The sequence below is a fragment of the Streptomyces sp. NPDC058001 genome (assembly GCF_042886315.1).
GTDB lineage: Bacteria > Actinomycetota > Actinomycetes > Streptomycetales > Streptomycetaceae > Streptomyces.
Window position 1 is genome coordinate 1 of the sequence record NZ_JBHVQT010000003.1, and the last position, 115,343, is coordinate 115,343.

95 protein-coding genes and 2 pseudogenes (1 of these 97 running past the window's edge) are annotated in these 115,343 nt (G+C 69.4%); 63 read left to right on the forward strand and 34 right to left on the reverse strand.

Annotated elements, in window-relative coordinates; translation table 11 throughout:
• The first annotated feature begins 42 nt into the window (after positions 1-42).
• The 9 genes from ACFVT5_RS06605 to ACFVT5_RS06645 all read left to right on the forward strand — a co-directional run bounded on the left by ACFVT5_RS06605 (position 43) and on the right by ACFVT5_RS06645 (position 16,647).
• The gene (locus ACFVT5_RS06605; protein ID WP_389883574.1) at positions 43-8,418 is read left to right on the forward strand and encodes an amino acid adenylation domain-containing protein; all 8,376 of its coding nucleotides are present in this window, start codon (positions 43-45) and stop codon (positions 8,416-8,418) included.
• 75 nt (positions 8,419-8,493) lie between these two features.
• Positions 8,494-9,768, forward strand: a complete 1,275-nt coding sequence (gene fes / locus ACFVT5_RS06610; RefSeq protein WP_389882144.1) for an enterochelin esterase — start codon at positions 8,494-8,496, stop codon at positions 9,766-9,768.
• 12 nt (positions 9,769-9,780) lie between these two features.
• A complete protein-coding gene (gene leuB, locus ACFVT5_RS06615) occupies positions 9,781-10,902 on the forward strand; it encodes a 3-isopropylmalate dehydrogenase (RefSeq protein WP_389882146.1) in 1,122 nt (373 codons plus the stop codon).
• Positions 10,903-10,996: 94 nt separating this feature from the next.
• A complete protein-coding gene (locus ACFVT5_RS06620) occupies positions 10,997-12,442 on the forward strand; it encodes a pyridoxal phosphate-dependent aminotransferase (protein WP_389882148.1) in 1,446 nt (481 codons plus the stop codon).
• Between the two features lie 58 nt (positions 12,443-12,500).
• Positions 12,501-13,886: a hypothetical protein gene (locus ACFVT5_RS06625; protein WP_389882150.1), complete on the forward strand. Its 1,386-nt coding sequence runs from the start codon at positions 12,501-12,503 to the stop codon at positions 13,884-13,886.
• Between the two features lie 78 nt (positions 13,887-13,964).
• Entirely contained in the window at positions 13,965-15,368 is a 1,404-nt protein-coding gene (gene leuC, locus ACFVT5_RS06630; RefSeq protein ID WP_389882152.1) for a 3-isopropylmalate dehydratase large subunit, read from the forward strand.
• Between the two features lie 13 nt (positions 15,369-15,381).
• A complete protein-coding gene (gene leuD / locus ACFVT5_RS06635) occupies positions 15,382-15,996 on the forward strand; it encodes a 3-isopropylmalate dehydratase small subunit (RefSeq protein WP_389882154.1) in 615 nt (204 codons plus the stop codon).
• Positions 15,997-16,052: 56 nt separating this feature from the next.
• Positions 16,053-16,253, forward strand: coding sequence for an MbtH family protein (locus ACFVT5_RS06640; RefSeq protein ID WP_389882156.1), 201 nt, complete (start codon positions 16,053-16,055; stop codon positions 16,251-16,253).
• Positions 16,254-16,308: 55 nt separating this feature from the next.
• Entirely contained in the window at positions 16,309-16,647 is a 339-nt protein-coding gene (locus ACFVT5_RS06645; protein WP_389882158.1) for a hypothetical protein, read from the forward strand.
• Positions 16,648-16,769: 122 nt separating this feature from the next.
• On the opposite strand, the gene ACFVT5_RS06650 is transcribed toward ACFVT5_RS06645, so the two are convergent.
• Together ACFVT5_RS06650 and ACFVT5_RS06655 are read right to left on the reverse strand one after the other, a co-directional pair.
• On the reverse strand, positions 16,770-17,297 hold the full coding sequence (locus tag ACFVT5_RS06650) for an AAA family ATPase (protein ID WP_389882160.1): 528 nt from the start codon (positions 17,295-17,297) through the stop codon (positions 16,770-16,772).
• Positions 17,294-17,863, reverse strand: coding sequence for an MFS transporter (locus ACFVT5_RS06655; RefSeq protein WP_389883576.1), 570 nt, complete (start codon positions 17,861-17,863; stop codon positions 17,294-17,296). The genes ACFVT5_RS06650 and ACFVT5_RS06655 overlap by 4 nt, the downstream gene beginning before the upstream one ends.
• A 252-nt stretch (positions 17,864-18,115) precedes the next feature.
• Between ACFVT5_RS06655 and ACFVT5_RS06660 the strand changes: the two genes are divergently transcribed.
• Genes ACFVT5_RS06660 through ACFVT5_RS06670 form a run of 3 tightly spaced genes read left to right on the forward strand, consistent with a single transcriptional unit; the run spans position 18,116 to position 19,332 of the window.
• The gene (locus ACFVT5_RS06660) at positions 18,116-18,373 is read left to right on the forward strand and encodes an Lrp/AsnC ligand binding domain-containing protein (RefSeq protein ID WP_389882162.1); all 258 of its coding nucleotides are present in this window, start codon (positions 18,116-18,118) and stop codon (positions 18,371-18,373) included.
• 22 nt (positions 18,374-18,395) lie between these two features.
• The gene (locus ACFVT5_RS06665) at positions 18,396-18,911 is read left to right on the forward strand and encodes a helix-turn-helix transcriptional regulator (RefSeq protein WP_389882164.1); all 516 of its coding nucleotides are present in this window, start codon (positions 18,396-18,398) and stop codon (positions 18,909-18,911) included.
• 10 nt (positions 18,912-18,921) lie between these two features.
• Positions 18,922-19,332, forward strand: coding sequence for a VOC family protein (locus tag ACFVT5_RS06670; protein WP_389882166.1), 411 nt, complete (start codon positions 18,922-18,924; stop codon positions 19,330-19,332).
• Between the two features lie 113 nt (positions 19,333-19,445).
• On the opposite strand, the gene ACFVT5_RS06675 is transcribed toward ACFVT5_RS06670, so the two are convergent.
• Positions 19,446-21,377 carry an NAD(P)-binding protein gene (locus tag ACFVT5_RS06675; protein ID WP_389882168.1) on the reverse strand — a complete coding sequence of 644 codons (1,932 nt, stop codon included), beginning with the start codon at positions 21,375-21,377 and terminating at the stop codon, positions 19,446-19,448.
• Positions 21,378-21,654: 277 nt separating this feature from the next.
• Between ACFVT5_RS06675 and ACFVT5_RS06680 the strand changes: the two genes are divergently transcribed.
• Entirely contained in the window at positions 21,655-22,230 is a 576-nt protein-coding gene (locus tag ACFVT5_RS06680; protein ID WP_389882170.1) for a YdeI family protein, read from the forward strand.
• A 72-nt stretch (positions 22,231-22,302) separates the two neighbouring features.
• On the opposite strand, the gene ACFVT5_RS06685 is transcribed toward ACFVT5_RS06680, so the two are convergent.
• Entirely contained in the window at positions 22,303-23,640 is a 1,338-nt protein-coding gene (locus ACFVT5_RS06685; protein ID WP_389882172.1) for a cytochrome P450, read from the reverse strand.
• Between the two features lie 70 nt (positions 23,641-23,710).
• Positions 23,711-24,391 carry a TetR/AcrR family transcriptional regulator gene (locus ACFVT5_RS06690; RefSeq protein WP_389882174.1) on the reverse strand — a complete coding sequence of 227 codons (681 nt, stop codon included), beginning with the start codon at positions 24,389-24,391 and terminating at the stop codon, positions 23,711-23,713.
• A 140-nt stretch (positions 24,392-24,531) separates the two neighbouring features.
• Here ACFVT5_RS06690 and ACFVT5_RS06695 point away from each other — a divergent pair, with 140 nt between their 5' ends.
• The 7 genes from ACFVT5_RS06695 to ACFVT5_RS06725 all read left to right on the forward strand — a co-directional run bounded on the left by ACFVT5_RS06695 (position 24,532) and on the right by ACFVT5_RS06725 (position 30,448).
• A complete protein-coding gene (locus tag ACFVT5_RS06695) occupies positions 24,532-26,112 on the forward strand; it encodes an acyl-CoA carboxylase subunit beta (protein ID WP_389882176.1) in 1,581 nt (526 codons plus the stop codon).
• An 11-nt stretch (positions 26,113-26,123) separates the two neighbouring features.
• Entirely contained in the window at positions 26,124-26,318 is a 195-nt protein-coding gene (locus ACFVT5_RS06700) for an acyl-CoA carboxylase subunit epsilon (protein WP_389882178.1), read from the forward strand.
• 20 nt (positions 26,319-26,338) lie between these two features.
• A complete protein-coding gene (locus ACFVT5_RS06705; protein WP_389882180.1) occupies positions 26,339-26,596 on the forward strand; it encodes a hypothetical protein in 258 nt (85 codons plus the stop codon).
• On the forward strand, positions 26,593-28,347 hold the full coding sequence (locus tag ACFVT5_RS06710; protein WP_389883578.1) for an acetyl/propionyl/methylcrotonyl-CoA carboxylase subunit alpha: 1,755 nt from the start codon (positions 26,593-26,595) through the stop codon (positions 28,345-28,347). Before ACFVT5_RS06705 ends, ACFVT5_RS06710 begins: the two co-directional genes overlap by 4 nt.
• A 112-nt stretch (positions 28,348-28,459) precedes the next feature.
• The gene (locus tag ACFVT5_RS06715) at positions 28,460-29,185 is read left to right on the forward strand and encodes a DsbA family protein (RefSeq protein ID WP_389882182.1); all 726 of its coding nucleotides are present in this window, start codon (positions 28,460-28,462) and stop codon (positions 29,183-29,185) included.
• A gap of 24 nt (positions 29,186-29,209) precedes the next feature.
• Positions 29,210-29,743: a hypothetical protein gene (locus ACFVT5_RS06720; protein ID WP_389882184.1), complete on the forward strand. Its 534-nt coding sequence runs from the start codon at positions 29,210-29,212 to the stop codon at positions 29,741-29,743.
• Between the two features lie 87 nt (positions 29,744-29,830).
• The gene (locus ACFVT5_RS06725) at positions 29,831-30,448 is read left to right on the forward strand and encodes a hypothetical protein (RefSeq protein ID WP_389882186.1); all 618 of its coding nucleotides are present in this window, start codon (positions 29,831-29,833) and stop codon (positions 30,446-30,448) included.
• Between the two features lie 66 nt (positions 30,449-30,514).
• On the opposite strand, the gene ACFVT5_RS06730 is transcribed toward ACFVT5_RS06725, so the two are convergent.
• Both ACFVT5_RS06730 and aztA read right to left on the reverse strand, forming a co-directional pair.
• Complete coding sequence (locus tag ACFVT5_RS06730) at positions 30,515-31,141, reverse strand: ABC transporter permease (RefSeq protein WP_389882188.1); 627 nt, start codon at positions 31,139-31,141, stop codon at positions 30,515-30,517.
• Positions 31,142-31,295: 154 nt separating this feature from the next.
• Positions 31,296-32,039: a zinc ABC transporter ATP-binding protein AztA gene (aztA, locus tag ACFVT5_RS06735; RefSeq protein WP_389882190.1), complete on the reverse strand. Its 744-nt coding sequence runs from the start codon at positions 32,037-32,039 to the stop codon at positions 31,296-31,298.
• A 14-nt stretch (positions 32,040-32,053) separates the two neighbouring features.
• On the opposite strand from aztA, the gene aztB reads away from it, so the two are divergent.
• The 4 genes from aztB (at position 32,054) to aztD (ending at position 36,553) form a co-directional block, all read left to right on the forward strand.
• Entirely contained in the window at positions 32,054-32,944 is an 891-nt protein-coding gene (aztB, locus tag ACFVT5_RS06740; protein WP_389882192.1) for a zinc ABC transporter permease AztB, read from the forward strand.
• A gap of 49 nt (positions 32,945-32,993) precedes the next feature.
• On the forward strand, positions 32,994-34,244 hold the full coding sequence (locus tag ACFVT5_RS06745; RefSeq protein WP_389882194.1) for a hypothetical protein: 1,251 nt from the start codon (positions 32,994-32,996) through the stop codon (positions 34,242-34,244).
• Positions 34,241-35,212: a zinc ABC transporter substrate-binding protein AztC gene (aztC, locus tag ACFVT5_RS06750; RefSeq protein WP_389882196.1), complete on the forward strand. Its 972-nt coding sequence runs from the start codon at positions 34,241-34,243 to the stop codon at positions 35,210-35,212. The genes ACFVT5_RS06745 and aztC overlap by 4 nt, the downstream gene beginning before the upstream one ends.
• A gap of 120 nt (positions 35,213-35,332) precedes the next feature.
• Positions 35,333-36,553: a zinc metallochaperone AztD gene (gene aztD / locus ACFVT5_RS06755; RefSeq protein WP_389882198.1), complete on the forward strand. Its 1,221-nt coding sequence runs from the start codon at positions 35,333-35,335 to the stop codon at positions 36,551-36,553.
• 144 nt (positions 36,554-36,697) lie between these two features.
• Here aztD and ACFVT5_RS06760 read toward each other — a convergent pair whose 3' ends face one another.
• The 6 genes from ACFVT5_RS06760 to xylB form a co-directional block, all read right to left on the reverse strand.
• A complete protein-coding gene (locus ACFVT5_RS06760; protein ID WP_389882200.1) occupies positions 36,698-38,221 on the reverse strand; it encodes an aldehyde dehydrogenase family protein in 1,524 nt (507 codons plus the stop codon).
• A 173-nt stretch (positions 38,222-38,394) separates the two neighbouring features.
• Positions 38,395-39,786 carry a GAF domain-containing protein gene (locus ACFVT5_RS06765; protein WP_389882202.1) on the reverse strand — a complete coding sequence of 464 codons (1,392 nt, stop codon included), beginning with the start codon at positions 39,784-39,786 and terminating at the stop codon, positions 38,395-38,397.
• Between the two features lie 119 nt (positions 39,787-39,905).
• A complete protein-coding gene (locus ACFVT5_RS06770) occupies positions 39,906-40,523 on the reverse strand; it encodes an N-acetylmuramoyl-L-alanine amidase (protein WP_389882204.1) in 618 nt (205 codons plus the stop codon).
• 177 nt (positions 40,524-40,700) lie between these two features.
• The gene (locus ACFVT5_RS06775; protein ID WP_389882206.1) at positions 40,701-41,732 is read right to left on the reverse strand and encodes an acetamidase/formamidase family protein; all 1,032 of its coding nucleotides are present in this window, start codon (positions 41,730-41,732) and stop codon (positions 40,701-40,703) included.
• A 355-nt stretch (positions 41,733-42,087) separates the two neighbouring features.
• Positions 42,088-43,281: an ROK family protein gene (locus ACFVT5_RS06780; protein ID WP_389882208.1), complete on the reverse strand. Its 1,194-nt coding sequence runs from the start codon at positions 43,279-43,281 to the stop codon at positions 42,088-42,090.
• A gap of 138 nt (positions 43,282-43,419) precedes the next feature.
• Entirely contained in the window at positions 43,420-44,865 is a 1,446-nt protein-coding gene (xylB, locus tag ACFVT5_RS06785) for a xylulokinase (RefSeq protein ID WP_389882210.1), read from the reverse strand.
• Positions 44,866-45,000: 135 nt separating this feature from the next.
• Between xylB and xylA the strand changes: the two genes are divergently transcribed.
• Entirely contained in the window at positions 45,001-46,167 is a 1,167-nt protein-coding gene (gene xylA / locus ACFVT5_RS06790; RefSeq protein ID WP_389882212.1) for a xylose isomerase, read from the forward strand.
• A 151-nt stretch (positions 46,168-46,318) separates the two neighbouring features.
• Here the strand turns inward: xylA and ACFVT5_RS06795 are convergent, their stop codons facing one another.
• The 4 genes from ACFVT5_RS06795 to ACFVT5_RS06810 form a co-directional block, all read right to left on the reverse strand.
• Complete coding sequence (locus ACFVT5_RS06795) at positions 46,319-47,308, reverse strand: phosphotransferase family protein (RefSeq protein ID WP_389882214.1); 990 nt, start codon at positions 47,306-47,308, stop codon at positions 46,319-46,321.
• Between the two features lie 70 nt (positions 47,309-47,378).
• Complete coding sequence (locus ACFVT5_RS06800; protein ID WP_389882216.1) at positions 47,379-48,731, reverse strand: esterase-like activity of phytase family protein; 1,353 nt, start codon at positions 48,729-48,731, stop codon at positions 47,379-47,381.
• 179 nt (positions 48,732-48,910) lie between these two features.
• Positions 48,911-50,290, reverse strand: a complete 1,380-nt coding sequence (locus ACFVT5_RS06805) for an SWF or SNF family helicase (RefSeq protein ID WP_389882218.1) — start codon at positions 50,288-50,290, stop codon at positions 48,911-48,913.
• Entirely contained in the window at positions 50,287-53,160 is a 2,874-nt protein-coding gene (locus tag ACFVT5_RS06810) for an SNF2-related protein (protein WP_389882220.1), read from the reverse strand. The genes ACFVT5_RS06805 and ACFVT5_RS06810 overlap by 4 nt, the downstream gene beginning before the upstream one ends.
• Before the next feature lie 334 nt (positions 53,161-53,494).
• Here ACFVT5_RS06810 and ACFVT5_RS06815 point away from each other — a divergent pair, with 334 nt between their 5' ends.
• Together ACFVT5_RS06815 and ACFVT5_RS06820 are read left to right on the forward strand one after the other, a co-directional pair.
• Positions 53,495-54,550, forward strand: coding sequence for a fatty acid desaturase family protein (locus ACFVT5_RS06815; protein ID WP_389882222.1), 1,056 nt, complete (start codon positions 53,495-53,497; stop codon positions 54,548-54,550).
• A gap of 106 nt (positions 54,551-54,656) precedes the next feature.
• The gene (locus ACFVT5_RS06820; RefSeq protein WP_389882224.1) at positions 54,657-54,839 is read left to right on the forward strand and encodes a hypothetical protein; all 183 of its coding nucleotides are present in this window, start codon (positions 54,657-54,659) and stop codon (positions 54,837-54,839) included.
• A 203-nt stretch (positions 54,840-55,042) separates the two neighbouring features.
• Here ACFVT5_RS06820 and ACFVT5_RS06825 read toward each other — a convergent pair whose 3' ends face one another.
• The 4 genes from ACFVT5_RS06825 to ACFVT5_RS06840 form a co-directional block, all read right to left on the reverse strand.
• Positions 55,043-55,966, reverse strand: a complete 924-nt coding sequence (locus ACFVT5_RS06825; protein ID WP_389882226.1) for a hypothetical protein — start codon at positions 55,964-55,966, stop codon at positions 55,043-55,045.
• Positions 55,967-56,435: 469 nt separating this feature from the next.
• Entirely contained in the window at positions 56,436-56,711 is a 276-nt protein-coding gene (locus ACFVT5_RS06830) for a hypothetical protein (protein ID WP_389882228.1), read from the reverse strand.
• Positions 56,712-56,951: 240 nt separating this feature from the next.
• Positions 56,952-57,563 carry a class I SAM-dependent methyltransferase gene (locus tag ACFVT5_RS06835; protein ID WP_389882230.1) on the reverse strand — a complete coding sequence of 204 codons (612 nt, stop codon included), beginning with the start codon at positions 57,561-57,563 and terminating at the stop codon, positions 56,952-56,954.
• Between the two features lie 84 nt (positions 57,564-57,647).
• Complete coding sequence (locus tag ACFVT5_RS06840; RefSeq protein ID WP_389882232.1) at positions 57,648-58,076, reverse strand: PPOX class F420-dependent oxidoreductase; 429 nt, start codon at positions 58,074-58,076, stop codon at positions 57,648-57,650.
• A gap of 108 nt (positions 58,077-58,184) precedes the next feature.
• Here ACFVT5_RS06840 and ACFVT5_RS06845 point away from each other — a divergent pair, with 108 nt between their 5' ends.
• Entirely contained in the window at positions 58,185-58,598 is a 414-nt protein-coding gene (locus ACFVT5_RS06845; RefSeq protein WP_389882234.1) for a roadblock/LC7 domain-containing protein, read from the forward strand.
• Positions 58,599-58,784: 186 nt separating this feature from the next.
• A complete protein-coding gene (locus ACFVT5_RS06850; RefSeq protein ID WP_389882236.1) occupies positions 58,785-59,795 on the forward strand; it encodes a DUF6397 family protein in 1,011 nt (336 codons plus the stop codon).
• Between the two features lie 71 nt (positions 59,796-59,866).
• Here the strand turns inward: ACFVT5_RS06850 and ACFVT5_RS06855 are convergent, their stop codons facing one another.
• Both ACFVT5_RS06855 and ACFVT5_RS06860 read right to left on the reverse strand, forming a co-directional pair.
• Positions 59,867-60,739, reverse strand: coding sequence for an acyl-CoA thioesterase (locus ACFVT5_RS06855; RefSeq protein ID WP_389882238.1), 873 nt, complete (start codon positions 60,737-60,739; stop codon positions 59,867-59,869).
• Between the two features lie 73 nt (positions 60,740-60,812).
• Positions 60,813-63,326, reverse strand: coding sequence for a DEAD/DEAH box helicase (locus ACFVT5_RS06860; RefSeq protein WP_389882240.1), 2,514 nt, complete (start codon positions 63,324-63,326; stop codon positions 60,813-60,815).
• Between the two features lie 178 nt (positions 63,327-63,504).
• Between ACFVT5_RS06860 and ACFVT5_RS06865 the strand changes: the two genes are divergently transcribed.
• Positions 63,505-64,296 (forward strand): metal-dependent hydrolase, encoded by a 792-nt coding sequence (locus ACFVT5_RS06865; RefSeq protein WP_389882242.1) that lies wholly within the window; start codon positions 63,505-63,507, stop codon positions 64,294-64,296.
• A gap of 59 nt (positions 64,297-64,355) precedes the next feature.
• Here ACFVT5_RS06865 and ACFVT5_RS06870 read toward each other — a convergent pair whose 3' ends face one another.
• Together ACFVT5_RS06870 and ACFVT5_RS06875 are read right to left on the reverse strand one after the other, a co-directional pair.
• Positions 64,356-65,240 carry a class I SAM-dependent methyltransferase gene (locus ACFVT5_RS06870; RefSeq protein WP_389882244.1) on the reverse strand — a complete coding sequence of 295 codons (885 nt, stop codon included), beginning with the start codon at positions 65,238-65,240 and terminating at the stop codon, positions 64,356-64,358.
• A gap of 113 nt (positions 65,241-65,353) precedes the next feature.
• Positions 65,354-65,947, reverse strand: a complete 594-nt coding sequence (locus tag ACFVT5_RS06875; protein ID WP_389882246.1) for a helix-turn-helix domain-containing protein — start codon at positions 65,945-65,947, stop codon at positions 65,354-65,356.
• Positions 65,948-66,143: 196 nt separating this feature from the next.
• On the opposite strand from ACFVT5_RS06875, the pseudogene ACFVT5_RS06880 reads away from it, so the two are divergent.
• Positions 66,144-66,410: pseudogene (locus tag ACFVT5_RS06880) on the forward strand (NAD(P)/FAD-dependent oxidoreductase); the annotation flags it as partial.
• Between the two features lie 225 nt (positions 66,411-66,635).
• Complete coding sequence (locus ACFVT5_RS06885) at positions 66,636-68,273, forward strand: MFS transporter (RefSeq protein WP_389882247.1); 1,638 nt, start codon at positions 66,636-66,638, stop codon at positions 68,271-68,273.
• Here ACFVT5_RS06885 and ACFVT5_RS06890 read toward each other — a convergent pair.
• Both ACFVT5_RS06890 and ACFVT5_RS06895 read right to left on the reverse strand, forming a co-directional pair.
• Positions 68,270-70,060, reverse strand: coding sequence for an ABC transporter ATP-binding protein (locus tag ACFVT5_RS06890; RefSeq protein ID WP_389882249.1), 1,791 nt, complete (start codon positions 70,058-70,060; stop codon positions 68,270-68,272). The two genes, ACFVT5_RS06885 and ACFVT5_RS06890, sit on opposite strands and share 4 nt — an antisense overlap.
• Positions 70,057-71,973 carry an ABC transporter transmembrane domain-containing protein gene (locus tag ACFVT5_RS06895; protein WP_389882251.1) on the reverse strand — a complete coding sequence of 639 codons (1,917 nt, stop codon included), beginning with the start codon at positions 71,971-71,973 and terminating at the stop codon, positions 70,057-70,059. The genes ACFVT5_RS06890 and ACFVT5_RS06895 overlap by 4 nt, the downstream gene beginning before the upstream one ends.
• 223 nt (positions 71,974-72,196) lie before the next feature.
• On the opposite strand from ACFVT5_RS06895, the pseudogene ACFVT5_RS06900 reads away from it, so the two are divergent.
• Positions 72,197-72,938: pseudogene (locus tag ACFVT5_RS06900) on the forward strand (L,D-transpeptidase family protein).
• Between the two features lie 81 nt (positions 72,939-73,019).
• Here the strand turns inward: ACFVT5_RS06900 and ACFVT5_RS06905 are convergent.
• Entirely contained in the window at positions 73,020-74,564 is a 1,545-nt protein-coding gene (locus tag ACFVT5_RS06905; protein WP_389882253.1) for a glycosyltransferase family 39 protein, read from the reverse strand.
• 363 nt (positions 74,565-74,927) lie between these two features.
• Here ACFVT5_RS06905 and ACFVT5_RS06910 point away from each other — a divergent pair, with 363 nt between their 5' ends.
• The 10 genes from ACFVT5_RS06910 to ACFVT5_RS06955 all read left to right on the forward strand — a co-directional run bounded on the left by ACFVT5_RS06910 (position 74,928) and on the right by ACFVT5_RS06955 (position 86,925).
• Positions 74,928-76,493 carry a peptide-N4-asparagine amidase gene (locus tag ACFVT5_RS06910; RefSeq protein WP_389883581.1) on the forward strand — a complete coding sequence of 522 codons (1,566 nt, stop codon included), beginning with the start codon at positions 74,928-74,930 and terminating at the stop codon, positions 76,491-76,493.
• A gap of 243 nt (positions 76,494-76,736) precedes the next feature.
• Positions 76,737-77,432, forward strand: a complete 696-nt coding sequence (locus tag ACFVT5_RS06915) for a L,D-transpeptidase family protein (protein ID WP_389882255.1) — start codon at positions 76,737-76,739, stop codon at positions 77,430-77,432.
• Positions 77,433-77,801: 369 nt separating this feature from the next.
• The gene (locus ACFVT5_RS06920) at positions 77,802-79,148 is read left to right on the forward strand and encodes an LLM class flavin-dependent oxidoreductase (RefSeq protein ID WP_389882257.1); all 1,347 of its coding nucleotides are present in this window, start codon (positions 77,802-77,804) and stop codon (positions 79,146-79,148) included.
• Between the two features lie 178 nt (positions 79,149-79,326).
• Positions 79,327-80,103: a (5-formylfuran-3-yl)methyl phosphate synthase gene (locus ACFVT5_RS06925; protein ID WP_389882259.1), complete on the forward strand. Its 777-nt coding sequence runs from the start codon at positions 79,327-79,329 to the stop codon at positions 80,101-80,103.
• Between the two features lie 8 nt (positions 80,104-80,111).
• Complete coding sequence (locus ACFVT5_RS06930; protein ID WP_389882261.1) at positions 80,112-81,515, forward strand: aldehyde dehydrogenase family protein; 1,404 nt, start codon at positions 80,112-80,114, stop codon at positions 81,513-81,515.
• 2 nt (positions 81,516-81,517) lie between these two features.
• Complete coding sequence (locus tag ACFVT5_RS06935; RefSeq protein ID WP_389882263.1) at positions 81,518-82,618, forward strand: NAD(P)-dependent alcohol dehydrogenase; 1,101 nt, start codon at positions 81,518-81,520, stop codon at positions 82,616-82,618.
• 111 nt (positions 82,619-82,729) lie between these two features.
• Positions 82,730-83,641 carry a class I SAM-dependent methyltransferase gene (locus ACFVT5_RS06940; RefSeq protein WP_389882265.1) on the forward strand — a complete coding sequence of 304 codons (912 nt, stop codon included), beginning with the start codon at positions 82,730-82,732 and terminating at the stop codon, positions 83,639-83,641.
• 290 nt (positions 83,642-83,931) lie between these two features.
• Positions 83,932-85,323: an FG-GAP and VCBS repeat-containing protein gene (locus ACFVT5_RS06945; RefSeq protein WP_389882267.1), complete on the forward strand. Its 1,392-nt coding sequence runs from the start codon at positions 83,932-83,934 to the stop codon at positions 85,321-85,323.
• A gap of 175 nt (positions 85,324-85,498) precedes the next feature.
• A complete protein-coding gene (locus ACFVT5_RS06950) occupies positions 85,499-86,431 on the forward strand; it encodes a VOC family protein (protein WP_389882269.1) in 933 nt (310 codons plus the stop codon).
• 119 nt (positions 86,432-86,550) lie between these two features.
• A complete protein-coding gene (locus ACFVT5_RS06955) occupies positions 86,551-86,925 on the forward strand; it encodes a VOC family protein (RefSeq protein WP_389882271.1) in 375 nt (124 codons plus the stop codon).
• A 27-nt stretch (positions 86,926-86,952) separates the two neighbouring features.
• Here ACFVT5_RS06955 and ACFVT5_RS06960 read toward each other — a convergent pair whose 3' ends face one another.
• On the reverse strand, positions 86,953-87,714 hold the full coding sequence (locus tag ACFVT5_RS06960) for a hypothetical protein (RefSeq protein WP_389882273.1): 762 nt from the start codon (positions 87,712-87,714) through the stop codon (positions 86,953-86,955).
• Positions 87,715-87,996: 282 nt separating this feature from the next.
• Here ACFVT5_RS06960 and ACFVT5_RS06965 point away from each other — a divergent pair, with 282 nt between their 5' ends.
• The 4 genes from ACFVT5_RS06965 (at position 87,997) to ACFVT5_RS06980 (ending at position 92,394) form a co-directional block, all read left to right on the forward strand.
• A complete protein-coding gene (locus ACFVT5_RS06965) occupies positions 87,997-88,449 on the forward strand; it encodes a hypothetical protein (RefSeq protein ID WP_389882275.1) in 453 nt (150 codons plus the stop codon).
• Between the two features lie 281 nt (positions 88,450-88,730).
• Positions 88,731-89,387, forward strand: coding sequence for an acetate uptake transporter (locus tag ACFVT5_RS06970; protein ID WP_389882277.1), 657 nt, complete (start codon positions 88,731-88,733; stop codon positions 89,385-89,387).
• Complete coding sequence (gene acs, locus ACFVT5_RS06975) at positions 89,384-91,381, forward strand: acetate--CoA ligase (protein ID WP_389882279.1); 1,998 nt, start codon at positions 89,384-89,386, stop codon at positions 91,379-91,381. The genes ACFVT5_RS06970 and acs overlap by 4 nt, the downstream gene beginning before the upstream one ends.
• Positions 91,382-91,524: 143 nt before the next feature.
• Positions 91,525-92,394: an alpha/beta fold hydrolase gene (locus ACFVT5_RS06980; RefSeq protein WP_389882281.1), complete on the forward strand. Its 870-nt coding sequence runs from the start codon at positions 91,525-91,527 to the stop codon at positions 92,392-92,394.
• Between the two features lie 88 nt (positions 92,395-92,482).
• Here the strand turns inward: ACFVT5_RS06980 and ACFVT5_RS06985 are convergent, their stop codons facing one another.
• On the reverse strand, positions 92,483-93,874 hold the full coding sequence (locus ACFVT5_RS06985) for a cell filamentation protein Fic (RefSeq protein WP_389882283.1): 1,392 nt from the start codon (positions 93,872-93,874) through the stop codon (positions 92,483-92,485).
• A gap of 148 nt (positions 93,875-94,022) precedes the next feature.
• Entirely contained in the window at positions 94,023-95,063 is a 1,041-nt protein-coding gene (locus ACFVT5_RS06990; protein WP_389882285.1) for a LacI family DNA-binding transcriptional regulator, read from the reverse strand.
• A gap of 250 nt (positions 95,064-95,313) precedes the next feature.
• On the opposite strand from ACFVT5_RS06990, the gene ACFVT5_RS06995 reads away from it, so the two are divergent.
• The 4 genes from ACFVT5_RS06995 to ACFVT5_RS07010 all read left to right on the forward strand — a co-directional run bounded on the left by ACFVT5_RS06995 (position 95,314) and on the right by ACFVT5_RS07010 (position 101,761).
• The gene (locus tag ACFVT5_RS06995; RefSeq protein WP_389882287.1) at positions 95,314-96,207 is read left to right on the forward strand and encodes a carbohydrate ABC transporter permease; all 894 of its coding nucleotides are present in this window, start codon (positions 95,314-95,316) and stop codon (positions 96,205-96,207) included.
• Positions 96,204-97,025 (forward strand): carbohydrate ABC transporter permease, encoded by an 822-nt coding sequence (locus ACFVT5_RS07000; RefSeq protein ID WP_389882289.1) that lies wholly within the window; start codon positions 96,204-96,206, stop codon positions 97,023-97,025. Before ACFVT5_RS06995 ends, ACFVT5_RS07000 begins: the two co-directional genes overlap by 4 nt.
• Positions 97,026-97,121: 96 nt before the next feature.
• A complete protein-coding gene (locus tag ACFVT5_RS07005; RefSeq protein ID WP_389882291.1) occupies positions 97,122-98,384 on the forward strand; it encodes an ABC transporter substrate-binding protein in 1,263 nt (420 codons plus the stop codon).
• 158 nt (positions 98,385-98,542) lie between these two features.
• Entirely contained in the window at positions 98,543-101,761 is a 3,219-nt protein-coding gene (locus ACFVT5_RS07010; protein ID WP_389882293.1) for a family 78 glycoside hydrolase catalytic domain, read from the forward strand.
• A 28-nt stretch (positions 101,762-101,789) separates the two neighbouring features.
• Here ACFVT5_RS07010 and ACFVT5_RS07015 read toward each other — a convergent pair whose 3' ends face one another.
• From ACFVT5_RS07015 to mftR, 3 genes are all read right to left on the reverse strand, one after another.
• Complete coding sequence (locus tag ACFVT5_RS07015; RefSeq protein ID WP_389882295.1) at positions 101,790-102,548, reverse strand: SDR family NAD(P)-dependent oxidoreductase; 759 nt, start codon at positions 102,546-102,548, stop codon at positions 101,790-101,792.
• Between the two features lie 185 nt (positions 102,549-102,733).
• The gene (locus tag ACFVT5_RS07020; protein ID WP_389882296.1) at positions 102,734-103,318 is read right to left on the reverse strand and encodes a TetR/AcrR family transcriptional regulator; all 585 of its coding nucleotides are present in this window, start codon (positions 103,316-103,318) and stop codon (positions 102,734-102,736) included.
• Between the two features lie 32 nt (positions 103,319-103,350).
• Positions 103,351-104,082: a mycofactocin system transcriptional regulator gene (mftR, locus tag ACFVT5_RS07025; RefSeq protein ID WP_389882298.1), complete on the reverse strand. Its 732-nt coding sequence runs from the start codon at positions 104,080-104,082 to the stop codon at positions 103,351-103,353.
• Between the two features lie 154 nt (positions 104,083-104,236).
• Here mftR and mftA point away from each other — a divergent pair, with 154 nt between their 5' ends.
• From mftA to ACFVT5_RS07085, 12 genes are all read left to right on the forward strand, one after another.
• Positions 104,237-104,386, forward strand: coding sequence for a mycofactocin precursor MftA (mftA, locus tag ACFVT5_RS07030; protein WP_389882300.1), 150 nt, complete (start codon positions 104,237-104,239; stop codon positions 104,384-104,386).
• A gap of 11 nt (positions 104,387-104,397) precedes the next feature.
• Entirely contained in the window at positions 104,398-104,745 is a 348-nt protein-coding gene (mftB, locus tag ACFVT5_RS07035; RefSeq protein WP_389882302.1) for a mycofactocin biosynthesis chaperone MftB, read from the forward strand.
• A gap of 35 nt (positions 104,746-104,780) precedes the next feature.
• Entirely contained in the window at positions 104,781-106,010 is a 1,230-nt protein-coding gene (mftC, locus tag ACFVT5_RS07040; RefSeq protein WP_389882304.1) for a mycofactocin radical SAM maturase, read from the forward strand.
• Between the two features lie 15 nt (positions 106,011-106,025).
• Complete coding sequence (mftD, locus tag ACFVT5_RS07045) at positions 106,026-107,213, forward strand: pre-mycofactocin synthase MftD (RefSeq protein WP_389882306.1); 1,188 nt, start codon at positions 106,026-106,028, stop codon at positions 107,211-107,213.
• Complete coding sequence (mftE, locus tag ACFVT5_RS07050; protein ID WP_389882308.1) at positions 107,210-107,899, forward strand: mycofactocin biosynthesis peptidyl-dipeptidase MftE; 690 nt, start codon at positions 107,210-107,212, stop codon at positions 107,897-107,899. The genes mftD and mftE overlap by 4 nt, the downstream gene beginning before the upstream one ends.
• On the forward strand, positions 107,896-108,696 hold the full coding sequence (locus ACFVT5_RS07055; protein ID WP_389882310.1) for a mycofactocin-coupled SDR family oxidoreductase: 801 nt from the start codon (positions 107,896-107,898) through the stop codon (positions 108,694-108,696). The genes mftE and ACFVT5_RS07055 overlap by 4 nt, the downstream gene beginning before the upstream one ends.
• A complete protein-coding gene (mftF, locus tag ACFVT5_RS07060; RefSeq protein WP_389882311.1) occupies positions 108,693-110,156 on the forward strand; it encodes a mycofactocin biosynthesis glycosyltransferase MftF in 1,464 nt (487 codons plus the stop codon). Before ACFVT5_RS07055 ends, mftF begins: the two co-directional genes overlap by 4 nt.
• Positions 110,157-110,382: 226 nt before the next feature.
• The gene (locus ACFVT5_RS07065) at positions 110,383-111,348 is read left to right on the forward strand and encodes an alpha/beta hydrolase (protein ID WP_389882313.1); all 966 of its coding nucleotides are present in this window, start codon (positions 110,383-110,385) and stop codon (positions 111,346-111,348) included.
• Positions 111,349-111,424: 76 nt separating this feature from the next.
• Positions 111,425-112,255: a CoA transferase subunit A gene (locus tag ACFVT5_RS07070; protein ID WP_389882315.1), complete on the forward strand. Its 831-nt coding sequence runs from the start codon at positions 111,425-111,427 to the stop codon at positions 112,253-112,255.
• Entirely contained in the window at positions 112,239-112,865 is a 627-nt protein-coding gene (locus ACFVT5_RS07075) for a CoA transferase subunit B (protein ID WP_389882317.1), read from the forward strand. Before ACFVT5_RS07070 ends, ACFVT5_RS07075 begins: the two co-directional genes overlap by 17 nt.
• Positions 112,866-113,151: 286 nt before the next feature.
• Positions 113,152-114,786 (forward strand): flavin-containing monooxygenase, encoded by a 1,635-nt coding sequence (locus ACFVT5_RS07080; RefSeq protein WP_389882319.1) that lies wholly within the window; start codon positions 113,152-113,154, stop codon positions 114,784-114,786.
• A gap of 190 nt (positions 114,787-114,976) precedes the next feature.
• Positions 114,977-115,343 carry the 5' portion of a TetR/AcrR family transcriptional regulator gene (locus ACFVT5_RS07085; RefSeq protein WP_389882321.1) on the forward strand. The gene runs 302 nt beyond the window's last position, so the window shows 367 of its 669 coding nt (coding positions 1-367); its start codon is at positions 114,977-114,979; its stop codon lies off the right edge, out of view.

A 115,343-nucleotide genomic window follows, 5' to 3' on the forward strand; every position in this document is an offset into this window, starting at 1 on the left:
GTGCATGGGGAGGGTGGGCGGAAGCGGTTGGTGGCGTATGTGGTGTGTCGTGAGGTGGTGGCGGGGGAGGTGTTGCAGGCGTTTGTGGGGGAGCGATTGCCGGTGTATATGGTGCCGGGTGTTTTTGTTCCGTTGGATGTTCTGCCGTTGAGTCCGAATGGGAAGGTGGATCGGAAGGCTTTGGCGGCGGTTTCGTGGGAGGAGTATGCGGCGGGTGAGGGTGAGTTTGTGGCGCCGCGTTCGGTGGTGGAGGGGGAGTTGGCGCGGATTTGGCGTGCGGTACTCGGGGTCGATCGGCCGGTGGGTGTGCGGGATAATTTCTTTGCTTTGGGTGGGGATTCGATTTTGAGTCTTCAGGTGATTTTCCGGGCGAAGCAGTTGGGTTTGTATTTTTCGGTGAAGCAGTTGTTTGAGTTTCAGTCGATTGCTGAGTTGGCGCCGGTGGTGGAGCGGCGTGATGTGGCGCGGGTGGTGGCGGAGCAGGGTTTGGTGACGGGTGCGGTGGAGCTGACGCCGGTTCAGCGGTGGTTCTTCGCACAGGGGTTGGTGCGGGCGGAGCATTTCAATCAGTCGTTGGTGGTGGAGGTGGATGCGGGGCTGGGGTCGGGGTCCGTGTCGGGTTTGTGGGAGGGGGTGGTGGGGCGTCTGTTGGAGCAGCATGACGGGTTGCGGGCGCGTTTCCTGCGAGGGCCGGATGGTGAGTGGCAATCGGAGTTGACCGGCATGCCCGAAACACTGCCGTGGAAGGTGTGTGACCTGTCGCTGGTTCCGCCGGGTGAGCGCGAGGCACGGCTGTTGGAGGTCGCCGAAGCGACTCAGCGGAGTTTGAGCCTGTCCGAGGGGCCCTTGTTCCGTGCCGTGTTGTTCACCGGTCTCGGTGGCAGCAAGGACCGTTTGTTGTTGGTGGCGCATCACCTCGTGGTCGATGTGGTGTCGTGGCGAATCCTTCTGGAAGACCTCGGCACACTCACCGAACAGGCGTCACAGGGCCGCGACTTGGTGCTGCCGGCGAAGTCGAGTTCCTGGCAGCAGTGGGCCGCACGGCTGGAAGAAGAGGCGCAGAGCACGACGACCGCGAGCGAAGAGGCGTACTGGACCGAGCAGGCGGGAGCGCCGGTTCGGGCCTTGCCCGTGGACGGTGCCGCTGACGGTTCGGGTGACGACAACACCGTTGCGGCCAGCCGTGTGTACCAGGCCGTGCTCGGAGCGGAGGAGACGCGTGGGTTGCTGCGGGATGTTCCGGCGGCTTTCAACACGCGGATCAATGATGTCCTGTTGACGGGTGTGGCGTCGGCGCTCGGTGCGTGGACGGGTGATGACCATGTGCGGGTCGATGTCGAGGGTCACGGTCGTGTGGACCTGTTCGAGGACGTCGATGTGTCGCGTACGACGGGTTGGTTCACGACGATCTCGCCGTTGCGGCTGCCGGTGCCGTCGCGGGCAGGTCTGGCGGATGGTCTGAAGCGGGTCAAGGAGTTGCTGCGGGCCCGGCCCAGGGAGGGCATCGGATACGGCCTCCTGGCCCACAGCCCCACCGGCACCGACACTGACACGAACGCCAGCGCCAACGCTGGAACCGCCACCGCCACCGCCACCCCGCCAAACCACTCCGCCCAAATCAGCTTCAACTACCTGGGCCAGTTCGACAGCTCCTTCTCCGGCAGTTTCGCCGCCTCATCCGGCAGCGCCGGTGCCGACTGGGATCCCGCCAACACACGCCCGTATCTCCTCGACATCGTCAGTCACGTCCAGGACGGCGAACTCCACATGGAGTGGACGTACAGCGGTGCCGCTCACGAGGAGGAGACGATCCGGCGGGTCGCCGAGGACACACTCGATGTGCTCCGGCGGCTGGCCGACGAGGCGAAGCGCCCGGACGCCATCGGTTACAGCCCCTCCGACCTCCCCCTGAGCGGACTGACCCAGGACCAGATCAACGACGTCGTCAGCCGTCTGCGCACGCTCCCCTCATGGCAAGCCGGCAGCCACCCCCGTCCCCTGGAGGACTGCTACCCGCAGACACCCGTCCAACAGGGCATGTGGTTCCAGAGCCAGTACGCACCCGGCGAGGGCACGTACCACGTCCAGAACGTGTTGCGGATCGATCAGGAGCTGGACGTCGAGGCGTTCCGGGAGAGCTGGGCGCGGGTCATGCACCGCCACTCGATCCTGCGGACCAGCTTCTGGACGACCGGGGACAACGAAGCCCTCCAACTGGTCTGGGCCGACCTCCCCGTCCCCCTCCAGATCGAGGACTGGCGCTCCCACAGTGACACGGACCAGCAGAACCTCCTGGACACCTACCTACAGCAGGACCGCGCACGTGGCTTCGACCCGCACGACACACCCCAGTGGCGCATGCTCCTCGCCCGCACCGCGGACGACCGCCACCAACTCGTGTGGAGCGCCCACCACAGCATCCTGGACGGCTGGAGCATCAGCCTGATCCTCAACGACGCCGTCCAGGAGTACGGAGCCATCACCCAAGGACACCACCTGGAGCAGACACCCCCGCGGCCCTACCGCGACTACGTGTCCTGGCTCAAGGAACAGGACCTCGAACAGGCCGAGACCTACTGGCGCGACACACTGGACGGCTTCGAGGAGCCCACCCCCCTCAACCTCGGCGGTACCGCGAACGGCACTTCGGGCGATCCGGCCTCCTACGCCTGGGCCGACACGTTCCTCACCGAGTCGGAGACCGCGGAACTGCACAGCATGGCCCAGCAGCACCGCCTCACCCTCAACACCGTCCTCCAGGGCTGCTGGGCGATCCTGCTAGGCCGCTACACCGGCAGGGACGACGTCGTCTTCGGCACCGTCGTGTCGGGACGCCCCTCCGAGGTCGAAGGCATCGAGCGGATGATCGGCCTCTTCATCAACACGCTTCCCCTCCGCGTGCGGATGCCCGACGACAGCTCCGTACTGGCCTGGTTGCACGCCCTCCAGGAGCAGAGCGTGCGGATGCGCCAGTTCGAATACAGCCCGCTGAGCACGGTCCAGCGAGCGAGCGGACTTCCCGCCGGCGCCCCCCTCTTCGAGAGCCTCTTCGTCTTCGAGAACTACCCGGAGGACGAGAACGGCGACGCGGCGCTGCGCCTGGAGGCGCTGGGTTCACAGGAGCAGACCCACTACCCGATCAACACCGCGGTCACCGTCGGCAAGCGGATCGGCATCAACATCCTCTACGACACACGGCGGTTCGACGAACCGACGGTCAAGGCGATGCTCGCGCATCTGCGGCAGATCTGCCTCGCGTTGGTGGCGGAGCCGCGGCGCAGCCTGGCCCAGGTGCCCGTTCTCACCGGCGCCGAACGCGCTAGGGCGCTGGACGAGTGGAGCGTCGACACCACGTCGCCCGTCGAGGCCGCCTTCTTCCACCAACTCGTCGAGGAGCAGGCGCGCGAGACCCCCGACTCGGTCGCGGTGGTCCACGAGGACCAGCACCTCACCTACGCCGAACTCGACAGCCGCGCCAACCAACTCGCCCACTGGCTGAGGGACCGCGGTGTCCGGCCCGAGGTCCTGGTCGGGCTGTGTCTGGACCGCTCGCTGGAAGGCATCGTCGGCCTGCTGGGCATCCTCAAGGCAGGCGGCGCCTACGTCCCGATCGACCCCCGGTATCCCCTCGACCGTATGACGTACGTGGTCGAGGACGCGCGGATACACCTGATGCTGACGCAATCGCACCTGCTGCCGAAGCTGCCGAGACTGTCGAGATCGCCGGAGCTGCCGGCGGCCGGAGACCTGACGACGCTCTGCCTGGACTCCGAGTGGTCCGCCGTCGCCTCCCAGCCGAAGACCGCGCCGACCACGGAACTCACCCCGGAACACCTGGCGTACATCATCTACACGTCGGGGTCGACGGGTCGGCCGAAGGGTGTAATGGTCGCCCATCGGTGTCTTCAGCACGTGGTGCCGTGGATCCGCCGCAACGCGTGCTTCGACCGGCGGCAGAACGTACTCCAAGTCGCGTCCACGAGCTTCGACTTCTCCGTCTGGGAGATCCTGCTGCCGCTCGTGTCGGGCGGCACCCTCCACATTCCCGCACCCGGCGTCCGCATGATCGGCAGCGACCTCCAGGGAATGCTGTCCGAGCGGGCCATCGAGAGCCTGAACTTCACTCCGGGCGCCCTGGCCACCCTGCCGACGGACGATCCGCTGCCGCACCTGCGCACCCTGGTCGTCGGCGGTGAGGCGTACTCGGCCGACCTCATCCGGACCTGGGCGCCGGGCCGTACCTTCTTCAATGTCTACGGGCCGACCGAGTCCACCATCTTCGCCACCGGCACCCTCACCGACGAGCACCTGGACCTGATCCACCTCGGCGGGCCGATCACCAACGTCCGGCTCTACGTCCTCGACCCGTACCTCCAGCCCGTGCCGCCCGGCGTGCCCGGCGAGCTGTACATCGGCGGTGTCGGCGTGACCCGGGGCTATATGAACCGTCCCGACCTCACCGCCGAGTCCTTCGTCGCGGACCCGTTCGGCGACGAGCCGGGCAGCCGGCTCTACCGCAGCGGGGACCTGGTCCGGCATCTCCCCGACGGGAACATCGAGTTCATCGAGCGCATCGACGGCCAGGTGAAGATCCGAGGCTTCCGGATCGAGCTGGGCGAGATCGAGTCCGTACTCGACCAGCACCCGCTGGTGGACCAGTGCGCCGTGCTCGCCCAGCCGGACGGCCCGAGCAAGCGCCTGGTCGCCTATGTGGTGGCGCACGGCGAAGACACCCCGGAGGCCACCGACGTACTCCGGGAGCATCTGCGGGCGCATCTGAGGGAGCAACTGCCCTCGTACATGGTGCCTTCGGCCTTCGTGCACCTCCGCGAACTGCCGCTCACCGGCAACGGCAAGCTGAACCGCAAGGCGCTCCCCCTGCCCGAGGAGAGCGCGACGCCCGCGCCGGACGCGAACGGGCTGCCCCGGACGGCGACCGAGGCACGGCTCGCCGAGATCTGGGAGGAGGTGCTCGGCCAGGGACCCATCGGCGTCTACGACGACTTCTTCACCCTGGGCGGGCACTCCCTGCTCGCGGTGAAGGTGGTGGCCCGCATCCAGCAGACGTTGGGTGTCGAGCTGCCGGTCCGGGTGCTGTTCGAGCAGCCGACGCTCTCCCAGGTCGCCACCGAACTCGACGGTCGGCTGAGCGAACAGCAGCCGTACCCCGCCGTCCCCCTCGTCCCCGTACCGCGCGACGAACCGATTCCCGCGACGTTCGACCAGCAGCGGCTCTGGTACATGGACCGCCTGCACCCGGACAGCTCTCTCTACACGGTGGGCTGGCTCCTGCACCGGCCCGCCGCGGTGGACCCGGCCAGGCTCCGGCGCGCCCTCGAAGCGCTGATCGCGCGCCACGAAATCCTGCGCACCACCTTCCGTGAGCGCCAGGGGCGGGTGTGGCAGGAGATCGCCGAGAACGGGACCGTGGTCCTCACCGAGGCCGACCTGACGCAGCAGCCTCCGGAGCGGCGGCCGGAGTCGGTGAAGGCCGTCACCCGCGAGCTGTGGTTGCGGAACTTCGACCTCACCGAGGGACCACTGTTCCGCACCCTGCTCGTCCACCTGTCCGACGGCGAAGCACTCCTCGCCTTCAGCGCCCATCACGCCATCTTCGACGGGTACTCGGTCCGCATCCTCAACGAGGAACTGCTGCGGATCTACGACGCCCTCGGCGAGGACGGCTCCTTCACACCGGAGCCGCCGGCCGTCCAGTACGCCGACTACGCGGTCTGGCAGCAGCAGTGGCTCGACGAGGAACGGCTGCGGCCCCATCTCCAGTACTGGAAGGAGCAGTTGGCGGACGCGCCCGCGCTGATCTCGCTGCCGACCGACCATCCCCGCCCCGCGGTCCAGAACTACGAGGGCGCCAACCTCACCTGTTCCCTGCCGCCGGAGATCGGCGAGCGGATCAGTACCGTGAGCGGCGAGCACCGGACCACCCACTTCGTGACCCTGCTCAGTGCCTTCGCCGTGCTGCTCTCGCAGTACAGCGGCCAGGACAAGGTGGTCATCGGTATCCCGGTCGCGGGCCGGGGCCGTATCGAGACCGAGCCGATGATCGGGTTCCTCGTCAACACGATCGCCCTGTGTGTGGACCTGTCGGGCGACCCGGACTTCTCCGATGTGCTGAAGCAGGTCCGCTGGCGCCTGCTGGAGGCACAGAGCCATCAGGAGGTGCCGTTCGACCGCATCGTCGAGGAGTTGAAGCCCGAGCGGAGCCTGAGCTACGGACCCGTGTTCCAGGTGATGTTCACCGGCCTCGACAAGCTCTTCGAGGACCTGCCCGGGACGCGGGACCAGCCCGCCTGGATCCACGATGTGACGGACGACGGCATCGGCGTTGCCAAGTTCGACCTGGGCCTCAGCATCCAGCGGCGCGACGGCGACTTGCAGTACACGTTCGAGTACAGCACCAACCTTTTCGAGCGGGACACCGTCGCCGGTATGGGCGAACACCTGCGGAACCTGCTCCAGGCGGCACTCGCCGCACCGGAAACCCCCGTCGCCCGCCTCCCGCTGCTCTCCGAACCGGAACGCGCACGGATCGCTGACACACGCAACGCCACCCGCGACGACCGTGCGTTGCGGCCCGTGTGCCTGCACGAACTCTTCGCGGAGCAGGTCCGCCGCTCACCCGACCGGATCGCGCTGTCGTACGAGGACCAGCAGCTCAGCTACGGCGAACTGGACCGGCGTGCCAACCGGCTGGCACGGACCCTCCGCGACCACGGTGTGGGTCCGGAGACCCGCGTCGGTGTGTGCATGCACCGTTCCCTCGACCTGGTGACCGGGCTGCTCGCCGTCCTCAAGGCCGGCGGCGCCTATCTGCCGCTGGACCCCGACTACCCGCAGGACCGGCTCGCCTTCATGGCCGAGGACGCCCGGGTCGAGTTCGCGCTCGTGCAACCCGGCACCAGGGACCGGGTCACCGACCTCGCCGGCCGGGACATCCCGCTCATCGAACTCGACGGCGGCGACACCTCCTGGCTGGACGCGAGCCCCGACCCGCTGGACGTGGCCGTGAGCCCGGACAACCTGGCCTACGTGATCTACACCTCCGGCTCCACCGGCAGGCCCAAGGGCGCGATGCTGTCGCACCGCGGCATCTGCAATCGGCTGCTGTGGATGCAGGACGCGTACGGCCTCCAGGAGCACGACCGCGTCCTCCAGAAGACCCCGTACAGCTTCGACGTGTCCGTGTGGGAGTTCTTCTGGCCCCTGATCGCCGGAGCGCACCTGCATGTCGCACGGCCCGAGGGGCACCGGGACCCCGCCTACCTGGCCGAGCTGATCGAGCGACAGGGCATCGGCGTCCTGCACTTCGTGCCCTCGATGCTCCAAGCCCTCCTGCAACAGCAGACGGTGGCCGAGCAGTGCCGGGGCGTTCGGCACGTGGTGTGCAGCGGTGAGGCGCTGCCCCTGGAGGTCCAGGAAGAGTTCCGGCGGACCCTGCCGAACACCCGGCTGCACAATCTGTACGGGCCCACGGAGGCGTCGGTCGACGTCAGCTTCTGGGAGTGCGGGGACGATCCCGGCGCGAGCACGGTACCCATCGGCCGTCCGGTGGCGAACACGCGGCTGTACATCCTGAACGAGGCGATGTCGCCGGTACCCGACGGTGTCATCGGCGAGTTGTACATCGGCGGCGTCCAACTGGCGCGCGGTTATCTGGCCCGCCCGGACCTGACAGCCGAACGTTTCGTCGCCGACCCCTTCGGTCCCGGCCGGCTCTACGCGACCGGTGACCTGGCCCGGTACCGGGCCGACGGTGTCATCGAGTACGCGGGCCGCAAGGACCACCAGATCAAGATCCGCGGCTATCGCATCGAGATCGAGGAGATCGAGGCCGTTCTCGCCGACCACCCGGCCGTGCGGTCGTGTCTGGTCGTCGTGCACGAGGTCACGTCCGCCGACAAGCGGCTGACCGCCTTCCTCACCTGGAACGCAGGTCAGGAGGTGCCCCAGGACGAGCTGCGGGCGCATCTCCTCCAACGGCTCCCCGAGTACATGGTGCCCAGCTACTTCGTACCGCTGGACGCTTTCCCCCTGAGTGCCAACGGCAAGGTGGACCGCAAGGCGCTGCCCGCGCTGTCGGACGTCGTCCAGCAGGCGCAGGCGAGCGAGAACCATGTCGCCCCGCGGACCGAGACCGAGACGGTACTCGCGGAGCTGTGGGCGCGGCTCCTGGAGCTGGAACGGGTGGGAATCCGGGACGACTTCTTCAACCTCGGCGGCCACTCGCTCCTCGTGGCCTCCATGGCGACCGAGGTCCAGGACAGGTGGGGCATCTCGCTCATGCTCACCACGGTCTTCCAGAACCGGACGGTCGAAGCGCTCGCGCAGGTCATCGAGCAGAGCGTGGACGAGGGCGACAGCGAGGAGTTGGACGCGTCGGAGCTGTTCGACCTGCTCTGAGAACCGGCGCGCCCGTTCCCTCCCGACCCGCCCTTTCCACCCCATCGCGCCGGCCAGGCACAAGGAGAGAAGCCCATGTTCGCCACGGAGACACCCCTGACGAGCCCCCGGATCGCCGAAGTCGCGGCGGCCGTCGAGGCGGGAGCGCACGACACCGTCGACGCGCTGTGGAAAGAGGTCGCGGAGTCCGGCACACCGCTGATGGAACCGGTCGTCGGCGACGAGTCCCGCACCCTGGTCACCTTCCTGTGGCGGGACCCGGGAGACACCGAGAACGTGATCGTGCTCTTCTGCAGCGCACCCAGCGGCGACTTCAGTGACTTCCGGATGGAGCGGCTGCCGGGCACCGACCTCTGGTACCGGTCCTTCGCACTGCCATCGGACCTGCGGACGACGTATCTGTTCTCGGTCAACGACTCGATGGTGCCGGTCACTTCGTATGCGGAGGTGCTGCGACGCCTCCCGGAGTACCGGACCGATCCCCTGAACCCCCGCGACTACACGCTCATGGGAAATCCGAACGAGTTCAAGGTGTCGGTGCTCGAACTGCCCAACGCCCCGCGGCAGCCGTGGAACATCCCGCGCAAGGGTGTGCCGAAGGGCAAGAGCCGTATGCACTCGATGGACAGCACGATCCTGGGGACCCGGCACCATGTCGCGGTCCATGTGCCGCCCGGATACCGCACGGACGGCGACCCGTACCACGTGTTCCTTCTCTTCGACGGCTGGTCGTACCACAACTTCGCCGCCATCACGACGGTGATGGAAAACCTCATGTACACCGGCCGCATTCCCCCGTACGTCCTGGTGATGCACACCAACGCCGATCAGGAAATACGCGCCCGTGAACTGCCCTGTCACGAACCGTTCAGTGAATTCCTGAACCAGGAACTCATGCCCTGGGTCCACGAGAACTACCACATCACGTCGGATCCCGAGCGCACCGTCGTCGGCGGCTCCTGTTTCGGCGGTCTGGCGGCTGCCTTCGCCGCATTCCGGGCGCCCGAGCGGTTCGGCAACGTCATTTCCCAGTCGGGGTCGTACTGGTGGCCCGGAAACCACGTCCCGGACCGGGAGGACGAGTGGCTGACACGGCGGTTCGAGGAACAGCCCAAGCTTCCCATCCGGTTCTCCATGGACATCGGCAGCCTGGAACGCGCCATCGTCGACTACGACCCGATGACGACACATCAGAACATGCGTGACGTCCTCGTGGAAAAGGGCTACGAGGTGGATTACCGCGAATACATCGGCGGCCACGACATGATCTGCTGGCGCGGCACCATTGTCGACCGGCTGCTTTCCTTCCATCCCAAGCCCGAAGGCCCTCCGGCCCAACGGAAGAAATGAGAGGTGAGTCCGATGAGTAAAGCCACCATCACCGTGCTTCCGGGGGACGGTGTCGGCCCCGAGGTGACGGCACAGGCCCTGAAGGTGCTGCGCGCCGTGGCGGAACAGTGCCACCACGACTTCACGATCCATCAGCGCCGGGTCGGCCTGGACGCCATCGCGGCCGAAGGCGTCGCCATCTCGGACGCGACTTTCGAGACCTGCGCGCAGAGCGACGCCATCCTCTTCGGCGCGATCGGCAGCCTGCCGGCCGGACAGAGCCGCAGCGACGGTCCCCGGCCCGAACAGGCCCTCTTCCGTCTCCGCAAGGACTTCGGCTTCTTCGCCAACCTGCGGCCGGTGCGCCCCTCCGAGTCCCTGTACGCGGCGTCCTCGCTGAAGCCCGAGTACCTCAAGGGCACGGACATGATCTTCGTACGGGAGCTGTCGGCGGGCCTCTACTACGGTCGCCTGGAATCCGTACCCGGCAAGCCCAGCGAGATCCGCCGCACCGCACAGGGCACCGACGCCATCGACACCCTCCTGTACACCGAGGGCGAGATCGAGCGGGTCGTGCGGGCCGCGTTCGAGATCGCCCTCGGCCGCGAGCGGAAGGTCACGTCGGTCGACAAGGCCAATGTGCTCAGCTCCTCCGTCCTGTGGCGCGAGGTCGTGGAGCGGGTGGCGGCCGACCACCCCACCGTGACCTACGAGCACATGCTCGTCGACGCCTGCGCCATGCGGCTGATCAGGACCCCGTCGGAGTTCGACGTCATCGTCACCGAGAACCTGTTCGGCGACATCCTCACCGACGAGGCGTCGATGCTCACCGGATCCATCGGCATGCTCCCGTCGGCCAGCCTCGGAACCCGCCGCACACCGGGCGGAACGTTCGGACTGTACGAGCCCATCCACGGCTCGGCCCCGGACATCGCGGGTCAGGACCTGGCCAACCCCATCGGCGCGATCCTCTCCGCCGCACTCCTGCTGCGCCACTCCCTCGGCCTGGACCGCGAGGCCGCGCTGGTCGAGGCGGCCGTCGAGGCCGTGGTCGCCGAGGGATACCGGACGGTCGACGTCAACGAAGGAGGACACACCGTCGTCGGAACCCAGGAGATGGGACGGCGCGTCCTGGACCGGCTGCGGCAGCCCTGAACCCGCCGGACCGGCCCCCCACGGACCGCGACCGTCGGCCACCGCCCCCCACGCGCGCCCCCACGGCGCATCGACAACTGGAGGTTGTCCGCGCATGACGCCACAGCGTTCATCACCAGGAAGGCCCACCGGCCTCGAAGAGCAGCGTCTGCTCGTCCGCGAAGCCCGCAGAGAGATGGTGCGGCGCCATAACGCGCTGCGCGGGGACACGGCGGAGCCGCCGATCCGGGTCATGGCGCGCCTGGTGAACGACCTGGAACGCGAGTGCACCGCCCGCCGGTTCGACCGTGCCGCGACACGGCTCGAAATCGTGAACCGGACGATCGGTGACGTCAATGTGCGGCTCATCACCGAGTGCGAGGGGGAGGAGGGCGGTCCCGGCGACTACCGGCTCCTCGGCGACGAACTCGGGATCGCGCTGCCCGGCGAGGACCTGAACGGATACACCGCGTCCGGCAAGGGCTACCACTGGATCCGGGACCGGATGACGGAGGCGGAACGCCAGCTCCTCGCCGACGGCTACGACCCGCGTATCTACGACATCCAGGGCGTCGGCAACCCGGTCCTGCGCGGCTGGCTCGCGGACGACATGCGGCAGTGGGGGCTCACCGCCACCGCGGAACAGGTGGCCCTCGGCCTGGGCGCGACGGACTGCATCGACAAGATCTTCCGCGGCCTGGCGCACTTCGCCCGGCTCCGGTCCCAGTCGCCCGGCGCCGTCCTGTTCGCCGCCCCCGGCTTCAACATGCCGGAGCTTCAGGCCGTGACATACGGCTATCGGCTGCACCGCGTACGGACCCGGGCCGAGGAACAGTTCAAACTCACCGACGCGCTCCTCGCCCAACATCTGGAGGAGAACCCTGACATCACCGTCGTCTATCTGACGGCGACGAACAATCCGACGGCCTTCGCCTACTCGCCGGCGGAACTCACCGCGCTCATGGCGGTCATCGGGCGCTTCGCCGACCAGGGACGCCGTGTCCACGTCCTCGCCGACCTCGCGTACATCGGCACGGGCCGGCCCGCCGACGACGCGGCGCGCATGCGCAGCCTCGCGGCGGCCACCGACGTGGCAGGGCAGATGATCTATGTGAACAGTTTCTCCAAGATCTACACCCTGACCGGGGACAGGTTCGGCTGGGCTGTTTTCGGCGACACCGAATTCGCCGTCGCGATGCGGTCGAGCTGGATGAACAGCGTGAGTTGTCTGCCCGGGGAATGGCAGCTCCGGTTCATGGCGTATCACGCCCTCTTCCGGCAGAACCCCCAACTCATCGAGAAGATTCGCGGCCTGTACGGGCTGCGCCGTTCCCGCCTCCGTCACCAACTGGAGCTGTTGAACGAGGAGCACCGCCTCTTCGAACACGTCTATCTCGACGACGACGCGACGATCTACAACTGGAGCCGACTCAAGGCCGGACAGGACTGCTTCGGGGTTCTCGAAAAGACCGGGATCGCCGGTATCCCCGGTTCCACCTTCGGCTATTCCGACGACTACATCCGATTCTCGGTCGGCATTCTGCCGGTCGTGCTGGATTGACAGTGGTCGCGCCATCGAGACGACGCATCTTCCGACTCTTCCGACAAGGAGAGAGAGCATGCAGAAAGACACGCACGGAACCGCGGAGAACACGGGGACGGACATCAATTCCCTCGACGTCCCGGTGAACTTCAACTGGAACAGGGACGAGAGCCCGCTGTCGCCCATACCGGCGAACATCCCCGGTGAGCCGTCCGCCGAACAGGTCGTACGAACACAGATCCTGTCCGAGTGTCTGCGCGACGGACTCCAGGGCATCGCCGGGTACCCGACCGTCGACGCCATGATGCAGTACCTGCACATCCTCCACGACTTCGGCGTCAAGAACGCGACGGTCGGTATCTACCCGGGCAACGCCGACCGGATCGACGCGACGATCAAGCGGCTCCTCGCGCGGATGCGGGACGAACTCCCCGGCATCGTGCCCTCCGTGCTCTCCCTGTGTACGGAGGAGTCGCTGAAGTGGACCGGCGACTGCAAGGACATCCACCCGGCCCTTGAGTCCGTGGTCTTCATGGGCAGTGCGCCGTCGCGCCGCCTGGTCCAGGGCTGGGACCTCGACTTCATCCTGCACAGGCTGGAGACGTTCATCAAGAAGACCGTGGAGATGGGCATCCCCGTCATCGCGGGCACCGAACACACCACACAGACCTCCCCCGAGGACCTGCGGGCGATCACCCGCACCCAGGTCGAGAGCGGCGCGTATGTCGTCGCCATGGCCGACACCATCGGCGTCATCCGTCCGCTCGGCACCTACCGCATGGTCCGCTTCATCCGTGAGGAGTGCGCCGCCCTGGGCGTGCCCGACATCCCGGTGGACTGGCACGGGCACCGCGACACGGGCAACGCCCTGGGCAACGCGATGGCGGCGATCGCGGCCGGCGCCAACCGTATCCACGTCGTGTCGCGCGGCGTCGGCGAGCGCTCGGGGAACGCATCGCTTGAGGAGGTCGTGCTGAACCTCGCCGCCATCGAGGCCGAGTCCGGCCTGCCCGTCTCCTGGGACATGTCCCAACTGCTGAAGCTGATCACGTTCTACGAGGAGATGGTCGGCGTCGAGCCGCCGGAGCACGGAGTGCTCGGGAAGCGCTACAGCCACACCTCGTCCGGCATCCACACCGACGCCATCCTCAAGGCCCATCACCTCGCCGACCGGGCCCGCGAGGCCGCGAACCTCGAACTGGAGGACAAGCTGCGGGAGATGTCCCGCACCGTGTACTCCGCCGTCGACCCGGCCGGGATCGGCGGTGTCCCGTCCGTCGCCGTCAGCCCGTGGAGCGGACAGAGTTCCGTGAAGCTCGCGTGCATGCTCAGCGGACGCGACCCCGGCGCGCTCTCCCCGGAGACCGTGGAAGGTCTTCTCGCCCGCGCCAACGAGCTGGGCCGGGAACTCACCGCGGAGGAGCTGGAGGAGACCTTCGCGAAGGCGCACGCACCGCATTGAGCCTGAGCACGCCTGAGCCTGCCTGAGCACCCAGGAACACGTCCCCCAGGAACACGCACCCAGGAGAGAGACCGCCCGATGCCACAGACGATGTTCGACAAGATCTGGGACGCGCACGTGGTGCGCGACGAGCCCGGCGAGATACCGATGCTGTACGTCGACCGGCATCTCACCCACGAGGCGACCTCGCCGCAGGCATTCGCCGGGCTGAGGGAACGCGACCTTCCGGTGCACCGCGCCGACACCGTGGTCGCCGTCATCGACCACAACGTCCCCACGGTGCCGGGGCGTCGGCTCATCGACGTCGTGGACAGCCAGAGCGTCATGTGCATCGAGACCATGGAGGAGAACGCCCGGGAGTTCGGCGTGCGGCTCCTCGGCATGAACGACGCGGACCAGGGCATCGTGCACGTCATCGGCCCCGAACTGGGACTGTCGCTGCCCGGTATGACCGTCGTGTGCGGCGACTCGCACACCTCCACACATGGCGCCCTCGGTATCTTCGCGGTGGGCATCGGCACCAGCGAGGTGGAGCACGTCCTGGCCACCCAGTGCCTGCTCCAGCAGAAGCCCAGGACGATGAACATCCGGATCGACGGCACACCGGCACCCGGGGTGACCGCGAAGGACATCGCGCTGGCCATGATCCGCCGGCTCGGCACGGACGTCGGCACCCACCACGTCATCGAGTTCAGCGGTTCCGCCGTACGGGCACTGACCGTCGAGGGCCGTATGACGCTCTGCAACATGGCCATCGAGGCGGGCGCGCGGGCCGGCATGGTCGCTCCCGACGACGTGACCATCAACTATGTGCGCGGCCGGCGCTTCGCACCGTCCGGAGAGCTGTTCGACCGCGCGGCGGAGCAGTGGAAGCAACTGGCCGGTGACCCCGGCGCCCGCTTCGACGCCGAACACCACCTGACCGTGGACGACTTGGTACCGCAGGTCACCTGGGGCACCAACCCGGGCATGGTCGCCGACATCACGGGCACCATCCCGGATCCGGCCGCCGAGACCGACCCCACGGTCCGGGCGGAGATGGAACAGGCCCTGAAATACATGGGGTTGGAAGCGGGACAGCGCGTCCAGGACATCACGGTCGACACCGTCTTCATCGGGTCCTGCACCAACTCACGCCTGGAGGACCTCCGCGAGGCCGCCCAGTACGTCGTCGGAAAGCAGGTCGCGGACGGCGTACGCGCCATCGTCGTACCCGGCTCGATGAGCGTGCGCCGCCAGGCCGAGGGAGAGGGACTCGCGGACATCTTCCGCGAGGCGGGCTTCGAGTGGCGTGAACCCGGTTGCAGCATGTGCATCGCCATGAACGGGGACCGCCTCTCCGCGGGCGAGCGCTGCGCGTCGACCAGCAACCGCAATTTCGAGGGACGGCAGGGCCAAGGCGGCCGTACCCACCTGGTCAGTCCGGTGACGGCGGTCGCCACGGCCGTGGCCGGCCGTTTCGCCGACGTCCGCGAAGTGTAGAGAAAGGACCTCCGTGGAGAAATTCATCACGCATCAGGGCACCGCGGTGCCGATGACGCGGTCCAACGTCAACACGGACGACATCGTCCCCGCCCGGTTCCTCAAGTCGATCCGCCGCACCGGCTTCGCCGACCACCTGTTCGCGAACTGGCGCTACCTGGAGGACGGCCGCACACCCGACCCCGAATTCCCGCTCAACCGGCCCGGTTACGAGGACGCGAGCATCCTCGTGGCGGGCGAGAACTTCGGCTGCGGCTCATCGCGCGAGCACGCGCCCTGGTCGCTGCGGGAGTTCGGGTTCCGCTGCATCATCGCCCCGAGCTTCGCGGACATCTTCCACAACAACTGCTTCAACAGCACCATCCTCCCTGTCAGGTTGGAGGTGTCGGAGGTCGAGGCGATCGCCGAGTCCCTGACGAGCGGCACATCGTCGACGCTCCACATCGACCTGCCGGTGCAGTCGGTGACGACCGCTGACGGCCAGGTCTTCCGCTTCGAGATCGACCCGTTCAAGAAGAGTGCGCTGATGGAGGGGCTGGACAACATCGGCTGGACCCTCTCGCACAAGGACCAGATCCTCGCCTACGAGCGGCGCCGCAAGCAGGAAGCACCCTGGCTCTTTTCCTAGTTCACGCGGCACAAGGCAGCGCACACACTCCCGACAGCAGAGGCTGGAGACCGTCAGTGAAGGCAGAGCAGATTAAGGTCCTCGTCAACGAGGAGGACCAGTACTCCCTGTGGCCGTCGTACCTCGCCGTTCCCGCGGGCTGGAGCGAGACGGGGACCGTCGGGTCCAAGGAGGAATGCCTCGCGTACGTCAAGGAGGTCTGGGTCGACATGCGCCCCAGGAGCCTGCGTACGCAGATGGAGCAGTCGGCCGGCTGACCCGCCGGAACACGGCACCCGTCAGGGAGCCCTGGGAAGTCTTGGAGGAACACTCATGGACGAACTCGTCGAACGTCTCTCCGTCGAGGGGCAGACCGTAGTCGTCGGCGGCCCTTCGCCCTCGGCGGCGGAACTTCAGCGACGCATAAGCGAGATGGGGTACGTCTTCGTCAAGTTCCCCACCACACGCGGGGGAACGGACCTCGGCGTCCGCGTCGACGAGACGGCCACCGATCTCGGCGATGTGGACTTCGCGAACGGCACCGGCAGCGTGCACATCGAGGGCACGCTGACGCTGAACACCGTGAAGGTACGGTGCGTGGCCGACATCGACCTGCCGTCACTCAGCGGCACAGGACACCTGGTTGTCCTGGAGGAGGCCGGCGCCCGGTAACTTCGCCGCCGCCGTCTCGGAAGGAAGGCGCCTGACGGGAAGATCCCACGTCAGGCGCCCTCCTGCGTACGCCTACGCGCCGCCGGGCGCTCCGTCGGTTCCGGCGGGGAACTCCCCGGCGCTCATACGCTCACCCCGGCCTTCCGTATCACGATCTCGGCGACCCGGGACGGGGGTACGTCCGTGGTGTCGACGACCTGGGCCTCGGCGCGGAGCCACGGAAGGGCCTCTCGGTAGTCGGCGAGGTGATCGAGCCGCCACTGGCGGGCGTTGATGCTCTCCGGTTCGGTGTCGGTGTTGATCCGCTCCACCAACGTTTCGTGATCGGTGTCCAGCAGGAAGTGCTGCACCGGGATGCCGGCCTCCGCGAGACCGTCGCGTATCTCCCGCCAGTACTGCTCGACCAGCACCGTCTGTGTGACCACCAAGGTGCCGCCCACGTGGTCGAGTACCTGCCGCGCCGTCTCCACCACCAGCCCTCTCCACGGCGGGAAGTCCTGGAAGTCCCGGTCGGGCACGCCCAGGACGTGCCACAGCATCTCGCCGACCTTCTCGGCGTCGAACAGTCTGGAGTCAGGGATACGCGAGGTCAGTTCCTTCGCGGTCGTGGTCTTTCCCGCACCGAAGGTGCCGTTGAGCCAGAGGATCATGGCATCGACCCTACCGAGGAGGGGTCACGGGGCGGCGGGTGAGCCAGAACACCAGGGCCGCGCAGCCCACCGCCAGGGCGCCCGCGGTCAGTGCCGGCGTGTTGTGGCCGGTGGCGAACACCGCGCGCAGGGTGTCGTCGAAGGAGGTCCGCTGCCCGGCCGGGACGGCGGCGAGCAGCCGGTCGGCCCCACCGCCGGACAGGGTCTGCGCCGTGGAGACGACGGGCGGTGTCCCGGTTCGGCGTGGAGCGCGGGATGCAGCGGAACGTCATCGCCAGGGCGACAGCGGTGACGGGGACGTTGACGTAGAAGATCCACCGCCAGTCCAGGGCCTGGGTGAGCAGACCGCCCAGGATCGGGCCGAGGGCCGACGTGCTGGAGGCCACCGCGGCCCAGACCCCGAACGCGAGCCCGAGCCTGCGGCCCGAGTAGAGCGTGCTGATCAGCGAGAGCGTGGTGGTGAACATCGCCGCCGCCCCCACCCCCTGGACCAGCCGGGCGACGATCAGCCACTCCATGCCCGGTGCCACCGCGGCCGGGCTCCCTTCAGCCGGCTCGCCCGCCATCTGGACGTCTCCGAGCGCACCGTCACCCGCCGCTACCAGCGCCTGCGCACCCAGGGCCTGCGCATTGTCGGACAGCCCGTCCCCGCACGCCTCGGCCTGGTCCGCCGGCTGCTGCGCCTGCACTGCACCCCCGATCTGAGCAGGGCCACCGGCCGCTCACCCTCCAGCGTCCAGCGCCACCTGACCCGCCTGCGCGCCGAGGGCGCCCTGGGGCTCCTGGTCGACTTCGACCCCCAGCTCCTCGGCTACCACATGACCACCCACCTCTGGCTGAACGTGACCCCCGCCCACCTGCGCACCGTCGGGGAGACCCTCGCCACCCACCCCGCCATCGCCTTCGCCGCCGCGATCACCGGCACCTCCAACCTCGTCGCGAGCGGTGTCTTCCGTACACCGGGTGATCTGTACGACTACATCGACCGGTACATCGGCCCGCTCCCGGGCATCCAGGGCATCGAGACGGCCCCCGTTCTCCGGGAGGTCAAGCGTCTTGCCCCCGCACTCCCTTGACCAGCGCATGTAGCCTCGTCGCATGGACCCGCACCACCTTGCCAACCTCGCGCATCTGCGCCGTGCGCGGGATCTGGTCGACCGTGAGTACGCGCGTCCGCTCGACGTGCCGACCATGGCCCGCCAGGCACTCATGTCGCCGGGGCACTTCTCCCGGGCGTTCCGCGCGGCCTACGGCGAGACGCCGTACAACTACCTCATGACCCGGCGGGTCGAGCGGGCGATGGCGCTGCTGCGCGGGGGCATGAGTGTGACCGAGGCGTGCATGGAGGTCGGCTGTACGTCCCTCGGCTCGTTCAGTTCGCGCTTCACCGAGCTGGTGGGGATGACGCCGAGCGCGTACCGGGCCCGGGAGCACCACGCGGTGCGGGCGATGCCGGCGTGCGAGGCCAAGGTGCGTACGAGGCCGACGCGGGACCGGCCGACCCGGGACGAGTCGCCCCGGGAAGAGGCGCCCCGGGACCGGCCGTCCCAGGAGCCGTCGCTTCGGGAGCGGCCGGTCAGGATTGGAGAAGCGGTCCCCGCAGCCGCCGTCTAGCGTGGGCCGCATGAGCATTTCACTCCAGTACGTTCACATCACCGTAAATGACCCGGACGAGTCGCTCGGCTTCTACCGGGACGCGCTCGGCCTTGAGGTGCGCAATGACGTCGCCTCGGGCGGATTCCGCTGGGTCACCATCGGGAGCCCGACCCAGCCCGACCTTGAGATCGTGCTCTCGGAACCGCACGCCGGCCGGTCCCAGGCCGACGGCGACTCCCTGCAAGAACTCCTCACCAAGGGTGTCCTCACCCAGATCATGTTCCGCACCGACGACCTCGACGCGACCTTCGAGAAGGTACGGGAGTCCGGCGCCGAGGTGCTTCAGGAGCCCATCGACCAGCCCTGGGGCCCACGCGACTGCGCGTTCCGCGACCCGTCGGGCAACATGATCCGCATCTCCCAGGCCCCCAAGGCGTGACGTACGCGTCGGCCCTGTCCAGTCCTTGAGGAATTCCGGCCGGTGCATGGCGATGGGCCGCCGGTTGCTTTCGCTGTCGGCGGCCCACCGGTGGACGGGGTGCTCAGGTCGGGTCAGACGAGGTCCTGAACGGCGCGGTAGGCCGCGTCGAACGCCGCGTGGGTGTAACCGAACGCCTCCGCGTCGGAGTTGGCCATCGCGATGCGGCCGACCGGACGGCGGGCCTTGACATAGGGCCGTTCGGACTCGGGGCCGAACAGGGACGGGTCGTCAAGGGAGTTGTACTCGTACGCGTAGCCGTGCGCCCACCGGTTCACGGTGATGGCACGGATGTCCCTGGCCGGATCGAAGCCGTAGCTGCCGAGCGAGCGGGCCATCGAGTCCCGGATCTCCCGCTCGAAGTCCTCGAACGACGTCCTCATCAAAGACCGGCGCCCCGCCTTGTGCTGGTCGCGGCAGCGCAGCCCCGGTTGGTTCGGGGTGGCCGACAGGGAGACCACCGTGGGGAGTTCGGGGCGGGCCGGCATGGCGAAGTCCCCGATCTCGGTGACGGTCGGCAGGCCGAAGCTGCTGAAGTACATGGACGGTGTGCTGACGCGGGAGACCCGCGCGTTCGCGAAGGCCCGCCAGTCCTTCAGCGCCACCCGCGCGTACACGAGGGGCACCTTCACGCCGTAACGCATCGCTGCGGTCTGGTCGGCGGCCAGCTCGGGGACGACGTAGGAGGAGACCGAGTTCCAGCAGGCCATCACCACGCCCTTGGCGCGGACCCGATAGCTCCGGCCACCCTTGGAGTAGCTCACCACCGCGCCGTGGCGGCCCTCGTTGCGCACGTCGAACGCCGTGCTCGACAGACGCAGCCGGACGGCGGAGTCCCGGTCGTCCAACTGGTCGTACCGTGCCTTGGCCGTCACGATCTCCTGCCAGTCGAGCCGCCGCTCGGTGAAGGCGTCCGGGATCAGCTTGCTGACGAGCAGTCGGGCCAGCGAGGCGTTGCCCTCGGGGAAGTAGAAGTTGCCGTCGTCCTCCGTGGCCGCCAGATGCATGAGCGGGGTGTACCCGGCGCCGGGCCACGGCGTGTGAGCGAGCCCCAGACCGTTGAAGCCCGGCTGACCCGCGGCCCAGGCGTCGGCGGCGGCGACATGGTCGACGTTCACACCCCACAGGCCGTTGGTGCCGCGCTTGACGATCTCCAGCGCGTCGTCGTCCATCCCGATCTTCTCGCGCAGGTAGGACTCGTACGGGGTGCGGGCGAGCAGTTCCTTCTTCTGGGCGTCGGTAAGGCCGGGGTAGAAGTCCTCGGTGGTGGTGTTGAGCCGCACCAGCGCCGCGCGGCTCGCACCGCTCATGGGGAGCTTCGTGACGTACGAGTCCCAGGACTCCCCGGACTCGCGGATCACCAGCTGGTCCTTGCCCCAGCGCTCGGAGTTGAACAAGGTGGCGCTGCGCAGTTTGTACGGTGTGTAGGCGTCGCGCTTGACGGTGGCTTCCAGCGCCTTGAGGTCGACGCCGAGGTCCCGGGTGATGAGGCGGTACGCCTCGGGTGACCAGGTGCTGGGAGTGTCGATGTTGACCGTGCCGCCGTTGGACAGCAAGGTCGTACGGCCGACCTGAAACTCGTTGCGGCGCGCGTGACCGCCGAAGTCGTCGAGGGCGTCCAGGATCAGGACGCGCGCACGGTGGCCGACCGCCTTGCGGTAGAAGTACGCCGCCGCGAGGCCGCTGAGGCCACCGCCGACCACGACCAGGTCGTAGGACTCCCGGGTGTCCGTGATCCGGCCCGGGTCGAAGGCTCCGTCGCGGACCGAGTGGGCCACGTCGTACGAGCCCGCCTGCTGGCCGCGCAGACCGTTCTGGGTGGGCGGGTACGGGGCCTTGGGGTGGTGGCCGCCGTGATGTCCGCCATGGGAGCCGCCGTGCGAACCGCCGTGGTTTCCGCCTCCCGAGGCCGCCGCCACACCAGGTGCGGCTGCCGCGACGGCGGCCCCCGCCGCGGTCACCGCCACGCCGTCGAGGAAGTCCCGACGGGTGATTCTTCGCTTCATACCTAGCTCACGATCACTGAACCTGGGCATACGCCACCCCTAAGACCCGAATGCGGATTTCGGCCTGAAGAAGCCTTGTTGCGCATGCTTGCAGTAGTCATCGTGTTTCTGAATAGCGGATTTCGTTGTTCAGGCACCTTTTTGATGCGGAATCAGTATCCGAGCCCACGCGACGCCGTGCGGACCGAGGCGGTGCCGTTCCGTAACGAAATCCCCAAATGCCCAGGTCTGGGGGTGAGTTGAGGAGGGAGTCGAAGGGGCGTGGTTCACTACCGGAGTGACTCAGGAACGGCAGATCATCTCGTTCGAGACGGCCGAGGCTTTCGAGGTGTGGCTCGGCGAACATCACGCTGCTTCACCCGGCATGTGGCTCAAGCTCAGGAAGAAGGGCCCGGGAATCACGGCCCTGGACTACGCCCAGGCACTTGACGTCGCGCTGTGTTACGGCTGGATCGACGGGCAGAAGGCCAAGTTCGACGAGGAGTGGTGGCTGCAGCGGTTCACCCCGCGCAGGGCGACCAGCAAGTGGTCCAAGATCAACCGGGACAAGGTGGCGGCCCTGATCGAGCAGGGCCGGATGCGACCGGCGGGCCTCGCGGAGATCGAGCGCGCCAAGGCGGACGGCCGCTGGGAGGCCGCCTACGACGGTCCCAGGACGGCTTCGGTACCGGACGACCTCGCCGCCGCCCTCCAGGACAACCCGGCAGCCGCGACGTTCTTCGAGACGCTGGACCGCCAGAACCGCTACGCGATCCTGTACCGCATCCAGGACGCCAAGCGACCCGAGACGAGGGCGCGCCGGATCACGAAGTACGTGGAGATGCTGGCGGAGGGCAAGAAGCTCTATCCGTGACGGGTCGGTGGGTTCATGCGGGTGGCGCAGTGGGCGGCATGGTGCGATGCAGACGCCGGCCGTCGGCCGCCGTCAGCCGGTCACCGCTAGGTGCAGCGGCGCACGGAAGGAGAGCAGGCCGAGCATGGGGGGCTCCGTGGAGCTGTCCGCGAGCTGGACGTGCGGCAGGACCCGGGCTGCCGCCCGGAGAGCGACGACCGCCTCCGTCCGAGCCAGTGAGGCACCCGGACAACGGTGGTCGCCGACGCCGAAGGCCAGATGGCGGCGGGCGTTCGGCCTGTGCGGGCACATCTTCTCCGGCTCGTCGAAGACCTCCGGATCCGATCCGGTGCCCATGAGCATCAGGAGCAGTCGCGCACCGGCGGGCAGCTCCGCCCCACCCAGACGTACCGGCTGTGCCGTCACCCGGCGCCAGGTGGTCACCGGCGGCTCGCGCCGCAGTGTCTCCTCCACCCAGCCTTCCGCCAGTCCCGCTTCATGCGCCACGCGCTGCCACAGCCCCGGTTCGGTGAGTGCCCCGCGCAGTACGGTCGTGATGAGCTGTCCCGTGGTGGACTGCCCGGCGATGAGCACGAAGAAGCACACACTGACGGCCACCTTCGTATCCAGGCGTTCCCCGTCCGGCAGGCGATGGCGAGCGAGTGTGCCGATCAGCGAGTCCGGCGCCGCCGTGCCTGCCTCGACGGTCGCGGACAGCCAGGTGTAGAACTCGCCGACGAGCGCCGCCAGCTCCGCTTGCCGCCGACTGGACGGGTTGCCCCAGAACAACTCCAGCGAGGCATCGCTCCAGCGGATCAGGGTGGCCGGGGCGACGCCCTCGATGCCGAGTAGCTCCATGAGCACCCGGCAGGGGAGAAGCTGGGCGAAGGAGGCGAACACATCGCAGGTGCCGTCGGTGTCGAGCCGTCCCCGTACGCTCAGCAGCAGTTCGTCGGCGATGCGTTCCATGACGGGTACGAAGGCGGCGACGCGCCGGGGGCTGAAGAAGCGCGTGACCACCTGGCGCAGTCCCGCGTGGCTGTCGGTGCTGTTGTTGGCGAGTGCGGGCGGGAGGGCGAAGCCGGCGCGGGCGAGTGACCGCAACGCGGCGACGGGCAGCGGGGTGACCGCGTCCTGCGCGTTGTCCGGCCGGAAGACGGCGGGGTCGAGGAGCACCTGGCGTACGTCCCGGTGACGGCTGACAAGCCACAGCCCGGTGCCGGAGTCGTGGTGCACGGGCGCCGCCGTGCGGAGCAGCTCCAGCCACGGGTACGGAGCGCGTACGAAGTCGTCGCCGAACAGATCGAGATGGTCGAGATGGCCGGGCGGCCGGGGGGCGGGATGTGCTGTGGACCCGACCGCCGAGTCGTGCGAGCCGACGAGGCCGGCGCATGTATCGGGTAGGGGAGAGCCTCCGGCCGGGATGATCACGGGCGGACGCTAACACGGACCGGCTCGGCTCAAGCCGGCGTGTGTGCGGTCTCACTCGCGCCCGTCCCGCCTACTGGCCTCCGCCTTCTTCGAGGACGCGCCGCAGAGCGGGGAGCAGTGAGTCGATGTCCTGCTCGGTCCTGAACGCGAGGACGGTGGTGCCACCGCCCTCCGGACCCGAACCGGGTGGTGGAAACAGCCTCAGCACTTCGCGCATCGCCGCATCGACCTCTCCCACGGGATCGGCCGCTTCTCCCCGTAGCCATCGGCGCAGAACGTGGTTGTGGGCCGAGACCACCGACGCCGCCATCAGTTCGGCGCGGAGCGATGCCGACTCCGTCGGATCCCCCATCCAGTCCGAGATGAACTCCCGGAACAGCCGCTGATACCGAGCCACACTCGCGATCTCACGATCACGAAGAGTGGCCACCTTGCTGGTCAGCACGTACCGCCGCCGCGCCAGGTCTCCCTCTTCGAGGTAGCGCAGAAGCACCAGCCGGACCGCATCGGACACCGCGACCAGGGCGGTGCTGTGGCTCGACGTCTCCAGGCGGTCCCGGATCAGGGAGAGCAGCCTGTCGTGGTCCGGGAAGATCACGTCTTCCTTGGACCGGTAGTGCCGGAAGAACGTGGTGCGGCCCACTCCGGCCCGCCCCGCGATGTCGTCGATGGTGGTCTGCTCGTATCCGCGCTCGTCGAAGAGTGCGAAGGCGGCGTCCGCGAGTCGGATCCGCGCGGCTGGCTTGCTCATGGTCGATCATCCTTCCCCGTCTCCACACCCGAAGGCCACTTGCCCTCGGCTATGGTACTGAGTACCGTTGTCACGATATTGAGTACCGCACTTTGAAGCCTGCAACACCTTCCGACCAGCGACCCGGGTGGACGAAACCAGTGAACGAGATCGACATTCACACGACCGCGGGCAAGCTCGCGGATCTTCACCGCCGTATCGAGGAAGCGACGCACTCCGGCTCGGCGCGTGCGGTGGAGAAGCAGCACGCGAAGGGGAAGTTGACGGCGCGTGAGCGGTTGGAACTGTTGCTGGACGAGGGTTCGTTCGTGGAGTTCGACGAGTTCGCGCAGCATCGGTCGACGGCGTTCGGTCTGGAGGCGAATCGTCCGTACGGGGATGGTGTCGTGACCGGTTACGGGACGGTGGACGGGCGTCCGGTGGCGGTGTTCTCGCAGGACTTCACGGTGTTCGGGGGTGCGCTGGGTGAGGTGTTCGGGCAGAAGATCATCAAGGTGATGGATTTCGCGCTGAAGACGGGCTGTCCGGTCATCGGTATCAACGATTCGGGTGGTGCCCGTATCCAGGAGGGTGTCAGCGCTCTCGGCATGTATGGCGAGATCTTCCGCCGCAACACCCACGCCTCGGGGGTGATCCCGCAGATCTCGCTGGTCGTCGGACCGTGTGCGGGTGGTGCCGTGTATTCGCCGGCGATCACGGATTTCACGGTGATGGTCGATCAGACGTCGCACATGTTCATCACCGGGCCGGATGTGATCAAGACGGTCACGGGTGAGGACGTGGGGATGGAGGAGCTGGGGGGTGCGCGGACGCACAACGCGGTGTCGGGGGTGGCGCATCACATGGCGGGTGACGAGAAGGACGCCATCGAGTACGTCAAGTCGCTGCTGTCGTACCTGCCGTCGAACAACCTGAGCGAGCCGCCCGCCTTCCCCGAGGAAGCGGACCTGGCGTTGACCGACGAGGACCGGGAGCTGGATGTGCTGGTCCCGGACAGTGCGAACCAGCCCTACGAGGTGCGTACGGTTGTGGAGCATGTGCTGGACGATGCGGAGTTCTTCGAGACGCAGCCGCTGTTCGCGCCGAACATCGTCACCGGTTTCGGCCGGGTCGAGGGGCGTCCGGTGGGGATCGTCGCGAATCAGCCGATGCAGTTCGCGGGGTGTCTGGACATCGACGCGTCGGAGAAGGCGGCGCGTTTCGTGCGGACCTGTGACGCGTTCAATGTGCCGGTGCTGACGTTCGTGGATGTGCCGGGTTTCCTGCCGGGGGTGGGTCAGGAGCACACCGGGATTATCCGGCGGGGTGCGAAGCTGATCTACGCGTATGCCGAGGCGACGGTGCCGCTGATCACGGTGATCATCCGTAAGGCGTTCGGCGGCGCGTACGACGTGATGGGTTCCAAGCATCTCGGCGCGGATCTGAATCTGGCGTGGCCGACCGCGCAGATCGCTGTGATGGGTGCTCAGGGCGCGGTCAACATCCTGCACCGGCGCACCATCGCCGCGGCCCCGGAGGGGGAGCGTGAGGCGGTGCGGCGGCGGCTGATCCGGGAGTACGAGGACACGCTCCTCAATCCGTACACGGCGGCCGGGCGCGGCTACATCGACGCGGTGATCCTGCCCTCCGAGACCCGCCGCCATGTGGTCCGGGGGCTGCGCCAGCTCCGTACGAAGCGGGCGTCCCTGCCGCCGAAGAAGCACGGCAACATTCCCCTCTGAGGAGCACTCCGATGATCAAAGTCGTACGGGGCAACCCCACCCCGGAGGAACTCGCGGCCGTGGTTGCGGTGTTGTCCTTCACCGGTGGGCAGGGCCCGGCGCCCTCTCCCCGTCGCCCCAGTGCCTGGGCCTCTCCGGCCCGTCTTCTGCGCGCCCCGCAGGTCCCGGGCCCGACCGGCTGGCTCGCCTCCGCCCTCCCTTGCTGAAACACCCGATCGGAGAAAGCATGAACACCGTCCAAGCGGCGCCACGCCACTCGGCGGCGTCGGCGCCACGCGCCCGCGTGGTCGCCGGCTACGAGGTGATCCGTACAGGACCGCACCGGACTCCGGAGCGGATCGTCGCCACGGACATTGCCGAGGACATCGCCGAGGACGTGCCACTCCAGGGACTCTCCGTTCGCTCGGGTACTCATCCGACGATCGTGGAGACCGCCGACCGGCTCGGCGCGCGGCTCACGGAGGAGAGGGAGACGGCATGCTGACGAAGGTGCTCATCGCCAATCGTGGCGAAATCGCTGTCCGTGTGGCCCGGGGGTGCCGGGACGCGGGGATCGCGAGTGTGGCGGTGTATGCGGAGCCGGACCGGGACGCTCTGCATGTCCGCGCGGCGGACGAGGCGTTCGCGCTGGGTGGTGACACCCCGGCCACGAGCTATCTCGACATCGGCAAGGTGCTCCAGGCCGCCGCGGACTCCGGCGCCGACGCCGTGCACCCCGGTTACGGGTTCCTGTCGGAGAACGCGGAGTTCGCCCAGGCCGTACTCGACGCCGGACTGACCTGGATCGGACCGCCGCCACAGGCGATCCGCGACCTCGGCGACAAGGTCGCCGCCCGGCACATCGCCCAGCGCGCCGGCGCCCCCCTGGTCGCCGGCACCCCCGACCCGGTGTCCGGCGCGGACGAGGTCGTGGCGTTCGCCCGGGAGCACGGGCTGCCGATCGCGATCAAGGCCGCCTTCGGCGGCGGCGGACGCGGCCTGAAGGTCGCCCGCACCCTGGAAGAGGTACCCGAGCTGTACGACTCCGCGGTACGCGAGGCCGTCGCGGCGTTCGGGCGCGGGGAGTGCTTCGTGGAGCGCTACCTCGACAAGCCCCGGCACGTGGAGACCCAGTGCCTGGCCGACGCGCACGGCAACGTGGTCGTCGTGTCCACCCGGGACTGCTCGCTCCAGCGCCGCCACCAGAAACTGGTCGAGGAGGCCCCCGCCCCGTTCCTCACCCAGGAGCAGAACGCGCAGCTGTACGCGGCGTCCAAGGCCATCCTGAAGGAGGCCGGCTACGTCGGCGCCGGCACGGTGGAGTTCCTGGTCGGCGCGGACGGCACGATCTCCTTCCTGGAGGTCAACACCCGCCTCCAGGTCGAGCACCCGGTCACCGAGGAGGTCACCGGCATCGACCTGGTCCGCGAGATGTTCCGCATCGCGGACGGCGAGGTGCTCGGCTACGACGACCCGCCGGTACGCGGCCACTCCTTCGAGTTCCGCATCAACGGCGAGGACCCGGGCCGCAACTTCCTGCCCGCCCCCGGCACCGTCACCCTCTTCAGCCCGCCCGCCGGACCCGGCGTGCGCCTGGACGCAGGCGTGGAGTCCGGCGCGGTCATCGGCCCCGCGTGGGACTCGCTGCTCGCCAAGCTGATCGTGACCGGCGCGAGCCGGGAGCAGGCGCTCCAGCGGGCGGCGCGGGCGCTGAACGAGTTCCAGGTCGAGGGCATGGCCACGGCGATCCCCTTCCACCGCAAGGTCGTCGCGGACGAGGCGTTCACCGCGGCGCCGTTCCGTATCCACACCCGGTGGATCGAGACCGAGTTCGCCAACGACATTCCCGCGTTCACCGTCCCGTCGGACACCGAGTCCGACGAGGAGCCGGGCCGCGAGACCGTCGTGGTCGAGGTCGGCGGCAAACGCCTCGAAGTCTCCCTGCCGTCCTCGCTGGGCATGTCCCTGGCCCGCACCGGCCTGGCGGCGGGCGCCCGGCCCAAGCGGCGCGCGGTGAAGAAGTCCGGCCCGGTCGCCTCGGGGGACACCCTCGCATCCCCGATGCAGGGCACCATCGTCAAGGTCGCCGTCGAGGAGGGCCAGGAGGTCAAGGAGGGCGACCTGGTCGTCGTCCTGGAGGCCATGAAGATGGAACAGCCGCTGAACGCCCACCGCACCGGCACCGTCAAGGGCCTCGCCGCCGAGGTCGGCGCGTCGATCACATCGGGCGCCCTCATCTGCGAGATCAAGGACTGACCTTCGACACTCCAGGAACCCAGGCCGACGTCCTGCGAGAACGGCGGCCCGTTTGTGCCTTTGTCGTACCGGTGGTCTATGGTCGCGCTGTTCTCTGGGGAGGGGATGGCGCATGGTGCGTGGGGGACGGTGGGCTGTGCTGTGCGCGGCCGCGGCACTGCTGCTGGCGGGGTGCGGGCAGCGGGCGCCGGAGGCCGGGTTCGGGAGTGCGGGGGAGTTGCCGGAAAAGCTCGGGAAGGACGGCACCACCATCCTGGTGGGCGATCCGGACGCGCGGGTGACCGTGCGCCTGTACGAGGATCCGCGCTGCCCGTACTGCAAGGAGTTCGAGGTCACCGGCGGTTCCCCGAAGTTGCGGGAGGCGATGCTCGACCGCCGGGTGCGGACCGAGTACACCCTGGCGAGCTTCCTGGACGACCGGGTCGGCGGCAGCGGGTCGAAGAAGGCGGTCAACGCACTGCGCGCCGCGCTGGAGGTGGGCAAGTTCGTGGAGTACCACGAGGTGCTCTACGCCAACCAGCCGGACGAGAGCGTCGACGGCTACACCGACGCCTATCTGCTGGAACTGGCCGGCGAGGTGAAGGGCCTGCGTGGCCCCGCGTTCAACGCGGCCGTGAAGAGCATGAAGTACCGCTCCTTCGTCACCGCCTCCGAGAAGGCGTACGAGCGGGCCGGGGGCGTACTGGATCCCGGGGGACCGGGGACGCCCACCGCTGTGATCAACGGCAAGCGGCTCCCGACGGAGTACAGCTGGCTGCTCCTCGACGGCGCCACCTTCGCCAAACTGCTGCGGCAGATCTACAACAGTCCCGTGGAGTGGGAGAACACCTCGTTGTGAACCCTCTGGAGCCAGGAATTCTCGATGGATATCACATACTCACCCGTCACTGAACTCAATCTGTTGAAGGATCTGCAGGACAGGATCGGCTACGAGAATTTCGCCGATGGATTCGGCCTGACGAAGTACGGAGACATCTCCGGCCTGGTGGCGGGATGGTCGGGCGACCCGGAATTCACTGACCTGCTGATTCCCTTCGCACAGGCCACCGGCGGCGGTTCCTTCTACGCCCTCTGGAAGCTCGATGACCGGGCCGACCTCGCCACCCTTCCCGTGGTCGTCTTCGGGGACGAGGGCGGGCAGCATGTGGTGGCCCGCGATCTGCGGGAGCTGTTCCAACTCCTCGGCTTCGACACGGAGATCACCGTCGACTGGGAGCGGGCCTATTACTACCGTGACGAGGACGAGCCGCACAGCGACGGCCACGACGAGTACGCGGCCTGGCTGGACCAACATTTCGGCCTGCCCGTGGCAGTGGACCCCGACGTCGTTCTCGCGGCGGCCCAGGCGGAACTGGGGCAGCGGTTCACAGACTGGGTCCGCCCCTTCCTCCCTTGAACACACCTCTTGAACTGGGGAGACCTACGTGCAGTACCCCTTCGAATTCGCGCCGGTGTACGCCGAACTGTGCCGCGAAGGAGCCACATGCTGACCCTGTCCACGTGGCAAAACCGCTTCGACCGGCTGCACGACACGTCCGACATAGCCCGGCGGACCGGCGGCCAGATCGCCGACTTCCTCAAGCACGACCACGGTTGGTACCACCACGACGGCGACCTGGTCCTGCCGGAGGACACCGCTCTGGACATCGCCCTTGTTGTCGACGGCGACTTGGTGGTGCACGGCTTCCTGGACGACTACGTGTCCCGCCTCGGCATGCTCGTCGTCCTCGGTGACCTGGTAGTGCGGGACCTCGTGTCCTGGGGCGCGCTCTACGTGCAGGGCGACCTGCGCGCGAAGGGCCTGGTCCACGGCTACTACAACGACTTCACCTTCGAGGTGCGCGGCGCGGTGCCCGCCCGGGTCCTGGTCCTCGACGACAAGTTCGGCGACTACCGCAGGGGCACGCTGGAAGCGGAGATCGACGGGTACGACCCCGCGCCCGAGCAGCTCCGGGCGGCCCGAGACATCCTTGTCCCCGAGGTGTACGACGAGGAGGAGGACTGGGCTTGGGAAGAGGACCAACCGGCTTTTCGCCGCCCGGCTTATGAGCTGGTCCGCACCCGACTGCACGCCGGGGAACCCCTCTTCAGACACCCGTGAGCACGGTCCTGCTCCTCCTCGGCGGCGACGTCGAAGCACGCGGACCGCTCAGCGATTTGTCGGACGCTACTCGGTGCGCAGCGCCCTGGCCGTACGCGCCTTGGCCGCCCAGCCCGCGGGTACCAGCGCGCCCAGCATCGCGATCACCACCCCGCCCAACCCCGGCAGAAGCAGCTGAACAGGCCCGTACACATCGAGGACCGACGACGGCAGACCGGTGCCTACGGCACGCCCCATCATCGGCATGACGACGCGGTGCAGCGCGTACCCGACCGGCACGCCCATCAGTCCGCCGATCACGCCGATCGCGGCCACCGAGGCGAACACGAGGCTCATGGTCTGCCGCGGCGACATGCCGATCGCCTTGCAGACGGCCAGGTCGTGGATGCGTTCGCGGGTGTCCAGGACCACGGAGTTGAGGACGCCGAGGCCGGCCACGACCACCAGCATGAGGGTGAGCAGCACCGCCATCGCGTCCATGATGAGGATGATGCCCTTCTGCTCAGAGGCGGCGTTGGCCGTGGCGTCGCCGCCCAGCGGCAGTACGACGGCGGCGAGCTTCCGGGCGTACTCGTCGGCGGAGACGCCGTGCTTCACGTCGACGAGGAAGGAACTGGGCTCGGCCGACTCGAAGTTGGCCATGTCCGCGTGGATCTCCAGCTCGTTGCCCGAGGTGTCGAAGGACTCGCCCACGATCCGCAGATCCGCTGTCTCCCGGCGACAGCGGCCACCGCCGGGTCCGCGCCGTCCTGGCCTACCTTCGCCGGCACGGCGGCACCGAACCCAGCCCCTGCTGATGCGGTTGCCTGTGGGGTGACATGCCCGCCGAGGGCTGTCGGCGGTTGTCTCAGGCCGGTTGCCAGATCCGGGCGAGCGTCGAGGGGGTGAGGAGTTGCTCGGGGTGCCCTTGGCCCACGAGGTGCCCCTCGCGCAGCAGGAGGCAGGCGTCGGCCGAGCGCGCGGCGTCCAGGTCGTGTGTGGCGTGGACGACGGTCACGCCATCGGCGACCAGCTCCGTCAGTAGCGTCGCAATGCGTTCCCTGGCCTCGGGATCGAGCCCCGTGGTCGGCTCGTCCAGGAGCAGCAGGTCCGACTCCTGGGCGAGTCCTTGGGCGATGAGGGCGCGCTGTCTCTGTCCGCCCGACAATTCCCCGAGTTGACGTGCGGAGAGGTCGGCGATGCCCAGGCGTTCCATGACCGTGTCCACCAAGGCTCGGTCGTGACGGGTGAGCCTGCGCCACGGACCGCGTTCGCCCCAGCGTCCCATCTCCACGGTCTGCCGGACCGTCAACGGCAGTGCGTCGCCGACGGCGCCGCGCTGGGGGACGAAAGCCGGTGGCCGACTGCCGACGTGGCGAAGCTCCCCTGATGTGGGCCGGATCACGCCGGCGAGCACACCGAGCAGGGTGGACTTCCCGCTGCCATTGGGGCCGACGAGTGCGGTGGTGGCCAACGCTCCTATGTCGGCGCTGAGTTGGTGCAGTACCGGGTGGCCGGCGTAGCCCGCTGACAGCTCCGTGAACTGGATGCGAGACGCCGTGTCTTCGGGGGTGGGGGGTGGGAGGCGCGATGTTTTGAACATGGTTTTCATTGTACTGTTCTCGCATGGAGTGGTTGACAGACCCATTCGAGGTGACCTTCGTGCAACGGGCCTTGTGGGGCGGAGTCCTGGTGTCGGCGATCTGCGCCCTGACGGGGACCTGGGTGGTACTGAGGGGGATGGCCTTCCTCGGTGACGCCATGTCGCACGGGTTGCTGCCCGGCGTCGCGCTCGCGGCGCTTCTGGGAGGAAACCTGCTGGTGGGAGCGCTGCTGAGCGCGGCCGTCATGACGGCCGGTGTCACCGCCCTGGGCCGCAGTCCACGGCTGTCCGAGGACACCGGGATCGGTCTGCTCTTCGTCGGAATGCTGTCGCTCGGCGTCATCATCGTGTCGCGGTCGCAGTCCTTCGCGGTGGACCTGACCGGATTCCTCTTCGGTGACGTACTCGCCGTCCGCGAACAGGACCTGGTGCTGCTGGGCGGGGCCCTGCTGCTGGCGCTGGGCGTCTCGGTCCTCGGCCACCGGGCCTTCCTCGCCCTGGCGTTCGACCCACGCAAGGCGCAGACGCTCGGTCTGCGTCCTCGCCTGACCCATGCCGTGCTGCTCGGACTGCTGGCGCTGGCCATCGTCGCCTCGTTCCACATCGTCGGGACGCTCTTGGTCCTGGGCCTGCTCATCGCTCCGCCGGCGGCAGCTCTGCCGTGGGCGCGCAGCGTGCGGGGCGTGATGGTGCTCGCGGCGCTGCTCGGCGTGACGGCCACGTTCGGTGGCCTGCTGCTGTCCTGGCACCTGAGCACCGCGGCCGGGGCGACCGTCTCGGCCCTCGCGGTGGGCCTGTTCTTCCTCTCCCACCTTGCATCTGGCATCCGCCACCGCCACCGCCGCCGCGACCGCGACCGCCGTGACCGCCGCCGCGCACGCTCGGTCGGCATCCGTCCGGCGGCAACCGACTGACCCGCGACAACCGACTGACCGGCGACGACCGACTGAGAGACCTGAGGCGATGTCCTTGTTCGTCCGAAGAAACGTCACTCCTTGGGCGCCGAGAGCGCTCGTGGCCCTCGCGCTGCTCGCCACGAGTTGCGCCGGTCAGGACGACAACGCGTCCGCACCGAAGGGGAGTTCCTCGACCTCCGCCACTCCGCACGGCTACATCGAAGGGGCCCAGGAGGCAGCCGAGCAGCAGTCCCGGCTGCTGCTCAACGACCCGGGCATCGGTGACACGCGTGTACTCGACCTGATCACCGGAAAGGCGCACGCGGTGTCCCGGACCACCGGTACCGCGGACCTCACCACGGACGGCCGGTTCGGCTACTTCCACACGCCGGGCGGTACGCGTGTCCTCGACGGCGGTGCCTGGATGGTGGACCACGGCGACCATGTGCACTACTACCGTGCCGCGATCCGCGATGTCGGCCGCGTACCGGGAGGCGCCGGCGCGCGTGCCCGCAGTGACGCCGCCGTGACCGCCGTGACCGGTGAGGACGGCCGGGCCGCGATCTACCGCCGGACCGAACTGGAGAAGGGCGAGACAGGTACCCCCCGCACACTGCCGGGGACACATGCAGGCGCAGTCGTGCCGTACGCGGAGCACCTCCTCGCCCTCACGGACGACCTCGACGGCTCCACCAAGGTCGTGGTGCACGACCGTGAGGGCAAACGCGTCGCCTCGCCGGACGCGGAGTGCGAGGACCCGGGGGGCGACGCCGTCACCCGGCGTGGGGTGGTGTTCGGATGCGCGGACGGAGCCCTGCTGATCAGCGAGGAAGACGGCGGCTTCGCGACTGAGAAAATACCGTACGGCGTCGATGTCCCCACGGAGGAACGGGCGTTGGCCTTTCGTCACCGCACAGGGAGTGACACGCTCACGGCACCGGCGGGAGACCGAGCGGTGTGGGTGCTCGACGTCACGGAGCGCACCTGGACACGGGTGAAGACCGGACCCGTCGTCGCCGTCAACACCGCGGGCGAGGGCTCACCGCTGCTCGTCCTCCAGGACGACGGAGCGCTGCACGGCTACGACATCACCACGGGCAAGCAGGTGTCCGAGACCAAGCGGCTTCTGACCGACGTACCCAAGACCCGTACCGACGGCGCGGCAGGCCCCGTCATCGAGGTCGACCGCAGCCGGGCCTACCTCAATGACCCGCTGGGCAGCCGCGTGTACGAGATCGACTACAACGACAACCTGCGTACCGCCCGCACCTTCGATCTCGACATGAGGCCGGCCTTGATGGTGGAGACCGGACGATGACGACACCGAAGCGAACCATTCCGCAGGTGCGCCGCTTGCGGCTGATCTTGCGCACCCTCACCCTCATCCTCACCGTCACCGCTACGGCCACCGCCTGCACGAGCAGCGACGACCGACCCCGGGTCGTGGTCACGACCAACATCCTCGGCGACATCACCCAGGAGATCGTCGGCGACGAAGCCGAGGTCACCGTGCTGATGAAGCCGAACGCGGATCCACACTCCTTCGGCCTGTCGGCCGTGCAGGCGGCCGAGCTGGAGCGCGCCGACCTGGTGGTCTTCAACGGACTGGGTCTGGAGGAGAACGTGCTGCGGCACGTGGACGCCGCCCGGGACTCCGGCGTCGCCACCATCGAGGTCGGCAGGGCGGTGGACCCGCTCACCTTCCAGGCGCATGACAGAGGCGGCCCCGAAGCCGAGGCCGGACAGCCCGACCCCCACTTCTGGACCGACCCCGACCGCGTACGTAAGGCCGCCGACCTGATCGCCGACCGGGTCGTCGAGAACGTGAAGGGAGTGGACGAGAAGGCGATCCGCCACAACCTCGCCCGCTACGACGAGCAACTCGCCGACCTCACCACCTGGATGGAGGAGTCCTTCGACCGCATACCGGAGGAGCGGCGGGCGCTGGTGACGAACCATCACGTCTTCGGCTACCTCGCCGACCGCTTCGGCTTTCGGGTGATCGGCGCGGTCATTCCCAGCGGCACCACGCTGGCCTCACCCAGCTCCTCCGACCTGCGTCTCCTCACCCAGGCCATGCGCCGGGCCGGGGTGAGGACAGTGTTCGCCGACTCCTCGCAGCCGAAGCGGCTGGCCGAGGTCCTGCGCACCGAACTGGGCAGCCAGGTACGGGTCGTCGAGCTCTACTCCGAGTCACTCACCGAGAAGGGCGAGGGCGCCGGCACCTATCTGCGGATGATGCGCGCCAACACCACCGCCATGGCCGGCGGCCTGACCGGCAACTGAAGCCGGGCCACGCCGGGCCACGCGCCGAAACCGACACGGCCGAAGGCCACCACCCGACACGGCCGACCACCACCCAACACACCGACGTCGCCCCCGCGCGGCCAGAACGGAACACACACAGTGAACAAGACGATACGCAACAGGGCCTTCTCCGGAACCGTCCTCGCCCTCGCGGTATCCACGGTCCTGACCGCCTGTGGGGGAGAGGGCGGCGCCTCCTCCGACGCGAAGACGGCGAAGGACGCTCCGAGTGCCACGTCCGCCACATCCGCCGCGTCCGCCGCGGTCAAGGACCCGCTGGTCGCCACCTTCGAGGGCGGCCTGTACGTCCTGGACGGCGAGAGCCTGAAGCTGGCCAAGACGATCGAGCTGCCCGGTTTCAACCGCGTCAACCCGGCAGGCGACAACTCCCATGTCATCGTCTCCACCGACGCCGGCTTCCGAGTCCTCGACGCCGCCGAGCAGAGGTACACCGACATCACCTACGAGGGCACCAAGCCCGGACACGTCGTACGGCACGCCGGCAGGACGGTCCTGTTCACCGACGGCACCGGCGAGGTCAACGTCTTCGACCCCGCCGACCTGGCCGACGGCACGAAGCCCGAAGGCCGCACCTACACCTCCGCCGAACCGCACCACGGCGTCGCCATCGAACTGAGCAACGGCGAACTCCTCAGCACCCTCGGCACCGAGGAGAAGCGCACGGGCGCACTCGTCCTGGACAAGGACAACAAGGAGACCAAGCGCAACGAGAACTGCCCCGGCGTCCACGGCGAAGCCGCCGCCCAGGGCGAGGCCGTCGCCGTCGGCTGCGAGGACGGCGTCCTGATCTACAAGGGCGGCAAGTTCACCAAGGTCGACGCCCCCGACGACTACGGCCGCATCGGCAACCAGGCCGGCAGCGACGCGTCCCCGATCCTCCTGGGCGACTACAAGACCGACCCCGACGCCGAACTGGAGCGGCCGACCCGCATCTCCCTCATCGACACCGAAACCGCGAAGCTGCGCCTTGTGGACCTCGGCACCAGCTACTCGTTCCGCTCACTCGGCCGCGGACCCCACGGCGAGGCACTCGTCCTCGGCACCAACGGCACCCTCCATGTCATCGACCCGAAAACGGGCAAGGTCGAGAAAAAGATCCCCGTGGTGGACAAGTGGCAGGAGCCGCTGGACTGGCAGCAGGCCCGGCCCACCCTCTTCGTCCGCGACCACACCGCGTACGTCTCCGAACCGGGCAAGCGCAAGCTGCACGCCGTCGACATCGAGTCCGGCGAGAAGGTCACGTCGGTGACGCTGCCGAAGAGCACGAACGAACTCTCCGGCATCGTCACCGGCCACTGACGTCCGGCTCGACAAGGCCGCCGCGCACCCGGTCCGCCGACCCGTTTCGGCGCGACCGGGCGCTGCGGCCCATCGTCAGGCCCGGGAGTGGGCACGACACGACGTGCGGGACATCGCCACCCCGAGCGGAAGGTGCACAAGAGGCTAAAAGAACCCGAGCTTCTTCGGCGAGTACGAGACGAGAAGGTTCTTCGTCTGCTGGTAGTGCTCCAGCATCATCTTGTGCGTCTCGCGCCCGATACCGGACTGCTTGTAGCCGCCGAACGCCGCGTGCGCGGGATACGCGTGGTAGCAGTTCGTCCAGACCCGCCCGGCCTGGATCGCGCGCCCCGCGCGATACGCGGTGTTGATGTCCCGCGTCCACACCCCGGCCCCGAGCCCGTACAGCGTGTCGTTGGCCGTCTTGATCGCGTCGTCGAAGTCCGCGAACGACGTCACCGACACCACCGGACCGAAGATCTCCTCCTGGAAGATCCGCATCCGGTTGTCGCCCTCGAAGATCGTCGGCTGGACGTAGTACCCGCCCGCCAACTCCCCGTCGTACTCGATGCGTCGGCCGCCCGTGAGGACCTTGGCGCCCTCCTGCTGCCCGATGTCCAGATACGAGAGGATCTTCTGCAACTGGTCGTTGGACGCCTGCGCGCCGATCATCGTCTCCGTGTCCAGCGGATGACCGGGCTGGATCGCCTCAGTCCGCGCGACGGCCGTTTCGATGAACTCGCTGTAGTGGCCCTGCTGGATGAGCGCGCGTGACGGGCAGGTGCACACCTCGCCCTGGTTCAGCGCGAACATCGTGAACCCTTCCAGCGCCTTGTCCCGGAAGTCGTCGTCCTGCGCCCACACGTCGTCGAAGAAGATGTTCGGACTCTTTCCGCCCAGCTCCAGCGTCACCGGCTTGATGTTCTCGGACGCGTACTGCATGATCAACCGGCCCGTCGTGGTCTCACCCGTGAAGGCGATCTTCGCGACGCGGGCACTGGACGCCAGCGGCTTGCCCGCCTCCACGCCGAAACCGTTGACGATGTTCACCACCCCCGGCGGCAGCAGGTCCGAGACCAGACTCATCCAGTAGTGGATCGACGCCGGGGTCTGCTCGGCGGGCTTGAGGACGACCGCATTGCCTGCGGCGAGCGCCGGCGCCAGCTTCCAGGTCGCCATCAGGATCGGGAAGTTCCAGGGGATGATCTGCGCGACCACGCCCAACGGCTCATGGAAGTGGTATGCGACCGTGTCGTCGTCCACCTCACCCAGCGAACCCTCCTGCGCCCTGATCGCCCCCGCGAAATAGCGGAAGTGGTCAATGGCCAGCGGAATGTCGGCCGCGAGCGTCTCGCGCACCGGCTTGCCGTTCTCCCAACTCTCGGCGACCGCGAGCGAGGCGAGGTTGGCCTCCATCCGGTCGGCGATCTTGAGCAGGATGTCGGCCCGCGCGGTGACCGAGGTACGGCCCCACGCCGGTGCCGCAGCGTGCGCCGCGTCCAGCGCCCGCTCGACGTCCTCGGCGGTACCGCGCGCGATCTCGGTGAACGGCTGCCCGTTCACCGGACTCGGATTCTCGAAGTACTGTCCGCGGGCCGGCGGTACGTACTCGCCGCCAATGAAGTGGTCGTAGCGAGCCTGGTACGCGACGACCGCGCCCTCGGTACCCGGCGCTGCGTAACGGGTCATGGTGGCCTGCCTCCCGCAGAACGCTGCCCGCCGTTGGGCAGCTCTCGCCACGAGGCTAGGGAGACGGAGGTTGCATGGACGTTGCGATGCGCCTCGGGCGAACGAGGCCGGGACCGAGGCCGGGGCTGGACTCGGGCTGGTGGCCCGCACCTGGCTCAGGAACGGGCGCGCCCTCAGCCGGCGCCCGTCCGTGGGGCGACGGCGGACCGACCGGACCGCGGCACCGGCGCGTGACCGAACCCGCCGGTGGCCCGTGTCCCCGGCCGCTGCCACACCGCCGGCGCCGTCAACTCGGCCTCCAACTCCGCGACCCGCGCGAGTACAGGAGACGTCGGCCGTACGGACGCCAGCGCACGCCACACTTCCAAGTCCTCCTCTCCCCAAGGGGAGTTCACCCAGTCGGCCAGCAGATCCGGGTCCCCGCACGCGATCAACGACGCCCGCAACTCATCCGCGATCTTCCTCCGCAACCGCACCACCGCCGGCGCCTGCGACCCCCGCAGCAGCGGCCCCGTGTACGCCGCCGCGGCAGCGGACACCGCCCCCGCGCCGAGCCGCCGCTCCACCGTCGCCACATCCGACTCCACCGGTACCGTCAACCGGTACGGCCGCGACGCCAGCACATCCGGCCCGAGGATGCGCCGCAACCGCGCCACCTCCGCCCGCAGGGTCACCGGTGTCACCGACTCGTCCTCGTACAACGCGCACAGCAACTCGTCACCGCTCAGCCCCTCCGGATGCCCGGCGAGGAGCACCAGGATTTCGCTGTGCCTCCTGCTCAGCCGTGTCTTCCGGCCGCCCATGAGGAGCAGCGCCTCGTCCCGCCCGAGCGCTGTCACCTCCACAGTCCCCTGACGTGGCGCCACCGGAGCGAGCAGGGCGAGCTGGGACTCCGCGGCCCGCGCCACCGCCTGCACGAAGGCGAGGCTGTGCGGATGGGCCAGGCCCTCCCCACCGGTGATGTCGATCGCGCCGAGCAGTCGCCCGGTGCGCGGGTCGTGCACGGGCGCCGCCGCACACGTCCACTGCTGGACCTGCCGGGTGAAGTGCTCCGTCGCGAACACCTGCACCGGCCGGTCCACGGTGACCGCCGTTCCCGGCGCGTTGGTACCCATCGCGGACTCCGCCCATCGCGCGCCGGGCACGAAGTTCATCCGCCCGGCCCGCTTCCGTGTCGCCGGATGGCCCTCGACCCACAGCAGCCTGCCCTGCGCGTCGCACACCGCGAGCAGATGCTCCCCGTCCTGCGCGAAGCTCCCGGTCAGCTCCCGGAACAGGGGCATCACCCGCGCCAGCGGATGCTCCGCCCGGTACGTCCCCAGGTCGCCGTCCGTCAGTTCCATCGTCGCCGACACGCTGTCCGGACTGACCCGCGCTCTCGCCGAACGCCGCCACGAGTCGGCCACCACCCCTCGCACGGGTCTGGCGACCGTCCCCGCCGCGGTGAATCTCTCATGCGCATGGCGCAGCGCGCGTTCCCGCTCAGTGGGATCGGCGCCCGGTTCCAGGGCCACCCATGGATCGGTCAACTCGTCCTCCCCGGACGGCGGTGCGGCTGAGGACATCGTCACTCCGGGGAGGGAGCCCGACAAGCGTCGCGGCACGGTCGGCGCTTCCGGATCCCGCGGTGCCGCCGCGCCGGCGACGGACGAGGGGACACCGCGGGTGGTCCTGACCTGGTGGCTCAGGCGAAGTTGACCATCCTTATGTAGCGGGACCAGTCCCAGTACGGACCGGGGTCGGTGTGGTTTGTACCCGGTACCTGCACATGGCCGATGATGTGCTCACGGTCCCGCGGGATCCCGTACTTCGTACAGATCGCGGCGGTCAGCGCTGCGGACTTCTCGTAGAGCGCGTTGGTGAAGTACTCCGGTTTGTCGACCCACCCTTCGTGTTCGATGCCGATGCTGCGGGTGTTGTAGTCCCAGTTGCCGGCGTGCCAGGCGATGTCCTTCTCGCGGACGCACTGCCCGATGTGCCCGTCGGCGGACCGCACCACATAGTGCGCCGACACCTTCTTCGCCGGATTCCGGAAGATCGCCAGGGTGTCCGCCCAGGTCTCCTGGGTCACATGGATGATCACGTAGTTGACGGGATAGCTGCTGGGACGGCTGGACACCGTGTAGTTGGACGTGCTGGCCGGCACTGACTCGGCCGACGGATAGTCGACGGCCTGGGCCTGGGCGTCGGCCCGCGACGCGGTGAGAAGCGCGGCGGGAGCGGCGGCGAGGGCGGCGGCGCCCAGCAACAGCCCGCGACGGCTCGGTAAGGCGAGTTCCTGATCTCTGGTGGCTCGTTCCATGTGCCGACCTGCCTCTCGGTGGGGGAACAGCTGGACGTACTTATGGAAGGAAGGTGTGCGTGGCGCCCGCGCGCGACGGGCGCCCGGTGCCGGCCATCGGTGGGCGATACCGGTGGGAGATCGCGGTGGGTGGTACCTGTGGGCAGTACCGGTGGCGGTGACGACCCGTGCCGGGGGTCATCCGTCGGGGCCGGCCCGGTGGGGGAGTCCCGCCGCGATCTCCCGCAGCCTGGCGTGCAGACCACGGTGAGTCTCGCGCACGGGCAGCCACTCCTTGCGGATCTTCGCCACGCAGGTGTAGTTGGTGTCGCAGACATTGGCCACGGGTGACTCCACTGCCTGTGTGGCGAACTGGTAGGCATCCAGCTCACTGAAGCCGTAATCCCGGACCAGCCACTGCACCAGGTCGAGCTGCGATATTCGGAAGGCGTCCTCCAGCGGGCGGGCCGAACCGGTGGAGATGATGTGCTTGTCGGACTCCAGCCGGGGCCAGGGAGTGGCGAGGCCCTTGAGCAGTTCGACGATCACCACTGTGTTCATGGCGCATTCCACGGCGACCCCGCAGGTCTCGCCCTCGCCCTGCCGGGCGTGCCCGTCTCCGAGGCTGAGGAGCGCGCCCTCGACATTCACCCCGAGATAGCAGGTGACGCCGGCCCGCATCTCCGGCGTGTCCATGTTCCCGCCGTGGGCGTCCGGCACCAGCGCGGACCGTACTTCCAGATTCGCGGGGGCCACACCGACCGTGCCGTGCATCGGGTCCATCGGCAGCTCGATCTCGATATCACTGTCCTTGGCACGGAACATCGCCGTCCGCCGCTGCCGGTCCAACTGCCAGATCCATACGGTCTCCGGCAGCGGCGGTTGCAGAGTGGCCGTCGTGTGCGTGGAGGTGAGTGCGCCGAACAGCGGCACCGTCGTCGACGCGGCCCAGTCCCGGGCGGGCTCCACGGAGACAAAGTGAACGGCCACCGTGTCGCCCGGCTCCGCACCCTCCACATGGAAGGGGCCGGTCTGCGGATTGAGGAACGGGAACTCGCACACCTTCGACACCAGGTCCTTCTCGGACCGGACCCGTCCGGCGAAGCAGTCCTCGGTGTACAGATCCAGGACCGTGCCCGGGGCGATGCGGGCCACGGGCGGGGCGCCGCCGAACGTCCAGGCGTATTCGTCCGGCTCGGGCCGTACGGTCAGGATCCTCGGGTCGCTCATGGCTGCACGGCTCCGCTCGGTGAAGGGTCGTCCGTCGGACGCGCCGCCGTCGGTCGGCGGTGCTGGTCTCACGTCAATTACGTTACGGCGCTCGGCGATTGAGGTGGAAGGGCGCCGGATGGATCTGTGGACAGCTCTGCGCCTGTGGACAACTCGGAGCCCCGAAAGGGTGACGTGAGGCGCGTGGGGCGGGACCTGCGTTGTGCGTGACGGTGACCCGCGATGCGTGTGGTGGTGGCCCACGATGCCTGTGGTGCGGCTTGCACCACTCATGCCGGTGGCTTGCGCGGCGCGCGGCGGTGGCATACGGCGGCGGCGTGCGGCGCCCCGGCCATCCGGAGCACCGGGAGGGTGGCTAAACGCTCATCGGCACCGCGGCAGGATCGTCGAGTACGGCCCGCACCACCGAGTGGGCAGCGCCGAGCAGCGGACCCTCGGGCCCGAGGCGGGACACCGCGATCCCGCAGGCCGGTCCCGCGGTGCGTCGGCTCAACTCCTGTTCCAGGGACGGCAGGAGCCACGGCGCGAGGCGCGACAGCGCTCCGCCGAGCACGACCGACTGCGGGTCGAGCAAATTGACCGCGCCGGTCAGCGCGATCCCCAGGGCGCTTCCGGCGTCGCGCAGGGCCCGCCGCACCCCCTGGTCACCCGCGGCGGCGCGCTCGGCGAGGAGCCCGACCCGGCCGGTGCCCGGTTCCAGACCCGCGGCCCGCAGCACCGCCTCCTCACCGGCGTACTGCTCCAGGCACCCCCGCCCCCCACAGGGGCACGCCGGACCTTCTGGATACACCGGCACATGCCCCAACTCCCCGGCGAATCCACGGGTGCCGTGCAGCAGCCTGCCGTCGACGACGACCGCCGCACCGATTCCGATCTCGGCCGAGACATGGACGAAGTCGGCCGGGGCGCCGTCACCGAGCCAGAGTTCGGCGAGTGCACCGAAGTTGGCCTCGTTGTCCACGGTCAGCGGCAGATCAGCGGGGAGCAGGGTGGCGAGGTCGGTGTCGTGCCAGTCCAGATTGGGAGCCCGGACGACCGTGGCGGTGTTCCGGGCCACCAGGCCGGGGACCGCCACCGCGAGACCGGCCGGCCGCAGTCCCTGCCGGTTGGCCTCGGCCGTCACCTGACGTATCAGCCCCGTGAGTTCCTCGATGACGGGAGCCGGTCGGCGGCCTCGGTTGCTGCCGTGCCGCACCGCGCGCGCCCGTACCTCGCCGCGCAGGTCGACCGCGCACACCGCCAGGTGGTCGACGCCGACCTCGGCGCCGATTCCGGCCGGGCCGTGCCCGCTGACGGCCAGTGCGGAACCCGGCCGGCCGACCCCTCCGGGCCGCTGCGGACCCAGTTCCTCCAGGAGGCCCGAGCGGATCAGTTCGTCCACGAGGGTCGACACGGCGGCGCGGGTCAGTCCGATCCGGGACGCGACGGCGGCGCGTGACAGCGGTCCCTCGGCGGCGACGGTGTGCATCACCCGGGACAGATTGCGGCGGCGCATGCCCTGCTGGGTGTCGGGTGTCCCGGGGCGGGCCTCGTGGAGCGGTGCGGTCATTCCTCCGTCAGTCCTCGGTAGTGCGTCGGGCGGTCCTCGGTGGTGCCGCGGGGTGGAAGGGTTTCCCGACGCACCGCCGACGACTCGGGTCTCAGGCCGGGTCCCGGGCTGGGGTTCAGGTCGGGGACCAGGCCGGGTTCAGCCGGTCGGAGGTGGCGGGTCGAGCAGGGCGGACGCATCGGACAGTACCCCGGTGATGCGGTCCAGTGCCGCCTCGTCGCGGTCCACGGGGTCGAGCACCGGCCCGCGCGCGGTGCCCCAGCGGCGGGCCACGGCCGCCGGGTCTTCGCCGGTGAGCACGCCCGCGGCCTGCGCGGCGGCGCCGAGTGCGACCAGCTCCCGGGCCTCGGGCACCTGCACGGCGCGTCCGGACAGCCGCAGCACGGTCTGCTGCCAGGTCTTCCCGCGCGCGCCGCCGCCGATGAGCAGCAAAGGCGCCGCCTGATCGGCGTCCGCGTCGAGCACCAGGTCGAGTGCCTTCAAGAGCGCGTGCACCGCGCCGTCGTAGGCCGCCTGGAGCACCTGGCCACCGGTGGTGTCGTGCCGCAGCCCGTGCAACAGACCCGTGGCGTGCGGCAGGTCCGGGGTGCGCTCGCCGTCGAGATACGGAAGCAGCGTCACGCCGCCCCCCGGTTCGACGGCGTCACGGTCCAGACCGAACAGCGTGGCGATCCGGTCGACCGCGAGGGTGCAGTTGAGGGTGCACGCGAGCGGAAGCCACTCCCCGCGCGCGTCGGCGAAGCCCGCGACCGTACCGCTCGGATCGGTGGGACGGTGCTGTGACACCGCGTACACCGTCCCCGACGTGCCCAGGCTGAGCACCGGGGCGCCGGGACGCAGTCCCAGGCCGAGCGCGGCGGCGGCGTTGTCCCCGGTGCCGGGAGCGACGAGGGTGCCCTTCGAGAACGGCAGGTCGCCGACGTCCCGTACCGTCCCGGCGATCTCACCCGGCCGCACCACTGTCGGCAACAGTGCCGGATCGAGTCCCACGCGCGCGAGGATCTCTTCGTCGTACGACTCGTCGGCCGATGCCCACCAGCCCGTGCCGGAGGCGTCACCGCGGTCCGTCGTTCCGGATCCGGTGAGCCGCTCCGTGAGGTAGTCGTGCGGGAGCCGTACGGCTGCCGTGGCGCGGACCGCGTCGGGTTCGTGCTCGGCGAGCCAGGCCCACTTGGTGACCGTGAATGACGGGGCGGGCACACTGCCGACGCGCTCGGCCCACGCCTTGGGCCCGCCGAACTCCTCCACGAGCCGACGGGTCTGCGGCGCGGAGCGCACATCGTTCCAGAGCAGTGCCGGGCGCACCGGCCTGCCCCGCTCGTCCAGTGTGACGAGCCCGTGCTGCTGGCCGCCCACCGAGACGGCGGCGGCCTCGCGGGCGGCGTCCCCGCACTGGTGCAGGGCCTGCCGCAGCGCACTCCACCACTGCTCCGGGTCGCTCTCCCGCCCAGCGCCCGTCGTGACGGTGTGCGGGGCCTGCCCGCTCGCCACGACCTCGCCCGTGGCCGCGTCCACGACCAGCACCTTCGTGGACTGCGTCGAACTGTCCACGCCGACGACAAGAGGCCCTTCGGATGCTGACATCGGTACTCCGTTTCTGCGGGCCCGCCTCTCCCGCTGCGGCTGCGCCATCACCGTCATCCCTTCCCAGAGATGCTCGTGCATACTAATTTGTAAATCGCCATGACGAAATAGTCGCAGCGACCGAGGAGCCACCGCATGAGCTATCAGCCCACCCCTGACGACCGGTTCACCTTCGGCCTGTGGACCGTCGGCTGGCAGGGCCGCGACCCGTTCGGCGACGCCACCCGACCGGCCCTCGACCCCGTCGAGTCGGTGCGCCGTCTGTCCGATCTCGGCGCCCACGGCGTGACCTTCCACGACGACGACCTGATCCCGTTCGGTTCGTCGGCCACTGAGCGCGAGGCGATCGTCAAGCGCTTCCGTCAGGCGCTGGACGCCACCGGCATGAAGGTGCCGATGGCGACGACGAACCTGTTCACGCACCCCGTCTTCAAGGACGGCGCGTTCACCGCCAATGACCGCGACGTGCGCCGCTACGCGCTGCGCAAGACCATCCGCAACATCGATCTGGCGGCGGAGCTGGGCGCCCGGACGTATGTCGCCTGGGGCGGCCGGGAGGGCGCCGAGTCCGGCGCGGCGAAGGACGTACGGGTCGCACTCGACCGGATGAAGGAGGCATTCGACCTGCTCGGCGAGTACGTCACCGAGCAGGGCTACGACCTGCGCTTCGCCATCGAGCCCAAGCCGAACGAGCCCCGCGGCGACATTCTGCTGCCGACCGTCGGCCACGCCCTCGCGTTCATCGAGCGCCTGGAGCGCCCCGAGCTGTACGGCGTCAACCCGGAGGTCGGCCATGAGCAGATGGCCGGTCTCAACTTCCCGCACGGCATCGCGCAGGCCCTGTGGTCGGGCAAGCTCTTCCACATCGACCTGAACGGCCAGTCGGGCATCAAGTACGACCAGGACCTGCGGTTCGGCGCCGGTGACCTGAGGTCCGCCTTCTGGCTGGTGGACCTCCTGGAGACCGGTGGGTACGAGGGGCCGCGTCACTTCGACTTCAAGCCGCCGCGGACGGAGGACTTCGACGGGGTCTGGGCATCGGCCGCCGGCTGTATGCGTAACTACCTGATCCTGCGCGACCGGGCCGCCGCCTTCCGCGCGGACCCGGAGGTCCAGGAGGCCCTTAAGGCGTCCCGTCTCGACGAACTCGCCCGGCCTACCGCAGAGGACGGCCTGGCCGCATTGCTCGCCGACAGCGGCGCCTATGAGGACTTCGACGTGGAAACGGCCGCCGCGCGCGGGATGGCCTTCGAGCGGCTCGACCAGCTCGCCATGGACCACCTGCTCGGCGCCCGCGACTGACAGCGTCGACGGGACGGCAACGGGCGGCGGCCCGAGAGCAACACAACTCGGCCCGCCGCCCAAGCCGTCGTCCGCACGGTGCCGTCGCGATTAAGTTTGAGCCATCGTGCTAGGGCAGGAGCTGGCGAACAAGGTCCGACGCCGCAGACGTTCAGGCGCGGACCAGGTCCAGCGCCTGCTTCAGGTTGTACTCGGCGATGTCCGCCATGAACGCCCGGTCGGGGAAGTCCCCGTCGAGCAGTCGCAGCGGACCCGCTGTCAACGAGAGACGCTGCGCAAGCATGTAGAGCGCGAGCCTGTCCTCGTCCAGTCCGTCCACCGCCAGCGGCCGATACGCGTCGTCCAGACGGATCTTCAGAAAGACGTGCTCCCACTCGACGTCGAAGTACATCAAGCCCTCGATGTCGATCGCCACAGGGTTCCCGCCGGCGTCCACCAGCACATGGTCGGGTCCCAACTCGCCATGCACAACGGCGTACTCCGCGCGCGGGAGGACCGCCGCGGCCAGAACCCTCAGCCGCTCCTCCAAGCGGTCGCGCGCTGACGCGATCCGCGGATCACGCGACGCCGCCTCGGCGAGGTCCCGCAGAGCACGGTCCAGGACGATCCCCTCGCACGAAGTCCCCTGCGAGCGCTCGCCGCGGTCGACCACGGCCACCTTGCCGTACGCGGACGCCCGATGACTCCGCATCGCCTCCAGAGCCTCCCCGAGCCGCGCCATGACCGGGGCAGCCGCGCCCGGGTCGCGCGCGAGCAACTCCTCCAGGCTCTCACCCCGAAGGTCCTCCACGATCGCGAGACCGGCCGGGTGGTGGGCGCCGTCGCGGTCGACGAGACGGATCGCCGGGACGCGCACGCCGAGGGCGTCAAGGCGCCCGTGCGCGGCCTCGAACAGGTCGAGCCCGAGGCCGGGCGAGAACGGGTCGGTGAGATCGTCGTCGCCCTTGCCCGCCGGCCAGTAGTTCTCGGCGTCGTCCCAGAGATAGGCGATCGCCGTCGTCGCGTCGTCCATCACCAGGCGGTACACGCCTTTCTTGCTGCCGCCGGCGACCCGCTCGACCCTCTCCAGCCGCCGCCCACCGCCCAGCGCCGCCCGCGCCGCACTCGCCAACTGCTCCCGCGTCACTGCTCCGGGTGCCATGTTCCGAACCGCCTTTACGTCAAGACTGACCCGGGCACCCTACGGGAGCAGCGGCGAGGGGACCGCCTGCTCAGATACCGTGCGGCAACCGGAGGTAGGTCACCGTCGTCCTGATGCCGCTGTCGATCAGTCGGCCGTTCGCGTCGAAGGCGCCGTTCCCGTCCGTCATCCCGAAGTCGTTGTCGTTGATGAGGACAAGCGTGTCGTGCCGCACGCGCGCGACGCCCTCGATCTTGCCGGGCAGCCCCTGAACCTTGCCCAGGTCGGCGACGAGCTTCTTGCGCAGCACCGGCACGCCGGCCGCCGACGGGTCGGTGAGCTGCTCCAGGGAGGGTGAGGTGGTCTCCTTGTCCCACCGCTCGCCGAGGATGTCGGAGCGCCGGTTCAGTTCCACCACCTGAAGGCGTGCGGCCTTGTCGGTGCGCTCCTCGACGAGCAGACGCTCGCCGCCGAGAGCCACCAGTGAGGAGATCTTCAGCTCGGACGGGTCGTCCTCACTCGGATCCACGACGTTCACCGGGTCGATCCGGTACGCGTACTCGGCCGTGACCGCCTGCTTCCGCGGCGAGAAGCGGAACAGCCGCGTGGTGAGCGACGCCTCGCCCGCGCTCTTGTCCGGCAGCGACAAGGGGCTCTGCACGGCCAGCACCAGGTCACCACCCGGGAGTTGGGCCAGCCCCTCGAAGCCGCGGTTGATCTTGCGGTTCAGCAGCACTCCGGGCAGCGCCTCGACGACCGGGTAGTCCGCGCCCTTCAGGTTCAGCCCCTTGGGGACGTACCGCGAAAGGACCTTCCCGCGCGCGGAGACGTGCAGCAGCGAGGGACCGTACTCGTCGACCAGCCAGAAGCTGCCGTCCTTCGCGCGGACGATGCCCTCGGTGTCCACACCGTTGGCGTCGTACGTGAGGGCGGTCTTCGTGTCGTACGAGTACGGCGCCTCGTCGCGGCCGGGCTGGTTGGGCAGGCCCGTCACCGGCTTGCCCGAGCGCGTGGTGAGCGGGATGGCGTCGATGACCTTCACGGTCCTGCCGGTGACCCGGATCTTGACGATCGCCGGGTCGAAGCCGGGCACCGGGAAGGTGCGGCGCTTGGTGCCGTCCACCGTGATCTGGCCGTTGGGGCCGCGGTCCGTGACGGTCCAGAACTCGCCCTCGCGGCCGGCGGGATAGATGTCGCTGCCGATGCCGCCGAGCTTCACACCGCGGTCGTCGCTCACCGTCCCGGGCAGCAGATCGTTGCTGAACGCTCCCAGCGGTATGTCACCGAGCGTCGCCGCGCCGGTGATCCGGGGCTCGCCGTCGCGCGCGTGGGACGGCGCGCCGGTGGCGGTGCCGGATGCCGTGACCGCCGCGATGACGGCGATCGGTACGCCCACGGCGAGGCAACGGCGGAGACGGCTCTTACCGGTGTCGTGCGGGGACATCTGGCCTCCAGGAACGGAAGATCGGCTTGACGGTGGCCAGAATCCGCTGCTGTCGCCAACGTTCGGCGGACGGTGGGTGAATCGAGGCGGGCGTTCGGATGGCGCCTCCCGTCAGAAACCGTGAAGGACCGGCGCCGCGCGCGGTAACCGGTAGCTCGTCACCGCGCATGCGTCACCCGTCAGTCGTCTCCTCCTGCCGTGGCCAAGGCCGTTGCCGGATCGTGGGATGCCGGACCCGCCGGAGCCCAGTGCCCGTGCTCCTCGCGGAACGGCCACCACCGGCCGTCCCGCCCGAGCCGCACCTGTGTCCTCGTCCGGCCGCGCTGTTCGGTTCCGACCGTGGTCCACCGGTTCGTTTCGGCGCTCAGCGTGGGCCGCTCATCGTCGTCCCAGGCCGAGTCGACCGCCGCACGCGCGCGTGCCATCGTGTCGGCGTCCGGTTCCCAGGCGTCTTCCAGGGCCGTGAGGGCTGCCCGACCACCGTAGGTCCAGGCGCGTATCGCCCGTGCGATCTCCTGGGCGTCGCGGCCCGAGCCGTCAGCCAGTCGGGCGGTCGCCCGTGCGCCGGGACGGCCCGCGGCGAGCCGTACAGCGTCCTGGTCAGGCGTCAGGTCCGCCTCGACGGGACGCTGTTCATGACGAGGCGACAGTGCGTCGGACAGCAACTGGTGGGCCTCGACGGCGGCCTGGAGCGCCAGGAATTCGAGTGCTTCGGGATCCACCCCCGGCGCGGGCTGTGCGTCCGTGTCCAGCGAGGGCGGCAGACTCGGCTCAAGGGGCAGCGCGGCAGGGCCGGGCAGTGACGGCAGGACACTTTCGGCCGCGAACGCCTCGACCGCGTCCACGCCTTCCCGCGCGTTGTCGTCACGGTCGTCGCCGTCTGCCTGGCCGCTGTCTGCCTCGTCGGCCGGCGTGACATTGCCCTGGGTGATGCTGCGGACCTGCAACTCGTCCAGGATCGCACGCTCGTTACGGCCTCGCAGGAGGAGCAGTATGAAGGGGTCCTGGTCCAGGAGGCGGCCCACGTGGTAGCACAGCGCCGCCGTGTGACCGCAGTGGTCCCACGCCTCGCAGTTGCACTCGGGCTCCAGATCGCCGATGGCGGGCAGGAGTTCGACGCCGACACCGGCCGCGTCCTCGACCAGGTCCGGTGGCATGTCGCGGTCCAGGAGGGCCGCGATGTGTCCGGCCCGCTGCACGGCCATGTCCAGGAAACGGGCCCATTCCTCGTCGGTGAGCCGCTGCCACAGCACGTCGGCCCGGTGCCGGGTGCCGTCACGGTCCTGCACCACGGCGGTGATCCGGCCCGGACGAACCGACACCGCGCCCACGGCGCCCGCGCGGGCGAGCGCACGGCCGACCTTCAACTGCGCCGTTTCCAGGGCCGTGTCCTCCAGTGCCTTCAGCCAGGTCCGGCCCCACCAGGTCTGCGCGAAGCCCTTCCCCCGCGCGGGAGGCAGCGCGGCGAAGGTCCGCTCCTGCTCGTACGAGGCTTCGTGGCCGTAGGGCTCGGGGTCGCGGTCGGGGCGGTCGTCCCCGAAGTCGTCGGCGTGACTCATCGCGCGCTCCCTCGCAGTTCTACCAGGTCGGCCAGGTCGGCATCGGACAGTTCGGTCAGTGCCGCGTCACCGGAGCCGAGTACGGAGTCCGCGAGCGCGCGTTTGCGCAGCAGCATCTCGGCGATGCGGTCCTCGATGGTGCCCTCGGCGATCAACCGGTGGACCTGCACCGGCTGTGTCTGCCCGATGCGATACGCGCGGTCCGTGGCCTGCGCCTCGACCGCGGGATTCCACCAACGGTCGTAGTGCACGACATGCCCCGCGCGCGTGAGGTTCAGCCCCGTACCCGCTGCCTTCAGCGACAGCAGGAAGATCGGGACGTCGCCACTCTGGAAACGGTTGACCATCGCCTCGCGTTCCCCGACAGGCGTGCCTCCGTGCAGGAATTGGGACGGCACCCCGCGCGCCGCCAGATGCCGTTCGATGAGGCGAGCCATCTGCACGTACTGCGTGAAGACGAGCACGCTCGCGTCCTCGGCGAGGATCGTGTCGAGAAGTTCGTCGAGGAGTTCCAGCTTCCCGGACCGCCCGGCGATCCTCGGCCGCTCCTCCTTGAGGAACTGCGCGGGGTGATTACAGATCTGTTTGAGTCCCGTCAGCAGCTTGATGATCAGTCCGCGCCGTGCCATCCCGTCGGAACCGGCGATCTCCGCCAGCGTCTCGCGCACCACCGCCTCGTACAGGCCCGCCTGTTCCCGCGTGAGCGACACCGCGCGATCCGTCTCGGTCTTCGGCGGCAGCTCCGGCGCGATCCCCGGGTCGGACTTGCGGCGCCGCAGCAGGAACGGGCGAACGAGCCGCGCGAGCCGGTCCGCCGCGGCCGGATCCCCGCCGCCCTCGACCACGCGCGCGTAGCGGGTGCGGAACGTGCCCAGTCGGCCGAGGAGGCCCGGGGTCGTCCAGTCCAGAATCGCCCACAGTTCGGAGAGGTTGTTCTCGACAGGCGTGCCCGTGAGCGCCACCCGCGCGCGTGCGTCGATCGTCCGCAACTGCCGGGCCGTCGCCGAGTACGGGTTCTTGACGTGCTGTGCCTCGTCCGCGACGAGCATGCCCCACGGCACCCCGGCGAGCCGTTCGGTGTCCAGCCGCATCGTGCCGTAGGTGGTGAGGACGAACTCGCCGTCCGCCAGGGCCTCCAGGGAGCGCCGTGAGCCGTGATGGCGGCGTACCGGAGTGCCGGGTGCGAATCTCTCGATCTCCCGCTGCCAGTTACCCATCAGGGACGTCGGACAGACGACGAGCGTCGGGCCGGCCGTCTCAGGGCGCTCCTGCCGGTGGAGGTGCAACGCGATCAGAGTGATCGTCTTGCCGAGGCCCATGTCGTCCGCCAGGCAGGCGCCGAGACCCATTGACGTCATCCGTGCCAGCCAGTTCAGGCCACGCACCTGGTAGTCCCGCAGCTGGGCATCAAGGGCGGCGGGCTGTCCGACCGGCTCCATGCCTTCCGGGTCCGCGAGGCGGTCCCGCAGCGCCGTCAGCCACCCGGTGGGGTGTACGTCGACGCGCCGCCCATCAACCTCCGTGGACCCCGTGAGTACGGCACTGAGGGCGTCGACAGGGGTGACCTTGCTGTCCTGCCGGGCCCGTGCGAGACGGGTCTCTTCGGGGTCGACGAGTACCCACTGGTCACGCAGTCGTACGACAGGGCGATTCGCCTCCGCGAGCCGGTCCAGTTCGTCCCGGGTCAACGGCTGATCTCCCAGCGCGAAACGCCAGTTGAAGGCCAGTAGGGCGTCCGCGGACAGGAATGACGGCGCGTCCGACGACGTCTTGTCGGGGCCGGTCTCGTCGTCGGGTGGACCGATCACGGCACGCGCCGTGAGTTTGCGCGCCAGTTCCCTCGGCCAGTGCACGTCGACCCCCGCGACCGCCAGCGCGCGGGCGCCCTCACCGACGAGTTCGGTGACCTCGTCGTCGGCGAGGTCGATCGCGTCGGGCACGGAAGCCGACAGCAGCGGCGTGAGCGGTGCCCACGCGCGCGTGGCGCGTCGCAACGCCAACAGGACGTCCATCCGCGCGCGCGGCCCGAACGCCTGGGCCGGGACCCCCGACGCGGCCCAGACCTCGGCCGCGTCCGCGACGAGCGTCGGATCACTCACGCCGTGCACCTGGAGCACGGCCCGGAACGGGAAGCGCGTCGCCGCCGGATCGGCCGCCGCCAGGCCCGGCACCTCGATCCGCAGCGAGATTCGTACACCCGCGTCGTGTCCGGCGGCGACGTCGGCGGCCCACTCGCGCTGTTCCGGGAGGCGCTGCGGCTCGTGGGCGGCGAAGGCCGGGCCGCCGGTCGCGAGGGGCGCGGCGGGGGAGCGGGGCAGCCCGTCCGCCACGGCGTCGAGAAACGCCCGCAGCAGCCCCTCGGGTTCGGGCAGCCGCAGTTCCGGTCCACTGCCCGACGCCGCCTGCGTAGCGGAACCTGTGAGGGGCGCCGCGTGCGCGGTGGGTGGCATCGCCGCGGCGAGGTCCCGGATCCGCCCCACGTCCTCGGCCCGTAGCGGCCCGAACCGCCACGCGTCGTGGTCATTCGCCGTCAGCCCGGGGAGCAGCAGACCACGCGCGGCGAACTGGAGGGCGAGTACCGCGGACGCCCCCCAGAACGCCGCCGCCGGATGAGCCCCGGCCGCAGCACGCGCGCGCGTGAGTACCGGCAGGGCGAACCGCATGGGCATCACCACGGCGGGTACGGACACCGCCTCGACCGTGCCCTCGACGGGAACGGCGACGGTCAGCTCCTCGACCGTTCCCGCATCGGTCCCAGGCAGTCCCTCACCCTCCGGGAGCCAGAAGGCCACCCTCCCCGCGCGCGGGGGGTCAGCGGGCAGGAACACCACACGGCAACGGGAGAGTTCGGAGATCTCGGCGGGGGGCATCGCGGGAATCCTCTGCACAACGACGGCGCATTCCTCAAATTTGACTAGCGGGTGGGCGGCCGAGAGTACATCAGGCCAGGCCCGAAGGGGCGCGACAGCGCGGTGATCCGGCTCACCCCACCCCCGGGGTGTACTCAGCCCCCCTGTGTGCCACCGGGAGACCCCCGCGCTGTACGGGTGGTGGCGCCATGGCCGCCGACAGTCACCGATCCGTACGTTTCTAGAGGTCAGACCGTACGTCCCTGGAACGCCCGCAGCCGTTCCAGGTGACCTGGGCACCTCGCCCGCAGCGTTCCTTCCAGCAACCCAGAGACCCAGAAACCGGAGACTTACCATGCCCGAGGCCGTCGCAGCCGTCGCGGAACGCACCGCGACCTCCACCGGCACAGAGCCGGCCGGAAGCGAGTTCACGCCCCTCCTGCGCACGGTGAAGGGGCAGGGCCTGCTGGACCGCCGCACCGGGTGGTACGCCCTCGGAATCACCGTCAACGCCCTCGCTCTGGCCGCTGTCGTCACCGGCGTCATCCTGATCGGTGACTCCTGGTGGACGCTGCTCCTGGCGCCCGTGCTCGCGGTTCTGTCGTCACGCACCGCGTTCATAGGCCACGACGCGGGCCACGCGCAGATCTCCTCCGACAAGGCCGTCAGCCGTGTCATCGGGCTCATCCACGGAAACCTCCTGCTGGGCATGAGTCACGCGTGGTGGAACGACAAGCACAACCGTCACCACGCCAACCCGAACCACGTCGACAAGGACCCCGACGTCGCCGCCGACATCCTGGTGTTCAGCAGCGATCAGGTCAGCACGCGCACGGGGTTCCGCCGCTGGCTCACCCGTAACCAGGCATGGCTCTTCTTCCCGCTGACGCTCCTCGAAGGGCTCTGGCTGAAGGTCTCCGGATTCCGGGACCTCAGGCGCCAGTCCCCGCGCGAGCGGATCGTCGAGGGACTTCTCCTCACCTCCCATGTCGTCGGTTACGTGATCCTGCTCCTGGGCACCATGTCGATCGGCAAGGCACTCGTCTTCGCCGCCATCCACCAGGCGCTCTTCGGCCTGCATCTGGGGATGGCGTTCGCGCCCAACCACAAGGGCATGGAAATGCCCGCCCCGGACGGCGACCGCTGGGGTCATCTGCGCCGCCAGGTGCTCACCTCACGCAACATCAAGGGCAGCCCGCTCACCGACTGGTTCCTCGGCGGACTCAATTACCAGATCGAGCACCACCTGTTCCCGAGCATGCCCCGCCCGCACCTGCGGCTCGCCCAGCCCCTGGTCCGCGCGCACTGCCGCGAAGTGGGTATCTCCTATACGGAGACAGGGCTGATCGAGTCCTATCGTCAGGCCCTGCGTCACATGTATGAAGTCGGTGAACCCCTCAGGGTCGAGTAGGGGTCGCACATCAGGGGCGGATCAGGGTCGCGGCCTGGAACTGGACGGGGGGCCGCACCGTTCCTCAGTACAGAGAGCGGCAGCAGCCGCGAAGGAGGCGACACACATGTCGAGGAACGCGAAGATCGCCGCAGGGGGTGTGGCGGCCGGGCTCATCCTGCTGATCTGGCTGCCCTGGTGGGCCGCCCTCCTGATCGTGCTCGGTGTGCCGACGGCGGCATACCTCACGCTGGACCCCTCACAGCGGCGCAGGCTGCGCCGCGTGACCCGTAAGGAACTCGGCCGCTGAGCCGTCCACCGGTCGGGCGGCGGCCCGGACCGGCGACCAGGCCGCCCCGCGCGTGTACCGGGGCGGTCCACAGTCGCTCGCGGGCCTGCCCACCCCCCCGGCGGGCCCGCGGGCCTTTCCGTGCCCGCAGCGCTGGAGAGGCCGAGGCAACGTGACGTGTGTTCGTGCGAGGGCGCGGGCCTCGACGTAGCGGCGACCCGGGGTCAGGTGGGACGTACGGCCATCTTGTCCAGAGCCTCCAGTAGCGCCGGAAGCTCCGCTCCGCGCCCGACCGGCAGCACCTCACCGGGTTCCTCGTCGAGGAGTACGAAGGCGATGTCGTCGGTCCTGGCGACGATGGACCAGCCCGGCCCGTCGGCGCGCAGCGTCCGGGACTCACCGGATGCGAACGAGGACCGCACACGGCCGAGAGGTGGGGGCGTGTCCACATAGGCGCGTGCCTCAGCGAGCGCGCGACGGATCCCACCGTGCGGCTTCGCACCGTTCGAGACCTCGTCGCCACCTTCCTCGTCCCGGCCGTCGCCTTTGCTCGTGTCGGTGGCGTCCTTGTTCTCGCCAGCGGCGTCTGACGTATCGCCGTCACCGGCGGCAGCTGGAGCCGCGGTGCTGTCGGTCGCGAAGTCGGCGTCGTCGATCTGAGCCCGCCAGGCGGCCCACTGGAGCGCTATCTCGTCGGCGCCGAGCCGTCGCTGCGCGGCACCCCAGGTGCCTGTGTCCGGCGGCGCGAGCGGCGGGCGGTCACCGATCTCCTCGTCAGGAACGGGGTCATGGGGCGCCGGCAGTCCCGGGGCGGCAACGGCGAGCGCGAGAGGCCAGCCGGGCAGGGCGGCCACGACCGTACGCTCGTCCGGCGACAGGTCGTACTCCATACCGCAGTCCCAGGAGGCGATCGCGACGGCCACCAGGGACACGTCGTCCACGACGACCGTCCACCGCGCGCCGGAACCGTCCTGACCCAGCACCAAGCCGTACCCGTCGGCGAGCGGCGCCAACTCCAGTGCCGTGCACGCCTCCGGATAGTCGTCACCCAGCACGCTGGGAAACTGCGCGGGCGTCAGCAGCACCGCGGTCAGTACGTACAGCGCGTCATCCTCGGCGGCGACGGCGCCGTCGTCCGTCCCGGCCATCCCAGCCTCCCCATCGGTTCGTCCGTCGGCGCACCCTAACCAGTCGTATAAGTGCTAGTCGAGGGCGGATGAGCAGCAAATTTCGCTCGCGGAACGAGCGATCACGGACCTACCATGCCTGTCATGTCCAGGTCCCGCACGCACTTTGTCTGTCTGCCGTGCCGCGTCTCCTTCAAGAAGGCACCGGACTACGCGCGCGTGCGTGTCGACATCTGTCCCCGGTGCGGCGGACAGCTGCTGAACGCGGGTCAGGCGCTCGCCGCACCCAAGCGACGTGACGTCGCCGCGTGGCGCGCTCTGGGCGTCGTCCTCACCGCGGGAATCCGCTTCCGGCAGGACTGTTGCGGATGCGGTCCCGGGTACCGCCCGCGCACACCCCGCGAGGTCCGTGAGCGACTGGCGTACGCAGCCGCGACGGGGGTCACCGTGCGCCAGGCGCTCGTCTGCCCGGATCCGACCCATACGGACGTCAGGCAGCGGGCAGGCCGAGGAGGGTACGCGCAACCGTCTCCGGCGACTCGTCGCGTTCGCGCGCGAGGGCGATGACGGCCCGGGTCGCGAGTTCGCTGACACCGAAGGAGAGCGCTTCCGGGGAGACCCAGGTCCGCGCCTCGTCGATCGTCTCCTGGTCGTCGTCGGCGGAGGCCGCCACATAGGTCGCCGCGGCCTCGAAGAGATTCGGCGTCGATTTCCTTTCGGGTGCTGTCGTGTCCGTGGGCCAGAGCTTGCGGATTCTGCCGAACATACGGGCCACCCTCTCAGCCGTGCTGTCCCCATACCTGCGCGTTCATCTCCCCGCACTCAACCTAGAGTCGAAGACGCGGCGACAGAAGAGGGCACTCGGCGTGACGTGCGGTCGCGGCCGGGCCTTCAGGCAGGGAGCGTCGGCGGCCCGGGTTCGGTCAGGGAGGTCAGATCCGCCGGGAGCCGGGAGCCGGGAGCCGGGAGCCGGGAGCCGGGAGCCGGGTCAGTCGGACGGCGACGGTCAGGTGTCTGGGTCGTCGCGGCGGATCGCCAGCGCCAGGAACCGGGTGTCCTCGTCAACGTACGACGTCATGTCCCAGCCCGATTCAGCGAGCAGCGGTCCCAGCCGGGTCTCGGCGCGCAAGTCGTCGGCAGTGATCTGACGCCCTTGGCGGGCCGCGAGCGCCGCCCGACCGATCGGATGGAACAGCGCGAGCCGTCCTCCGGGCCTTACGACCCTCCGCAACTTGCGCAGATTGTCCACGGGGCGCGGCAGATGGGCGATCAACCCGGCCGCGAACACGGCGTCCAGGGATGCCGTGCGCAGCGGGAGTCGTGCGACATCCGCGAGCAGCAGCAGGGCGTGAGCGTTCCTGCCCGCCCTTACGGCGGCCTTGAGCATCGCCGGAGTGAGGTCGGCCCCCAGAACGACCCCGGAGGGGCCCACGGCGTCGCGCAGCGCCGGGAGGGCCCGACCGGTGCCGCATCCGGCGTCGATCACACGGTCGCCCGGCCGCAGACCCAACTCCCCTACGGCGGCCCGGTACGCCGGACCGTCGTCGGGGAATCGGGTGTCCCAGTCGGCCGCGCGTGCCGTGAAGAACTCCCGCACGTGTGAGTGGTCATCGCTCATGTCTCGCATGATCCCTCACACCGACGGGCGGTCCCCACGCAGTCCGGAAGGCGACTGGCCGAGTGGATCAGTCCCGTCAGCACCTCACTCGGTCATCCCGGCATAGGCGACGGCCTTCTCGATCCGCATCCGGACCAGCAGTTCGCCCGGCTGACCGTTGCGGGTGGCGAACTCCTCCGCGCGGTCCTCACCCATGTAGCGCGCGCCGATCCGGCCGGCCCACCTCCGCAGGTCGTCCAAGTTCTCGGACAGTTCGGCGCGCCCCTGGAGCGTCACGAACGCGAACGGCGGACGGTCGTCGTCCACGCACAGAGCCGCCCGGCTCTCCCTTGCCAGGTTCCGGCCCTTGACGGTCTCCTTTCCGGTGTTGAACACCAGATCGTCGCCGTCCAGGACGAACCAGATCGGTGCGACGTGGGGACTCCCGTCGGCGCGCACCGTCGACAGCTTGCCGGTGCGGGTGCCTTGCGAGACGAAGTCCCGCCATTCCTCGTCGGTCATCTTGTGTGCCATGGCCTCATCCTGCTTGCCGGGACGCCAAGGGTGGTGAAGGCTTGCGGGACGCGTCCTTCAGTCAGGAGGCGCCGATCGGGGGACATCGGGGAACGGGGAGAACGGGACATGGCACAGAGCACAAGGCTGAGCTGGCTGCTGGACGACCTGACCCAGCGCGTCGACCATGTACGGCACGCACTCGTCCTGTCCAACGACGGGCTGGTGACGGGCGCGAGTACCGCGCTCAACCGGGAGGACGCCGAACACCTCGCCGCGGTCGCCTCCGGTCTGCACAGTCTGGCCAAGGGGTCCGGCCTCCACTTCGGAGCGGGCCGCGTCCGCCAGACCATGATCGAATTCGATGACGCGGTCCTCTACGTGACCGCCGCCGGCGACGGCAGTTGCCTGTGCGTCCTGAGCACCGCCGAGGCCGATATCGGCCAGGTCGCCTACGAGATGACCCTGCTCGTCAACCGCGTCGGCGAACACCTCGGCGTGAACGCCCGTCAGCCGGAGCGGACCCCCACATCGGACGACTGAGCGTCGCCCGACCATCTCTCTCCGGTGCCCGACCACCTCCGGTTCGCAAGCGATCCAACTTTCTCTTACCTCGCTGACCTGCGGAAATGTGGATGTGCGCGGAGTTATCCACAGGCTTCCCACGAAATCCGGCATCCGAGCTACGGTTTTCCCGAGAACGATCACAGCTCACGGGGGAGAACCGACATGACCAGCAGGACCATCGCTCAATCCACGACCGCGACCGCCCTGGAATCCGCGACCGCGACCGTCTCGGGCTCCTGGGCCTCGACCGCTGAGGGGCGGCGGATCCCGTCGAGCCCGCCGACGGTCGCCCAGAGCCGCGCGGCCCGGGAACTCGGGCTCGCACGCATCGATTTCGACCTGGCCGTACAACTGGGCCGCATCCGCACCGTCCCGGACCGGTCCGGTGGTCACCGGCGTGTCCAGCAGGCGGAGTTGGACCGGGTGCGCTCCGCCGAAAGCTTCCCCCACGCCCTGCGCGAGAGCATCAAGGCCGTGGGCACCACAGAGGGCGCCGCCCTGATGGGTATCACCTCGGCCCGCTTCACGAAGCTGGCCAGACTGGGACTTCTGGTTCCGGTGAAGTTCTACATCAACCGTTACAGGGCTGTCGTGTGGCTCTATCTCGCCGAAGAACTCAGCCAGTTCGCTGCCCGGGAGGACCGCCGCGCGCTGCTCACCGGGCGCACTCCGGAGCATCTGCGTCCCCAGCTCGAAACGGGCACGGATCTGCGTCCCCGCAACTGGCGTGCCCGGTACACCGGTTGTCTGCTGCGGCAGACCGAGGACCCCTGGGAGCGCGCCGCCGTCACCGCGTCGCTGCTTCATCCGGACCGGATCGCCGAGACCGTGCAGGATCCCGGCGAGCGGGACCGCCTTACCCGCCTTGAACCGCCCCGCCTCGGTAAGGGCAACCCGAATTCGCCCACCGCGCAGATCGTGGAACGGATCATGACGGCGGAAGACGAGGACGAGATCGCCTGGCTGCAAGCGAGCCTCGGCCTCTGCCTCGCCGAGGCTCGACGTAGAGACACCGAACAGGCACCGAGCGGCGTGGCACCTAGCACCGCCGTGCCGGTGACCTCGGCTGCCGCCGGCGTCGTCGCCTGCGCCGCCGAGGCATCCACCCCGGCGAAGGGTGACCCCAAGCCGACGCGGACCCTGCTGAAGTGGCTGCGTCGCAGAGGGGTCTGAACTCGGCAGTCACGGTGGCCGAACGGCCGGGGCAGGGAGTACGGAAGCCCGGGGCCAGATGCCCCCAGGTGTCAGGTGCCGAGTTTGCGGAACAGCCCCTCCTGCACGACGGAGACCAGCAGGCGCCCGTCACGGTCGTAGATCCGCCCACGGGCGAGTCCCCGGCCGCCCGTGGCGATCGGTGACTCCTGGTCGTACAGGAACCACTCGTCCGCGCGGAACGGCCGGTGGAACCACATCGCATGGTCCAAGGACGCCATGTCGAACCCTCGGGGACCCCACAGCGGCTCCACCGGGATACGGACGGCGTCGAGCAGGGTCATGTCGCTCGCATACGTCAACGCGCAGGTGTGCACCAGCGGATCGTCGCCCAGAGGGCCGACGGCACGCATCCACACCGCGCTGCGCGGCTCGGCGTGCTCGATCTCCTCGGGCGTCCAGCGCAGCCGGTCCACATACCGGATGTCGAAGGGCTGACGCCGGGCGATCCGCTCGTACTGCTCCGGGAGCGCGCCGAGATGCTCCCTGATCTCCTCGGAGACCGTCGGCAGCTCCTCGGGGCCGGGAACCTCGCGGGCGGGCGGCAGTTGGTGTTCGAACGTTCCTTCCTCAGGCTTGTGAAAGGAGGCGGTGAGATTGAAGATCGTGCGCCCTTGCTGCACGGCGGTGACCCGGCGCGTGGTGAACGACCGCCCGTCGCGGACCCGTTCGACCTGGTACACGATCGGCACGCCCGGCCGCCCCGGGCGCAGGAAGTACGCGTGCAGCGAGTGCACGGGCCGGTCGCCGTCCGTAGTGCGGCCCGCGGCGACCAGGGCCTGGCCCGCGACCTGCCCGCCGAACACCCGCTGCAGCGACTCCTGCGGACTGCGGCCACGGAAGATGTTGACCTCGATCTGCTCCAGGTCGAGCAGGTCGACAAGCCACTCAGCTGGATTCGTCATGCGTCGTCCACTCCCACATCCACCCACTGAAAGGAACCCGTACTGTCCACAGGGCTCGCGGCCCGGCGTGGTGTCACAACTGGCCGACGTCGGTGACACGCACGACGGCCCGCCCCTCGGCGTCCGATGCGACCAGGTCGATCTCGGCACTGATGCCCCAGTCGTGATCGCCGTTCGGGTCGGCGAAGGACTGGCGGACCCGCCACAGGGCGCTGTCCCGGTCCTCCTCGATCATCAGGAGTTTGGGGCCGCGCGCGTCGGGACCCGTGCCGAGGTCGTCGTACTTTTCCCAGTACTTGTCCATGGCCTCGCCCCAGGCATCCGCGTCCCAGCCGGCGTCGGCGTCCATCTCGCCGAGTTCGTGGACGTTGTCGAGGGCGGCGAGTTCGACTCGGCGGAACATCGCGTTGCGGACAAGGACTCGGAAGGCGCGGGCGTTGGAGGTGACCGGCTTGACCTGGTCGGCCCGCTCCTGGGCCTCCTCGGCCGTCATCACCTCCGGGTTCGCGAGCTGCTCCCACTCGTCCAGAAGACTGGAGTCGACCTGCCGCACCATCTCACCGAGCCAGGCGATCAGGTCCTCCAGGTCCTCCGACTTGAGGTCGTCGGGGACGGTGTGGTCGAGGGCCTTGTAGGCACTGGCGAGGTAGCGCAGCACGATGCCCTCGGTGCGGGCGAGTTCGTAGAAGGAAACGAACTCGGTGAAGGACATGGCCCGTTCGTACATGTCGCGGATCACCGACTTCGGCGACAGCGGGTGGTCACCGACCCACGGATGGCTGCGCCGGTAGATGTTGTACGCGCCGAACAGCAGCTCTTCCAGCGGCTTCGGGTACGAGACGTCCTGGAGCCGTTCCATCCGCTCCTCGTACTCGATCCCGTCCGCCTTCATCGCCGCTACGGCTTCGCCTCGTGCCTTGTTCTGCTGGGCGGCGAGGATCTGCCGCGGATCGTCCAGCGTGGACTCCACGACGGAGACCATGTCGAGGGCGTAGGAGGGGGACTCGGGGTCGAGAAGTTCGAAGGCGGCGAGGGCGAACGTCGACAGCGGCTGGTTGAGCGCGAAGTCCTGCTGCAGATCGACCGTCAGCCGCACGATACGACCATCGGAGTCCGGGGTGTCGAGCTTCTCGACGATGCCGCCGTCGAGCAGCGACCGGTAGATCGCGATGGCGCGGCGGATGTGCCGCAGCTGCTGTTTGCGCGGCTCGTGATTGTCCTCAAGGAGATGACGCATCGCGTCGAAGGCGTTGCCCGGCCGGGCGATCACCGAAAGGAGCATGGTGTGCGTGACACGGAAGCGCGAGGTGAGCGGCTCGGGATCGGAAGTGATCAGCTTGTCGAACGTGCCCTCGCTCCAGCCGACAAACCCTTCCGGCGCCTTCTTGCGCACCACCTTGCGACGCTTCTTGGGGTCGTCGCCCGCCTTGGCGAGAGCCTTCTCGTTCTCCACGACATGCTCGGGCGCCTGTGCCACGACAAAGCCCGCGGTGTCGAAGCCGGCGCGTCCGGCGCGGCCGGCGATCTGGTGGAACTCCCGCGCGCGCAGCACCCGGACCCGGTTTCCGTCGTACTTCGCCAGCGCGGTGAACAGGACGGTGCGGATGGGGACGTTGACGCCGACGCCCAGGGTGTCGGTGCCGCAGATGACCTTCAGCAGGCCCGCCTGCGCGAGCTTCTCCACGAGCCGCCGGTACTTGGGCAGCATCCCCGCGTGATGCACACCGATGCCGTGCCGCACGTAACGGGAGAGATTCCGGCCGAACTTGGTGGTGAACCGGAAATTGCCGATCAGCTCAGCGATCTGGTCCTTCTCCGCGCGCGAGCACATGTTGATGCTCATCAGCGCCTGCGCCCGCTCCACGGCCTGAGCCTGCGTGAAGTGCACGATGTAGACGGGTGCTTGCTTGGTCTCCAGCAGTTCGGTCAGGGTCTCGGTGAGAGGCGTCTGACGGTACTCGTACGACAGCGGGACCGGGCGGGTCGCGGAGCGGACCACGGCGGTCGGACGCCCCGTACGCCGGGTGAGGTCCTTCTCGAACATCGACACGTCGCCGAGGGTCGCCGACATGAGGATGAACTGCGCCTGCGGCAGTTCCAGGATCGGAATCTGCCAGGCCCAGCCCCGGTCACCCTCGGCGTAGAAGTGGAACTCGTCCATCACGACCTGGCCGATGTCCGCGTGCCTGCCGTCGCGCAGCGCGATCGAGGCGAGGACCTCGGCGGTGCAGCAGATGACAGGCGCGTCGGCGTTGACCGACGCGTCGCCGGTCAGCATGCCGACGTTCTCCGTACCGAAGAGTTTGCACAGCTCGAAGAACTTCTCCGAGACGAGCGCCTTGATCGGCGCCGTGTAGAACGTGACCTCGTCGCGGGCCAGAGCCGCGAAGTGCGCCCCCGCGGCGATCATGCTCTTGCCCGAGCCGGTCGGCGTCGACACGATCACGTTGGCACCCGAGACAACCTCGATCAGCGCCTCTTCCTGGTGGGGATAGAGGGTGAGACCGCGCTCCTCGGCCCACGACTCGAATGCTTCGTAGAGGGCGTCGGAGTCGGCGGTCTTGGGCAGCTGATCGATAAGGGTCACCACCCCATCTTGCCTGTCTTCCGACCCGATCTGGGAATCGGACGCCCGTACGAAGATCACGAACGCTACGCTGATGCGCCAACAGGGCGTCAGTACATCCGGACGACGGGGACGGCGCGTGAGTTGATCACGTGGCCAACGGGGCGTTCAGGTAAGAGGAATGGGGCGGGGCACAACCATGATGGGACCGGCACACTCACTGTCAGGAGCGGCGGCCTGGCTGGGGGTGGGAGCGGCGGCGGCAGCGGCCGGACACACCATGCCGTGGCCGGTTCTGCTGGTCGGGGCGCTGATCTGCGCCGGAGCCGCCCTGGCGCCGGACCTGGATCACAAGGCGGCCACCATCTCGCGGGCCTTCGGCCCCATCTCACGGGGCCTGTGCGAGATCGTCGACAAACTCTCCTACGCCGTCTACAAGGCCACCCGAAAGCAGGGCGACCCACGGCGCTCGGGTGGACACCGGACCCTCACCCATACGTGGCTGTGGGCCGTGCTGATAGGCGGCGGCACCTCGGCCCTCGCGATCACCGGCGGACGCTGGGCGGTGCTCGGCATCCTCTTCGTGCACATGGTGCTGGCCATCGAGGGTCTCCTGTGGCGTGCGGCGCGTGGATCCACCGACATCCTGGTGTGGCTGCTGGCGGGAACCAGCGCCTGGATTCTCGCGGACATTCTGAACAAACCGGGCAATGGTGCGGACTGGCTGTTCACGGCACCGGGCCAGGAATACCTCTGGCTGGGCCTGCCGATCGTCCTTGGCGCACTGGTCCACGACATCGGCGACGCGCTGACCGTGTCGGGCTGCCCGGTCCTGTGGCCCATCCCGATAGGCCGCAAGCGCTGGTACCCACTGGGTCCGCCGAAGTTCATGCGGTTCCGGGCGGGCAGTTGGGTCGAGCTGAAGGTGCTCATGCCGGTGTTCATGCTGCTCGGCGGAGTCGGCGGCGCGGCGGCGCTGAACTACATCTGACGCGGACGCCGCCGCTCGTGAGTATGGCGGCCCGGCCGGAGGCCGGCGGCATGCTCAGGTCAGGTGCGGCGTGCTGCCCACACGGTGCGTTCGGTGCGGACCGTGAGGTCGTTGCGGCGCAGGATGCTGAGGGGGCTGTCGGTGTCGAGCAGTTGGTCGAGGACGGTGAGGTCCTCGGTGGTGAGGGTGTGGGCGGCGCCGCCGCGCAGGCGCTTCAGGCTGGTGAGTGCGTAGAGGCCGACCGCTTCGCTGTGGGAGCCGTCGATGTTCACCCTGATCGTGCGCTCGCCTTCGATGGTGAACCCGGCGGCGGCCAGCTTGGGGCCCCAGTCGGCACCGCGGTGAGGCACATGGTCGGCGTGGTGCTGCGCGAGGGCGGTGTGGCAGCGCTCCTCCAGGCCGGGCCGCTCGCTCGGGGCGTCGTCGGGAAGGAAGCGCGGGAAGCCGGCCAATTCCACGACGGCGAACAGTCCGCCGGGGGAGAGCAGGTCGTGGACCTTGCGCAGGGTGCGGTCGGGGTCGGCCATGTGGTGCATCGACGCCGAAGCCCACACCAGTTCGGGCCGGCCGAGTTCGGGCCAGTCCGTGTCGAGATCGGCCAACACCGTGCGTACCCGGTCGGCCGCACCGAGCGTCTCGGCCCTTTCCCGCAGGCGGTGCAGATGACCGGCCGATGCGTCGACGGCGGTCACTTCCGCTTCGGGGAAGCGTGTGAGCAGGGCGAAGGTGCCGGTACCGGTCCCGCATCCCAGGTCCACGATGTGGCGCGGATCGCTTTCGACGGGCAGCCATGCGGTGATGGACGCGATGTGCTCGGCGAGGACTTCCGCGTCCAGGTCGAGGATCTCCGTCTGGTCGTCGGACGCGTGGTCGTGGGAGTCCGGGGTGTGCTGGGGAACGGGGTGAGCGCCGTTGTGTGCCGGGTGCGGGGAAGCTTGGGTCATGGGCACACGCTAAGAGGGCCTTGCCGTCGTGGCAGCATGGTTCCCGGTCTGCGCAAGACGATGGCCGCAAGAACTGCCGAACGCGCAAGCGGCCGACCGTGGCGCCAAGTACGTCAGGGGCAGGGTCGACCGTTGTCGAGGACGTCGTCAGTGCGCTGGTGGCCGCGGCGGGCGTCGCGGTCGAAGATGCCCAGGATCTCGCAGGGCCCGCCCTCGGCGCCGATGGCGTGCGGCAGCATCGTGGGGAACTCCGCCGCCTGGTTGGTCTCGATCCGCAAGCGCCGGTTGCCAAGGAGCAGGATCGCGGTGCCGGACAGCACGACGAGCCATTCGCGGCCCTGGTGCGCGCGCATGCGTGAGGGATTGTCGGGCGGCGGGTTCGTCATGCGCTGACGCACCACGGTCATGCCGGGTTCCGCCTTGATCGGCCAGCGCATCAGGCCGTGGCTGCCGTCGATCACCGGGCTGGTGATGACGTCGTCGGCGGCTGTCTCGACGAGCTGGTCCAGTGAGGTGTCCAGGGCCCGAGCGAGGGTGACGAGCTGGTCCAGGGCAAGGCGGCGCTGGCCGTTCTCGATCCGGCTGAGAGTGGACTGGCTGACCTTGGCGCGGGTGGCCAGTTCTTCTAGGGACCAGCCCTGTGCCACACGCAGGGCGCGGATCCGTTTGCGTACCAGGCTGTCCAGCTCGCCACTGTCTTGCGTCATAGGCAACATCGTATGCCTTCGCCGCAAGGTGTGTTTATCGTCGTGAACACGGCCCCGGGGAGGACTGGGCCCGCGTGAACGAACGTGAACGAGCATGAACGAAAGGGTGCGACGCCATGCCTGTGTCAACTGCCGCGTACGCGACCGACGAGTTGCCGGGTGAGACCGTCGACGCCCTGGTGATCGGCGGCGGTGCCGCGGACGCATCGAGGGCCTGGGCGGACTGGGGCTGCCGATGGAGGACCTGCCCGGGGGGATGGGGCACCGTTTCGCCTCCGGTATGGCCGGTGCCACCGAGGTGCCCGGGGTTTGGGTGGCCGGTAACGCCACCGACCTGACCGCCCAGGTCGGCGCCTCCGCTGCGGCCGGTGCCCTGGCCGGCGCCCACATGAACGCCGACCTGGCCGCCGCCGACACCGAGGCCGTCCTCGCCGCCGCCCAGTGCGGCATCGCCCACGCCTGACGCCCGCCAACTCGTCGACACCCCCACCCATACCTCCGCCGATACCCCACCGCCCTCTGCGACGGCGGCGTACAGACGCGGGCCCGGCTCCAGACCCATCGCCCTGACCCATCACCCAGACCCATCACCTTGGGCCACCTCGGCGTCCAGCCCAACCCAGCGCTGCTCCCGCACAGATATCCGCATGCCCTCTTCCATCCCCATGCCCTTTTTCGAGAGGAATCCATGAGTACGAACCAGCCTCCGCAGGTGAGTGCTGCCGAGACGAGCCGGGCCGCCGTCGCCGTCGCCGTCGCGGACGACGTGCCGGACGCACGCCGCCGTCGCACGATCCTGATCGCTGTCTGTATCGCGTTGATGGCTGTCATCGCCTCGGTGTCCGGACTGAACGTCGCCCAGCCCGACCTCGCCGTCGCCTTCGGCGCATCGCAGAGCACGATTCTGTGGATCATCAACATCTACACCCTCAGCCTGGCCGCGTTGCTCCTGCCGCTCGGTGCGCTCGGCGACCGCTGGGGTCGTAAGCCCATGCTGCTCGCCGGACTGGCGGTCTTCGGTGTCGCCAACGTGGCGGCGGGCCTTGCCCCGTCGGCTGAAGTCATGCTCACCGCACGCCTGTTCAGCGGCGTAGGAGCAGCGATGATCATGCCCATCACCCTCGCTGTCATCACCTCGACCTTCCCGGCGGAGGAGCGCGGGCGGGCGATCGGCGTGTGGACCGGCGTCGCCGGAGGTGGCGGCGTCCTGGGTATGTTCCTCTCGGCCGCCCTGGTCGACGTGGCGAACTGGCGGTGGCTTTTCGTCCTGCCCGTCGCGCTCGTGATCGTGGCTCTCGTGATGGCGTTGCGATCGGTTCCCAACTCCCGCGAGAGGTCCGGGCACGCCTTCGACACCGTCGGCGCGTTGACCTCCGTCGTCGCGGTGGTCGGCCTGATCTTCGTCCTTCAGGAGGGGCCCGAGCGAGGCTGGACCGCACCCGTGACCGTGCTCGCCCTCCTCGTCGGTGTCATCGCAGCCGTCGGCTTCGTGGCCTGGGAACTGCGCCGCCGGGATGCCTCGCTCCTGGACATACGCCTCTTCGGCGAGCGCTCTCTGGCCAGCGGCTCGATGACGCTCCTGGTGGTCTTCGGTGTCCAGGCGGGGATCTTCGTGGTCCTCTTCCCGTTCTTCCAGGCCGTGCTCGGCTGGTCCGGTCTCCTGTCCACCCTGGCGCTCATGCCCATGGCCGTGCTCATGATGATGGCATCCGGCCTCGCCCCCAAGCTGGCCGCACGTATCGGCGGCCGGTCCACCATGGCGACAGGAATCCTCCTGGCCGGCGCCGGTCTGGCCCTCATGGCGACCTTCGTCTCGGTCGACGGCGGCTACCTCTCCGTCCTTCCCGGCATGCTCGCCATGGGCATCGGCATGGGACTGTCGATGACGCCCTCGACCGAGGCCATCACCAGCACCCTGCCGCGTGAGCGCCAGGGCGTCGCCTCCGCACTCAACGACGTCACCCGGGAGTTCGGCACCGCGCTGGGCGTCGCTCTGCTCGGCGCGCTCCTGTCCTCCGGCTACCGCGGCGCCATCGACTCCCGGCTCGACGGCGTCCCTCAGGGCGCCGCCGACACCGCACGCGAAGGCGTCGCCAACGCCGTCGAAGTGGCGAAGGGAACGGGTAGCCATGCGCAGGCGCTGGTCCGTGCCGCTCAGGAATCGTTCGTCGACGGGTGGCAGCAGGCCATGTGGGCAGGCGTCGCCGTCATGGTCGCCCTGTTCTTCTACGTCCTCATCCGAGGCCCGCTGAGTCCCACGCACCCACCCGAGGCGAAGGAACAGGACGAGTCCAACGGCACGACACACCCAAGCGAAACGGCCTAACCGTGCCAGGACCGCCACAGCGCCGCATATGCGCCGTCCGCCGTGACCAACTCGTCATGGCTGCCCAACTCGGTGATCCGACCGCTCTCGACCACCGCGATCACATCCGCGTCATGCGCCGTGTGCAGACGGTGGGCGATGGCCACGACAGTCCGTCCGTCCAGGACCCGCGCCAACGACCGTTCCAGATGCCGGGCAGCGCGCGGGTCGAGCAGCGAGGTCGCCTCGTCCAGGACCAGCGTGTGCGGATCGGCCAGGACCAGCCGGGCCAGCGCGATCTGCTGCGCCTGCGCCGGAGTGAGCGCCACTCCGCCCGAACCGACCTCCGTGTCCAGGCCGTCATCGAGGGCCCGCGCCCAGTCGTCCGCGTCGACCGCGCCGAGCGCCGCCCACAACTCGGCGTCCTCGGCACCCGTACGGGCGAGGAGCAGATTGTCCCGCAGGGACCCCACGAACACGTGGTGCTCCTGATTGACCAGCGCCACATGCGCGCGCACCCGCTCCGCCGGCATCCGGGACAGCTCCGCGCCACCCAGGGTGATCACACCGTCCCTCGGCGCGTAGATCCCGGCCATCAGCCGCCCGAGCGTGGACTTGCCCGCACCGGACGGTCCGACCAGGGCCATCCGCGTGCCGGGCTCGACCTTCAGCGACACCTCCCGCAGGACGTCGACGCCGGCGCGGTAGCCGAAGTGGACGTCGTCCGCCCGCACCGTACGGCCGTCCGGCGACACCGAAGGATCACCCTCGTCCGGCTCGATGTCCCGCACGCCCACCAGGCGGGCCAGCGAGACCTGGGCCACCTGCAACTCGTCGTACCAGCGCAGGATCAACCCGACCGGATCCACCAGCATCTGGGCCAGGAGGGCACCCGTCGTCAACTGGCCGATGGTGATCCAGCCCTGGAGTGCGAAGACACCGCCCACCATCAGCACCGAGCACAGCACCGTGACATGCGTGAGGTTGATGACGGGGAACAGCACCGACCGCAGCCACAGCGTGTACCGCTCCCAGGCCGTCCACTCCGTGACCCGCCGGTCCGACAGCTCGACGCGGCGCGTACCGAGCCGGTGCGACTCGACGGTCCGGCCCGCGTCCACGGTCTCGGCCAGCGCAGCCGCGACGGCGGCGTACCCGGCCGCCTCGGACCGGTAGGCGGACGGCGCCCGCTTGAAGTACCAGCGGCAGCCGACCACGAGGAGCGGCACCGCGATGAGCACGGCGGGAGCCAGCGGCGGGGCGGTGACGGCGAGTCCGCCGAGCAGCAGCGCCACCCAAACGACCCCGATGGCCAACTGAGGCACCGCCTCGCGCATGGCGTTCGCGAGCCGGTCGATGTCCGTGGTGATACGGGACAGCAGATCGCCCGTACCGGCACGCTCCAACACCCCGGGAGGCAGTCCCACGGAGCGGACGAGGAAGTCCTCGCGCAGATCGGCCAGCATCCGTTCACCGAGCATCGCCCCGCGCAGCCGCACCTGCCGCACGAAGAACGCCTGCACGACCAGCGCGACGGCGAACAGCGCCACGGACCGCTCCAGATGCAGATCGCGCAGGGCACCGGCGCCCTCCGAGACGTGCTCGACGAGGGAACCGAGCAGGTAGGGCCCCGCCATCGACGCGATGACCGCGACCGCGTTCACGGTGACGAGGAGGAGGAAGGCCCGGCGGTGGCGCCGGAACAGCTCGCCCACATAGGCCCGCACTGTCGCGGGGGCGCCGACCGGCAGCGTGTTCGCCGTCGTCGGGGCCGCCGGGTCGTAGGCCGGGGGCGCTAGGCCGATCATGCCTTCTCCTCGATCTCTTCCAGCTCTTCCCAGGTGCCCGCGGCCGGCCGACCACGGGATTCGTCGGGCCGCCCGGACCCCGACAGTTCTTCCGGATGCCCGGATCCCGCCAGCTCCGCCGGATGCCCGGACTTGAGGGCCCGCAGTGCCGCCTTGTTGTCCGTCCGCGCCGCCTCGTCGTCCGTCTCCCGGGTCACGACGGCCCGGTACCGGGGCTCGGTCCGTACCAGTTCACGGTGCACACCGACCGCCGCGACCTCCCCGTCGTGGACCAGCACGACCCGGTCGGCGTTGTCCAGGAGCAGCGGCGACGAGGTGAACACCACCGTCGTCCGGCCCTCCCGGAGCGACCGCACGCCCTCGGCGATCCGCGCCTCCGTGTGCGAGTCCACCGCGGACGTCGGCTCGTCCAGCACCAGCACGCCAGGGTCCGTGATCAACGACCGTGCGAGGGCGAGCCGCTGGCGCTGGCCGCCCGACAGCGAGCGGCCCCGCTCGGTGATCCCCGCGTCCATGGGGTCGGACGCGTCGAGCGCACCCTGGGCCAGCGCGTCGAGAACGTCGGTGCACTGCGCGGCCTCCAACGCGCGCCGGGCCGGTACGGCGCCCGACGAGGGGACGTCGAGCAGTTCGCGGAGCGTCCCGGACAACAGCACCGGGTCCTTGTCCTGTACCAGTACGGCCGTGCGTGCCGTGTCGAGCGGAAGCTCGTCCAACGGCACCCCACCGACCAGCGCGGACGGCAGGTCATCGGCGACGGAGGCATGGCCACCCAGTCGTTCCGCGAGACGTCCGGCGGCGTCCGGGTCCCCGCACACCACGGCGGTGAAGGAACCGTCACGCGCGAGCAGCCCGGTCGCCGGGTCGTACAGATCGCCCGAGGGCACCTCTGCCGTACGCGACCCGTCCGAGTCCATCGTCCGTTCCAGCGACAACACCCGTGCCGCGCGCTTCGCCGAGGGACGCGAGAAGGAGTACGCCATGGCGATCTCCTCGAAGTGCCGCAAGGGAAAACTCAGCATGGTGACGGCGCCGTACACGGTGACCAGGGCCCCCACCGAGATCCCGCCGTCCTGCGCCAGCCGCACACCGCGCCACACGACCACGATCAGCAACAGCCCCGGAAGGAGCACCTGGAGGGCGGCGATCAGGGCCCACATCCGCGCGCTGCGCACGGCCGCCCTGCGGACCTCCTGGGAGGCACGGCGGTACCGGTCGAGGAACAGCTCCTCGCCGCCGATACCTCGCAGCACCCGCAGACCGGCGACGGTGTCCGACGCCAGCTCGGTCGCGCGCCCGGCCTTCTCACGCTGCACATCGGCACGCCGGGTCGCCCGTGGCAGCAGCGGCAGCACCGCGAGGGCCAGCACCGGGATGCCCACCGCCACGACGACACCGAGGGAGGGTTCGTAGAGCACCAGACCGACACAGACGAAGACGACCGTGAGGGCGGCGGCGGCGAACCGCGACAGCGCCTCGACGAACCAGCCGATCTTCTCTACGTCCCCCGTGGACACGGCCACGACCTCCCCGGCGGCGACCCGGCGGGTGAGCGCCGAACCGAGCAGAGCGGTCTTTCGGGCCAGGAGCTGCTGGACGCGCGCGGCTGCGGTGATCCAGTTGGTCATCGCGGTGCGGTGCAGCATCGTGTCGCCGAGCGCGATCGCGAGGCCGAGCAGGGCGATGAACCCACCCGCTACGGCGAGGCGTGAGCCGGAACGGTCGACGACGGACTGGACGGCGTAGCCCACGGCGTACGGAAGGGCCGCCACGGCCATGAAGTGAAGGAGGCCCCAGGCGAGGGACTTGAGCTGACCGCCGAGCTGGTTCCGGCCGAGCCAGAGCAGGAACCGGGGGCCCGTGCGTGCGTCGGGCACACCCGGGTCGGCGTAGGGAAGGTCTCGAATCTGCATGGTGTCCCAGGGCTCGGATGGCGGTCTTGGAGAAGTGGGCGAAAAGGGAGGGAAGTGGAGAGAAGCGGACAACAATCCAGCGGAGCAAACCGTGAAAGGTTCGCGTTCCGGCTGCCCTTCAGGCAAACGGTTTTATGTGGGACGGCAAAGATTCGGCCCCCGTCAGGTGTCCTGGCGTGGGGTCGGCGCTGGACAGGAGGGGGCTGGTGCGACGATGGGGCGTATGCGGATATCCGGTGCGGTGCGAACGGGGGTCGTTGCTGCGACCTGTGGTGTTCTGCTGGCGTCGCTCACGGGGTGCGGGAGTTCGGGCGACGGAAGCTCGGCCAAGGGCGACGCGAACGCCAGTAAGGGGCCAGGACGCCGACGCGCGCGCGAGCGACCTCAAACGTATCCCCGATGTGGGTGACCGTCTTCAGAAGCAGATTCCCGCCTCGGCGCGTCAGGTGGTCGCGGTGTACGGCGAGGACGCGGACTCGGCCGACGCGACCGTGGTGCTGTACACGAAGAAGGGTTCCACCTGGAAGAAGACCCGGAGTTGGGACGGCCACAACGGTAAAAAGGGCTGGACGCCGGATCATCACGAGGGGGACAAGCGAAGCCCGGTCGGGGTGTTCTCGCTGACCGACGCCGGGGGAGTGCTGCCCGATCCGGGTGCCGCGCTGCCGTACACGGAGTCGGCGGGGTTCCAGGCTCCGCACTACTGGGCGAAGTCGCACTGGCACGACTTCGACTACGTCATCGCGATCGACTACAACCGCGTCAAGGGCACCTCGCCCAACGACCCGACGCGCCCGCAGGGCCAGTCGAAGGGCGGCAGCATCTGGCTGCACATGGACCACGGCAGCGGTACGTCCGGCTGCGTGAGCCTGTCGAAGTCAGGGATGGAGTACCTGCTGCGCACCTTGGACCCGAAGCAGCACCCGGTCGTGGTGATGGGGGACAAGGCCGGCCTCAATGCGTGACAAGTGCGGCTCTCTCGTGGGTCTCCAACTGCGTCTCCAGTGGGTCTTCAGCTGGATCTGTAGTGCCTCAGTAGTAGTGCCTCAGTAGTAGTGCCGCAGCGAAGGCCACAGAACCGACCACGGCTCCGTCGCCCCCGCGCACAGCAGCACGACAGCGCCCTGTTCCTCGTTGTCGACGCCGAACCCGTTGTCCACGCGCGCGACCTCGTGGCAGTCGGTGAAGTGGCGCGACAGGAACCGTTGGCCTTCACGTTGGGCGACGAGCAGGACGGGCCCGTCGGCGGAGTCCGGCGGTGGCCCCCAGTCGGCGAAGCTCATATGGCCCGAGTAGGGCCTCGGCAGACCACGACCGGGCCCGTACAGGGCGAGTGCGCCGGCTTCGCCGTAGTTCTGCGCCAGGACGACCGCACGCGCGCGGGAGTCCGCCGGAACCTTCGCCCAGCCGTCACGCACCGCGTCCGCCAGGACCGGCCAACCCACCTGCTCACCCTGCTCCTTGTTCATCGCCATGGGTACAGCGAGTGCGCTGGGCGGCAGAGCGGGCAACGTCACCATGGCGTTGATCGCGGCGGTCAGGACGACAGCGGTCCCCAGCAGCGCGTTCCGGACGCGTCGACGGCCGCCCCGTACCCACGTGAGCAGCGGTTCGCAGCCCGCCGCCAGCAGGACGATCAGCAGCGGCACGGCGTAGTAGCCCTTGCCGCCCGCCGCGAGGACCAGCACGCACAGCAGGGGGTACGCGACGGCGAAGGCGCGGGCCCAGCGCAGCGCGGGGTCCCGCCACAGCCGTAGCCAGCCGGCGATCCACACGGGGACGAACAGGGGGGAGAGATAGATGAGTTGCTGAGGCACGAACAGGGCGCGGTTCTCGGCGCCGTCATCGGTGCTGATCCCGTCGGCGACGGTGAGTTGGGGCCAGTCGTGGTCCGCCTGCCACCACAGATTGGGCAGGGCGAGCGCCAACGCGAGGACGATTCCCGCCGCGAGCCATCCGCTGCGCAGAACGCGCCTCGGCCCCACCGCGATGACGCCCGCGAGGAGTACCGCGACGAGCAGCACCACCAGGTACTTGTTCTGGACGCCCACCCCGACGGCCGCGCCGACGGCGACCCACCAGCGGCCGTCGCCCGTGCGCAGGAGGCGCAGCATCAGCCAGCTGATGAGCAGCCAGGCGAGGAGGTCGAAGGTGGCCGTGGACACCATGTGGGCGACGGCGAGCAGTTGCCCGCCGAGCGCCGCGAGGCCCGCCGCCCAGAGTTGGGCACGCCGCCCGCCGCCGAGTTCGCGGGCGATCAGCGCCACGATCACGACGCTCACCATCGAGGCGAGCGTCGCCGCCACGCGCAGACCCGCCGTCCCGTCTCCGACGAGGGTGGTGGAGGCGCGGGCGATCAGCGGGGTCAGCGGTGGTTGGTCGACATATCCCCAGTCGAGATGGTCGCCCGCCGCGAGGAAGTACAGCTCGTCACGGTGGAATCCGTACCGACCCGACAGCGCGGAGAGCACGGCACCGAACGCGGCGGCCGTCGCCAGGACCGGGACGGTCGCGAAGGGCTTGAGGAGTGCGGGGCGCCCGTAGCGGTCGGCCGGGGAATCGTCCTGTGTTCCCGGCGAGGTCACGTCCATCGCACGCTCCGTCTCCCTGTGGGCCCGGCCGTACGGGGGTGAGCGTCCCATCGCCCAGGCGGAGCGTACTGGGCGGACCGGGCCGGGGTCGATACCGCGCGGAGGCGTCATTGCACCCCGCGCCGTGCACCCGTAGAACTCCGTGCATGAGAAGACGGATCGCCATGCCCATGCTCAAGTTCCTGCCCAGGTCCATGCCCAGGTCTCTGCCCGTGTCCACCGCCCGTGTCCGCCTCGGTGCGTGTGCAAAGGCGCGCGCCCTTACTCCTCCTCATGGGCCTCCTGATGGCCCTGACCACCTTCACCGGCCCCGGTTCGGCGGCGGCCGTGACCCGTGCGCCGACTGATGCTGCTTCGCCGACCATGATGCGGGCCGCTGCCGAACCGCCGCCCGAGTTCGGTACGGACTGGCACGATCCGCTCACGGCGGCGCCACCGATATCCAAGCCGGGCACAAAGGCGTGCGAAGTCACCGTCGCCGAGGCGCAGTTCCGGGACTTCACGCCGTACAAGGGCGCCTACGCCCCGCCTCGCGGGTGCGGTGACCGGTGGAGCAAGGTGGTGCTGCGACTCGACGGCAAGGTCAAGGGACGGCAGTACGACCGGCTGGGCTATTTGCGCATCGGCGGCGTGGAAGTCCTGCGCACGTCCACCCCTCAGCCTTCACCTGACGGCATCGCCTGGTCGGTGGAGAAGGACGTCACGCGCTACAGCGACACGCTCCGCCGCGCGCGGGACGTGGAGATGCTCATCGGGAACGTCGTTGACGACACCTACACGGGCATCCTCGACGTCAAGGTCACGCTGACCTTCTACGCGGCCGAGCGCACCGCCAGGTCCGCCACCCAGAACCCCCAACACACCCAACACACCCAGGACACCCCGGACCGCGTCCTCACCCTCGACAACGGCACGCTCACGACCCCGCGCAACTCCGAACGCCTGCTCGCGGAGGTGTACGCGACGGGATCCGGCGGCGGCTGCGAGGAGTACTGGTACCTGACCGTGCCGGACGAAGCCCCGTACTCCTGCAAGGCGGACAACGGCCCCTACCGGGAGGTGCAGATCAAGGTCGACGGACACCTCGCGGGAATCGCGTCCCCCTTCCCGACGGTCTGGACCGGCGGCTGGTCCAACCCCTTTCTCTGGTACGTGATTCCGGGCCCCCGCGCCTTCGACGTGCGGCCGATCACGTATGACCTGACCCCGTTCGCGGGCGTCCTCAACGACGGCAAGGCGCACCGGGTCGAAGTGTCGGTCGTTGGCGTCCCGCAGGGGCAGAGCGGCTGGAGTACGCCGGTCAATGTCCTGGTCTGGCAGGACGAGGGCCGTAAGCAGGTCACCGGTGCCGTGACCCGGCAGCAGGAGAGCGTTCCGGACAACTCCACCTCCTACAAGCCCGGTTCGGAGCACCGGCTCGACACGGAAGGCGGTCACCGACTGACAGTCTCCGGCTATGTCGACACCTCCCACGGCCGTGTGACGACGACCGTGACCCGTGCGCTCGCCCACACCTCCACGCACCGCTGGACCGCCGGCGAGACCATGGACGCGCTCGACGCGCGCTGGACGGACGACGAGACGGTCACCACGGCGGGACGCGGCCCCGCGCGCGTGATCCGCGCCGACCGCACGTACACGATGGACGGGACGACGACCCTCGGCGACGGCGACCGGCTGCGTACCGTCCTCGCGCTCGGTGACCGCGCGGCCGTCGAGGAGTCCCGAGGCGGACGGACGGTCGCCTGGCAGCGGCTCGACGACTCCTACGCGGGTGATGCCACGTACACGGCGAACGTCCCGCGTGATCAGCGGCACGCGGTCGCCACCACCAGTGAGCGGTACCGCCTGTACGGCAGCGGTAGTTGCTACGACCGGAGTCTGACGACCGTCCAGGGCGCCCTTACGCGGGACCGCACCCGCTGCTGAGTGCTCCGCGGGAAGACCGGTGCGGAATCCGCCGGCCGTCGGTGGCTGGTCGCGCAGTTTCCCGCGCCCTTGGCGGGGCGCTGTACCGCACCGGACTTCCCCGATCCTGCTTGGTGCGTGTCACGGAACGGTCACAGGTGTTCGGGCTCTGCGACAGGGGGCATCCCCGATACAACGCATTGTCGGCCCGGACGGTCTACATGGGCGCAACCTCGCAGTTCGCGTGAAAGGAAGAAGCCACACATGGGGGACATTCGCAGAAGGAGCGCCGTCGCTCTCGGGATCACCGGCCTGGTGGCCCCGTTGACGCTGGCGCTGGGGGCGGCTCCGGCCAGTGCCGCGTCGTGCACGACGCAGACCGGCCCGTATCAGAAGCAGGTCGAGAAGTTCCTCGGCCGCCCGGTCGACGGCAAGCAGTCCGCGGCCGACTGCAAGGCGATCCGGGGATTCCAGAACAAGCACGGCATCACGCCGAACATCGGCTACGCGGGCCCCGTGACCTGGGGCGTGATGGACCTGATGAACAAGCAGAAGGCCGTCGGCAACAAGCCCAACAAGGACGGCAAGTGCCCCGTCAACAAGGGCCGTATAGCCTGCGTCAACCTGACGCTTCAGCTCAGCTGGATCCAGGACGGCAAGACGCTGGTGTACGGGCCGGTGCCGGTGCGCACGGGCCGTAACGGGTACGAGACCCGCACCGGTCTGAAGAAGGTGTACTGGCGCAACATCGACCATGTGTCGAGCATCTACAACGTACCCATGCCCTACAGCCAGTTCTTCGACGGCGGCCAGGCGTTCCACTCGGTGGGCCTCAGCATGTGGAACCCGCCGGGCTCGCACGGCTGCGTGAACATGCGTACCGCCGACGCCAAGAAGTACTGGTCGCTTCTGAAGAAGGGCGACGACGTCTACGTGTACGGGCGCAAGCCGGGCACCTGATCGCCACTGCCTTGACGCGATGCGATGCGACGTGGGGCGCGGCCCGGCTTCTGACGCCGGTGTCCGCGCCCTGATCTGTGGTCGAAGACCGTTCCGCCCAATGAGACACCTATAGGTGTCCATTGACAGGCGTCGGCGGCTGCCGTCACGATGTTCTACATGCTCACGACGCACCCGCGGCGCACTTCCAGCACCCTCTGTCGCTGATCCGTTCCTGATCGCGCACTGCCCCTGATCGGGCACCGTCCCTGATCACAGGCGCCGCCCGACTCCTGCCGGCAACGCTGATTGCCCGCCGTTGAGTTGAGCCCGCGCCCGTTCCCCTCGCGCTGTCATCCCGGGATCAGCGAACCACGGAGAAGAGCTGTCATGCCGCGCACTATCCATCTCGCCCTGCATCCGTACGGAGTCGGCGGCCCCGGCCAGCACGGTCTCTGGAAAGACCCACGCGTGGCGAAGAACGCCAGCATCGACATCACCTACTACATCGAGCAGGCCCAGGCGGCCGAGCACGCGCTCTTCGACGCCTTCTTCATCGTCGACAGCCAGTTCATCAACGCCACTTACCCCGCGCACTACCTCAACCGGCTGGAGCCACTGACCCTGTTGTCCGCCGTCGCCACGCATACCCGGCACATCGGCCTGGTCGGCACGGCGAGTTCGACGTACAACTCGCCGTTCAACCTCACCCGCAGGTTCGCGTCGCTCGACCACATCAGCGGTGGGCGCGCCGGCTGGAACGTGGTGACCAGCTTCGACACCGGTACCGCCAAGAACTACGGCCTGGACGAGCACCTCGACTACACCACCCGCTACGGCCGCGCCCTGGAGTTCGTCCAGGTCGCGCAGGGCCTGTGGGACTCCTACGAGGGCGACGCGTTCACCGCCGACGTGGAGCGGGACGTCTTCCTCGACCCGGACAAGCTGCACGCGCTCGACCATGTCGGGGAGCACTTCAAGGTCGCGGGGCCGCTCAACATCTCCCGCTCACCCCAGGGTTGGCCGGTCATCTTCCAGGCCGGGGTCTCCGACGAGGGCCGCGACCTGGCCGCACGGGTCGCCGAGGGTATCTACGCGCCGGGCGGCACCCTGGAGCAGGCGCGGGAGTACTACGCCGACATCAAGTCCCGCACCGCGTCCTATGGGCGTAACCCCGACCACATCAAGGTCTTCATCCACGGTGACCCGATCGTCGGCGCGACCGACGAGGCCGCGAGGCGTCGCGAACGGGAGATCTTCGAGGAGGACAACGACTTCGGGCGCAACCTCGCGCTCCTGGGCCGCTCGTTCGGCGCGTACGACTTCAGCGGGCACGACCTGGACGCGCCCTTCCCGGACGTCGCCCACCTCGCCGAGAAGGGCGGCCGGACGGGCGCCCAGAAGATCATCGAGCGGGCCGAGGCCGAGAATCTCACGCTGCGTCAGGTCGCCGACTCGGTCAACGCGTTCCGCCGCTCGCCGTTCGTCGGAGCACCGGAGACCGTTGCCGACACCATCGAGCAGTGGTTCGACGCCGGCGCGTTCGACGGCATCAACCTCGCTTTCCGGAACAACGACGACCTCGGCCTCTTCGTCGACGGTGTCGTACCGCTCCTCCAGAAGCGCGGCCTGTTCCGCACCGCGTACGAGTCCGACACCCTGCGCGGCAACCTCGGCCTCCCGATCCCCGAGAACCGCCACACCCGCGAACGCCGACAAACGAACGGCTGTTCCTGACTCCGCGCCGGACCTGGGCGGGAGTTGGCCGAACCGGCGCGCACGGCGCACCGGGTACGTCGCGGCAACACCGTTCGGACTCCGCGCGCCCTACCGATGGCCGGAGGACCGCCGTAATCATGAGCGGAGCGCAAGTGATCCAGGCGACTTCGCACACCTGCCCCTTGGCCAGGTGGACATGCGGCGGAAGGAGTCCACGTTGTTGCTTCTCATCTCCCCGGACAGTGTCGAGGAGGCCCTCGACTGCGCGAAGGCGGCCGAGCATCTCGACATCGTCGATGTCAAGAAGCCCGACGAGGGCTCGCTCGGCGCGAACTTCCCGTGGGTCATCAGAGAGATCCGCGACGCGGTCCCGGCGGACAAGCCGGTGTCCGCCACCGTGGGAGACGTGCCGTACAAGCCCGGCACGGTGGCCCAGGCGGCGCTCGGAGCGGCCGTCTCCGGAGCCACGTACATCAAGGTCGGCCTCTACGGATGCACGACGCCCGAGCAGGCCATCGATGTCATGCGAGGGGTCGTCCGGGCAGTGAAGGACTATCGGCCGGACGCGTTCGTCGTCGCCTCGGGCTACGCCGATGCCCACCGGATCGGCTGCGTCAACCCGCTTGCCCTGCCCGACATCGCCGTCCGCTCCGGCGCCGACGCGGCCATGCTCGACACCGCGGTCAAGGACGGGACACGGCTGTTCGACCACGTTCCGCCGGAGGTCTGCGCGGAGTTCGTCCAGCGGGCCCACGACTCCGATCTGCTCGCCGCCCTCGCGGGCAGCGTGAAGGTCGGAGACCTCGGCGCGCTGACCCGCATCGGCACGGACATCGTGGGAGTGCGCGGGGCGGTCTGCGAGGGCGGCGACCGCACCACCGGAAGGATTCAGCCGCACTTGGTGGCCGCCTTCCGTGCGGAGATGGACCGGCATGCCCGGGAACACACGGCTGCCGTCACCGCAGCGAGCTGATCGCCGGCATGGCGACACGCCCGCCCCATCGAGCCCCCGGAACCCTCGGCGAGCGCTTCGCCGTCCTCGATCCTGCGACCGGCTTGGCCTTCGAGGAGGCTCCCGACCAGCAGCCGGACGAGTTGGACGCCGTCGTCGGCCGGGCCCACGAGGCATGGCGCACCTGGCGGGCCGACCCCGTCGCCCGCGCCACCGCATTGCTCGCGGCAGCCGACGCCGTGGATACGGCGGCGACGGACATCGCCCCGCTTCTCACCCGTGAACAGGGCAAACCCCTTGTCGAGTCCTACGCGGAGATCGCCCGCACGGCGGCCCGCCTGCGCTACTTCGCCGAGCTACGACCCGAGCCCCGGCCCCTTAGGGACGGTCGGCCGGTACGCAGCGAGATCCGCTGGCGACCGCTCGGACCCGTCGCCGCGATCGTCCCGTGGAACTTTCCCCTTCAGCTCGCGTCGGCGAAGTTCGCGCCCGCGCTCGCAGCGGGCAACACGATGGTCCTCAAGCCCTCTCCCTTCACGCCCCTCGCCACCCGGCTGCTGGGCTCCGTCATGTCCACCGCCCTCCCCGAGGACGTACTGACGATCGTCACCGGTCAGGAACCCCTCGGCGCCCGCCTGGCCTCCCATCCGGGGATCCGCCACGTCACCTTCACCGGTTCGATTCCCACCGGACGGGCCGTCGCGGAGGGCGCGGCGGCCTCGCTCGCCCGAGTCACCCTGGAACTGGGTGGCAATGACGCCGCGATCCTGCTGGAGGACGTGGAGGTGGCGCGGATCGCGGACCGCCTGTTCTGGGCGGCGTTCCGCAACTGCGGCCAGGTCTGCATGGCGGTCAAGCGCGTCTACGCCCCGGCCCGGCTGCACTCCGAGGTGGTCGAGGCCCTCGCACAGCGCGCGAAGACCGTCGTCGTCGGAGCGGGACTCGACTCGGACACCCAGCTCGGCCCGGTCAACAACGCCCCCCAACTGGCCCGGGTCAAGCGCTACACGGACCAGGCCCTGGCCGACGGTGCCCGAGCCGTGGCCGGCGGCCACCGGCTGGACCGGCCGGGCTACTTCTACGCCCCGACGATCCTGACCGACGTCCCGCCCGACAGCCCGGTGGTGAGGGAGGAGCAGTTCGGTCCGGTCCTGCCGGTGCTGCCGTACGGAAGCCTGGACGAAGCCGTCGAGGCGGCCAACGACACCGGGTTCGGGCTGGGCGGCTCGGTATGGGGGACCGACCTCGACCGGGCCGAGGCGGTGGCCGACCGGCTGGAGTGCGGGACGGCGTGGATCAACCACCACGCCGAACTGTCCCTCGCCCAGCCCTTCGCGGGCATCAAAGAGAGCGGTGTCGGCGTCGCGGGCGGGCCGTGGGGGCTCTACGGAAACCTCAGGCCGTTCGTCGTGCACCGGCCTGAGGAGGCGTGACGATGAGGTTCGACGCGGCGGTACTGCGCTCGTCCGAGAGCCGATTCACCGTCGAGGAGGTGATCCTGAACGCGGGGCCGGCCGACGGCGAGATCCTGGTCAGGATCGCGGGCTGCGGGATGTGCCGGACCGATCTCGCGGTCCGGCGTTCGGGCAGCTCACCGCTACCGGCGGTGCTCGGCCACGAGGGCGCCGGAGTCGTGGTGGAGACGGGCGGCCCGCACACCGGCCTGAGCAACGGCGACCACGTTGTGCTGAGCTTCGACTCCTGCGGACAGTGCCGGAACTGTCTGGGCGCCGCCCCCGCCTACTGCGACTCCTTCGCCTCGCTCAACCTCTTCGGAGGGCGAACGGAGAAGGCCGCGCGGTTCACCGACGCGGCCGGCGGCGAACTGGCTCCCCGGTGGTTCGGCCAGTCCTCGTTCGCCGAGTACGCGATGGTGCCGGCCCGCAACGCCGTCCGGGTCGATCCCTCGCTGCCCGTCGACCTGCTCGGACCGCTCGGCTGCGGCTTCCTCACCGGCGCCGGAGCGGTCCTCAGCTCCTTCGGCGTCGGGCCCGGTGACACCCTCGCGGTCTTCGGCGCGGGAGCGGTGGGCCTGGCCGCGGTGATGGCGGCCGGTGCCTCCGGAGCGGTGACCGTCGCCGTCGACCGATACCCCGAACGACTGGCCATCGCCGAGCGGTACGGCGCGATCCCGCTGCACGCCGCGTCGACCGACCTGGCAGGGCGCATCCAGCGGCTGACCGACGGCGGCGCGCGATACGCGCTGGACACCACGGCCTCCGCCCAGTTGATCAACGACGCGCTCAGGGGCCTGCGCCCGACCGGCCACCTCGGCCTGGTGGCACGGCTCCACACCGCGCTGCCGCTCGAACCGGGGGCACTGGACCGGGGCAGGAGAATCACCCACATCTGCGAGGGGGACGCGGTGCCGGGACTGATGATTCCGCGGCTGATCGCGCTGTGGCAGGCCGGGCGGTTCCCCTTCGACGAGCTGATCCGTACGTACCCACTCGCCGCCATCAACGAGGCAGAACGCGACTGCGACGCGGGTCGCGTGGTCAAACCCGTTCTGCTCCCGGGGGAGAGCCGCCGGTGAGCGCGTCCTGAGGCACGGCGCCGGTGCGGTGGCGCAGTGCGTCCACCGTTGACCCACCCTTTCGTTTTCATTCCTCGCTGTTCGTGGTCTCAACTCGCCCAAGGAGGGCACGTGGTCGGCAGCACAACGCCTCGTCACACCGGCGTGGAAGGCGTGGAAGGAGGTATAGGCGTGACCGCTCTCCTCGTCGCCGCGGCACGCGCGATCGAGACCCACCGCCACGACACCCTGGCACGGGACCTCTACGCGGAGCACTTCGTGCTCGCCGCACCGGCGTCCGCCGACTGGCCGGTCCGCATACAACAGGTTCCGGACGGCGACGCGAACCCGCTGTGGGGGCGCTTCGCGCGGTACTTCGGTCTGCGGACGAGGGTCCTCGACGATTTCCTCCTCCAGTCGGTGCACAAGGGAGGCGCCCGCCAAGTGGTCCTGCTCGGGGCGGGATTGGATGCGCGGGCGTTCCGGCTCGACTGGCCTCCCGGCTGTGTGATCTTCGAGATCGACAGGGAAGGCGTACTGGCGTTCAAGCACAAGGTGCTCGACGGATTGTCGGCCACCCCGAAGGCAGCCCGCGTACCCGTACCGATCGATCTGCGCGGGGACTGGGTCGGCGCGCTCGCCGACGCCGGCTTCGACAGGGCCGCACCGAGCGTCTGGCTGGCCGAGGGGCTGCTGTTCTATCTGCCCGCCGTCGCCGAGACATACCTCATCGACACGGTGGAGCGGTTGAGTACCGGGGGAAGCGCTTTGGCGTTCGAGGTCAAGCTCGAAAAGGACTTGCTCGAATACCGCGACAGCCCGCTCTACACCTCGACCACACGCCAGATAGGCATCGACCTGCTCACCCTGTTCGACAGGGGTCCGCGACCCGACTCCGCCGGTGATCTGGCGAGAAAGGGCTGGTCCGTATCGGTCCACACCCCCTTCGATTTCACCCGCCATCACGGACGCGGCCCGCTGCCCGAGCAGAACGACGCGCTGGCGGGCAACAGGTGGGTGTTCGCGAACAAGCCCCGACCGTAACGCCGCCGCGCCATGTCGGCCTGGTGGGTTCCCTCGCGGACAAGTGCCGCGAATCGATCCCGCTGTCGATGAATGCCGCCCAGGTGGGGCGGGCGCCACAACCTTTTGCCGGGCTTGGCGGTCAAGGTGAACGACCGACGTACGGTAGGCCAACTGCCGGGGCGCCCTGCTGTGCTGTGGCTGCCCGGCGACATGACGTCCTGGAGAAGACACCGATGTCCCACCGCACCCGCCGGGCCGTTGCCCTACCCCGTCGTCTCAAGGCCGTGAAAGGTGGCGTCAAAGGTGGCGTGAAAGGTGCCCCCGTCGCCGCGGTGGCCACCCTGCTGACCGCCTCCCTGGCGGTGTCCGGCGGTCTCGCCGCACCGGCCACCGCCCAGAACGCCAAGGCGCCTGTCGACTTCAACGGTGACGGTTACGCGGATCTCGCCGTCACCGCGCCCGGTGGCACCGTCTCGGGTCTCATCGAGGCGGGCTACATCGCGATCCTTTACGGATCCGCGGCCGGTACCGACACCGCGCACCCGAAACTGCTCACTCGGGCGACGTCGGGCGTGCCGGGTGACGTCGAGAAGTACGGCGCCTTCGGCCGCACCACGGCGGTCGGTGATCTCGACGGCGACGGCTACACCGATCTCGTGGTGGGCGACTTCGCCGCCCCGACGGTGCTCTGGGGCTCCGCGAAGGGCCTGAGCAAAGGCACCGCGCTTCCGACGCCCACCTCGACCGTCGTGGCGGGCGACATCAACGGCGACGGTCACACCGACCTCGTCGTCAAGAGCGACGAGGGCCTCCAGGTGCGCTTCGGCCCCTTCTCCCGCACCGGAGTTCCCGCCTCCACCCAGACCCTCCCCTTCACGGAAGGGGACCACCCGCAGGCCATCGCCGTGGGTGACATGACGGGCGACGGCGCCGACGACATCGTCACGACCCACAGCTTCGACGACACCCCGGGCAAGTCCCGTTTCTGGGCGGGCGGGAAGAACGGCCTCAGCCAGACCTCCAAGTCCACCGGCCACATCACGACAGGCGGGGTCGTCGCCGACGTGAACGGGGACGGATACGGCGACCTCATCGCCATGCAGGTCGACCAGGTCTCGGAGGACCGTGACTACGACGCCGGCACGATCCGGGTGGTCTACGGTTCGGCGTCCGGTCCCTCCACGCGTACGGCGAAGATCACCCAGGAGACACCGGGCGTACCCGGGGTGAGCGAGTGGGGCGACCACGACGTCAACTCCGGTGACCTGTTCGGCTATTCGCTGGCCACCGGGGACGTCAACGGCGACGGCTACCCGGATGTCGCCGTGGGCGTACCCGGCGAGGACATCGGCTCGATCCGCGACGCGGGCGCCGTCGTCCTGCTCAAGGGCGGCGCGGCGGGTCTCACCGGCAAGGGCGCGCAAGCCTTCCACCAGTCGACCCGGGGCGTGCCCGGCAAGTCCGAGAAGGGCGACTACTTCGGCCGGACCGTGCTCCTCGCCGACGTCAACGCCAACAACCGCGCGGACCTGGTGGTGGCCACCCCCTACGAGGACGGGGTCTACGCGGACTCGGGCGCCGTATGGGTGCTGCGTGGCTCCAAGTCCGGCCTGACGACCACCAACATCACCTCGTTCGGCCCGCGCACGCTGGGCGCACCGGAGAAGGAAGCGCGGTTCGGGGACGACTTGGCACGGTAGGGGCTGTTCTTCTCGGGCCTCCCACGGGGCGGTGCCGCTACGTGTTGAACATCAAGTCGAGTTCACGGAGTCGGAGGACATGGAGTCGGAGGACATGGCCATCTCCCGGCGCCCGTGGTAGCTACTCAACTCGATGCGACCACGGGCGACTTCCCCGCGAGAAAGCGAGAATCACATGTCCATCCCCACCCCCCATCCGATCACCGGCGTGCGGTCGGTCGCGATCGCGGTCGAGGAGCTGCCGGTCGCGAGGGGTTTCTACCGGGACCTCTGGCAGTTGGACCTCGTCACCGAGGAGCAGGGCAGGAGCTACTTCGGGTCCGGATGCCCGAGCAACTACATCATCAAACTGCGCCAGAACAACGCCGCCGGCATCGAACTCACCACATTCGATGTCCGGGACCGGGCCGGGGTGGACCTGCTGTACGAGAGTGTCGCGCGCAGCGGCACGAAGGTCATTCGCGAACCCGGTGACCGTGCTGACCTCGGTGGCGGCTACTCGTGTGTCTTCTTCGACTGCGACGGCCGACCCGTCGAACTCGCCACCGAGGTCGAACAGCGCGCCCACCGCCCGGTCGAGCGCGGCGAGTCGAGACCGAAGTCCATCAGCCACGCCGCCTTCAACACCACGAACGTGAACCGGACCATCGCCTGGTACGGCAAGTTTCTGGGCTTCAAGATCTCGGACTGGGTCGAGGACTTCTTCTGTTTCCTACGCACCGGAAGCGCGCACCACATCCTGGCGTTCTCCCAGTCGAAGCACACGAGCCTGAACCATGTGTCCTTCGAACTCAACGGCATCGACGAGTTCATGCGCGGAACGGGACGACTGATGCGCGCCGGCTTCCAGCCCCTGTGGGGCCCCGGCCGACACGGTGCCGGAGACAACACCTACTCGTACTTCCAGGAACCGTCGAGCGGATTCGTCATGGAGTACACGACCGAGCTGATCCAGATCGACGAAGACCACGGCTGGACACCCAAGGTATGGGGCACCACCCCCGAGGAACACGACCAGTGGGGGACAGCCAACGCCTACGACGAACTGGTCCTCGCGGGATTGACACCCGCGACCGATCCCGTGCTGTGGACACCACCGAGCGTGTGACAGTCCGGCGGGGAGTCTCACGCGCTAAAAACGGTCGCGTGGGGCCGGGTTGATCTCTACGGTGTGACGGCGTACGAGGTTCGGACGGACCCACGCCTGATGGCGGTCAGGGAGTTGCCATGTTTCCGCGGATGAAGCTCACGGCGATCACGCTCGACTGTGTCGATCCGGAGGCGCTGGCGGCGTTCTATCAGGAGGCCACCGGGTTTGAGCCGCACCCGAAGTCCGACGGTGACTTCGCCGGTCTCACTCGCGGGGACGGGCTACTGATCGGCTTCCAACGCGTCGACGACTACCGGGCCCCGCGCTGGCCCGAACAGACCGTGCCCCAGCAGATCCACCTCGACTTCGCGGTCGACGACCTGGACGAGGCCGAGGCGCTGCTGCTGGAGTTGGGCGCGAGCAAGCCGGAGTACCAACCGAACGAGGGCAGATGGCGGGTCCTCATTGATCCGGCGGGGCATCCGTTTTGCCTGACACTGTCCAGAGGCTGACGGCGAACGCGGGGCTCAGTCGGGGGTTCAGTAGCGGTGTCCGGGCCAGTGCGGGTCCTCCCAGCGGTCGAGGTCGGTGACGCCGAGCAGTCGTATCCGGTGGAGCAGCTCTTCGGGTGCGCCCTGGGCCCGGAGTCGGGCGGGGGTATGGCGCAGCAGCCATGCCGTCAGCTCGGTGCGCAGGTCTTCCTCGCTGTGCCAGGTGTCCCACGGGAGTTGGTCTCCCAGAAGGTCGTATTCCCAGTGGGTCGCGGCTTCGGTGAGGTGCTGATCGGCCGTGGGGTGAGACTGGGTCTCCCAGGTGTGGAGCCAGGGGCCGAGCGTGCCGGATGCCTCGGCGCACGTGGCGAGGACCTCGTACGCGGGCACCGTGGGCGCCGGATCGGTGAGGGTGTGGGCCCACCAGGCGTCCAGGAACTCGCGTACGGCCGCAGCCTGTTCGGCGGGCCACTGCTCCCACTTCGCGCAGTGGAAGGTGCGTCCGACTTCCTCCATACCGAAGAGCGCCTCGATGCGGCCGGCGGTGAGGGCCTTGGAGAATTGGGGCAGGATCCGGCGGAGCACAGCACCCTTGTAGGTCCAGTCGGTGGCCTCCCAGGTTCGAGCCAGGAGGTCAGGGTCCAGCTCTGTGTCCGGCACCTTCAGTTGCCCGAGGTCTTCCGCGCTGCCCCAGTGGCACTCGCAGTTGGTCTCGTCGGGGTGGGCCGTCATCCCACGGAAGACAGCAGCGAGGTTGTCCAGCGCGGCGTCCAGCCGAAGTCGCGCGGGGGTCCGGGCGAGGTGCGTCATGGGCATGGCCTTCGGGGACTCCGGGGGCTTACGCCGACCGAAGATCGCTACCTTACAGGGCGGGGTGGCGGGACTCCACTCCGATGCGGTGGGATGCCTCGCATGATGCCAAGTCGGGGCGCATGGACTGCCGTTCGGGGCGGGACGCGCCGTCATCGTCTCGCCCTGGCGACCACTCCCGGCGCGGTCAGGTGATGGAGCGATTCCGGGCGTCTGCCGGGCAGTTGGCCTCGGACAAGCTCGCGGAGCGGCTGGGAGCCGTTTAACGGGTTGGAACACGTCATGGCCGAGTCGCCCGGAGACCACAACACCGTGGTGGGGCTGCTCGCGGCGTTCATCCGCGAGAACACCGCACTCGACACCCGACGGATCCCGGAATCCAGCCCTCCGGAGCAGGGGATGCGGGAGCCGGTTCCCGCATGGGGAACCGAACCGCCGGCGGACATCCGAGCCGCGATGGACGTTCTCGCCCGCCGGCCCGATCGAGCCGAGCCGCGCCGCGTCGACCTCCGGTCCACCACCCTCGTCGGACTCATCGTCCGCCGTATCGACTTCGACGCGCCGCCCCGGCTGTCACGGATGTACTTCACCTGGGCGGATCTCCGACTGCCCCCGGAACTCGCCGACGACCCCTGGGTCATGGCCCGGCCGGAGGACTGCCTCGCGTGGCGGGACCGGCACGCCCCGCATGAGCGCGTGCCGCCACCACCGCCGACCCTTCGCCGCGAACCCTGACCCACGCCTGACCGACCGCTGACCCACCCCTGACCCGGTCCCCGCGCCGGCGTCGACCGCCGTGTCACGGACACCCGTAGAAGCCCTGTCTCGGCCCACCGCATCGCCTCTGACCTGCCATTTTCCCCGGCCGTGCAGCCGCTCACGTGCCGCTACGTGCCGCTCCCGGTAACCCCCACCCCCCGTCGGCCCGGCACCACGGTGAACAGGTGCCTCTTACGTATGTGCTCCTTACAATGGAAAGTGCATCCGTGTGACTCGGATGACAGGAGGAAGCGCAGATGAGCACTACAGCCACGACTCCTGGCCCCACGATCGCCGATCCAGGCCCGCTCGGTCTCGCCGGCTTCGCCGCCACCACATTCGTTCTCAGTACGTTCAACGCCGGCCTCATCAGCGACCTGAGACTGAGCGCCGTCGTCCTCCCGCTGGCCCTTTTCTACGGTGGCATCGCGCAACTGCTGGCCGGCATGTGGGAGTTCCGCAGGGGCAACACCTTCGCCGCCACGGCCTTCAGCTCCTTCGCCGCCTTCTGGCTGGCGTACGCCGCGTTCGCCAGGTTCGTCGCGGGCGGCCTGCCGCTGTCCACCGCACACCAGGCGGTCGGTCTGTTCCTGCTGGTCTGGGCGATCTTCACGGTCTACATGACGGTCGCCGCGACGCGCACGACAGGAGCGGTGCTGGCCGTGTTCGTCACCCTGTCGGCGACGTTCATCGTGCTGTGCATCGGCGCCTTCGCCCAGTCGCCCGACGTCACCAAGGCCGGCGGCTGGCTCGGCCTGTTGACAGCGGTCTGCGCCTGGTACGCGTCGTTCGCGGAGGTCACCAACTCCACCTGGCACCGGACGGTGCTGCCGGTCTTCCCGAACGTCGGTAAGCACCTGATGCCGCACCGCACCCACCACCACGGCGGCCCGGTCGCCGGAGCACACACATGAGTGACACCGGTGGCGAGACACTCTCCAACCTGCTGCGCGAGGAGCGGCGCTTCCCGCCGCCTCCCGAGCTGGCCGCCACGGCCAACGCCACGGCAGCGGACTACGAACGGGCCGACACCGACCGCCTCGCGTTCTGGGCCGCGCAAGCGGCCCGGCTGGACTGGGAGCGGCCGTGGACCGAGGTACTGGACCTGAGCCGCGCCCCGTTCTTCCGCTGGTTCACCGGCGGACGGCTCAACGCGGCGTACAACTGTCTGGACCGGCACGTGGCGGCCGGCCACGGCGAACGGGTCGCGTTCCACTGGGAGGGCGAGCCGGGCGACACCCGCACGATCACCTACGCCGAGCTGACGGCGGAGGTCTGCCGGGCGGCCAACGCGCTGGAGACACTCGGTGTCCGGCCCGGCGACCGGGTGGCCATCTACATGCCGATGATCCCGGAGACGGTGGTGGCCATGCTGGCCTGCGCCCGCATCGGCGCCCCGCACACCGTGGTCTTCGGCGGCTTCTCCGCCGAGGCACTGCGCGGCCGGATCCTGGACTGCGACGCCCGAGTGGTGATCACGGCGGACGGTGGCTACCGCAAGGGTGCCGCCTCTCCGCTGAAGCCCGCGGTGGACGAAGCGCTGCGCGAGTGCCCGGATGTGCGCAGCGTGCTGGTGGTGCGGCGTACCGGAGGGGAGACCGGCTGGACGGAGGGCCGGGACGTGTGGTGGCACGACCTGGTGGCCGGCCAGCCGTCCGAGCACGAGGCCCAGGCGTTCGACAGCGAACACCCGCTGTACATCATGTACACCTCCGGCACCACGGCCCGCCCCAAGGGCATCCTGCACACCACAGGTGGCTATCTGACCCAGGTGGCCTGGACACAGTGGGCGGTGTTCGACGTCAAGCCGGAGCGGGACGTGTTCTGGACGGCGGCGGACATCGGCTGGGTCACCGGCCACTCGTACATTGTCTACGGGCCCCTCGCCAACGGCGTCACCTCCGTGCTGTACGAAGGGACGCCGGACACCCCGCACCGGGGCCGCTGGTGGGAGACCGTCGAGAAGTACGGCGTGACGATCCTCTACTGCGCCCCGACCGCCATCCGCACGTTCATGAAGTGGGGCGGCGAGATCCCCGCCGAGTTCGACCTGTCCACGCTGCGGCTGCTGGGCTCGGTCGGCGAGCCCATCAACCCCGAGGCGTGGATCTGGTACCGGCACCACATCGGAGGGGACCGCTGCCCCGTGGTGGACACCTGGTGGCAGACGGAGACCGGCGCGCAGCTGATCAGTCCCTTGCCGGGGGTGAGTGTCTGCAAGCCCGGCTCGGCGTTGCGCCCGCTGCCCGGCATCCGGGCCGAGGTCGTAGACGACGCGGGCAAGCCCGTACCCAACGGCTCCGGTGGATATCTGGTGCTCACCGATCCATGGCCGGCGATGCTGCGCACCATCTGGGGCGACGACCAACGCTACGTCGACACGTACTGGTCCCGTTTCCCCGGCATCTACTTCGCGGGGGACGGCGCGAAGAAGGACGAGGACGGCGACATCTGGTTGCTGGGCCGGGTCGACGACGTCATGAACGTCTCGGGGCACCGCATCTCCACCACCGAGGTCGAGTCCGCTCTCGTCTCCCACCCGCTGGTCGCGGAGGCCGCCGTGGTCGGCGCCAGCGATACGACGACCGGGCAGGGCGTCGTGGCCTTCGTCATCCTGCGCGGAGAGGCCGGGCGGACGCAGCCGGAGTCGGCCGGGCCGGAGGAGTTGGCAGCCGAGTTGCGCGGGCACGTCGCCAAGGAGATCGGGCCGATCGCCCGGCCCCGGCAGATCCTGATCGTCGCCGAACTCCCCAAGACCCGCTCCGGGAAGATCATGCGGCGCCTGCTGCGGGACATCGCCGAGCACCGCGACCTGGGCGACGTGACCACACTCACCGACTCGTCGGTCATGGACGCGATCCGCGAACGACTGCCGAGTGCCGGGGCCGCGGAGGACGAGGAGACGTAGAGGAGGGGGGGAGCCCGGACAGGGGTGGGGCACTGAGCAGGCGACGTGGCCCTGTCACTCTGCTGCCCGTGCTGGAGGGCAGAGCGGACGTCGGCGGGTGAGTGTGAGGCGACAGCCTTCCCCGAGCAGAAGCGAGATCTCTCATGGCTGTTTCACCTCCTTCCCCCCGTATGCCGCGCCGCCGAATAGCCCGCGCGGGCGCTCTGTCCCTGTCGCTGACCGCGGCCGTGCTCGCGTCCGGCCCGGCCATCGCCGGCGGCGACTTCTCCGGAGCCGACAACCCCGAACCGAGTACGCGGGGCGTCAAGCCCACCGTGGTCCTGGTCCACGGCGCGTTCGCGGACGCGTCCGGCTGGAACGGCGTGGTCGAGCGACTCCAGCGCCAGGGCTATCCGGTCCTCGCACCGCCGAACCCGCTGCGTGGCGTGTTGAGCGACTCCGCGTACGTCGCCTCGATCCTCAAGAGCGTCAAGGGCCCGATCGTCCTCGCCGGCCACTCCTACGGCGGCGCGGTCATCAGCCAGGCCGCGGCCGGGAACAAGAACGTGAAGGCCCTGGTGTATGTGTCGGCGTTCATGCCGGACGTGGGCGAGAGCCCCGCCGCCCTGTCGGCGAAATTCAAGGGCAGCGAACTCGCCCCCGCGCTGAACCCGATTCCCTACACCGACGGGACCACGAGCGGGTCGGACCTGTACATCAAGACCGACAAGTTCCACGCCGTGTTCGCCGCCGACCTCCCCAAGGCACAAACTCGATTGATGGCCGTCGGGCAACGCCCCGTCGCAGCCGCGGGGTTCGCGCAGAACGCGACCAAAGCCGCGTGGAAGACGATCCCTTCGTGGTTCATCGTCGCCAAGAACGACAAGGCCATCGCGCCCGACCTGGAGCGCTTCGAGGCCAAGCGCGCCAAATCCCACACCGTCGAGGTGGCTTCCTCGCACGTCGCGATGATCTCCCACCCGGACCTGGTCGCCAACCAGATCAGGGCCGCCGCCCAGGCCACAGCCAAGTAGCACCGCCCCTTGCCCGCGGGCCCGACCACCGGGCCGGCGGGCAAGACGCCATCGCGTCAGACCGGGTCGGCGCACCGGTGACAGAGGCTCAGTCGACAGAGGCGGCGTCCCGTCGGGTCAACGCGAGGTGCAGGTCGATGCTCCGGGCGAGAGCCAACGCGTCCTGGGGATCGTCGGCCCGGAAGCTGACGCGACGGAGCAGGCCGACCCGGTTGAGCGCGATGCCGTCGCGGGCGAGAACGAAGACGAGGGTGAGGAAGGCGGACCGGGCGTTGCCGTCGTCGAAGGGGTGGAAGAAGCAGACGTCGAGATAAGCGCGTGCCGCGCGTGCGGACACGGGGAGGGGACGCACGCCGTCCCTCGCGCTCTCGGCCAGGCAGGCATCGAGGCGGGCGCGGGTGTCCGGGCCGATGCCGTACCGTTCCCGGCCCCCCTTGGCGAAGGCGGGCAAGCTGCGGAACGGCGGCGGCTTGGCCGTGCCCAGGACGAACTGCTGCCAGCGGCCGAGGAGTTCGAAGTCGAGGGACGCGCCCCGCGCCGCGTCGGCCCGTACCAGCTCCAGAGCGGCGAGCAGGCCCTCCGCGCGGGCCGGGTCCAGGGCGCCGTCGAAGGTCCGGAAGTCCTCCGCCGCGCCGTCACACGACGGGGTCACCGGGCCGTCCGGACCTCCATCCGTGCCTCCGTCCGCGCTTCCGTCAGGGCCCTCACGCCATGGCACGGTCCCGCGCACCGCGAGCCAGCGCTCCAGATGGTCCGGCGCCGACTCGACGGCCCGTACACCGTCGTCCGGCCTAAGAGACAGCGCGAGCCGCTCCGCGATGTCGTCGACCAGTGCCGTGTCGGGGCCGGTCCAGCTGTGGAACCGCCCGCCGATCGCCTCGTCGACCAGGTCCTCCGCGACATCGGCCGCGACTCCCCAGCGGCTGAGGAACCAGGTGAGTACCTGAGCGCAGTGCCGCTGCCAGCCGCTGCCGCAACCCGTGCGGTCGGTCACCTGAAGGATCAAGTTTCGGGCGCTGCGGTCCCACAGGATCCGCTGGTCCTCGACCGTGGACAGTTCCAGTGGGTACGCCTCGAACCATCCGTGGAGGGTCTCCAGCCACTCGCGCCACTCGCACAGCGCCGCTATGACACGCGGGAGCGTCTCCTCAGGGGTGGTGATCGAGTCCCGCGGGCAGCACCAGTGCCCGACCGGTCCGCCGTCGAAGTCCCCTTCGTCGTGGTTCCAGCGCCACCCTATGGCCCACCGGCCGTAGCGCTGGACGAGAGCATGCGACATGGCGTTGGCCCAGGGCTCGGCCACGCCCTGGCTCCAGTCACTCATCTTCAAGTCCGCGGGATGGACATCGGGGCGGTACGGCACACACTGAGCAGGGCCCAGCGAGCGCACCACCTCCGTTGCCGCCGTGCTGTCGAAGGGGTAGCGGGTGGGGTCCACGTCGTCCCAGCTCAGATAGACGGGAGCCAGCACAGGAATCACCGCGTCAGCCTGCCACGCGCACCCGGTGCCGGTTCAAGTGAATTACCGCTCCACCGCCGACCGTTGACAGAGCCGCACTGCACTGTGCAGCGTCAGGACCTCCGTTGGTTACTGCCGGGCCACGGCCTCCCGGGTGGCGCCGGCTGCCTCAGGCCGGTGGGGGAGCGGTCGTGCGGCGCGGTACGAGTGTGGGGGCGAGCTTGACCTGGGCCGACGGTCTGCCGCGGTCGGCGATCCGGTCGAGCAGCAGGCGCGCGGCATGAGCCCCTATGTGGGTGCCCGCCTGGTCGACGCTGGTGAGCGAGACCGGGACGAGGGCGGCCAGTGAGGTGTTGTCGTATCCCGCGACGGAGATGTCCTGGGGGATCGACAGGCCGGCCTCGTCCACCGCCTGGATCACGCCCATGGCCACGACATCCGCGCCGGCGAAGATGGCGGTGGGGAGGCGGGGCCGGTCGAGCAACAGCCGTGCACCGAGGTATCCGCCCTCCTGGGTGTAGGTGGTGGACACGATGTCGATCTCGTCCGCCAGGCCGTGGGCCGCCATGGCCTCCCGGTAGCCGTCGGCCCGTACGGCGTTGGACATCTCCGCCAGCCGGTCGGGGTCGGTCTCGGCATGGTCGATGTGGGCGATCCGGCGGTGTCCGAGACCGGCGAGGTGGCCGACGACGAGGGCGGCGCCCGCGATGTCGTCGGCGGCCACCGAGTCGTAGGAGGCGGAGCGCCCGTGCCGGCCGACGATCACGGTCGGCACCGCGGCGGCGACATGTTCGAGGTGGGAGCGCGACGAGACGGGAGCGACCAGGATCATGCCGTCCATCCCGCGGTCGATCATCGCCTCGGTCATCCGGGCCTCGGCCTGCTCGTCGTTGCACCCGCCCGGCCCCATCAGAACCTGGTAGTCGGTGTCCCGCAGCGCTTCGGTCAACCCGTCGATGATGTCCGGGAAGAACGGGTTGCGGATGTCCGGCAGCATCACGCCGATCGTGTACGTCTGGCCGCGCATGCCCCGGGCCGCCGCGTACGGCCGATAGCCCAGTTCGGCCATGGCCTTTCGCACCTTGGCCCGCGTCGCCGGGCTGGCCCCGTACGCGTTGCGCAGCACCTTGGACACCGTGGTGGTCGAGACCTCGGCGTGCCGCGCCACGTCGACGATGGTGACGCGTCGGGACTGTCCTCCCGGCTCCATCTGCCTTTTCCTCCCGCAATGTTCCCGAGTATCGCCTTCTGGTCCCACATCACGCAGGGAACGTTGCCCCAGAGTGTAGATGCCCGCAGGTCGCCCGCCGCCAGTAACTGACCTGCATTGCCCGCGACATATTGACGTCACCTCGCGGCGCTCCTAAAGTCTGCCGCACCGTTTTGGGGAACGTTCCCCATCGTGTTGCGCATGGCATTGAAACGTTACAACCGGTGTCGCCAGAGAGAGAACTCCGCCCGTGACCAGTGCTCCGAGTGACCGGCACGCCACCACCCCGCCGTGGTGGTTCGCCCTGCCGGCGATGCTGCTCTTCGCCTTCGTCGTCCTGGTGCCGACCGCTCGCGGCGTGTACTACGCGTTCACCGACTGGGACGGCCTCGGCACGCACTTCTCGTTCGTCGGCCTCGACAACTTCGCGGCCATGTTCCGCGACCCCGTCGCGATACGGGCGATCTGGCACACCCTGCTGATCGCCCTGGCCGTCACGGTCGTCCAGAACGGATTCGGGCTCCTGCTGGCGCTCGGGGTCAACAGCCGCATCAAGTCCCGGCACGTGTTGCGGGTGTTCCTGTTCGCGCCCGCGGTGATCACCCCGATCGTGACCGCGTATCTGTGGCGCAACCTCCTGGGTCCCGAGGGCGCGGTGAACGGCCTGCTGCGGGCGGTCGGGGCGGGTTCCTGGCAGCAGGACTGGCTGGGCGACCCGCAGCTCGCCCTCTGGTCGGTCGTGGGTGTCATCGTGTGGCAGTTCGGCGGCTACTCCATGGTGATCTTCCTGGCCGGTCTCCAGTCGGTACCCAAGGAGGTCCACGAGGCCGCGGACATCGACGGGGCCGGCCCCGTACGGCGCTTCTGGTCGGTCACCCGCCCGCTGCTCGCCCCCGCGTTCACCATCAATCTGATGCTGTCGATCACCGGCGGGATCAAACTCTTCGACCAGGTCTACGCGTTGACCGGCGGCGGACCCGGGCACGCCACCGACACCCTGTCGACGCTGATCTACAAGGACGCCTTCACGCTGGGCGAGTTCGGCTACAGCGTCGCCCTCGCGGTGGTGCTCACGATCATCGTGGCGGTCGCCTCCACGGGCCAGTACTTCGCGCTGTCCCGCAACGAAAGGGCCGCCTCATGAACCGGTACCGCAAGCGCACGTTCGGCCTGGAACTGGTCATGATCGCCGTGGCCCTGGTGGTCGGGTTCCCGGTGTACGTCCTGGTCAACCTGGCCGTCCGGGCGCCGTCGGACACCTCGTCGCCGATCCGCCCGACGACCTCGCCCACCCTCGACAACTTCTCGCAGGCGTGGCAGCGGGGCGCACTCGGTGGCGCGCTCGCCAACAGCGCGCTCGTCACCGTGTGCAGCGTCGTCGTCGTCCTGGCCGTCTCGTCGTTCGCCGCGTACCCGCTGGCCCGCGCCACCGCACGCTGGTCACGCGGACTGTTCCTGCTCGTCATGCTCGGCCTGGTATTGCCGTTCCAACTGGCCGCGCTGCCGCTCTACCAGACGATGCGCGACCTCGGTCTGCTCGGCACCCCCTGGGCGCTGATCCTCTTCTACTCCGGCCTTCAGGTGCCGTTCACCGTGTTCCTCTACGTGGGATTTCTGCGGGCGGTGCCACGCGATTTCGAGGACGCCGCACTCATCGACGGCTGCACACCGGCGCAGAGTTTCCGGTACGTGGTGTTCCCGATGCTCAAGCCGATCACCGTGACCGCGCTGGTGCTGAACGCGGTCGCCGTGTGGAACGACTTCTTCACCCCGTTGCTGTACCTCAGCGGCAGCGCCCAGCAGACCATGCCCGTCGCCATCGCCGGTTTCGTCGGCCAGTACGTCACGGACTGGAGCCTCGTCTTCGCGGCGCTCGCGATCAGCGTCGTGCCGATCCTCGCCGTCTACTTCGCCCTGCAACGCAGCATCATCAGCGGCTTCGCCGGAGGGCTCAAGGGCTGACCCACAGCACACACCACTGCCCACCTAAGCCCGCGGACGCGGCACTTCGCCGGTCACGTGACGACCGCCGTTCCCTCCTCCCTCGCTGGAGACACCATGAAGAGACGCAGACTGACCGGCCTGGTGGCCGCGTCGACCGCCGCCGCCGTGCTGGCCGCATGCAGCGGTGGCACCCGCGCCGACACCGGAGGTGACCCCGACACCCTGACGCTCGCCTCGGTCGACCAAGGGTCGATCGAGGCCGTCGTCAAGGCGTTCGAGAAGGTCAACCCGGGGGTGAAGGTCCGCTTCACCACCAGCGGCGCGGACCAGTACCAGCAGCAGATCCGCACCAAGTTGGCCTCCGGCACCGCGCCGGACGTTATGTCGGTCTGGCCCGGCAACGGCAACCCCGCCGCGACCCACGTCCTGGCCGAACCCGGCTATCTCCTCGACCTCTCCGACCAGCCCTGGTCCGCCCGGCTGCCGGCGGCGATGGAGAGCGTGGCCCAGTACAAAGGCAAGACGTACAACGCGATCTTCGGGCAGAACGGCATCGGCGCGGTCTACAACCAACAGGCCCTGGACAAGGCCGACCTCACCCCGCCGGGCACCTGGACGGAACTCCTGGACTTCTGCGCGGCGGCGGCGCGCAAGGGAACCCCGGCCTTCGCCTTGGGCAACCAGGACAACTGGGTGACGCAGATCGTGCTCTACGCACTCGTCGCCACGACCGTGTACGGCCCCGACCGGGACTTCGACCGGAAGATGCGGGCGGGCCAGGTCACCTTCGCCGACTCCGAATGGGCGACCGCCCTGGACAAGTACGTGCGGATGGAGAAGGCGGGCTGCTTCCAGAAGAAGCCGCTCGGCACCAGCTACGAGGCGAGCCAGGAACTCGCCGCCACCGGCAGGACGCTCGGCATTGTCCAGGGCAACTGGGTGATCGCCCTGCTCAAGAACAAGAACCCGACCGGCGAGTACACCCTCAAGCCGCTGCCGGCCACCGACGACCCCGCCGGCTTCCTCATGCCCGCCGCGGCCGGAGCGGGCTACGGGGTCAACGCCAAGACCAAGAACCAGCAACTGGCTTTGAAGTTCGTGGACTTCGTGATGTCCGACGAAGGCATGAACCTGTTCGCCGGGAAGCAGGGCGGCCTTCCCTCCCTCTCCGGCACCGGCTATGCCGCAGACCCGTCCCTCGCCGACCTCTCGACGTTCATCGAGGACGACCGGACCGTCCCGTTCATGGACATGCTCTGGCCCAACCCCAAGGTGCAGCAGACCATGCTCAGCGGTCTCCAGGAGATCTTCAGCGGACAGTCCACTCCGGAGAAGGTGCTCAAGGCGATGGACGCCGTCTACGAGCCCGGCGACTGACCGCTCCGCATCCGGGACCCCGACCACGATTCGCCACTGGTACGCCACCGGTCCGCCACTGGTTCCGCCTCCGGACACCTACCACCTTCACCGTCCGCGCCCGCCCGGGCCGGGCCTTCCCGCGCCACCAAGTCACCGCACCGATCAAGGAGTTCAGCATGCCCGCAGAGTCGCGTGACGCCCTCAACCGCAGACACGTCATCGGGATCGCCGTAGCCGCGACGGCCGGTCTCGCGCTGTCCACCGGGGTCGGCGGGCCCGCCTCCGCCACCCCCGGCAGCCACGGCAGTCACAGCCCTCATGGCCCGACGGTCGGTCACCTCGCCGTCAACGGCCGGGAGGACGAGCCGCTGGGCGTCGACGATGTGACGCCGAGGCTGAGCTGGCGGGTGACGAGCACGGGGAAGGCATGGACGCAGACCGCCTACCAGATCCGGGCCGCGCGCCGGACCCAGGATCTCGCCCGTGGCCCGTACCTCTGGGACTCCGGCAAGGTCCGCTCGGACGCCCAGAACGACATTCCGTGGGGAGGCAGGGCGCTCCCGTCCCGGCAGGCCGTCGTCTGCCAGGTCAGGGTCTGGGACCAGCACGGCGCCACGACGGCCTGGAGCCGGCCCAGCTCATGGGAAATGGGGCTGCTCAGGCGCGGGGACTGGGGCGCCGCCGAGTGGATCGAGCATCCCGGCCGCACCGTCGGCGATGCGCTGCCCCTGTTCGCGCGCGCGTTCAGCGTCGACAAACGGCATGGTGCGAAGGTCGTCGAGGCACGCTTGTACCTCGCGGGAATCGGCCTCCACACCGCGCGGCTCAACGGCGGGGCGGTGACCGACGAGGTGCTCGCGCCGGGCAACTCCAACTACCAACTCTCCGTCGAGTACCGGGCCTACGACGTGACACATCTCGTCCGCCCCGGCGTCAATGTGCTCGGTGTCGAACTGGGCCATGGAACCGCCCTGGTCACGCGTTCCGTGACCAACCCGGCAACGGGCCGCACGGCTCCGTACAGTTGGTGGCAGAGCCAGTCCAAGGGGAGCGGCACTCTGGCCGCGCCGGCCGCGGGTGGAGACACGGCCGTCAAGGTGAGCAGCGTGACCGGATACCACGTCGGCGGCACGATCAACATCGACACGGGCGACGGCGGCGAGCGGTTGGAGACACGCGAGATCACGGTGATAGGCACCGCAGGGGCGGACGGGACGGGCATCGGCTTCAAGGGAGCCCTGAAGAGGGAGCACGCGGGCGGCGTCACGGTCACCGGCTCGGGGAACCCGCTCGCCAGTACCGATCCCAGTGCCGGCGCCGCCGTGACACCGCGCATGATCGCCCGCCTGGAGATCACCAAGGCCGACGGATCGGTCGACGCCGTCGTCAGCGACCGTGCGTGGACCACGGCGCTCGGCCCGACGATCACCAACAACTGGTACTCAGGATCCGACTACGACGCACGCCGTGAACAGGACGGATGGACCGAGCCCGGGGCCGACCTCGGGCGATCGGCCAAGCGCCGTGACGGTTCGCCCATGGGATGGGTCGGCGCGGGGATCGCCGCACCGCCCAACCTGACGACGGAACTCGTCTGGCGCGCGGGGGAACCGGTGAAGATCGTGGACCGGATCCGTCCCGTCGACATCACCCAACCCAAGCTGGGTGTCTGGGTGTTCGACTTCGGGCAGAACTTCGCCGGCTGGCCGGAACTCTCCCTCGACGGCACGGTGCCGCCGGGCACGACGGTCAAGCTGCTGCCGGCGGAGTCACTGGCCGCGGACGGCACCGTCGACCAGGCGTCCATCATGGGCGGTGGCGGCAGCCGCGGCACCGATGTGTTCGCCGCGTACACCACACACGGCGACCGCAAGGGCGAGACCTGGCACCCCCAGTTCCACTACTTCGGCATGCAATGGGTCCAGGTCACGGGTCTGCCGCCGGGTTACCGGCCCACGGCCAAGACGGTCACGGGCCTGCAACTCCACGCGGACACACCCCTGGCAGGCGGCTTCCGGACCTCCAACGAGCGGATCAACCGGATCCACCGCATGGCGCGGTACTCGATCATGAGCAACATGATGTCGACGTTCACGGACTGCCCGGGACGCGAGAAGCTGGCCTACCCCGCCGACTACCTCCAGCCCTTCGGCTCGCTGCACCGCCACTTCGGCTACGCCGCATATCTCCGCACGATGCAACGCCACCTGGCGGAGGGGCAGTCCAGGACGGGCGACAACATTGGCAATGTCGCGTTGAAGGCACCTGTGTACGACTGGGGCTACACCGGCCGGTTCGGCGACGAGATCAACTGGGGCAACGGGATCATCCTGACGCCCTGGTTCCTCTACGAGACGTACGGCGACACGCAGACGATGGCGCGGTACTACCCCCAGATGCAGGCGTTCATGGACTACATCAGGACGCGGAAGGCGGGCACCGGGGCCAACGCCTACATCGTCGACGCGGCACTCGCCGACTGGATCGCGGCCGAGACCACCTCGGGCCGTATCACCGGCACCTGGGGCTACCACCAGATCGCCGACCGGATGGCGAGGATGGCCGCCGTACTCGGCCGCACCGCGGACGCGAGCGAGTACCGCGCCCTCGCCTCGCACATCAAGGACGCGTTCAACGACGCCTTCTACAACGTGACGCTGGGCCGCTACACGAGCCAGGGCAACCAGGGCACCACCGGCGCGACGCAAGCCGCCCAGGCACTCGCGCTCGACGAGGGACTGGTCCCCGATCGGGAGCGGCAGCGGGTCCTCGACGCCCTGGTCGAACTGGTCGAGGGCTTCCAACCGTTCGGAGGCGGCCCGCACTTCAGCGGCGGCACCATCGGACTCGCGCCGATCGTAAGGGCGTTGATGGACGGTGGCCGGGACGACGTGCTGTGGAAGGTACTCCAGGAGGACACACGCCCGAGTTACGGGTTCTTCATGGCCCCGACCGTCGCCAACCCCCAGGGCCTCACCACCCACCCCGAGCAGTGGGACATGGGCAACTCGAAGAACCACATGATCCTGCTCCAGATCGAGGAGTGGTTCCACGGTGGTCTGGCGGGGATCCGGCAGGCGCGCGGCTCCGTCGGCTACCGCGAGCTGGTGATCGATCCGCGGGTGGTCGGTGACCTCACCCAGGTCGAAGGGAGTTATCGGACTCCGTACGGCGAGGCGGTGGCGGAGTGGACGCTCAAGAAGGACGTCTTCCGGCTGAACGTCGACATACCGCCGAACACCACGGCCGAGATACGGGTGCCGAACGGGGACCGTGTGTCACGCGAGGCGTCAGCAGGTGCGGCGTTGCGACGTATCGAGGGCGACAAGGCCGTCTACAGCGTGCCGTCGGGGACGTACACCTTCACTGTGCGTGGCGTGCGCGCGGTCTCGTAGCCACTGACGCGGTGGCGGCGGGGACCTGTCAGGCGGATGCTCCGCTGTCGATCACCAGGTCCGTGCCGACCATCGCGCCGGCCGCGGGTGAGGCGAGATACAGCACCGCTGCCGCCACTTCCTCGGCCTCCGCGACCCGGCCGAGCGGGTTCTCCGACTTCGCCCGCTCCGCACGGTCGGCCGGGGTCTCGCCGGGTCGCAGCGACATGGGGGCAGCGGCGGAACCCGGGCTGACCGCGTTGATGCGGATGCCGTGCCGGATGTGATCGAGGGCGGCGGCCCGGGTCAGTGCCGAGACCGCCGCCTTCGAGGTGCTGTAGGCGGCGAGGTTCGGGATGCGCAGGTGGGCGCCCAGGTTGGCGGAGATGTTGACGATGGTGCCGCCGCCGTTCGCCTTCATGTGCGCGATCTCGTGCTTCATGGCCAGCCAGACGCCGGTGACATTGGTCCGTAGCACCGCGTCCCAGTCCGCCTCGCTCACCTCGCCGACGGGCCCGGCTCCCCGGAGTATCCCGGCGTTGTTGACCGCGATGTCCAGTCCGCCGAAGCGGATGACGGTTTCGCGTACGAGGTCCTGGAGGCTGACGGATTCGGTGACATCGGCGGTGACCGCGGCGGCCGTGCCGTGGGCGGCCTCGATCAGGCCGACCGTCTCGTCCAGCGTTGCCCGGGTGCGTCCGGCGGCGACTACGGACGCGCCCTCGGCGGCGAAGGCGAGCGCGATGGCACGGCCGAGGCCGGAGCCCGCGCCGGTGACGAGGACGGACCTGCCGGTGAAGCGGTTCATCTCGGTAACTCCCTTGAGTGACGGACTACTTGGCGTGGTGGTGGTTCGGGAAGGCGGCGGCGGTCGTGGCTTGATTCTTGACCGATCGGTTCATTATTTGGGCATGAGGGCGCGCGGAAAGTGAGTCCGCCGCATTCGTCCGGCGCGCGCTCTTCGTCGGGTGTGCTGTTTTCGTCAGGTGTGTGTCAGTCCAGCAGTGTCAGCGCCTGTTCGGCCGCGTCGCGTACCCGGGCCGGGTCGTTCGACGCCTTGCCGACGACGCGCACGCCCTGCATCATCACGAACAGCATGCGGGCCAGTGCGCGCGGATCGCGGTCCTCGGGCAACTCGCCCTGGGCCCTGGCCCGTACGAGCGCCGAGTGCAGGGGTGTCTCGATGTGCTCCCAGCTGATCTCGACCCGGCGGGCCGCGGCCGGGTCGTGCGGGGCCAGTTCGGCCGCGGTGTTGGTGATGAAGCAGCCGTTGAGTCGGGACTCCGGTGCGGCGGCCTCCGCTGCGAAGCGGCGTACCAGCGCCCGTACGGCGGGCAGTACGGGGCCCGGCTGGGACAGGTCGGCGAGGAGGCGTGGATCGCGCGTCTCGGCGTACCGGTCCATGGCCTTCAGATACAGCTCGTGCTTGTTGCCGAAGGTCGCGTAGATGCTGGCGCGGCCGATGCCGAGGTGTTCGACGAGGTCCGCCATCGACGTCGCCTCGTAGCCGCGCCGCCAGAACAGCTCAAGGGCCGACTGGAGCGCGGCGTCCGGATCGAATTCCTTGGTCCTGGCCACGGGAAGACCCTAGATGTATCTGGAACGGTCGGTCAAATAGCGGCGGTGCCTGCCTCATCGTCCGTCGCTGTCGCTGTCGCTGTCGCTGTCGTCGCCGTCGCCGGTGCGATCGCGGGCTCGTGGCCCTGGAAGCCGTTCGCGAGTTCGCGCAGGGCCCGGTCCAGGAGGGTGTCCAGGTCGCTGTCCTCGTCCCGCAGCCACTGCTCGTAGGACGCGACGGCGGTCCCCAGTGCCGCATAGGCGATCACCTGGGGGAGGGTGGCGTCGACCGGCCGGCCGAGACGCCGGGCGACGAACTCCGCGATGACGGCGCGCCAGTCGGCGTAGCGAAGGGTCGAATGGGCCTGGAGCGCGGGCACTTGAAGGATCAGGGTCATCCGCTGCCGGTGCCAGGGGACCTGCGTGGCGTCCAGGTGATTGAACGCCACGATCGCCTCCCGCAGGGCGTCCATCAGCGGGACCTCGGGCGCGCAGTCGGCGAACCAGGCGCGCATCCGCTGCAACTCCTGTTCGAAGTCACCCCAGACCACGTCGTTCTTGGAGCTGTAGTAGCGGAAGAAGGTGCGTCGGCCGATACCGGCCGCCGCCGCGATGTCGTCCACCGTGGTCTCGTCGAAGCCGTGCGTGGCGAACAGGCCCAGGGCGAGTTTCTCCAGTTCCGCGCGGGAGGTCAGCGGCTTGCGTCCGACGCGGTGGGGGCGGTCCCCGGAGGTGGGGTCCCCGGAGGGGCGGTCCGCGGAGGTGGGGCGGGGCAGTTTCGGCACGCCTCTTCCTTTCGGCATCGGGTGCCATTACTTTGTCACAAGTCTCCTTTCGGCATCGGGTGCCAGATTGGGCCTCCGGCCGATGGGGATCAGCGCCTCCGACGCATGCCTCCGATGCATGCCACCGACGCCTCCGATGGAGAGGGAGTCACCCATGAGCGACGTCTCGCAGGTCCCGGCCCCGGCCCCGGTCCCCGTCACACCCGCCACGCATACCGACGAGCAGCCCGTCGACCAGGACCTGTTCGAACAGGACCTGCTGGTCGAAGAGGTCTCCATCGACGGCATGTGCGGCGTCTACTGAGCGGGCCGTCCATGTCCGCCCCGCCTTCGTCCGACACCGGCCGACGCCCCGCCGACACACGGTTCGACCTCGACGCCGCCTGGCAACTGCATCCCCAGGTCGCCGTGCGGCCCGAACGGTTCGGGGCGTTGCTGTACCACTTCGGTACGCGACGGCTCTCGTTCCTGAAGGACCGCGTGCTGCTTGCCGTGGTGCAGGAACTCGCCGACCAGCCGGACGCCAGGTCCGCGTGCCGTGCCGCCGGTGTGGAGCAACGCGATCTGGCCCGGTACCGGACCGCGCTGGCCGCACTGGCGACCTCCCGGATGATCACCGCGCGGTCGTCACCGAACCATGAAGGACCTCAAGCCGAGTCGTGAGCGACTCCAAGGAGACTCCAACGAGAGGAGGCGCTGTGACGGTCGCACCCCCCGGATCCGAGCGCACCATCGCGCCCGCCGGTCGGCTCGTGGACCACTTCCAGCACGGCCTCGACGCGCCGATCTGTCTGACCTGGGAGCTGACCTACGCCTGCAACCTGGCCTGTGTGCACTGTCTGTCCAGCTCCGGCCGGCGTGACCCACGCGAGTTGACCACCGCCGAATGCAAGGCGGTCATCGACGAGTTGGAGCGCATGCAGGTCTTCTACGTCAACATCGGAGGCGGCGAGCCCACGGTCCGCTCCGACTTCTGGGAACTGGTCGACTACGCCACCGCCCACCGCGTGGGTGTGAAGTTCTCCACCAACGGCGTCAAGATCACACCCGCGGTGGCGGACCGGCTGGCCGCGAGCGACTACGTGGACGTGCAACTCTCCCTGGACGGCGCGACCGCCGAGGTCAACGACGCCGTTCGCGGCGCGGGCTCGTACGCCACCGCACTGCGCGCGATGGACAACCTCGCCGCGGCCGGTTTCCGTGGCTTCAAGATCTCCGTCGTGATGACCCGGCACAACGTGTCGCAACTCGACGCGTTCAAGGCGCTCGCCGACCGCTACGACGCCCAACTCCGGCTCACCCGGCTGCGCCCGTCCGGTCGCGGCGCCGACGTCTGGCACGAACTGCACCCGACCGGCGAGCAACAACGCGAGCTGTACCACTGGTTGGTCGACCAGGGCGAGGACGTCCTCACCGGCGACTCGTTCTTCCACCTGTCGGCGTACGGCGAACAGTTGCCGGGGCTGAATCTGTGCGGCGCGGGGCGCGTGGTCTGCCTCATCGACCCCGTGGGCGATGTCTACGCCTGCCCCTTCGCCATCCACGACGCGTTCCTGGCCGGCAATGTCCGCGACACCGGAGGGTTCACGCGGGTATGGCGGGACTCGCCGCTCTTCCTCGATCTGCGCAGCCCTCAGACGGGTGGGGCGTGTACGCAGTGCTCGGCGTTCGACGCCTGCCAGGGCGGCTGCATGGCCGCGAAGTTCTTCACCGGTCTGCCGCTGGACGGGCCGGACCCCGAATGCGTGAAGGGCCACGGCGTCACCGCGCTGTCGGCGATCGACCCGACCGGTGTACCGCGCCCCACCGGGGACCACTCGCACACCGGCCCGGTCCGCCAGGCGCCGGTGCCGCTCGGCATGCCGACGACGCGCCGCCCGGAGCGCTTCTGCGACGAGAGTCCCCTGACGGGACTGGAACAGGGATAGGTCCTCATGGTCCTCATGGGTAATGGCGGATGGTTCGAGACGGTGGCCGAGGCGCAGCGCCGGGCCCGGCGCCGGCTGCCGAAGTCGGTCTACAGCGCGCTGCTCGCCGGATCCGAGAAGGGCACGTCGTACCGCGACAACACGGAAGCCTTCGCACAGCTCGGATTCGCGCCGCACGTCGCCGGACTGTCGCCCAAGCGGGAGCTGGCGACGACGGTCATGGGTCAGGAGATCGCGCTGCCGGTGGTCGTCTCGCCGACCGGTGTGCAGGCGGTGCATCCCGACGGCGAGGTGGCGGTGGCCCGCGCGGCGGCGGCCCGTGGCACGGCGCTGGGCCTGAGTTCGTTCGCGAGCAAGCCGGTCGAAGAGGTCGTCGCGGCCAACCCGAAGACGTTCTTCCAGATGTACTGGATGGGCAGCAGGGACTCCATGGTGCGGCACATGGAGCGGGCCCACGCGGCCGGGGCCAAGGGGCTGATCGTCACCCTCGACTGGTCCTTCTCGCACGGCCGGGACTGGGGCAGCCCCTGGATCCCCGAACGCCTGGACCTCAAGGCGATGGCCCGGCTGGCCCCCGAGGGACTGACCCGCCCGCGCTGGCTGCTCGACTACGCCAGGACCGGACACCTGCCGGACCTCACCACACCGAATGTCGTCGCGCTCGGCGAGCAGCCGCCGACGTTCTTCGGCGCGTACGGGGAGTGGATGCAGACACCGCCCGCGACCTGGGAGGACGTCGCCTGGCTGCGCGAGCAGTGGGACGGCCCCTTCCTCCTCAAGGGCGTCATCCGCGTGGACGACGCCAAGCGGGCCGTGGACGCGGGCGTGACCGCGATCTCGGTGTCCAACCACGGCGGCAACAACCTGGACGGCACACCGGCACCGATCCGCGCCCTTCCCGCCGTCGCGAAAGCCGTGGGCGACCAGATCGAGGTGCTGCTCGACGGCGGGGTCCGGCGCGGCAGCGATGTCGTCAAGGCACTGGCGCTCGGCGCGAAAGCGGTCCTCATCGGCCGTGCCTACCTGTGGGGACTCGCGGCGAACGGGCAGGCGGGCGTGGAGAACGTCCTCGACATCCTGCACGGCGGCATCGACTCGGCGCTGCTCGCGCTGGGCCGCTCCTCCGTGCATGAGTTGACCGAGGACGACGTACTGGTCCCCGCCGGGTTCACCCGGGATTTGGGAGCCGGTACCCCGGCATGACCCGGCTCGCGGCTCTCACCTGGCCGGAGGTGGCCGCCCGTGCGAGCGGCGGTGGACCGGTACTCGCCGTGCCGGTCGGCGCCACCGAACAGCACGGGCCGCACCTGCCGCTGTCCACCGACACCGACATCGCCGTGGCCCTGGCCGAGGGGCTGGCCGACGCGCTGCCCGACATCGTGGTGGCGCCGCCGGTGGCCTACGGGTCCAGCGGTGAACACCAGGGATTCGCGGGCACGTTGTCCATCGGGCAGGAGGCCCTGGAATCCCTCCTGGTCGAGCTGGTGCGCTCGGGGAGTGCCACCTTCCCCCGGGTCGTGCTCGTCTCCGCGCACGGCGGCAACGCCCAGCCGGTGGCCCGCGCCGTACAGCAACTCCGGTACGAGGGACGCGAGGTGAGCGCCTGGTCGCCGCGCTGGGGCGGGGACGCGCACGCCGGACGCACGGAGACCTCCCTCATGCTCGCGCTCGCGCCGCACCGCGTCCATGTCGAGCGTGCCGAACCCGGCGCGACCGCACCGATCGGCGAACTGCTGCCACACCTACGGCAGGGCGGCCTGCGCGCCGTCACCGCCAATGGAGTCCTCGGCGACCCCACCGGGGCGAACGCGCCCGAAGGGACTGCCTTGTTGCATCGGGCGGTCGGTGAACTCGTCGCGTGGGTACGGCGGTTGAAGGGGGACGCATGACACGGGTCGCGCTGGTGACCGGGGCCGCCCGGGGGATCGGGGCCGCCACCGTGCTCGCGCTGGCGGAACAGGGCTGGTCGGTACTGGCGGTGGACCGTGCCGCCGACGACCCCGCCCTGCCCTACCCGATGGGCACCGAGGCCGAACTGACCGCTGTCGTCAGGGAAGCGGACCGTCGCGCCGACGGGACCGGCCGGGTACGCCCGTACACCGCCGACGTGCGGGACGCGCCGGCTCTTGAGGCGGCCGTGGCCGAGGCGGAGGACCGGTGGGGCGGACTGGACGCCGCCGTCGCGGCGGCCGGAGTGATCGCGGGCGGCGTCCCGCTGTGGGAGGTCCCGCCCGAGCAGGAACGGGCCGTACTGGACGTGGACCTGGGCGGTGTCGTCAACCTGGCGCGAGCCGCGATCCCCGCACTGCTGCGGCGACCGGCACCCCGCTCGGGCCGATTCCTGGCCGTCGCGTCGGCCGCCGCCACCCGAGGACTGCCGATGCTGGCCGCCTACTGCGCGGCCAAAGCAGGTGTGGCCGGGCTGATCCGCGCGCTGGGCACCGAGTTGGGCGACACGGGTGTGACCGCGGGCGCGGTCAGCCCCGGCTCGACCGACACCCCCATTCTGGCCGAGAGCGCGCGCCTCTACGGCCTGCCCGGCGCCCAGGAGTTCGCCCCCCAGCAACCCGTACGACGCCTCCTCGAACCCGCCGAGGTCGCCGCCGTACTGGCCTTCCTGGCCGGACCCCACAGCAGCGGCATGACCGGTGCCGTCGTACCGGTGGACGGAGGTCTGTCGCTGTGACCCCACCGGCCGGGCCGACACCGCTTCCGCATGGATTCCGGATCCAACTCGCCCCCGATACCGTGCAGTTGGCGGATGGGATGTGGTTCGGAGGGTCACCGGCACGGGTGATGCGGTTGACCCGGGCCGGACGTAAGGCATGGCGGCAGCTCGCCGAAGGCGGCGCCGTGACATCGGCCGCCGCCGGGGCGCTGGCCCGGCGGCTGACCGACACCGGCATGGCCCACCCCTGCCCGCCCGAATCCGCCGCCGTCTCCCCGGACGTGACCGTGGTCATCCCGGTCCATGACCGGACCGAACTCCTCGACCGCTGCCTGGCCGCGCTCGACGGCCGGCATCCGGTCGTGGTCGTCGACGACGGGTCCCAGGACCCCGGCGCCGTCGCGGCCGTGGTCCGCCGACACGGCGCCACACTCGTGCGGCGCCCCGTCAACGGAGGACCCGCCGCCGCGCGGAGCACCGGCCTGGAACACGTCACCAGCGAGCTGGTCGCCTTCCTCGACAGCGACTGCGTACCCGTCCCCGGCTGGATCGAGGCACTGGCCTGGCACTTCGCCGACCCGCTGGTGGCCGCCGTCGCACCCCGGGTGACCGCCCTCGCGCCGGACGGCTGGGCAGGCCGCTACACCCGCGCCAGTTGCAGCCTCGACCTCGGTGAACAGCCCGCGCGCGTCGCGCCGAGGACACGTGTGTCGCATGTGCCGACGGCCGCGCTGCTCGCCCGCCGGACCGCGCTCCTGGAGGTGGCGCGGGACGGCGCGGTCTTCGATCCGGCGATGCGGGTGGGCGAGGACGTCGACCTGATCTGGCGACTGCACGAGCGCGGTGGGCGGATCCGGTACGACCCCTCGGTACGGATCGGCCACCGCGAACCCGTGACCTGGCGCGCCCTGCTCACCCGCCGCATGCGGTACGGGACATCGGCCGCGCCGCTCGCCCTGCGGCACCCCACGTCGGTGCCGCCGCTCGTCCTGCACGCCTGGCCCGCCGTCACAGTCGGCGCGCTGCTCGCCCGCCGGCCCGTCGTCGCGGCGGCGGCCTTCGGCATGGCGAACCTGACGATGCTCCGGACCCTGCGCCAGGCCGACGTACCGACCGATGGCGTCCCGCGCGCGATGGCTGTCGCGGTCCAGCAGACATGGCTGGGCACCGGACGCTACGCCACCCAGTTCGCCGCCCCGGCGCTCATCGCCCTGATGGCACCCGGCGGGCGGCGCCGCTGGGGCCGCCGGGCCGCCGTCGCCTCCCTGCTGCTCGGCCCGGGGGTCGCCGCGTGGGCCGCCCGACGACCCGCGCTGGATCCCGTCCGGTTCACCCTCGGCACCCTGGCCGACGACATCGCCTACGGCACCGGCGTCTGGATCGGCTGCCTCACCCACGGCACCGGCATCCCGCTGCGCCCCGTACTCACCTGGCGCCCCTTGCGCATCGACCCCACCACCGGCGAACAGCGGTCCTGACCCACGTACGGTCCGGCCTTCCGCCACCGCGCGTACCCCGCTCCCTTCGGTGGGAACCGGCGTCCGGCGATCACGCCGGAGCCTTGACCGGGGCTCTTCGGGACCTCATAGTATCAACCAAGCGGTTGGTAGTAATTCAGGGTCGGTGTCTGCCGGTGTCCCCATCCCGACCGTTCTCGCGGCGCACTACGCGACCGCTCCGCACTCCGTGAACAAGGGACGAGAGATGACGGACGACGCCCTTCCCGACGAGGCGACCCTTCCCGACAAGGCGGCCCTTCGCGACGAGGTGACTCCTCTCGGCGAAGCAGCCCTTCTCGACAAGGCGGTGCAGATGTTCGTGGCGGCGACCCCGCCGGTCGGGGCGCCCATCGAGGACTGGCGTGCGGGCTTCGAGGCCATGTGCGCCCAGTTCGAACTCCCCGCCGACGCGGCGGTCGAGGAACTGAGCCTGGGAGGTGTCCCCGCCCGCAGGGTGACCGCCCCGGGTGCGACGGGCGACGGGGTGATCCTGCACTTCCACAGCGGTGGCTATGTGATGGGGTCGTCGTGGGCGTACCGCGAGTTCGCCCACCGGCTGTCCGCGGTCGCCGGTGTCCCGGTGATCGTCCCGGACTACCGGCTCGCCCCCGAGCTGACGTTTCCGCACGGCGCCGTCGAGGACGCCCTGACCGCGTACCGCGCGCTCCTTGAGACCCAGGACGCGCGCCGAATCGTTGTGAGCGGTGACTCCGCCGGCGGCGGTCTGGCCATGTCCACGCTGCTGTCGCTGCGGGACGCCGGGGACCCGCTGCCCGTCGCGGGGTTCGCGATCTCACCGCTGCTCGACCTCGCGGGCGAGGGCGAGTCCTGCGTCACGAACGACGGCGTCGACCCGCTGATCGACCGGGCCATGATCGTGGACATGGGCAAGGTCTACATCGGCGACCTCGACCCGAAGGAGCATCCGGCGGCCTCACCGCTGTACGGCGAGCACCACGGCCTTCCGCCGCTGCTCCTGCTGGCCAGCGACTCGGAGGTGCTCCGCGACGACGCGGTCCGGTTCGCGGCGAGTGTGCGCGCCGCCGGAGGCCGGGCCGAGGTCAATCTGACCGAGGGCATGATCCACATCTGGACGATCTTCCCGTTCCTCCAGCGGGCCGGGGCGGCGCTGGAGGACATCGGCGGCTTCGTCCGGACCCACCTGAACTGACGGACCCAGCTCAACTGGCGGGCCTACCTGAACTGACGGACCCACCTGAACTGATCACACGGAGTACGGAGTACGGATGGACAAGAGCGTGGCGAGCGCCGCCGACGCGGTGGCCGACATCGCGAGCGGGTCGTCCCTCGCGGTCGGCGGATTCGGCCTGTGCGGTGTGCCCGCGGTACTGATCGAGGCGCTGCTGACAGCGGGCGTGGACCGTCTGGAAGCGGTGTCGAACAACGCGGGCGTCGACGACTTCGGCCTCGGCCGGCTGCTGGCCAACGGCAGGATCCGCCGGATGGTGTCCTCGTACGTCGGCGAGAACAAGGAGTTCGCCCGGCAGTATCTCGCCGGGGAACTGGAGGTCGAACTGACCCCGCAGGGCACACTCGCCGAGCGGCTGCGGGCCGGCGGCTCGGGGGTGCCCGCGTTCTACACCATGACCGGCGTGGGCACCCAGGTGGCCGCGGGCGGTCTGCCCTGGCGGTACGCCGCCGACGGATCGGTGGCACTCGCCTCGCCCGCGAAGGAGATCCGTACCTTCACGGTCGACGGCGGGGAGCGTGAATTCGTCCTGGAGCGCGCGATCACCTGTGACTTCGGGCTGGTGCGGGCCTGGAAGGGCGACCGGCACGGCAATCTCGTGTACCGGGCCTCCGCCCGCAACTTCAACCCACTGGTCGCGATGAGTGGTCGGGTGACGATCGCCGAGGTCGAGCACCTGGTGGAGCCCGGGGAACTGGACCCGGACGAGATCCACACCCCGGGCGTGTTCGTGCGGCGGGTGGTCGCGCTGACGCCGGAGCAGGCGGCGGACAAGCGGATCGAGAAGCGCACCGTGAGCCCGCCCGCATCCCGCGAGGCCCAGCGCACACCCCGCGACCCAAGGAGCGGGCATGGCCTGGACGCGTGACGAGATGGCGGCCCGGGTGGCCCGCGAACTGACGGACGGGTCATATGTGAACCTCGGCATCGGGCTGCCCACGCTGGTGCCGAACCATGTGCCCGACGGCGTCGAGCTGGTGTTGCAGTCCGAGAACGGCATCCTCGGGGTGGGGGCCTACCCGACCGAGGACGAGGTGGACCCGGATCTGATCAACGCGGGCAAGGAGACCGTCACGTTGCGGCGCGGGGCGTCGTACTTCGACTCCGCGACCAGCTTCGGGATGATTCGCGGCGGAAAGATCGACACCGCCGTCCTCGGTGCGATGCAGGTGTCCAGAACGGGCGACATCGCCAACTGGATGATCCCCGGGAAGATGGTCAAGGGCATGGGCGGCGCGATGGACCTGGTCCACGGTGCCCGGCGGGTGATCGTCCTCATGGAGCACACGGCCAGGGACGGCTCGTACAAGATCGTCGACGAGTGTTCACTGCCGTACACCGGCAAGGGTGTGGTCCAGCGGATCATCACCGACCTCGCCGTCATCGACGTCACCCCCGAGGGGCTGAGGCTCATGGAGCTGGCACCCGGTGTCGCCGAGGACGAGGTCCGGGCGAAGACCGAGCCGCACCTGCTGTGAACGGCGGTGGTCCCGGGATTCCGGTGGCGTACCGGCCTTGAGGTCGGGCTCATCACGGTGCATGCTCATCTCCACCGGTTTGTCGGTCCGTACCTCCGGTCCGTCGGTCCGCCGTCGGCGCAGGTGCCGGGAGTGGCGGGCACCCGCACCGGGGCCGTCACGGTGGCCCCGCGATCCCGGAAACCGGAGACCTCCCACCCGTTGACGATTCTTCGCCACGCACCTTAACTTCAACCTAACGACCGTTTGATATTGGTGACAGGGACTCTCAATGAGGCGGCGGAACATGGACAACAGAGCAAGCGCACCCGACGTGGACGCGGTCGTCATCGGCGCCGGCTTCTCGGGCCTCTACGCGACCAAACGCCTGCGGGACATCGGCCTCGACGTGCGATCGTTCGACGACGGGCACGACGTCGGCGGGGTGTGGCAGTGGAACGCCTATCCGGGCGCCCTCACGGACTCCCTGCACGAGGCGTACCAGTTCTCCTTCGACGAGGAGCTGGCCCGCGAGTGGTCGTTCAGCCACATCCACCCCGACCGCAACGAGGTGCTGAGCTACCTCCGGCTGGTGGCCGAGCGCTACGACCTCCGTAAGCACTACACGCTCAGTACCCGGGTCGAGTCCGCCGTCTTCGACGAGAGCGCGAACCGGTGGACGTTCACCACGGACGCGGGGGAGACCCTCACGGCGACGTACTTCGTCACCGGACTCGGCCTGGTGTCCGCGCCGATCTTCCCCGATGTGCCGGGCATCGACTCCTTCCGGGGCGAGATCCACCACACCTCGCGCTGGCCCCAGGACAAGGCCGTCGACTTCGCGGGCAAGCGCGTCGCCGTCATCGGCACCGGATCCAGCGGCGTACAGATCATCCCGGTCATCGCCGAGCAGGCCGCCGAACTCGCGGTCTTCCAGCGCACCCCGAACTGGGTCGCCCCGACGGGCAACCGTCCGGTCACCGAGGACGAGAAGAACTGGATCGCGGACAACCAGGACCTGGTCTGGGGGCGCGTCCGACAGCACCCGGCGGGCTGGCCCTGGGAGATGGTCGCCCGTTCCGCCCTGGACACACCGGAGGCCGAGCGCGAGCAGATCTTCACCGACGCCTGGGCCACCGGTGGCTTCTCGATGCTGTACGAGACCTTCGGCGACCTGTCCACCGACAAGTCCGCCAACGACCTGGTCTGCGCGTGGATGGCGAAGAAGATCCGCTCGACCGTGCACGACCCGGCGGTCGCCGAGAAGCTCATCCCCCACCATCCGTACGGGGCGAAGCGGCCCCCCGCGTCGGACGGCTACCACCAGGCGTTCAACAAGCCCACGGTCCGGCTCGTGGACCTCACCGACACACCGATCGTCGCCCTCACACCCGACGGCATCCGCACCGCCGACGGTGAGCAGCCCTTCGACGTGATCGTGGTCGCCACCGGCTTCGACGCCATCACCGGTGCCTTCACCCGGATGGACATCCGAGGGGTCGGCGGGGCGTCGCTCAACGACGCGTGGATCGCGGGACCGCAGACCTACCTCGGCCTCGCCGTGAACGGCTTCCCCAACATGTTCATGGTCGCCGGACCGCAGAGCCCCTTCGCCAACCTGCCGCCGGGGGCGCAGGAGCAGGGCAACTGGATCGCCGACCTCATCACGCACATGCGGGAGAACGGCGTCGCGCTCGCCCAGCCGACGAGGGAGTCCGAGATCGAGTGGACCAAGCACCTCAACGAAGTCGCCGAGAGCCTGGTCACCCGCTACGGCCTGGAGGCGAACTCGTGGTTCGCCGGCGCCAACATCGAGGGCAAGGCACGCGCCTTCAACGTCTACTTCGGCGGTGCGAACGTCCATGCCGACCTCTGTGACACCGAGGCGGCAGCGGGCTACCCGCACTTCGAGTTCACCGGGTCCGCGGCGGACCCGGCCTGACCGGACGTGAGGGTGCCGGCGGGGGGACGACCTCGCCACGGCGGATCCCGCCGTGGCGAGGTCGTGGCATGTCCGAAGTGCCGGACCGGCACACGGGCAAACGCACGGTAGGCAACATTTCAACCGGACGGTCGGGCGGAGGGCTGTAGGATCCGGTGCAGTCGAACATCGAGCGGGAGGTCGCCCCCACATGTCGCCCAGGACGCCCAAGGCCGGTCAGGGAAGCGCCACCGGCGCCAAGCGCGGCCGGCCGAGCGCGCCCAGGAACCTGGAGCCGCTCGGCGGGCGCCGGTCACGGGACCAGGAGGTGGTCGAGACCGCCGTCCGGCTCTTCTCCGAGAACGGTTACGCCGCGACCTCCGTCCGGGACATCGCGGACGCGCTCGGCATGCTCAAGGGCAGTCTCTACTACTACATCGACACCAAGGAGACCCTGCTCCGCAAGATCTTCGAGACCTCCCACGAGCAGGTCCAGGAGATCGCCGAGCGGCACCGGACCGGGGACGCGCCGCCGGTGGAGCGCCTGCACGCGTTCCTTGAGGAGTACGCCCTCTGGT

Bases quoted from the DNA above. Each gene is read 5' to 3' on its own strand.
- mftE (WP_389882308.1), top strand. From the start codon at position 107,210: ATGACCCGGCTCGCGGCTCTCACCTGGCCGGAGGTGGCCGCCCGTGCG.
- xylB (WP_389882210.1), bottom strand. From the start codon at position 44,865: ATGTCAGCATCCGAAGGGCCTCTTGTCGTCGGCGTGGACAGTTCGACG.
- ACFVT5_RS07000 (WP_389882289.1), top strand. From the start codon at position 96,204: ATGAACCGGTACCGCAAGCGCACGTTCGGCCTGGAACTGGTCATGATC.
- ACFVT5_RS06625 (WP_389882150.1), top strand. From the start codon at position 12,501: ATGCAGAAAGACACGCACGGAACCGCGGAGAACACGGGGACGGACATC.
- ACFVT5_RS06645 (WP_389882158.1), top strand. From the start codon at position 16,309: ATGGACGAACTCGTCGAACGTCTCTCCGTCGAGGGGCAGACCGTAGTC.
- ACFVT5_RS07055 (WP_389882310.1), top strand. From the start codon at position 107,896: ATGACACGGGTCGCGCTGGTGACCGGGGCCGCCCGGGGGATCGGGGCC.
- ACFVT5_RS07015 (WP_389882295.1), bottom strand. From the start codon at position 102,548: ATGAACCGCTTCACCGGCAGGTCCGTCCTCGTCACCGGCGCGGGCTCC.
- ACFVT5_RS06920 (WP_389882257.1), top strand. From the start codon at position 77,802: ATGCCGCGCACTATCCATCTCGCCCTGCATCCGTACGGAGTCGGCGGC.
- mftA (WP_389882300.1), top strand. From the start codon at position 104,237: ATGAGCGACGTCTCGCAGGTCCCGGCCCCGGCCCCGGTCCCCGTCACA.
- ACFVT5_RS06745 (WP_389882194.1), top strand. From the start codon at position 32,994: ATGTCCTTGTTCGTCCGAAGAAACGTCACTCCTTGGGCGCCGAGAGCG.
- ACFVT5_RS07065 (WP_389882313.1), top strand. From the start codon at position 110,383: ATGACGGACGACGCCCTTCCCGACGAGGCGACCCTTCCCGACAAGGCG.
- ACFVT5_RS06805 (WP_389882218.1), bottom strand. From the start codon at position 50,290: ATGAGTCACGCCGACGACTTCGGGGACGACCGCCCCGACCGCGACCCC.
- ACFVT5_RS06665 (WP_389882164.1), top strand. From the start codon at position 18,396: ATGGACCCGCACCACCTTGCCAACCTCGCGCATCTGCGCCGTGCGCGG.
- ACFVT5_RS06800 (WP_389882216.1), bottom strand. From the start codon at position 48,731: ATGTCCCCGCACGACACCGGTAAGAGCCGTCTCCGCCGTTGCCTCGCC.
- ACFVT5_RS06865 (WP_389882242.1), top strand. From the start codon at position 63,505: ATGATGGGACCGGCACACTCACTGTCAGGAGCGGCGGCCTGGCTGGGG.
- ACFVT5_RS06905 (WP_389882253.1), bottom strand. From the start codon at position 74,564: ATGGACGTGACCTCGCCGGGAACACAGGACGATTCCCCGGCCGACCGC.
- ACFVT5_RS06700 (WP_389882178.1), top strand. From the start codon at position 26,124: ATGATCAAAGTCGTACGGGGCAACCCCACCCCGGAGGAACTCGCGGCC.
- ACFVT5_RS06935 (WP_389882263.1), top strand. From the start codon at position 81,518: ATGAGGTTCGACGCGGCGGTACTGCGCTCGTCCGAGAGCCGATTCACC.
- aztC (WP_389882196.1), top strand. From the start codon at position 34,241: ATGACGACACCGAAGCGAACCATTCCGCAGGTGCGCCGCTTGCGGCTG.
- ACFVT5_RS06955 (WP_389882271.1), top strand. From the start codon at position 86,551: ATGTTTCCGCGGATGAAGCTCACGGCGATCACGCTCGACTGTGTCGAT.
- ACFVT5_RS06770 (WP_389882204.1), bottom strand. From the start codon at position 40,523: ATGGAACGAGCCACCAGAGATCAGGAACTCGCCTTACCGAGCCGTCGC.
- ACFVT5_RS07075 (WP_389882317.1), top strand. From the start codon at position 112,239: ATGGCCTGGACGCGTGACGAGATGGCGGCCCGGGTGGCCCGCGAACTG.
- ACFVT5_RS06850 (WP_389882236.1), top strand. From the start codon at position 58,785: ATGACCAGCAGGACCATCGCTCAATCCACGACCGCGACCGCCCTGGAA.
- ACFVT5_RS06725 (WP_389882186.1), top strand. From the start codon at position 29,831: ATGCTGACCCTGTCCACGTGGCAAAACCGCTTCGACCGGCTGCACGAC.
- ACFVT5_RS06720 (WP_389882184.1), top strand. From the start codon at position 29,210: ATGGATATCACATACTCACCCGTCACTGAACTCAATCTGTTGAAGGAT.
- ACFVT5_RS06895 (WP_389882251.1), bottom strand. From the start codon at position 71,973: ATGCAGATTCGAGACCTTCCCTACGCCGACCCGGGTGTGCCCGACGCA.
- ACFVT5_RS06825 (WP_389882226.1), bottom strand. From the start codon at position 55,966: ATGGCCGGGACGGACGACGGCGCCGTCGCCGCCGAGGATGACGCGCTG.
- ACFVT5_RS06870 (WP_389882244.1), bottom strand. From the start codon at position 65,240: ATGACCCAAGCTTCCCCGCACCCGGCACACAACGGCGCTCACCCCGTT.
- ACFVT5_RS06715 (WP_389882182.1), top strand. From the start codon at position 28,460: ATGGTGCGTGGGGGACGGTGGGCTGTGCTGTGCGCGGCCGCGGCACTG.
- ACFVT5_RS06655 (WP_389883576.1), bottom strand. From the start codon at position 17,863: ATGGCGGGCGAGCCGGCTGAAGGGAGCCCGGCCGCGGTGGCACCGGGC.
- mftD (WP_389882306.1), top strand. From the start codon at position 106,026: ATGGGTAATGGCGGATGGTTCGAGACGGTGGCCGAGGCGCAGCGCCGG.
- ACFVT5_RS06990 (WP_389882285.1), bottom strand. From the start codon at position 95,063: ATGGAGCCGGGAGGACAGTCCCGACGCGTCACCATCGTCGACGTGGCG.
- ACFVT5_RS06840 (WP_389882232.1), bottom strand. From the start codon at position 58,076: ATGGCACACAAGATGACCGACGAGGAATGGCGGGACTTCGTCTCGCAA.
- ACFVT5_RS06705 (WP_389882180.1), top strand. From the start codon at position 26,339: ATGAACACCGTCCAAGCGGCGCCACGCCACTCGGCGGCGTCGGCGCCA.
- ACFVT5_RS06780 (WP_389882208.1), bottom strand. From the start codon at position 43,281: ATGACCGCACCGCTCCACGAGGCCCGCCCCGGGACACCCGACACCCAG.
- ACFVT5_RS06660 (WP_389882162.1), top strand. From the start codon at position 18,116: ATGACCACCCACCTCTGGCTGAACGTGACCCCCGCCCACCTGCGCACC.
- ACFVT5_RS06890 (WP_389882249.1), bottom strand. From the start codon at position 70,060: ATGATCGGCCTAGCGCCCCCGGCCTACGACCCGGCGGCCCCGACGACG.
- ACFVT5_RS06690 (WP_389882174.1), bottom strand. From the start codon at position 24,391: ATGAGCAAGCCAGCCGCGCGGATCCGACTCGCGGACGCCGCCTTCGCA.
- xylA (WP_389882212.1), top strand. From the start codon at position 45,001: ATGAGCTATCAGCCCACCCCTGACGACCGGTTCACCTTCGGCCTGTGG.
- fes (WP_389882144.1), top strand. From the start codon at position 8,494: ATGTTCGCCACGGAGACACCCCTGACGAGCCCCCGGATCGCCGAAGTC.
- ACFVT5_RS06795 (WP_389882214.1), bottom strand. From the start codon at position 47,308: ATGGCACCCGGAGCAGTGACGCGGGAGCAGTTGGCGAGTGCGGCGCGG.
- mftB (WP_389882302.1), top strand. From the start codon at position 104,398: ATGTCCGCCCCGCCTTCGTCCGACACCGGCCGACGCCCCGCCGACACA.
- ACFVT5_RS06835 (WP_389882230.1), bottom strand. From the start codon at position 57,563: ATGAGCGATGACCACTCACACGTGCGGGAGTTCTTCACGGCACGCGCG.
- ACFVT5_RS06670 (WP_389882166.1), top strand. From the start codon at position 18,922: ATGAGCATTTCACTCCAGTACGTTCACATCACCGTAAATGACCCGGAC.
- ACFVT5_RS06775 (WP_389882206.1), bottom strand. From the start codon at position 41,732: ATGAGCGACCCGAGGATCCTGACCGTACGGCCCGAGCCGGACGAATAC.
- ACFVT5_RS06830 (WP_389882228.1), bottom strand. From the start codon at position 56,711: ATGTTCGGCAGAATCCGCAAGCTCTGGCCCACGGACACGACAGCACCC.
- ACFVT5_RS06845 (WP_389882234.1), top strand. From the start codon at position 58,185: ATGGCACAGAGCACAAGGCTGAGCTGGCTGCTGGACGACCTGACCCAG.
- ACFVT5_RS06915 (WP_389882255.1), top strand. From the start codon at position 76,737: ATGGGGGACATTCGCAGAAGGAGCGCCGTCGCTCTCGGGATCACCGGC.
- ACFVT5_RS07005 (WP_389882291.1), top strand. From the start codon at position 97,122: ATGAAGAGACGCAGACTGACCGGCCTGGTGGCCGCGTCGACCGCCGCC.
- ACFVT5_RS06855 (WP_389882238.1), bottom strand. From the start codon at position 60,739: ATGACGAATCCAGCTGAGTGGCTTGTCGACCTGCTCGACCTGGAGCAG.
- ACFVT5_RS06650 (WP_389882160.1), bottom strand. From the start codon at position 17,297: ATGATCCTCTGGCTCAACGGCACCTTCGGTGCGGGAAAGACCACGACC.
- ACFVT5_RS06960 (WP_389882273.1), bottom strand. From the start codon at position 87,714: ATGACGCACCTCGCCCGGACCCCCGCGCGACTTCGGCTGGACGCCGCG.
- ACFVT5_RS06930 (WP_389882261.1), top strand. From the start codon at position 80,112: ATGGCGACACGCCCGCCCCATCGAGCCCCCGGAACCCTCGGCGAGCGC.
- ACFVT5_RS06980 (WP_389882281.1), top strand. From the start codon at position 91,525: ATGGCTGTTTCACCTCCTTCCCCCCGTATGCCGCGCCGCCGAATAGCC.
- ACFVT5_RS06820 (WP_389882224.1), top strand. From the start codon at position 54,657: ATGTCGAGGAACGCGAAGATCGCCGCAGGGGGTGTGGCGGCCGGGCTC.
- ACFVT5_RS06950 (WP_389882269.1), top strand. From the start codon at position 85,499: ATGTCCATCCCCACCCCCCATCCGATCACCGGCGTGCGGTCGGTCGCG.
- ACFVT5_RS06965 (WP_389882275.1), top strand. From the start codon at position 87,997: ATGGCCGAGTCGCCCGGAGACCACAACACCGTGGTGGGGCTGCTCGCG.
- ACFVT5_RS06970 (WP_389882277.1), top strand. From the start codon at position 88,731: ATGAGCACTACAGCCACGACTCCTGGCCCCACGATCGCCGATCCAGGC.
- ACFVT5_RS07080 (WP_389882319.1), top strand. From the start codon at position 113,152: ATGGACAACAGAGCAAGCGCACCCGACGTGGACGCGGTCGTCATCGGC.
- aztB (WP_389882192.1), top strand. From the start codon at position 32,054: ATGGAGTGGTTGACAGACCCATTCGAGGTGACCTTCGTGCAACGGGCC.
- ACFVT5_RS06925 (WP_389882259.1), top strand. From the start codon at position 79,327: ATGCGGCGGAAGGAGTCCACGTTGTTGCTTCTCATCTCCCCGGACAGT.
- aztA (WP_389882190.1), bottom strand. From the start codon at position 32,039: ATGAAAACCATGTTCAAAACATCGCGCCTCCCACCCCCCACCCCCGAA.
- ACFVT5_RS07010 (WP_389882293.1), top strand. From the start codon at position 98,543: ATGCCCGCAGAGTCGCGTGACGCCCTCAACCGCAGACACGTCATCGGG.
- ACFVT5_RS06765 (WP_389882202.1), bottom strand. From the start codon at position 39,786: ATGTCCTCAGCCGCACCGCCGTCCGGGGAGGACGAGTTGACCGATCCA.
- ACFVT5_RS06810 (WP_389882220.1), bottom strand. From the start codon at position 53,160: ATGCCCCCCGCCGAGATCTCCGAACTCTCCCGTTGCCGTGTGGTGTTC.
- ACFVT5_RS06760 (WP_389882200.1), bottom strand. From the start codon at position 38,221: ATGACCCGTTACGCAGCGCCGGGTACCGAGGGCGCGGTCGTCGCGTAC.
- acs (WP_389882279.1), top strand. From the start codon at position 89,384: ATGAGTGACACCGGTGGCGAGACACTCTCCAACCTGCTGCGCGAGGAG.
- leuB (WP_389882146.1), top strand. From the start codon at position 9,781: ATGAGTAAAGCCACCATCACCGTGCTTCCGGGGGACGGTGTCGGCCCC.
- leuC (WP_389882152.1), top strand. From the start codon at position 13,965: ATGCCACAGACGATGTTCGACAAGATCTGGGACGCGCACGTGGTGCGC.
- ACFVT5_RS06815 (WP_389882222.1), top strand. From the start codon at position 53,495: ATGCCCGAGGCCGTCGCAGCCGTCGCGGAACGCACCGCGACCTCCACC.
- ACFVT5_RS06620 (WP_389882148.1), top strand. From the start codon at position 10,997: ATGACGCCACAGCGTTCATCACCAGGAAGGCCCACCGGCCTCGAAGAG.
- ACFVT5_RS06675 (WP_389882168.1), bottom strand. From the start codon at position 21,377: ATGAAGCGAAGAATCACCCGTCGGGACTTCCTCGACGGCGTGGCGGTG.
- ACFVT5_RS06910 (WP_389883581.1), top strand. From the start codon at position 74,928: ATGATGCGGGCCGCTGCCGAACCGCCGCCCGAGTTCGGTACGGACTGG.
- ACFVT5_RS06875 (WP_389882246.1), bottom strand. From the start codon at position 65,947: ATGACGCAAGACAGTGGCGAGCTGGACAGCCTGGTACGCAAACGGATC.
- ACFVT5_RS06885 (WP_389882247.1), top strand. From the start codon at position 66,636: ATGAGTACGAACCAGCCTCCGCAGGTGAGTGCTGCCGAGACGAGCCGG.
- ACFVT5_RS07070 (WP_389882315.1), top strand. From the start codon at position 111,425: ATGGACAAGAGCGTGGCGAGCGCCGCCGACGCGGTGGCCGACATCGCG.